At 38.5% G+C, this 91,553-nt stretch carries 70 protein-coding genes and 9 tRNA genes (1 of these 79 only partly in view); 45 read left to right on the forward strand and 34 right to left on the reverse strand.

The annotated features are described in order from the left end of the window. The 5 genes from rlmKL to rmf all read left to right on the forward strand — a co-directional run. Positions 1–1,344, forward strand: the 3' portion of a protein-coding gene (gene rlmKL / locus F580_RS0102895; protein ID WP_019026196.1) for a bifunctional 23S rRNA (guanine(2069)-N(7))-methyltransferase RlmK/23S rRNA (guanine(2445)-N(2))-methyltransferase RlmL. Its footprint begins 807 nt before the window's first position; 1,344 of the gene's 2,151 nt are visible here — the last part of the coding sequence; its start codon lies beyond the left edge, outside the window; the stop codon is at positions 1,342–1,344. 3 nt (positions 1,345–1,347) lie between these two features. After that, entirely contained in the window at positions 1,348–1,611 is a 264-nt protein-coding gene (locus tag F580_RS0102900; RefSeq protein ID WP_019026197.1) for a glutaredoxin family protein, read from the forward strand. A 77-nt stretch (positions 1,612–1,688) separates the two neighbouring features. Further along, positions 1,689–3,614, forward strand: a complete 1,926-nt coding sequence (gene uup / locus F580_RS0102905; protein WP_019026198.1) for an ATP-binding cassette ATPase Uup — start codon at positions 1,689–1,691, stop codon at positions 3,612–3,614. 195 nt (positions 3,615–3,809) lie between these two features. Next, on the forward strand, positions 3,810–5,651 hold the full coding sequence (locus F580_RS0102910) for a DUF3466 family protein (RefSeq protein WP_019026199.1): 1,842 nt from the start codon (positions 3,810–3,812) through the stop codon (positions 5,649–5,651). Positions 5,652–5,884: 233 nt separating this feature from the next. Beyond that, entirely contained in the window at positions 5,885–6,058 is a 174-nt protein-coding gene (gene rmf, locus F580_RS0102915; RefSeq protein ID WP_026301211.1) for a ribosome modulation factor, read from the forward strand. Positions 6,059–6,286: 228 nt separating this feature from the next. Here the strand turns inward: rmf and fabA are convergent, their stop codons facing one another. Further along, positions 6,287–6,802: a bifunctional 3-hydroxydecanoyl-ACP dehydratase/trans-2-decenoyl-ACP isomerase gene (fabA, locus tag F580_RS0102920; protein WP_019026201.1), complete on the reverse strand. Its 516-nt coding sequence runs from the start codon at positions 6,800–6,802 to the stop codon at positions 6,287–6,289. A 189-nt stretch (positions 6,803–6,991) separates the two neighbouring features. On the opposite strand from fabA, the gene F580_RS0102925 reads away from it, so the two are divergent. The 12 genes from F580_RS0102925 (at position 6,992) to F580_RS0102980 (ending at position 12,204) form a co-directional block, all read left to right on the forward strand. Next, positions 6,992–7,297: a hypothetical protein gene (locus F580_RS0102925; protein WP_019026202.1), complete on the forward strand. Its 306-nt coding sequence runs from the start codon at positions 6,992–6,994 to the stop codon at positions 7,295–7,297. A gap of 167 nt (positions 7,298–7,464) precedes the next feature. Continuing rightward, on the forward strand, positions 7,465–8,109 hold the full coding sequence (gene uvrY / locus F580_RS0102930) for a UvrY/SirA/GacA family response regulator transcription factor (RefSeq protein ID WP_019026203.1): 645 nt from the start codon (positions 7,465–7,467) through the stop codon (positions 8,107–8,109). Positions 8,110–8,132: 23 nt separating this feature from the next. Next, the gene (uvrC, locus tag F580_RS0102935; protein ID WP_019026204.1) at positions 8,133–10,052 is read left to right on the forward strand and encodes an excinuclease ABC subunit UvrC; all 1,920 of its coding nucleotides are present in this window, start codon (positions 8,133–8,135) and stop codon (positions 10,050–10,052) included. Between the two features lie 158 nt (positions 10,053–10,210). Next, positions 10,211–10,792: a CDP-diacylglycerol--glycerol-3-phosphate 3-phosphatidyltransferase gene (pgsA, locus tag F580_RS0102940; RefSeq protein ID WP_019026205.1), complete on the forward strand. Its 582-nt coding sequence runs from the start codon at positions 10,211–10,213 to the stop codon at positions 10,790–10,792. A gap of 247 nt (positions 10,793–11,039) precedes the next feature. After that, positions 11,040–11,115, forward strand: a tRNA-Gly gene (locus F580_RS0102945). Positions 11,116–11,176: 61 nt separating this feature from the next. Beyond that, a tRNA-Cys gene (locus F580_RS0102950) sits at positions 11,177–11,250 on the forward strand. A gap of 11 nt (positions 11,251–11,261) precedes the next feature. After that, positions 11,262–11,346 (forward strand) — tRNA-Leu (locus tag F580_RS0102955). A 45-nt stretch (positions 11,347–11,391) separates the two neighbouring features. Then, positions 11,392–11,467: transfer RNA gene (locus F580_RS0102960), tRNA-Gly, on the forward strand. Between the two features lie 68 nt (positions 11,468–11,535). Further along, positions 11,536–11,611, forward strand: a tRNA-Gly gene (locus F580_RS0102965). Positions 11,612–11,684: 73 nt separating this feature from the next. Continuing rightward, positions 11,685–11,769: transfer RNA gene (locus F580_RS0102970), tRNA-Leu, on the forward strand. 156 nt (positions 11,770–11,925) lie between these two features. Continuing rightward, a tRNA-Gly gene (locus tag F580_RS0102975) sits at positions 11,926–12,001 on the forward strand. 118 nt (positions 12,002–12,119) lie between these two features. Beyond that, positions 12,120–12,204 (forward strand) — tRNA-Leu (locus F580_RS0102980). Between the two features lie 173 nt (positions 12,205–12,377). Here F580_RS0102980 and F580_RS0102985 read toward each other — a convergent pair. Next, positions 12,378–14,033: an AMP-binding protein gene (locus F580_RS0102985; protein WP_019026206.1), complete on the reverse strand. Its 1,656-nt coding sequence runs from the start codon at positions 14,031–14,033 to the stop codon at positions 12,378–12,380. Between the two features lie 247 nt (positions 14,034–14,280). Here F580_RS0102985 and F580_RS0102990 point away from each other — a divergent pair, with 247 nt between their 5' ends. The 6 genes from F580_RS0102990 to F580_RS0103015 all read left to right on the forward strand — a co-directional run bounded on the left by F580_RS0102990 (position 14,281) and on the right by F580_RS0103015 (position 24,294). After that, on the forward strand, positions 14,281–15,543 hold the full coding sequence (locus tag F580_RS0102990; RefSeq protein ID WP_019026207.1) for a lactonase family protein: 1,263 nt from the start codon (positions 14,281–14,283) through the stop codon (positions 15,541–15,543). A 775-nt stretch (positions 15,544–16,318) separates the two neighbouring features. Continuing rightward, positions 16,319–19,159, forward strand: a complete 2,841-nt coding sequence (locus tag F580_RS23855) for an EAL domain-containing protein (RefSeq protein ID WP_019026208.1) — start codon at positions 16,319–16,321, stop codon at positions 19,157–19,159. Further along, positions 19,146–20,180: a transporter family protein gene (locus F580_RS25345; protein ID WP_019026209.1), complete on the forward strand. Its 1,035-nt coding sequence runs from the start codon at positions 19,146–19,148 to the stop codon at positions 20,178–20,180. The genes F580_RS23855 and F580_RS25345 overlap by 14 nt, the downstream gene beginning before the upstream one ends. 29 nt (positions 20,181–20,209) lie before the next feature. Next, entirely contained in the window at positions 20,210–20,752 is a 543-nt protein-coding gene (locus F580_RS0103005; protein WP_019026210.1) for a YfiR family protein, read from the forward strand. Between the two features lie 470 nt (positions 20,753–21,222). Further along, positions 21,223–22,455 carry an ABC transporter substrate-binding protein gene (locus F580_RS0103010; RefSeq protein WP_019026211.1) on the forward strand — a complete coding sequence of 411 codons (1,233 nt, stop codon included), beginning with the start codon at positions 21,223–21,225 and terminating at the stop codon, positions 22,453–22,455. Between the two features lie 42 nt (positions 22,456–22,497). Then, the gene (locus F580_RS0103015; protein ID WP_019026212.1) at positions 22,498–24,294 is read left to right on the forward strand and encodes a sensor histidine kinase; all 1,797 of its coding nucleotides are present in this window, start codon (positions 22,498–22,500) and stop codon (positions 24,292–24,294) included. A 211-nt stretch (positions 24,295–24,505) separates the two neighbouring features. Here F580_RS0103015 and F580_RS0103020 read toward each other — a convergent pair whose 3' ends face one another. The 8 genes from F580_RS0103020 to F580_RS23870 form a co-directional block, all read right to left on the reverse strand. Beyond that, entirely contained in the window at positions 24,506–25,744 is a 1,239-nt protein-coding gene (locus F580_RS0103020; RefSeq protein ID WP_051092034.1) for a glycosyltransferase, read from the reverse strand. Beyond that, positions 25,731–26,465, reverse strand: a complete 735-nt coding sequence (locus F580_RS0103025) for an acyltransferase (RefSeq protein WP_019026213.1) — start codon at positions 26,463–26,465, stop codon at positions 25,731–25,733. The genes F580_RS0103020 and F580_RS0103025 overlap by 14 nt, the downstream gene beginning before the upstream one ends. After that, positions 26,462–28,258 (reverse strand): glutamine--fructose-6-phosphate transaminase (isomerizing), encoded by a 1,797-nt coding sequence (gene glmS / locus F580_RS0103030; RefSeq protein WP_019026214.1) that lies wholly within the window; start codon positions 28,256–28,258, stop codon positions 26,462–26,464. Before glmS ends, F580_RS0103025 begins: the two co-directional genes overlap by 4 nt. A 138-nt stretch (positions 28,259–28,396) precedes the next feature. Further along, positions 28,397–29,518 (reverse strand): glycosyltransferase family 4 protein, encoded by a 1,122-nt coding sequence (locus F580_RS0103035; RefSeq protein ID WP_019026215.1) that lies wholly within the window; start codon positions 29,516–29,518, stop codon positions 28,397–28,399. Beyond that, complete coding sequence (locus F580_RS0103040; protein WP_019026216.1) at positions 29,511–30,824, reverse strand: glycosyltransferase family 4 protein; 1,314 nt, start codon at positions 30,822–30,824, stop codon at positions 29,511–29,513. Before F580_RS0103040 ends, F580_RS0103035 begins: the two co-directional genes overlap by 8 nt. Positions 30,825–31,017: 193 nt before the next feature. Beyond that, positions 31,018–32,199 (reverse strand): O-antigen ligase family protein, encoded by a 1,182-nt coding sequence (locus tag F580_RS23865; protein ID WP_211215595.1) that lies wholly within the window; start codon positions 32,197–32,199, stop codon positions 31,018–31,020. A gap of 8 nt (positions 32,200–32,207) precedes the next feature. Continuing rightward, positions 32,208–33,518, reverse strand: coding sequence for a lipopolysaccharide biosynthesis protein (locus tag F580_RS0103050; protein ID WP_019026218.1), 1,311 nt, complete (start codon positions 33,516–33,518; stop codon positions 32,208–32,210). Beyond that, positions 33,499–34,548: a glycosyltransferase family 4 protein gene (locus tag F580_RS23870; protein WP_019026219.1), complete on the reverse strand. Its 1,050-nt coding sequence runs from the start codon at positions 34,546–34,548 to the stop codon at positions 33,499–33,501. Before F580_RS23870 ends, F580_RS0103050 begins: the two co-directional genes overlap by 20 nt. 258 nt (positions 34,549–34,806) lie before the next feature. On the opposite strand from F580_RS23870, the gene F580_RS0103060 reads away from it, so the two are divergent. Continuing rightward, positions 34,807–35,811, forward strand: coding sequence for an endonuclease/exonuclease/phosphatase family protein (locus F580_RS0103060; RefSeq protein ID WP_019026220.1), 1,005 nt, complete (start codon positions 34,807–34,809; stop codon positions 35,809–35,811). A 337-nt stretch (positions 35,812–36,148) separates the two neighbouring features. Here F580_RS0103060 and F580_RS0103065 read toward each other — a convergent pair whose 3' ends face one another. The 14 genes from F580_RS0103065 to F580_RS0103140 all read right to left on the reverse strand — a co-directional run bounded on the left by F580_RS0103065 (position 36,149) and on the right by F580_RS0103140 (position 53,106). Then, positions 36,149–37,609: an FAD-dependent oxidoreductase gene (locus F580_RS0103065; protein WP_019026221.1), complete on the reverse strand. Its 1,461-nt coding sequence runs from the start codon at positions 37,607–37,609 to the stop codon at positions 36,149–36,151. A 229-nt stretch (positions 37,610–37,838) separates the two neighbouring features. Next, positions 37,839–38,534: a P-loop NTPase family protein gene (locus tag F580_RS0103075; RefSeq protein WP_019026223.1), complete on the reverse strand. Its 696-nt coding sequence runs from the start codon at positions 38,532–38,534 to the stop codon at positions 37,839–37,841. Position 38,535: 1 nt separating this feature from the next. Next, the gene (locus F580_RS0103080) at positions 38,536–40,641 is read right to left on the reverse strand and encodes an SLBB domain-containing protein (RefSeq protein WP_019026224.1); all 2,106 of its coding nucleotides are present in this window, start codon (positions 40,639–40,641) and stop codon (positions 38,536–38,538) included. A gap of 255 nt (positions 40,642–40,896) precedes the next feature. Next, on the reverse strand, positions 40,897–41,781 hold the full coding sequence (locus tag F580_RS25350; RefSeq protein ID WP_019026225.1) for an OmpA family protein: 885 nt from the start codon (positions 41,779–41,781) through the stop codon (positions 40,897–40,899). Then, complete coding sequence (locus F580_RS23880; RefSeq protein ID WP_019026226.1) at positions 41,781–42,131, reverse strand: STAS domain-containing protein; 351 nt, start codon at positions 42,129–42,131, stop codon at positions 41,781–41,783. The genes F580_RS25350 and F580_RS23880 overlap by 1 nt, the downstream gene beginning before the upstream one ends. Before the next feature lie 244 nt (positions 42,132–42,375). After that, complete coding sequence (gene yvcK / locus F580_RS23885; RefSeq protein ID WP_019026227.1) at positions 42,376–43,275, reverse strand: uridine diphosphate-N-acetylglucosamine-binding protein YvcK; 900 nt, start codon at positions 43,273–43,275, stop codon at positions 42,376–42,378. Positions 43,276–43,302: 27 nt separating this feature from the next. Next, on the reverse strand, positions 43,303–43,929 hold the full coding sequence (locus F580_RS0103100) for a sugar transferase (protein ID WP_019026228.1): 627 nt from the start codon (positions 43,927–43,929) through the stop codon (positions 43,303–43,305). Positions 43,930–44,112: 183 nt separating this feature from the next. Further along, positions 44,113–45,297 (reverse strand): glycosyltransferase family 2 protein, encoded by a 1,185-nt coding sequence (locus F580_RS0103105; protein WP_019026229.1) that lies wholly within the window; start codon positions 45,295–45,297, stop codon positions 44,113–44,115. Continuing rightward, positions 45,291–46,385 (reverse strand): glycosyltransferase, encoded by a 1,095-nt coding sequence (locus F580_RS0103110; RefSeq protein ID WP_019026230.1) that lies wholly within the window; start codon positions 46,383–46,385, stop codon positions 45,291–45,293. Before F580_RS0103110 ends, F580_RS0103105 begins: the two co-directional genes overlap by 7 nt. After that, entirely contained in the window at positions 46,385–47,860 is a 1,476-nt protein-coding gene (locus F580_RS23890) for a Wzz/FepE/Etk N-terminal domain-containing protein (RefSeq protein WP_019026231.1), read from the reverse strand. Before F580_RS23890 ends, F580_RS0103110 begins: the two co-directional genes overlap by 1 nt. Position 47,861: 1 nt before the next feature. Beyond that, positions 47,862–48,320 (reverse strand): hypothetical protein, encoded by a 459-nt coding sequence (locus F580_RS0103120; RefSeq protein WP_019026232.1) that lies wholly within the window; start codon positions 48,318–48,320, stop codon positions 47,862–47,864. 349 nt (positions 48,321–48,669) lie between these two features. Then, a complete protein-coding gene (locus F580_RS0103125) occupies positions 48,670–49,149 on the reverse strand; it encodes a hypothetical protein (RefSeq protein ID WP_019026233.1) in 480 nt (159 codons plus the stop codon). 45 nt (positions 49,150–49,194) lie between these two features. Beyond that, positions 49,195–51,189, reverse strand: a complete 1,995-nt coding sequence (locus tag F580_RS0103130) for an LruC domain-containing protein (RefSeq protein WP_019026234.1) — start codon at positions 51,187–51,189, stop codon at positions 49,195–49,197. Positions 51,190–51,666: 477 nt separating this feature from the next. Beyond that, positions 51,667–53,106 (reverse strand): sigma-54-dependent transcriptional regulator, encoded by a 1,440-nt coding sequence (locus F580_RS0103140; protein WP_019026236.1) that lies wholly within the window; start codon positions 53,104–53,106, stop codon positions 51,667–51,669. Between the two features lie 137 nt (positions 53,107–53,243). On the opposite strand from F580_RS0103140, the gene F580_RS0103145 reads away from it, so the two are divergent. The 4 genes from F580_RS0103145 (at position 53,244) to F580_RS0103160 (ending at position 60,073) form a co-directional block, all read left to right on the forward strand. After that, positions 53,244–54,563, forward strand: a complete 1,320-nt coding sequence (locus F580_RS0103145) for an HD domain-containing phosphohydrolase (protein WP_245560578.1) — start codon at positions 53,244–53,246, stop codon at positions 54,561–54,563. Between the two features lie 268 nt (positions 54,564–54,831). Further along, on the forward strand, positions 54,832–56,502 hold the full coding sequence (glnS, locus tag F580_RS0103150; RefSeq protein ID WP_019026238.1) for a glutamine--tRNA ligase: 1,671 nt from the start codon (positions 54,832–54,834) through the stop codon (positions 56,500–56,502). Positions 56,503–57,032: 530 nt separating this feature from the next. Then, entirely contained in the window at positions 57,033–59,141 is a 2,109-nt protein-coding gene (locus F580_RS0103155) for a transporter substrate-binding domain-containing protein (protein ID WP_245560579.1), read from the forward strand. Between the two features lie 101 nt (positions 59,142–59,242). After that, positions 59,243–60,073, forward strand: coding sequence for a hypothetical protein (locus F580_RS0103160; protein WP_019026240.1), 831 nt, complete (start codon positions 59,243–59,245; stop codon positions 60,071–60,073). A 146-nt stretch (positions 60,074–60,219) separates the two neighbouring features. Here the strand turns inward: F580_RS0103160 and ilvN are convergent, their stop codons facing one another. Both ilvN and F580_RS0103185 read right to left on the reverse strand, forming a co-directional pair. Continuing rightward, complete coding sequence (ilvN, locus tag F580_RS0103165; RefSeq protein WP_019026241.1) at positions 60,220–60,717, reverse strand: acetolactate synthase small subunit; 498 nt, start codon at positions 60,715–60,717, stop codon at positions 60,220–60,222. Positions 60,718–61,082: 365 nt separating this feature from the next. Continuing rightward, positions 61,083–62,810 (reverse strand): acetolactate synthase 3 large subunit, encoded by a 1,728-nt coding sequence (locus tag F580_RS0103185; protein WP_019026244.1) that lies wholly within the window; start codon positions 62,808–62,810, stop codon positions 61,083–61,085. A 500-nt stretch (positions 62,811–63,310) separates the two neighbouring features. On the opposite strand from F580_RS0103185, the gene F580_RS0103190 reads away from it, so the two are divergent. From F580_RS0103190 to F580_RS0103200, 3 genes are all read left to right on the forward strand, one after another. Next, a complete protein-coding gene (locus tag F580_RS0103190) occupies positions 63,311–63,889 on the forward strand; it encodes a DUF4136 domain-containing protein (RefSeq protein ID WP_019026245.1) in 579 nt (192 codons plus the stop codon). A 280-nt stretch (positions 63,890–64,169) separates the two neighbouring features. Next, the gene (locus tag F580_RS0103195; RefSeq protein ID WP_019026246.1) at positions 64,170–64,388 is read left to right on the forward strand and encodes a hypothetical protein; all 219 of its coding nucleotides are present in this window, start codon (positions 64,170–64,172) and stop codon (positions 64,386–64,388) included. A gap of 138 nt (positions 64,389–64,526) precedes the next feature. Beyond that, positions 64,527–66,083: a DUF3369 domain-containing protein gene (locus F580_RS0103200; RefSeq protein ID WP_019026247.1), complete on the forward strand. Its 1,557-nt coding sequence runs from the start codon at positions 64,527–64,529 to the stop codon at positions 66,081–66,083. Between the two features lie 42 nt (positions 66,084–66,125). On the opposite strand, the gene yfbR is transcribed toward F580_RS0103200, so the two are convergent. Together yfbR and F580_RS0103210 are read right to left on the reverse strand one after the other, a co-directional pair. Beyond that, entirely contained in the window at positions 66,126–66,719 is a 594-nt protein-coding gene (gene yfbR, locus F580_RS0103205) for a 5'-deoxynucleotidase (RefSeq protein ID WP_019026248.1), read from the reverse strand. 125 nt (positions 66,720–66,844) lie between these two features. Continuing rightward, entirely contained in the window at positions 66,845–68,071 is a 1,227-nt protein-coding gene (locus F580_RS0103210; protein WP_019026249.1) for a pyridoxal phosphate-dependent aminotransferase, read from the reverse strand. A 271-nt stretch (positions 68,072–68,342) separates the two neighbouring features. On the opposite strand from F580_RS0103210, the gene F580_RS0103215 reads away from it, so the two are divergent. After that, positions 68,343–68,750 (forward strand): GFA family protein, encoded by a 408-nt coding sequence (locus F580_RS0103215; protein ID WP_019026250.1) that lies wholly within the window; start codon positions 68,343–68,345, stop codon positions 68,748–68,750. Positions 68,751–69,110: 360 nt separating this feature from the next. Here F580_RS0103215 and F580_RS0103220 read toward each other — a convergent pair whose 3' ends face one another. Together F580_RS0103220 and F580_RS0103225 are read right to left on the reverse strand one after the other, a co-directional pair. Next, positions 69,111–70,808: a proline--tRNA ligase gene (locus tag F580_RS0103220; RefSeq protein ID WP_019026251.1), complete on the reverse strand. Its 1,698-nt coding sequence runs from the start codon at positions 70,806–70,808 to the stop codon at positions 69,111–69,113. 123 nt (positions 70,809–70,931) lie between these two features. Beyond that, the gene (locus tag F580_RS0103225) at positions 70,932–71,930 is read right to left on the reverse strand and encodes an ion channel (protein ID WP_019026252.1); all 999 of its coding nucleotides are present in this window, start codon (positions 71,928–71,930) and stop codon (positions 70,932–70,934) included. Positions 71,931–71,977: 47 nt separating this feature from the next. Here F580_RS0103225 and F580_RS0103230 point away from each other — a divergent pair, with 47 nt between their 5' ends. After that, positions 71,978–72,460, forward strand: coding sequence for a GNAT family N-acetyltransferase (locus tag F580_RS0103230; protein ID WP_019026253.1), 483 nt, complete (start codon positions 71,978–71,980; stop codon positions 72,458–72,460). 126 nt (positions 72,461–72,586) lie between these two features. On the opposite strand, the gene F580_RS0103235 is transcribed toward F580_RS0103230, so the two are convergent. After that, positions 72,587–73,006, reverse strand: coding sequence for an RNA-binding S4 domain-containing protein (locus tag F580_RS0103235; RefSeq protein ID WP_019026254.1), 420 nt, complete (start codon positions 73,004–73,006; stop codon positions 72,587–72,589). A gap of 22 nt (positions 73,007–73,028) precedes the next feature. Beyond that, complete coding sequence (locus tag F580_RS0103240) at positions 73,029–73,445, reverse strand: hypothetical protein (RefSeq protein ID WP_019026255.1); 417 nt, start codon at positions 73,443–73,445, stop codon at positions 73,029–73,031. A gap of 318 nt (positions 73,446–73,763) precedes the next feature. Between F580_RS0103240 and F580_RS0103245 the strand changes: the two genes are divergently transcribed. The 6 genes from F580_RS0103245 to F580_RS0103270 all read left to right on the forward strand — a co-directional run bounded on the left by F580_RS0103245 (position 73,764) and on the right by F580_RS0103270 (position 81,475). Then, positions 73,764–74,696, forward strand: a complete 933-nt coding sequence (locus F580_RS0103245) for a SphA family protein (RefSeq protein ID WP_019026256.1) — start codon at positions 73,764–73,766, stop codon at positions 74,694–74,696. A gap of 63 nt (positions 74,697–74,759) precedes the next feature. After that, positions 74,760–76,697, forward strand: a complete 1,938-nt coding sequence (locus F580_RS0103250; RefSeq protein ID WP_019026257.1) for a DUF3604 domain-containing protein — start codon at positions 74,760–74,762, stop codon at positions 76,695–76,697. A 10-nt stretch (positions 76,698–76,707) separates the two neighbouring features. Beyond that, entirely contained in the window at positions 76,708–77,814 is a 1,107-nt protein-coding gene (locus F580_RS0103255; RefSeq protein WP_019026258.1) for a HupE/UreJ family protein, read from the forward strand. A gap of 70 nt (positions 77,815–77,884) precedes the next feature. Then, positions 77,885–79,903, forward strand: coding sequence for a DUF3604 domain-containing protein (locus F580_RS0103260; RefSeq protein WP_019026259.1), 2,019 nt, complete (start codon positions 77,885–77,887; stop codon positions 79,901–79,903). Between the two features lie 40 nt (positions 79,904–79,943). Further along, positions 79,944–80,792 (forward strand): peptidylprolyl isomerase, encoded by an 849-nt coding sequence (locus tag F580_RS0103265; RefSeq protein WP_019026260.1) that lies wholly within the window; start codon positions 79,944–79,946, stop codon positions 80,790–80,792. A 65-nt stretch (positions 80,793–80,857) separates the two neighbouring features. Beyond that, the gene (locus F580_RS0103270) at positions 80,858–81,475 is read left to right on the forward strand and encodes a MarC family protein (RefSeq protein ID WP_019026261.1); all 618 of its coding nucleotides are present in this window, start codon (positions 80,858–80,860) and stop codon (positions 81,473–81,475) included. Positions 81,476–81,597: 122 nt separating this feature from the next. Here the strand turns inward: F580_RS0103270 and dnaK are convergent, their stop codons facing one another. After that, the gene (gene dnaK, locus F580_RS0103275; RefSeq protein ID WP_019026262.1) at positions 81,598–83,496 is read right to left on the reverse strand and encodes a molecular chaperone DnaK; all 1,899 of its coding nucleotides are present in this window, start codon (positions 83,494–83,496) and stop codon (positions 81,598–81,600) included. Positions 83,497–83,747: 251 nt separating this feature from the next. Here dnaK and F580_RS0103280 point away from each other — a divergent pair, with 251 nt between their 5' ends. After that, positions 83,748–84,518 carry a Crp/Fnr family transcriptional regulator gene (locus F580_RS0103280; RefSeq protein ID WP_019026263.1) on the forward strand — a complete coding sequence of 257 codons (771 nt, stop codon included), beginning with the start codon at positions 83,748–83,750 and terminating at the stop codon, positions 84,516–84,518. A 151-nt stretch (positions 84,519–84,669) separates the two neighbouring features. On the opposite strand, the gene F580_RS0103285 is transcribed toward F580_RS0103280, so the two are convergent. Further along, positions 84,670–85,884, reverse strand: coding sequence for a BamA/TamA family outer membrane protein (locus tag F580_RS0103285; protein ID WP_019026264.1), 1,215 nt, complete (start codon positions 85,882–85,884; stop codon positions 84,670–84,672). 384 nt (positions 85,885–86,268) lie between these two features. On the opposite strand from F580_RS0103285, the gene F580_RS0103290 reads away from it, so the two are divergent. The 5 genes from F580_RS0103290 to F580_RS0103310 all read left to right on the forward strand — a co-directional run bounded on the left by F580_RS0103290 (position 86,269) and on the right by F580_RS0103310 (position 91,543). Then, positions 86,269–86,925, forward strand: coding sequence for a hypothetical protein (locus F580_RS0103290; RefSeq protein WP_019026265.1), 657 nt, complete (start codon positions 86,269–86,271; stop codon positions 86,923–86,925). A gap of 52 nt (positions 86,926–86,977) precedes the next feature. Further along, entirely contained in the window at positions 86,978–89,158 is a 2,181-nt protein-coding gene (locus F580_RS0103295) for a carbohydrate-binding protein (RefSeq protein WP_019026266.1), read from the forward strand. 58 nt (positions 89,159–89,216) lie between these two features. After that, complete coding sequence (locus F580_RS0103300; protein ID WP_019026267.1) at positions 89,217–89,909, forward strand: DUF3313 family protein; 693 nt, start codon at positions 89,217–89,219, stop codon at positions 89,907–89,909. Positions 89,910–89,930: 21 nt separating this feature from the next. Next, positions 89,931–91,265, forward strand: a complete 1,335-nt coding sequence (locus F580_RS0103305) for a BamA/TamA family outer membrane protein (RefSeq protein WP_019026268.1) — start codon at positions 89,931–89,933, stop codon at positions 91,263–91,265. Positions 91,266–91,467: 202 nt separating this feature from the next. Next, a tRNA-Val gene (locus tag F580_RS0103310) sits at positions 91,468–91,543 on the forward strand. Positions 91,544–91,553 lie beyond the last annotated feature (10 nt).

Below are 91,553 nucleotides of genomic sequence, written 5' to 3' on the forward strand. Positions count from 1 at the left end.
ATTGATTCTCGGGTATTAAGGACGGCACAACAAAATGCCCGTAATGCGCATTTACAGCAATATATTGAGTTCTCCTGTAAAAATACCAACGATATGAATAACACCTTTGGCGGGCCGGGTACCGTGTTATTTAACCCTCCTTATGGTGAACGTATTGGTGAGTTACCTGAGCTAGTAGAAAACTTTGTTTTGTTTGGTCAAAAACTTAAAACGCAGTTTATGGATTGGCGAGTGGCCATATTAACCGCGAACATAGATTTACTCGCTATGTTGAAACTGTCTAGCTTCAAGCGTTACAAATTTAAGAATGGCCCGTTAGATTGTCAATTAGCCTTGTATAATGTAGATGAAAAGCAAAGGGCTAAAGATGCGGTAAACCCGCAATCTGATTTTTCTGAGGAAGATAGCGCTTTTGCTAACCGCCTAAAGAAAAACCGTAAAAATTTAAAAGGCTGGTTAAAATCAAATGAGATTGAAGCCTATCGTTTATATGACGGTGATATTCCTGAATATAATGCAGCTGTTGATATTTATGGTGAGTATTTAGTTATACAAGAATATGCCGCACCAAAAACGATTGATGAACAAAAAGCCAAGAAACGTCTACAAGAAATTATTTATTGGGCACCTAAAGTATTAGGTATTCCAACGGATAAAGTTGTGTTGAAAACGCGCGCTAAGCAAAAGGGCAGCAATCAATATCAACGTTTAGACAAGTCGAAGCAATCTCTTACTATTAATGAACATGGTGCCAAGTTTAAGATTAATTTATGGGATTACCTCGATACCGGTTTATTTTTAGATCATCGTAAAACGCGTCAGATAGTGGCGAAAAAATCTCAAGGTAAGTCATTACTTAATTTGTTTGCCTATACCGGCTCGGTTTCAGTACAGGCTGCTGTACATGGTGCGTTATCAGTGACCACGATTGATATGTCAAAGACTTACCTTAGTTGGGCACAAGATAATTTTGCTTTGAATAAATTAAGCGGCCATAAATATGAATTTATTCAAGCAGACTGTTTAGACTGGTTGAAAAAGAACACTCATAAATTTGATGTGATTTTTATTGATCCACCAACCTTCTCAAATTCTAAACGTATGGAAGATAGCTTTGATGTCCAGCGAGATCACGTGGCGTTATTAGACGATGCATTGAAGTCACTCAATAGAGGTGGCGAAATATTTTTCACTAATAACAAGCGTAATTTCAAAATTGATTTTGATGCGTTAGATAAATTGGGTTTAAGTGCAGAGGCCATGTCAGAGGTTACTCGTGATAAAGATTTTGCCCGTAATAAGCATATTCATAACAGCTGGTCTATTAAGCGCAAAGCTACCTAAGTAATGAATAAATATAATTTATATGGCAGCGAAGGCTGTCATTTATGTGAGCAGGCTTTGGCTATTTGTTTGGCTGTACTACCAAGAGCACAGCTCACTGAAATTGATATTATAGAAAACGAACGTGTTGCTCATGAAGAGCAAACATTGGTTGAATTGTATGGTGTACATATTCCCGTACTGGAAAAGCTAGCGCAAGACAGCAGCAAAAACATTAAGTTGTTTTGGCCTTTTACCCAAACACAAGTTGAGCAATTCAGCCTGTAGCAATAATTAGTAAATTATTAGCTAATTATTAGAATTTATTAGAATTTATTAGAATTTATTAGAAGTTAAGAAGAATTATGGAATTATTAAGAATAGCCAATGGTGAGCTTGCCTTCGGCGAAGATAAAATATTAGATAAAGCAGAGTTAAGTATACAAACGGGCGAACGTATTTGTTTAGTTGGTCGCAATGGTGCCGGTAAGTCTACTTTAATGAAGATATTAATGGGCAAGCAAGGTCTAGACGATGGTCAGATTTTAAAGTCTAGTACCATGAAAATGTCTATGTTAGAGCAAGATCCACCAGAATCGTCTGAAATCAGTGTCTTTGATTTTGTTGCTGAAGGGGTAAAAGAAAACGCCGAACTTATCCGTCGTTATCACGCCTTAATTCACTTGATTGGCGAAGACCCAAGTGACAAAAACCTCAACAAGTTAGCAAACGTGCAAGAAGAGCTTGAAAAAGCCAATGCTTGGCTAGACGAACAGCGCATTGATCAAGCCATGACTACGTTATCGTTAGATCCAGATGCTAGAATTTGCGACTTATCGGGTGGTTGGTTACGTAAAGTAGCGTTGGCTAAAGCATTAGTTACTAGCCCTGATATTTTATTACTTGATGAGCCAACTAACCATTTGGATATTGAAAGTGTTTTATGGTTGGAGAAGTTTTTAAAAGACTTTGCCGGCACTATCATATTTATTAGCCATGACAGGGCGTTTATTCGTGGCTTATCTACTCGTATTTTAGATCTTGATCGTGGTAAATTGAAAAGCTACCCTGGTAATTATGATTTATATATCGAGCAAAAGCAGCATGATTTACAAGTAGAAATGCAGCAAAACGCTTTATTTGATAAAAAACTAGCCGAAGAAGAAGTGTGGATACGTCAAGGGGTTAAAGCCCGACGTACCCGTAATGAAGGTCGTGTTCGCTCTCTAGAAAAATTACGTAAAGAACGTACCGACCGTCGTGATGTGCGTAACCAAAACACCATGAATATTACTCAAGGTGATCGTTCTGGTAAGTTGGTCTTTGAAGCTGAAGACGTCACAGTTGCCTTTGGTGATAACGTTGTTATTGAAAACCTCAATCTACTTATTACGCGTAATGATAGGTTAGCGTTTATAGGGGCTAACGGTACCGGTAAATCAACCTTGATTAAACTTATCATGGAAACTCAAGCGGCAACCAGTGGTAAAATGCGCTCAGGTGTTAATCTAGAAATCGCTTACTTTGATCAGCATCGCGAAGCCCTTGATTTAAATCAAACCGTGCAAGAAATTGTCGGTGAAGGTAAACAAGAGGTGATGGTTAATGGTAGATCTCGCCATGTATTAGGTTATCTACAAGACTTCTTATTCAGTCCTAAAAGAGCTCGTACTCCGGTTAGAGCGTTATCAGGTGGCGAGAAGAATAGATTATTACTGGCGCGATTATTTTTACGTCCAAGTAACTTACTTATTCTCGATGAGCCGACCAACGATCTTGATATTGAAACTTTAGAGTTGCTTGAAGAAGTTGTTGCAAATTATGCTGGAACCGTTATTTTAGTGAGCCATGATCGTGATTTCGTCAATAACTGTGTGAATACTTGTTTGTATTTTGATGGTACAGGGCAGGTAAATCAGATTGTTGGTGGTTATGATGATGTTGATGATTACCTTGCGCTTAAAGAAACACAACGTCAAAGTATGGCCGAAGGCGCTCAGCAGAAAAACAAAGAAACTGAAGACAAAAGTAAGCAAGCGCAGAATACTGCCACAGAGTCTGTGACTAATAAGAAAAAGTTATCTTTTAAAGAGGCGCGTGAACTTGAAGCGCTGCCTGAAAAAATTGATGAATTAGAAAATTCGATTAATGAATTACAAGCACAAGTCAATGATGCGGACTTTTTCAGTCAAGAAGAAAAAATAACACAAAAAGTTTTGAACCAGCTGGCAGAAATAGAGTCGAACCTTGAAGCTGTCTATGCCAGATGGCAAGAGTTAGATGAGCAATAACATTGCATTAGTGAAGCCGTTACAAAACAATAGCAAAAGAATACTTTAAAGCATTGGCCATTCGTTTAAGCTACCGCGTCATTGCGTTAAAGTATTGTCTTTAATATAGACTTAATAATAATAGTATTTGATTTGTTTTATTTTAAATAACTAAAACGAGTTAAAGCGAACAACCATAAAGAGTAATCAAGTAGAATGAAGTCATTTGCAAAAAATATACTCGCGTTAGGAGTGACTAGTGCTTTAAGCCTTAGCGCTATTAATTATAGCCATGCCGCTACTTATGAAGTCATTGAAGTTGATAAAGAAGCTATTGGATATACTTATGGCGGTAAGCTAAATATCAATGGTTTAATAGCGGTTTCAGGAGCGAACTCTTTTAACTTTCCTGTGCAATTTGACTACCTGAATGATAATGATTTTAATCAAATCCAATATAATGCTCAGGTCGGCCATGATTATTATTTTGGCCTTGAGCCGATTGAAGACTTTGATGCCTTAAAAGCGGGTGATCCTACCGCCAATGACCTAGCGTGGTCAAAGATGTACCTGCAAGGTATGAATGACAATGGTAACTTAAATCCATATTATGAATATCAAATGGTTGCTGATAAAGCTGCCCTAGTTAACTTCGGTGCGGGTAGTCAATCAGTAGAGTTATGCGTATTTGATACGGATTTTAGCGGCAGTCCTTGTACGGGGGTATTAACCCGATCAACCGATGATGCTGTTAAAGGTATTAGCGACAGTAACGTTATTTTTGGTACCGCAACGGCTGCTTACTTACCGATAACCAATCCAGACTTTACTGACAGCGCTGGGGAACTTCGTGATTTTTGGTTACGTGCACATGGCCAACGCGGTTTTTACTCCCTAGATAATGGCGCAACTATCTTGCCCCTAACGCCAATCTACTCTGAATATGGCGGTGGTATTTCAGCGTTATTTGATATGAATGATACCAACACTGCGGTTGGTTATAGCAGTTACAAGTTAAGTGAAGGCCGAGAAGAAGATATCCTCGATCCTGCGTTAGGTTGTGTAGAGCCAAATAGGTTTAATGTACCTTATGACATATGTATACAGGATCACCAAGCCGGTATGTACCATATTCAGGCATTTAAGGCGACGATATCAGCGACAGGTGAGTTAGAAAATACTGAAGGGCTTGGCTTATTAGTCACGCCACATGCCGATGACAAACGAGGTTTCTCTAGTCAAGCACTAGCCGTTAATAACAATGGCGTTGCGGTGGGTTATTCTCATGGCTGGAATAACCCTGATGTTGGTGAACCTGTAGTAAATGAACGAATGTCTGGCTCCTATGCGGTTATTTTTAAAGAGGATGCTGAAGGTAATAAGCAGGTATTTGACTTTAATCGAGAAGTTTATTTGCCAAACTATAGTACTATTTTTTCATTCTCTCGTGCTCATGATATTAACGATAGTGGCTTAGTGGTGGGTTATACTCACAACACTGAATCCGGGGTGAAAAAGCTATTTTATGTTGATACTAATGTTCCTGATAGTGAAATGGAAATGATCATGCCAAAGGACTTTTTCAATACTTCAATAAGTTCTGCAGCTGCGGTTAATAGCGCTGGCGTTATTGTTGGTAAAGCAGAAGTTGATACGCATAATGCGAGCCCTCAAAATCCACGCCGTACGGTCGGCTTTCTCTATGACACCGCAAGTGATACACCAGAGATGATTAATCTGAATGATTTATTAACCTGTAACTCAGCTTATGATGTTTTAGAAGCCAATGATATTAACGATGAAGGCCAGATATCAGCTACTGCAATAGTTAAATCTAAAAGCTATGATGCCTTAGGTGAGCCAATACTGGATGATAGTGGTAACCCGGTAATGATTGATGTTGCTCGTGCGGTATTACTTAACCCTATTGCTGGTGAAGTTGACGACTGTGGCTCTGAAGAAGATAAAGTAGAAAGACAAGGGGCTAGTTTTAATGGTTTTGTCTTACTGTCACTATTGGCTTTGTTCGGTATTCGACGTAAAAAAGCTAATCGCTAAATAGATAATGGCTTAATCACTGATTATTAAGCATAAAAAAAGCACTCATGAAGTGCTTTTTTTTTGCTGGTATTTTAGTCAGAGAAAGTATTGATATTCAGCTTTCTTCAGCTATCATTAAAGTAGTTATACAGTATCAGTTGAATAGTTATTGAGTGTTGCGTGTTAAAACTGACTTATTACAACTGTTATTGGTATTCCGTTTGCGGATAACCAAGGAGCGTGTATTTATGATGAAGCGGCAAAAACGCGATCGCCAAAATAGGGCACACACAAGAGGTTACCAAGCAGGTATATCTGGTCGTTCTAAGGAACATTGCCCGTACCAAAATGATGAAATAAAGTCACAATGGCTTGGCGGATGGCGAGAGGCCATAGAAGATAAACATCAAGGGCTGTTTAAATAAACAATTACTTGTTTTATCAACAACAGTTCAACCGTTATTTATATCGAATATCGAATATCGAATATCGAATATAGAAAGAACAGAAAGAAAAGAACAGAAAGAACAGAAAAGAACAGAAAGAAAAGAACAGAAAGAAAGTATTGAAATTGATGTGTTAAAAAGCCCCGCAAATTGCAGGGCTTTTTTTTTATAAATTTTATTGCTTTGGCGATAAAATTTTAAGTCAGGTTAAAACTTACTGGTATCAGTAAACAATCCTACTTTAAGATCTTTTGCCGTATAGATTACACGACCATCTACACTTACAGTACCGTCAGCAAGACCCATGTAAAGTCTACGCTTAATAACACGTTTAAAGTCAATTTTGAAAGTAACCTTTTTAGCCGTTGGTAATATTTGGCCAGTAAATTTCACTTCACCTACACCTAGAGCTCGCCCTTTACCTGGACCACCAGTCCAAGCTAAGAAAAATCCAACAAGTTGCCACATAGCATCTAAGCCTAAACAACCCGGCATTACCGGATCACCTTTAAAGTGACAATCAAAAAACCATAAGTCAGGAGTAATGTCTAATTCGGCTAAAATGTAACCTTTACCATAGTCACCACCTTCTTCAGAGATAGTGACAATGCGATCCATCATTAACATGTTATCAGAAGGAAGTTGTGAGTTACCCTCACCAAATAATTCACCTGTGCCTGCTTTTACTAGATCTTCTTTACTGTATGAGTTTTGTTGTGGCATAGCCATAATAGCTGATAATCCGATAATAAATTTTAGAGGGTTACTCTAGCGTACACTTGTACACTAAACAACTCGGAACAGTTAAAAATTTAAATTTATTTGTATTAAATCAAATTTTATTCTGACCTTGATTATGGCTTTGTTATACGTGACTATAGGCTTTTAAAATGAAAATAAAATGAAAATAAGATGAAAGAAGCTGAACAGGTTAATGACCAATCGTCTAAGCAAACCAGTGAACACCCCTTAAAAAAAGTTGCGATGAGCAATGCGGCAAAACAAAAGCGCTACCGAGATAAGCAAAAAGAGCGTGGCTTGCAGGAAATGCGTGGCTATTTGTCACCTGAGGCGAAGGAATGTTATCAGCTGATCAGCGAACAAACTAACTGGTCTGACAGTGTTATCTTAAGCAATGCGGTAAGGTTAACCTATGCAGCTTATAAAAATGGTCAAGTAGGGTTATTAAATAGCTGGCTTAAAAACAATAAGCTTTAGTGCAGGCACTTACTCATAATTAACCCCAGTTAGCAAGTGCTTGTATAGTGTAGTTATTTATCTTTAACAACGCTCTAACGTTAATGGAACTTCAGAATATTCCATTGAATATTCCTCGATTTCGCTATACTCTTGCAACCTCTCATATTTAATTAAGGTTACCTTGCGTGATAAATGTTTTATTGGTTGATGATCATCACCTTGTTCGTGTTGGTATAAATAAGATTTTAACGAGCGTTAAAGGGCTATGTGTTATTGGCGAATGTGAAACAGGCGAAGAGGCCATTAAATTCTGTCGCCAGAGTGAGCCTGATGTGCTGCTCATGGATATGGACATGCCTGGTATGGGCGGTCTTGAAGCGACTAAAAAAATCTTACGCATGGCCCCTGATGTTAAAATAATTGTCTTAACTGCGCATTCCGAAGATCCGTTCCCAAGTAAAGTCATGCAAATGGGCGCAGCAGGCTACTTAACCAAAGACGCCGGTCCTGATGAAATGGTTACCGCTATCCGTGCTGTTCATAGTGGTAAACGTTACCTTCCTTCAGATATCGCACAGAAGATGGCATTAAGCCAGTTTAAATCAGCCGAAGAAAATCCTTTTAATAGCTTATCCGATCGTGAATTACAGATCATGATCATGATTACTCGTGGCGATAAAGTACCGGCAATATCTGAACACCTTAACTTAAGTAGTAAAACGATTAACAGTTACCGTTACCGTATGTTTGAAAAGCTTACTGTGAGTAACGATGTTGAGCTAACACACCTAGCCATTCGCCACGGCATGTTGAAAACTGAAAAGCTATAACTCTCTTAAGAATTACCGCCTCAATGCCTGCCAAAAACACTGACGACTTAGACAAAAAAGATCAACACCAAGCCTCTCTTTTTGATAGTGAGGCTTTTTTGCGTGTAGTGACGGAACAAGCGGGTGTTTATCGTATGTATAATAACCAGCAGGTGGTTATTTATGTCGGAAAAGCTAAAAATTTAAAAAAACGCTTAGAAAGTTATTTTCGCAAAGATGTTGGCTCCGTTAAAACACAAGTATTAGTCAAGCAGATTGCTGCTATTGAAGTGACCGTTACTCACACCGAAGGTGAGGCGCTAATACTTGAAAACAATTACATCAAAAAATATCAGCCGAAATATAATATTTTATTACGGGATGACAAATCATACCCTTATTTACTCATTACTGACCATAAGCACCCTAAGTTAGGTTTGCACCGTGGCGGTAAAAAAATAAAGGGTGAGTATTTTGGTCCATTCCCAACGGTTGGCGCAGTTTGGGAAAGTTTACGTTTAATGCAAAAGATATTTCCTATTCGCCAATGTGAAGACAGTTATTATCGTGCTCGGTCTAGGCCATGTCTCCAGTACCAGTTGGGACGGTGTTCGGCGCCTTGTGTAGATAAAATAACTGTTGAGAATTACCAAGTGCAAGTAAAGTTAGCCAAACTCTTCTTGCAAGGAAAAAGCTCAACGGTAATTGAACAGCTGGTTAGTAAAATGGAGTTGGCGAGTAACGAATTGCATTTTGAGCTTGCAGCTAAGTACCGTGACCAAATCGCAACATTACGCAAGGTGCAGCAACAACAATATGTTAGTGGCCATGTGGCCGAGCTTGATGTCGTCGGTTTATATCGTGAAAAAACTCAAGTATGTATCCATCTTCTCTTTATCCGGCACCATAAAATACTCGGTAGTAAAAGTTACTTCCCAACAATACCCAGTGAAAGTAGTGACAGTGAAATTTTGCAGGCGTTTATTGCCCAGCACTATTTAACGAATGATACGCTCAGTAATGGCAAAGTACAGGGCAGTATTCCTAAAGAAATTGTTATCAAGGAATCCATTGAGCAAGTAAAAGATTTGGCTAAGCTGCTCAGCGAACAAGCTGGCTATGAAGTTAAAATTTCAACCAATACCCGCAGTGAACGAGCTCAGTATTTAAAACTAGCCGGTACTAATGCCCAAACAGCCCTAGTTACGCGTAATAGCCATAAAGAGTCAATGCGAGCACGCTTTGCCGCCTTAAATGAGGTGTTTGAGTTAGAAAAGGGCATTCACCGTATTGAATGTTTCGATATTAGTCATACGATGGGACAGCAGACAGTAGCCTCCAATGTGGTGTTTACCCATGATGGGCCGCTTAAAACAGATTACCGTCGCTATAATGTCTATGGTATAACGCCTGGGGATGATTATGCAGCTATGGCATTTGCTTTAAATAAACGTTATGGCAAGTTAAAAGCTAATCCGGTAAAGCCAGAAGAACAGAGTGCTTTAGAAAAGTTACCCGACATTGTCTTTATTGATGGTGGTAAAGGGCAGCTTGCTAAAGCCGAAGAGTTCTTTAATCAGTTGTCACTGGTAAGGACGCCGTTATTAGTTGGTGTCGCTAAAGGCGAATCTCGTAAACCAGGGCTTGAAACCTTAATATTGGCGGGTAGTCATCAACTTATATCGTTACCAGCAACCTCGCCGGCACTACATTTAGTGCAGCATATCCGAGATGAATCGCACCGCTTTGCCATAACAGGGCATAGAGCGAAAAGGCAAAAGGTCAGTAAAAAATCGCGCTTAGAGTCAATTGAAGGCATAGGTGCTAAAAAACGCCAAAGTTTATTGAAGTTTTTAGGCGGGTTGCAAGAGGTTATGCAAGCGGATGTCGTCGCTTTAGCTAAAGTTCCCGGTATTAGTCATGTGCTTGCTGAAAAAATCCATAATGCTTTACATGAGAAATAGACGACGATCGCTGTATTTTAACCCCCACTTGAAAACACATTAAGGCTTTGCGCTGCAGTGTGCTATTCAAAATTTTTAGTTCTACTTGTCTTATTCAGCGATAGCACTGCTATAACAACTTGTGTAAACTAAAGAAAAACACTTGTAGTGAAAAATAGATGTGGACAATACCTAACCAAATAACCTTATTTCGGATCATCTTGATCCCTGTTTTCTTGATAATTTTCTATTTACCACTTTCGTGGAGTCACTTTGGTGCATTTGCCGTTTTTTGGTTAGCAGCCGTTAGTGACATATTAGATGGCTACCTTGCTCGAAAGCTTAATCAATCTTCTGCCTTTGGCGCTTTCATTGATCCCGTCGCCGATAAACTTATGGTTGTCGTTGCCTTAGTGATGATTGCACAGGACTATAGCTCCTGGTTGGTTTCTATTGCCGCTATTATCATGATAGCGCGAGAAGTCTTTATTAGTGCCTTGCGTGAATTTATGTCTTCTATAGGTAAACGTGATGTTATTGCTGTCTCTAATATGGGTAAATATAAAACCGCAGCGCAAATGCTGGGTATTATGGGGCTTATTTGGCAACCAGATTATGATATCCCACTAATTTGGTTTTATTTGCCACATGAAGTGATTAACTACCTTTCTTATGGCTTTTATTCTATTGCGACCATTTTAACCGTTACGACAGGGGTGAGTTACTTCAAAGCGGCATGGCCTGAATTAAAAGAGCAATAAGCTTTTCAAAGGATCGCTTATAACTAATGGGACGATTAATAAGCCTTTTAGTTAAAAATGGAACAAATAACTCGCTTTTTAAGCAGTTAGGATAAAAAGTTAATTTAAGTGTTGACTGGAAAATATTTAGATGTAGAATGCGTTTTCGTTGACAGGGAGTCAGCAAGTAAAGCGAACTGGCTAAGGTGATGTTACATATCTTACTAACGTTTTATTAGAATGTTGTAATTGTTAAACTTTAAATTAAGCGGCTGTAGCTCAGCTGGTAGAGCATCACGTTGCCAACGTGAATGTCACGAGTTCGAGTCTCGTTAGCCGCTCCAATTTAAGTTGAAACATTAATGTTCATTGATATTGATATCATTGATTAATCGTTGACAAAATGGCGGGTTGGCAGAGTGGTTATGCAGCGGATTGCAAATCCGTGTACACCAGTTCGATTCTGGTATCCGCCTCCATTTTGTATTATGCCCGGGTGGTGGAATTGGTAGACACAAGGGATTTAAAATCCCTCGCCGAAAAGCGTGCCGGTTCAAGTCCGGCTCCGGGTACCATATTTCAACGATAATTGGGAAGTAAAAAAGTAAAGCTCTCATGAAGCGGCTGTAGCTCAGCTGGTAGAGCATCACGTTGCCAACGTGAATGTCACGAGTTCGAGTCTCGTTAGCCGCTCCAATTTTAGTTAGTAAGACTAAAAGAAGTTTTACCGTAAAAGTAGTAAGTGAAGATTAATATTCTACGTAGCGGCTGTAGCTCAGCTGGTAGAGCATCACGTTGCCAACGTGAATGTCACGAGTTCGAGTCTCGTTAGCCGCTCCAAATTTCACTAAAATGAATAAGTAGGTTACCAATACCTACTATAAAAAACTCCCTTTATCTTTTAGATAACGATGCCCGGGTGGTGGAATTGGTAGACACAAGGGATTTAAAATCCCTCGCCGAAAAGCGTGCCGGTTCAAGTCCGGCTCCGGGTACCATTTATTTATAAGTAAAGTAGTAAAGCTCTAATGAAGCGGCTGGTGTCAGCTGGTAGAACATCACGTTGCCAAAAGCGAAGTGAATGCCACGACTTATGTTGATGAGAGTAGTCTCGTTAACCGCTCCAATAAAGTAAGTAAAAAAATCTCTATGAAGCGGCTGTAGCTCAGCTGGTAGAGCATCACGTTGCCAACGTGAATGTCACGAGTTCGAGTCTCGTTAGCCGCTCCAATTTTTTATAATTTGCGACAAGTTGTCAGTCATTTTTAACTAAAATGACAAGTGAATTTATAAAGAGTAGGTACCAACCTACTATAAAAATACTCCCCTTATCTTTTTAGATAACTATGCCCGGGTGGTGGAATTGGTAGACACAAGGGATTTAAAATCCCTCGCCGAAAAGCGTGCCGGTTCAAGTCCGGCTCCGGGTACCATATTATATTGTTAAATCAATACATTAAAAACATCTACTTTAAAATATATAAAACTAGCTAAACCTATTCATACCTTTGCTTTTATCCAATTTATCTAGCTAAAAATACCTCGTTAATTCACCATCTTTAATTATTTTCAAACAGTTAGCCTAAATAATATAGCCTTTAAATATTTATCTTTGTACTATAATTTTATCTGTAAATATATCAGGCAGTAACTTAAGGTAATGTTGTTCAATGCTATCGCGTTTTAGTTTCAGTGTTGGTGTTAAGAGTTCATTTTCACCTGTCCATGACTCGGCGCAAATAAAGATATAATCAAGTCTTTGATGACTTTCTACTTCGATATTGACCTGGGTAAGAGTCGCTAATAAATCCTGATGTATACGGCTATCAAAACGATCTTTCCCTTCACCTAAGACGACTAAAGCGATAGGTTGTTTCATGCCTAGGCCCATCACGCATACTTGCTCAATATCGCTATTACGACATAACATTTGCTCGATTGGACCTGGCGCGACATACTTACCTTTTGAGGTTTTAAACTCTTCTTTAATTCGACCAATAATTTTATAAGCACCATCGATAGTTAATTCCCCTTTATCGCCGGTATGGAACCAACCATCAGTAAATGCGACTTCAGTTAAATCGGCATTTAAATAATATTCTTCAAATACCGCGTCACCGCGGATCATTACTTCTTGTTGCGCTGACAATTTCATTTCAACACAAGCAATAGGTCGACCTATGGTTCCTAAATAATCAGCGTTAAATGGAAAATTTCCACATGATAAACCAGAGGTTTCACTCATGCCCCAACCTTCACCAATATTAACGCCGATTCTTTGAAACCATTGCAATAGTGATAATGGAATGGGAGCCGACCCCGAGGCAAAAACTGTGGCACTATTAAGGCCAAGCTTGGAACGGATTTTTTTCGCGACAATACGGCCGATAAAGGGTAATTTTAATAAGAAATTTAATTTTCTTTCTGGTATTTGATGTAAAACTTGCGCTTGAAATTTTGCCCATAAACGCGGAACAGACATAAAAAGAGTTGGCGATGCATAGCGTAAATCATCGATAAAACTTGCTAAACTTTCAACAAAGTAAACTTGGCATGCTGAATAGTAGGCAACATTTTCAACTACAGAACGCTCAGTTATATGAGCTAGCGGTAAATAAGACAAAACTTTATCTTTACGGGTAGTTTTATTGAGCTTAGCTGTACATTGACCTGCGGATGCTAAATTTAAGTGACTGATCACAACCCCTTTCGGATTGCCTGTAGTACCTGAGGTATAAACAATGGACATACAGTCATTAAGTTTAGGTTGATGAAGAATTGCTAAGGGTTGATACTCAGTCAGCCACGTTTGCCAGGTGTGCGAACAAGTAACCGTTGGATATGGAAAAGCAATAGTTAGCACAGAAGGTGGAATACTTGCCGTTGCTGCGTCTAACGAGTCTAGCTTACCGACAAAAACAGCCTTCATTTGGCTATGCTCAATAACATAGCTAATGGTCTTTTCACCTGCGGTTGCATAAATAGGAACACTTACCATTCCTGCCATCATTATTGCCAAGTCAGCGATAAACCATTGCGCACAATTTTTGGATAGTATTCCTATTCGATCGCCGTGCTGAAAACCTTGAGCAAGCAAACCTGCCGCTATAGTTCGTGCTTGTTGCTCGACATCAGTAAAAGAGAATACATGCCATTGGCCATCGACGGGTTGATGTAGAAAAGGCTGTTGTTGGTATTTACTACTATTAACGATAAAGTTTTGCAGTGTAGTTTGATAACCCATGCTATTTATTTTAATCATTATGAACAATCAAACCAGAATGGACGTGATCTTACTAATTAGCAAATATTTATGCAGATTTTCAGTTATGTCAATTTTCGTATCTAAGTGATAGTTATCAGGGATGATTTTGATTGCTAAGCAACGACCACTTTATACTCCAAATATAAATAAAAGCTACATTTTAGTATTAATTACATATACTTGGTTAAACATTAATTAGCGATAACATCATCAAGGCTATATTGTCTCCATAAGGTAGAGCATCATGTTAAATCAATTAAAGTATCGAAAAAACTATCATTGGACATCATCATCTTTAATTAAAAAATATGGATTAATCATTCTTTTAGTTAGCTTTACTTCTGGCTGTGTTTCTACTCATAGACCTTATTCGACTCAAGAGCCGATGCGAGAAAAACAAGTTCTTGAAGATAACCAGTTGCGAGTAGATGGGCTAGGAGGTGCCAGAGTCGCTGAACTGACACCAGATGGCACACAATTACTCGTTGTCAGTGCAGATGATAATTCATTGGCTATTTTTAATGTGGATTCAGATTTTCAACTTACCTTTCATCGGATATTTATAAACAATTCAACAATTGATGGTTTAAATGGTGCGGCATCCTTAGTCGTATCACCAGATGGGCGACGTGTTTATGTAGTGAGTTATTATGATAGTGCCGTGGCAATTTTCGAACAAGACGAGCAAGGTACTTATCAATTTATAAGAGCAATAAGAGATGGTCTGCCCTATAAGGACGTTTTTAGTGATAAAAAATCGGTGCAAGAAAAAGATAAACTTGGGCTTTTAGGCGCTTATGATATAGCAATCACCACTGATAATAGTCAATTGTTTGTAGCTAGCGTAGCAAGTAATGCAGTTTCCATTTTTGATATTAATAAAAGCGGCAATGTCATTTTTAATCATGCGATTAGAGATAGTGATAACACTGAATATGGGTTAGGAGGCGCAGTCAATGTCATTATTACTCCAAATAATTCTCAAGTAATAGTTGCTGGCTTTAATGAAAATGCAATAACCATTTTTAATCGAAATGTAAATGGTGGACTAGTGCATAGCCAGACATTAATCAATGGAAAAGAGGGCATCAAAAATATGAAAGCGCCTCAGGGATTAGCAATGTCGCCAGATGGTAACTATTTATACGTAGCCTGTGGAGGAGGCAATGCTATTATCGTATTTGCTAGAAACGATCAAGGCAGATATTCATATATTCAATCTATAAGTAACTCTGATGATGTTAATGGGCTTGGAGGTGCAGGGTATGTGACAACGTCTCCAGATGGACAGCGCGTATTTGTCGCCTCTGAAGTAGATAATGCGGTAGTAACCTTGGCAAGGCTCAATGATGGTAGATTGAAGATTCTTTCAGTGGTGAAGAGCGAAGGAATAAAAAAGGCGGATGAACTTAATGGTGCAGCCTCAGTCTATGTTTCACCCAATGGAAAGTACCTACTCGTCACTACCGGTAAAGGAGATTCTTTAATAGTGTACAGCCTTCATTAATTTACCGAGTCTTGCCTGACATCACCCATACAGTAACAATAAACCGTTACACATTAGGAATGTTTTATCAGGAGTGAAAGGCAGAGAAGTAGGTATAGCTAAATCAATCTATTGGGCGCTATGAAGTGCAAAGAGTCATGGTGATATTTAAAATCCCTCTCCAAATATCGTGCCGGTTCAAGTCCGGCTCCGGGTACCATTTTAATTCAATAGAATAACTGCGACATCTGTTCGGTTACTTCATAAATTTCAATTTATTAATATATACACTGTATGCCTTATTCTTTAAGATTAATAAAACCTCATCAAATACAATTCTATTCCGTTAAAAATAAAAATTATTCATAGCAACGTAGGACACATTGAAATATTCATAAAATAACCTTTTGTAATTGTTTACACCTACATTATTCACGCCCAGATTATTGGCGCAGATATTTTCGTCTTCGAAAGTAAGAGTCAAGAGCCAGCTGACTTATTATTTGCTTAACTGATCTCAGCAACTAGACTGATACCGATACAAATAAATAGGTGATCACTCTTAATGGACTAAATATTTCAATAGCGTCATTGCTTTAAATCTTAATAGCTAGCTATTACACTGCAACTACTCCTGTGTTGTCCTAAGGGTCTACATCCTTGTAGAAATCAATAAAAGCATTTGTTCTTGAAAATTTATCGTCATTGATATTTACTCACTAATTTACAGGCTTTGCTATAAAGTAAAGTCTCGCTTATTTCGACATAGTAGAATTGGATTTTTACAGGGAATAATATGGATAAAACAATCAATAACAAAGATTCTTTTAAAAGAACCTCTGTTAGCGTTGAAATAAAGACCATAGTATTAAAAGTCAGTTTTTTTACGCTAGTTATTGCTATGTTAGCTTTTTTTATAATCGATATTTTTAGTGTTCGTCAGCAACTTAAAGATAATTTAAACACCATAGCCCAAGTTACTGCCAACAATAGTGTCGGTGCTATTGCATTTGAAGATACCGACTTAGCTATTACTGTATTAGCCTCTCTCGATATGTTTCCAGGTATCGAATATGCAGCACTTTACACCAAGCAAGACAAGATATTCCAAGATAAATCCTACGACTCATTAAATTTTAATAGTTTAGTTAACACCAAGGTTAAAACCGCGTATTTTAATAATGGCTTTATTGAAGTAATAACCCCTATTAGTTATAACAATGAAGCTATAGGTTACTTATTTTTAGTCAGCAATACTAATGCGCAAAGTGAACGTTGGTTATATCAACTAGCGATTAGCCTTGTTATTTTAGTCATCTGTTGTTCTGTGGCGCTCTACTTGGCAAGTCGTCTGCCGCGTTCCATCACTTCAGCAATAAACAATATAATTGGCTGTTTTTCAGTTATTGCCCAATCGAGAGATTATTCCCAACAAGTCTCCTTTACTCAAATTAAAGAAATTGACACCTTAGTGAGCAGTTTTAACACTATGTTGGCTGAATTGGCCATGCAAGACAAAGAACTTAATCGCAGTGAAGAGCGTTTAACTTTGGCATTAGCGGCCAGTGAAGAAGGTATGTGGGATTGGTCATTAACGGATCGTAGTGTTTTTTACGATGCGCGGGTTTGCCAGATCACCGGTTATAACCAAGAAGACCTTGGCGGTAAAATGAGTCGCTGGAAGGCACTAATTCATAAAGATGATTATGCAGCTGTAAAGGCCAGTTGGATGAGTCATTACAAAAATAAATCCGAAATGCTTAAAAGTGAATATCGTATCCGAGCAAAAACGGGTGAGTGGCGTTGGGTAAAGGTATTAGGTAAAACGGTGGAATGGAGCAGTCATGGCAGACCGCTAAGAATAACGGGAACCATCACCGATTGCACTGAATCTCGCAAGTCTGAAGAGGAGCGCGCATTATTAACCACAGTCTTTAAGAATGCCCAAGAGTCAGTAGCGATATTAGACAATGATTTGACCATACGTTCGGCAAATCGTGCCTTTACTGGTTTGGTGAAAAAACCGATAGAACAAATCATTAATATCTCGTTGTCTTCTCTATTTCATGCCCATCACAATGTCGACTTCTTTATCGATATTAATCAGCAATTACAATTAAGTGAACATTGGGATGGTGAATTAAGATTTACCAATGACCAGGGCGAATTGGTGACCACTTGGTTAGAGATCACTCCAGTCAATTACAATAAATTAAAAGAAGGTAAAACGTATATAGCCACTTTTTCAGATGTTCTACAACGTAAACGAGTTGAAGATGAGTTACGCTATTTGGCAAATTATGACACGTTAACGGGGTTGCCTAATCGTCGTTTATTAGCTGAAAGATTTAATCATTCCTTAGCCTTATCTAAAAGATATGGTTTTACTTTTGCCATTATGTTTTTGGACTTAGATGGGTTCAAAAAAATCAATGATACTTTAGGGCACACTGTAGGTGATAAGTTATTAATGGAGGTAGCAAAACGATTAAAAACCTGTATTCGAGAGTCGGATACTGTTGCTCGTATGGGCGGCGATGAATTTGTCATTCTCATTGAAGACGTTGACAACAAACGAGTTATTAGTAAGGTTGCTGATAAAATAATCGACGCATTCCAACAAAAGTTCCATATTATTGAACAAGATATTAAGGCAACTACCAGTATCGGTGTGGCCATTTATCCAGATGATGGTCAGGATATGGATATCTTATTCAAAAATTCAGATATTGCAATGTATGAGGCCAAAAAGAAAGGGCGAAATAACTTTAAATTCTACAATACTGCAATGAATGATAAAGTGGCCGAACGAATGCGTATCGAATCATATTTGGATACAGCTATTGAAAACAATGAACTACGTCTATTTTATCAGCCGAAGCTTTCATTGAAAACACTTGAGGTGGTTGGTGTAGAAGCACTGATACGGTGGCAACATCCTGTATTGGGTTTTGTCTCCCCTGTTGATTTTATTAATATTGCGGAAGACTCAGGGCATATTCTGGCAATTGGTGAGTGGGTTATTCGTCGTGCTTGTGAAGATTTGTTAAAATGGCAAGGTAGTTTATTGCAAGATATTGATATAGCGGTAAATGTTTCTGCAAAACAATTTGAGCAAATTGATTTAGCCAAATTATTGAAAAGTATTTTATCTGAAAAGATGATACCCGCTAACAAGTTGGAAATTGAATTAACAGAAAGTTTACTGATGGCAACAGGCCCTCAAGCAATTCATACCTTGAAAAAATTAAAAGAGTTGGGTGTTAAACTGTCTATCGATGACTTTGGTACTGGCTATTCTTCGTTGCAATACTTAAGCTGTTTTCCAGTAGATTACTTGAAAATTGATCGTTCCTTTCTTATGGATATTGAAAATAATCAAAAAAATGAAACCATTGTTCGTGCAATTATTGCTATGGCAAAAGGATTAGGTCTTAAGGTTATTGCCGAAGGTATTGAACAGGAAACACAACTGGTGATGTTGCAATCTTTAGGTTGCGATCTTGGTCAAGGATTCTATTTTAGCAAACCTTTACCTCATGACCAATTTGTCAAATATTTCACCCAGCAACAAACAAACACTTCCTTGGTCAATTTAACTGCACACAACAGGTTAAATATTAATGAACTTAATTAATCTATCTAAATCGTTAAAGCTATTACTGTTGAGTCTTTTTAGTTCGTGCTGTTGGTCCGGAAATTTAACCGACCTTAACTTAGTCGAGCTTGGGGAGCTAGATGTGTTCACTGCCAGTATATTTCGGGCCCATATACATAATAAAAACCAATGGATGTTTTCTTATAATTATTCGGTTATGCATATGGAGCAGATGGCTCAGGGTAAAGATAAAATAACCAGTGAGCAAGTATTAGAAAATTATATGGCCACACCAACTGAAATGGATATGACCATGCAAATGTTTCATCTGATGTATGCACCGAGCAATAATTTAACAACGATGATCGCATTACATTATATGAATAAAGAAATGCGACATCAAACCCGTATGGGAGGGGAGTTTACTACGCGCAGTAGTGGCTTAGGAGATATTAAACTGGGCATCAACTATAAGTTTTATGAATATGATTATGACGTAAATAGTAATTACTGGTACAGCCTTTTTAATTTTACTTTACCCGTTGGCAGCATTGATAAAAAAGCTCAGACACCAGGTGGTTTTACAACGTTACCCTATCCAATGCAACTGGGTAGTGGTAGTTATCAAACCGAGATTGGCTTGGGTTTTACTTCTACTTTTACAGATAGGGCCTGGGGCATCGTTTCGTCAATACAAACCACACTGACACATAATGATGCTGATTATCATCATGGTAATTTGATTCAAGTAGATTTGTGGTACAAACAAGCCTTATCCGATACCTTTAGTTTTAATATCTTAACTCAATATTATGATCAGGACAGAATCTATGGCGAGGACGCTAGACTAAATAACATGATAGTACCGACAGCCGATGTCAATAACCAAGGATTTCGTAGAGTAGACCTTACGCTTGGTGTGGGCTGGCTGTTGGGCGAATTGAGTGCTACGCAACAGAGTATGAGTATCGATTATAAAAAACCTATTTGGCAAGACGTTAACGGCATACAGTTACGGCTAAATTGGAATGTTTCAGTAAATTGGCAAGTTAATTTTTAACTAAAATTAAAATAGCTTGGAGTCGTCTAATGTTTATCTTTCACCACTATCAAAGTAGAGTTGTTAATCATTTTGCTGTTTTAGTGTTGCTAATACTGTGTTTATTTTGTCAACGGGTAGTTGCACAAGATAATAATTACCAAATTAAAGCTGCCTATTTATATCAATTTAGTAATTTTGTGAAATGGCAAGTATTAAAAGATGAGTTTGTTATTGGCATCGTCAGTGATGCTGACATTATTGGCGAATTTGAAGTCATTGAAGGTAAAAAAATAAAAGGTAAACCGGTACGTTTTATTGCCATTCATCAATTAGAGCAACTCGATGATTGTTGCTCATTGGTCTTTGTGGCAATCGATAAAAAAGCCCAACTGCATAGTTTTTTGGCTAAGCTCAGGAATAAACCGGTACTCACTGTTTTAGATCATCAATACCCAAAAAACAGTAATGGCATGATTCAATTTGTCAGAAGCGGAACTAAGTTAAAATTTACTGTTAATAATACCTTAGCAAAAAATCACGGCATTAACTTTAGTGCATTTTTATTGCAAGTAGCTAAAGACGTTTATTAAACTGGAATGATGGGGCAGGTTTTGTATTTATCCTACTGATTTCATTATAAATTCAAACAAGGTGTTTAAAATCCACCCCTCATTAAGTATTACTATTTAAGTCCATATCAGGTTCCCCTCAAGGTACTATCAACAAACTTTCAGTACGTGATAAAGCAAAAACGATTGTCTCTGTAGTGAATCATATTCATTGCCGGGTTAAATATAAAGTGGCTACTATTTTAGAACCAAAACGGTGATATACAGTACCAGTAGTAACTATTCTACCGAGTAATGAGATAGTTACCAATATTTAGGTTTAGGAGGGAGCTATTTTCAAGCTGATAAAGCGACATCAGCAGTCGTTATTTTGTCTTTCCACAAGAAATAAATTTAATAAATTTAATCAATATTATTATTTATCAGCTAAAGTGATAACTTAACTATAATGAGTAAAGTGAGTATGTCATTAATTAATAAAAGGATAGTTTATGATTTTTATGAAATATGTATTTAAATTTTTAACTTGTACCAGTTTCATTTTTATCATTATTTATCCTTCCAATGCTCAGGCCCAGCAAAAGTATACTATTTACTTAGATGCTGACTTTAGTGGTGCGACAAATTCGAGCTTGGCCATACAACAGGGGATCACTACAGCATTAGCTGAAGTCGATAACAATATTCAAGGAATTCAGTTTGAGTTGGTTATCAAAGACCATAGAGCGAATTCTTTGCGCAGCTTACGTAATTTAGAAAAATTTCTAGTCGATGACCAAGCTTTAATGGTTTTTTCAGGCCTACATTCCCCGCCTTTATTAGCGAATAAAGCTTTTATTAATGACAATAAAATACTGCTTTTAGATCCTTGGGCAGCAGCAGGTCCAATTACGCGTACTACCTCAGCACAAAATTGGATATTTCGCTTATCCATTGATGATAGTAATGCCGGTAGCTTTATAAGTAAAAAAGCGATTGCGGAGGGTTTTAGTAAGCCTTATTTATTATTAGAAGATACTGGTTGGGGTCGTTCTAATGAAAAAACAATGATTCAAGCATTACAAGAGTTATCAATAAAACCTGTTGGTTTGTCTTGGTTTAATTGGGGCGCAGGGAAGAATCACGCCAAAGTATTACTTCGAGATATTAAAGCTAGCGGCGCCGATGTGATCTTTTTTGTTGGTAACTCGGTAGAAGGGGTTACCTTTATCAATGCTATGGTTGAATTGCCGCAAAATATACGTTTACCAATAAGAAGTCATTGGGGAATAACGGGGGGCGATTTCCCCCAAAAAGTACCTTTTAGTCAGCGTGAAAAAATAGATTTACAATTCATTCAGACTAACTTTTCATTTCTCGATGACAATTTATCGATTTTGGCTAAAAACGTATTAGCCTTAGGTATTCAATCAAATGTAGGTTTAACTAATAAAAGCGATATTAAAGCACAAACAGGTTTTGTTCATGCTTATGATCTCACTAAAATAATCATTGCGGCTATTAGACAAGTTAAGTTGACCGGTAATAAAAATCAGGACAAAATATTGCTTCATTATGCGTTAGAACACTTGGCTGAGCCTGTCGTTGGTTTGTTGAAAACATATCGTCGACCTTTTTCCCCGTATAGCAAGAAAAATCTTGATGCTCATGAAGCGTTGACTATTGATGATTACTCAATGGGGAGATATAACAGTAAAGACGAGGTTGTTTTGCTTAAAGAGTAAGAATTGTGAAGGTAATATTATTGAATGTGCTGAGTGGTATAAATGATTAAAACTACGGTGTCTTTTGCTTTAGCAAGGTTTGTCTTTATTAGTTGTGTAGGTTTAGCGGTGATTATTACCAGCTTAGTAAGCAATCACGTGGTTGATTTAGTTAATACTGAATATGAAAAAATAGCTAAAAGAGAAATTAATACCTTAAATAATAATTACCGTGTGCTGATAAATCACCATTTAATTTTATTGGAAGAACAATCCCAAGCGTCTCTTTTTGTGCAAGCCTTAATGCAGCCTAAAAGTAACTTGGGGAAAATAAAAGATTATATGGCGGGTTTAACATTATTAGGTCAACAGTATGATGAAACACTGCTTGATTTTGAGGGTACAACATTACACTCTACCTTTGAAAGTGTTATTAACTACAAAAAATTTCACTGGTTGAACGACCTACTTGCTCAAAAAGTGACTAGCTCTATTCAAATATTAAATATTGAGGGCCAGTTTTTTTGGTGTATAGCGTTTCCTGTATTATATAACCAGCAAGTTGAAGGCGTTTTACTCGCCAATATACCTCTAGATACCATTCATTCAGGTCAAATCGATACTGAGATGCTTGATGGTTTAATGATTGAAGTCGTGAAGGGGACACGAATCATCGCAACTTTTGGTAAACAGGTAATAGGCTCTAAGCAAAGCATACAGTGGCAAGATGTAGGGGTTAGTTTTAACTTCACCGTAGATGAATCTAGTAGGAACGAAGCCTTAGAAAACTTGGTTATTCAATTGGGGAGTTATATTATCCTCGCAATAGTATTGACAACATTGTTGGCATATCTGTATGGCTATCGCTATTTTGTTAAACCCATCCTCGCTCTTTCTCAGTTAACCTCTAGCCTTGAAAAAGGAAACGAGCACAAGGCGCTTCAAGAGGACTTAAGGTTTACTGAATTTGCTAGTTTATTTAAGCAGTTTAATCACATGGGGGAAGAAGTCGCCAAAAGGGAACGTGCGTTAAAACAAAGTTATAAAAAGATTTCAAATACTAATGAGGAGTTAAAACAGAGTGAGTCTCAATTGGTTCAATCTGAAAAAATGGCCAGTATTGGCGTGCTTGCTGCAGGTGTAGCTCATGAAATAAATAACCCTATCGGCTTTATCCGCAGTAACTTAGAAGTGTTAGAAGACTATTTTTCTGATATTGAAAAGTATTATCATGAATTCAACGAAACACTTATCAATGACCAAGATAAAGAAAACCATAAGAAGTTAGCAAAAAAATATGAACTTGAGTTCCTTTTTAAAGACTCGCCACCACTGATTAAAAGTAGTATCTCCGGCGTTGACCGTGTTACTGAAATAGTTAAGAGTTTAAAAACGTTTGCTCGTATTGACCATCCGGAAAAAGAACGGGTAGATATTAATGAAGGCTTACGCGCAACACTTAATATGGTCAATAACGAGTTAAAATATTGTTGTAAAGTGCATGTGGATTTACAACAATTGCCTCAAGTGCATGTTTTTCCTGGTAAATTGAACCAAGTATTTATGAATTTATTGATAAATGCGGGTCAATCCATAACGGGTAAAGGAGATGTTTTTGTCAGGACCTTTATCGAAGAAAACAGTATTGTTATTGAAATTGAAGATACTGGCTCGGGTATAGACGCCGATAAGATAGCACAAATATTTACACCGTTTTATACTACTAAGCCTGTCGGTGAAGGTACTGGCTTAGGTCTGTCCATTAGCCACCAAATAATAGAGCAACATGATGGCAAAATAACGGTCAAATCAGAATTAGGCAAGGGTAGTTGCTTCTCAGTTTACATACCAATAAGTTAAACTGATGCACTGACCATGCAGTCTCGATATCGAGAGATAATAAAATGACTTTGCGCGCTAATAACGTTAACCATTGTCAGATTGACTAAGTTAATAATGAAAACCGCATGGGTTATTAACTTAAGTAGCGCTGAACTTGCAGGGAGTCAATCAGCAAGGTATTTATTATAAATATAAAAGTAATATTACTTTATTTCCTGACACCTATTTTCTAACACTTAAGTAAGTAGCGTTGCACATCCAATGCTCTGCATTCCCATGATTCATCGATGACTGTCTCTTTTCTCAACTGCTTAATGTGAGTGATCTCAAGTAAGTCACTAATAGTATCGAGCTTGTCAAAATTAACTGCGGGAACTATCTCAGCATTTGCTAGCAATATTGCTTGGTGAAATGGTTTGGCGCCGTCAGCTATATTGAGATATTTTCGATATCCATTTAAGGCAGCAAAATCAGTTGTAACTATTGGCGTGCCACTAGCTAAATACTCTCTTAACTTAAGAGGATTACACATTTGAATCTGTTTATTGTTCACGAAGGGCAGGATAGCAACATTCCAGTTTTGTATGTACTTAGGCAAGTCAGTATGAGGCTTAGTCCCTAAAAAATAAACATTGGAAAACTGTTGTAGTTGATTAACATCGCAATCAATTTTACCGATAAAAATAAATCGCCAATGAGGTAATGCCTTAATGGTTCGCACTAATAAACTTTGATCTAACCACGTTGAAATACTGCCGTAAAAACCAGCGATAGGTCTACCAAGTGGTAAATCGTCAGGAATGATCGTTACCTTTTTGCTAAACAGTGAAAAATTAACGCCATGGGGAATATTAACCGCTTTTTCACTAGGAAATTTATCGAGTAACTTTTCACTAGCGGTAAAAATATAACGAGATTTTTCAATTAACTCACTTTCCTTTTGTGATACAAACTGATGATCAACACCTGCAAGGCTATTAAAGTCATCACCGCAATAATATACGCAAGGAGCATTGCTAAATAATTCTAAATAGTCAACCGAAGTAGGTAAAGATGCCCAAATGATAGCATCTGTTAAATTGAGTCCATCGCTGGCTAATTTAACTTGCCACTTCAAAATTGCCTTACTCAGTTTTAAAGTAAACCAGTTACTTGCACAGGGGATCACTAAAGGGTTAATGATGATGAAATGATTATTATTGTCCTTTTCCTCAGCTATATCACTCTTTTGCTGATTAAAAAGGAAAGACTTTACCTTACCGAACAGTCTTAGCAAATCATGCCGTGTTAGCCTTGGCTTTCTTAGGCCAATAGAATTAAGCCAAATAACAGGTCTATTTTTACTTAGTACTTTGACAATGTGCTGCGTGGAACTAGGATGCGCCCCCCAATCTTCGCCGAACACAATCAGCGGTCTATTTTTATTGGCATAGACTTTAGCTGTTGCCTTTGATTTACAAACACTCATGGCTTGCCTCCTCAATTGACTTTATAACCCTTGCCGGTACACCTGCAGCTAATACAAAGCGAGGTAAGTCTTTGGTGACCACACTACCAGCAGCTACTATGGTGCCGCGGCCAATGGTTACGCCAGGCATTACTTTTACACCAGTGGCTAACCAAACGTCGTCTTCTAAAATAATATCTCCGACTTGTGCGTCTTCATCAGGTTTACCTAAAGCGCGTTGTTTTGCATTAATGGGGTGTCCGGGATAACCGGCTAAATAACAATCCCCGGCAATGCGGACATTATTGCCAATGATGATAGTTTTGCCCACTGAGATTGAAGTTCGCCAGGCAATACCAACATTATCACCAATGATTAGTTGCGGGATGTATTTTCCGACAGCACGGCCACTGATTGTGGTCATAGCCGCTAACCTAACTTTATCTCCCATAATAATGTCTAAACTGCCGATTATTACGGGTAAGCCCCCATATAAGTAAAGCTGTTTTGGCTTGTTTTTAAGCCTAGATTTAAGTAAAGGCGTGTAATATAAAATGCGCAATACATCGGCAATAGTCTGTTTTAAAACAATGTGAACTAGGTAAAGTAACTTGAATACCAAAGGGATGTTCGGCAGCTCTATGGTTTTAACTTTAAACCATAGTGCTTTAATCAGTTGCGCAAAAAAGTTATCACTGTTTTTAGCCCACTGCTTAGCGTGGTTTATATTAAAGGTATTCATTCTACGGTCACTGATTTAGCTAAGTTTCTTGGTTGGTCAACATTCTTCCCTAAGGTTTGAGCACTATATAATGCCAGTAATTGCATAGGGATAACGCTAATTATCGGCAGAATGGATTCAGGTATTGCTGGCAGTTCAAAGAACTCATCGTCTCTTAGGTTAATATGCTCATTTATACTATGATCGCCAATAATAAATAGTGGTGCATTTCGCGCTTGTACTTCTTTAATGTTTGAGAGTAACTTTTCGGTCAGGCTATTTTTAGGTGCAATAACTAGCACAGGCATTTGCTCATCAAGCAATGCTATTGGTCCGTGTTTTAATTCCCCTGCAGCATAAGCTTCGGCATGAATATAGCTAATTTCTTTTAGTTTTAATGCACCTTCTTGTGCAATAGCGGTGAGTACGCCACGACCAAGAAAGAGGATGTTTGAATACTTACATAGTTTTTTAGCCATCAATTTTATATCAGCACAACGTTGTAATACTTTCTCCATGATGTAGGGCAATTGCACAAAATTTAATGCTAATTGTGTTAACTCCTGCTTATCTATAAAGGCTGTTTGTTTTGCGGCCTCAAGAGCCATTTTATAAAATATCGCTAATTGACAACTAAATGCTTTGGTTGAAGCAACACCAATTTCAGGACCTGCGTAAATTTCGAAGGTGAAATTTGCCTCTCGTGCGATGCTGCTATTGACAGCATTAACCAGTGCCAGTGTTTGTGCCTTTTTACTTTTCGCATAACGTAATGCTGCTAGTGTGTCTGCTGTTTCGCCAGACTGAGAGACAAAAATGGTTAATTCATTGTCGATGACAACAGGTGAGCGATAACGATATTCAGAGGCGATATCAACTTCCACTAAGATATTGGCGTATTGTTCAAACCACGTTTTTGCTACAGAGGCTGCGTAATATGAGGTGCCACAAGCAATAATGGTAATCTTATTTAAGTCCTTAAAGTTAATTATTGAATATTCGTTAGTGTGGTTATTAACCGACAGCCTTTTGAGTAGATCTACTTGTTCAAATATTTCTTTTTCCATGAAAGAGCTATGCTCTCCTTTAGAAACTGCTTTTACGTATTTTTTGTTATTAATAAAATGAATTTTTTTATTAATCGAGCGACTACAGCATTTTATTTCATTGCTATTTAACGTTATTAATTCATTATCTTCAGGATAATATATTTTACCGCTATCAGCACCTAAAGCCATGGCATCTGAAGCCATATAAGCACCATGACTTCCTTGTGATATAACTAATGGACTACCTTGCTTTACTGCATAGAGATTATTGTTAGCACCGTTAATTAGCACTCCTAGAGCATAGCTACCTTTTAACTGGCCGATAGCTTTCTCAATAGCCTCTTCGTGAGTCATTGGCTGAGCAAGGTAGTGATTTATTAAATGGGGGATCACTTCGCTATCAGTTGAACTATTAAAGTGATGGCCCCATTGCATTAATTGTTGCTTTAGGTGTAGGTAGTTTTCGATAATACCATTGTGTACAACTGATACTTGGCCATACTGATGAGGATGTGCATTGGTGACATTGGCTCTGCCGTGTGTAGCCCAACGGGTATGACCAATGCAACAGTCGCCATCAATAGGCTGCCTTGATAACCTGTGCTTAAGATTGGTAAGTTTTCCCTCTGCCTTTATCGTATGAATTTTATTGTTAGATAGTATTGAGATACCAGAAGAGTCATAACCACGATACTCAAGCCTGCCTAACCCCTCTAATACAGATTTTACTGCTGATTTTGCTACTACCCCGATAATTCCACACATAACAAATACCTCTTTATATTCTTAACTCACTTCTTTTTTATGATGTTGCAGTTATTAAGCCAATTATTTATAGTCATTTAAATCAATTACTTATTTTGTTTTTGTATTGATTTATTGCAATTTGCAAAGTCTATTTTGCTAATTAGGAATACATTTGAGAATCTGAGCGTAGCAGTGTAGATGGCAATACTTTTGTGATGAATTTTTAGCTTGTTGAGAGATTTTCAATAAAAAAGTGGGTTGTTCGATTAACCTCGTTAATACTTTAGCTAAACTTTCCATGTTGTTTGGGGCATATTTTACACAATCGAACCCGTCAGTTAGGTGCTGGTCCCAATAAGCATTATCAGCGGGAATTACGATGGCGAGGCCAGCAACCATTGACTCTAAAATGGATAAACCAAAAGGCTCATTTTGTGATGTAGAAATGAATACTGATGAGTTTGCTCTAATATCATTTAAATTTTTAGGGTCCGGGTACCAGTAAATATTATCCACCATATGAAAGCTATTTATATCTACATAGGCATCATTTTCTGGCTTGATATAACAAACACTAGCAAAATATTTATCATCGTCTTTAGCTGTGCTATTTAGTCTAGCCATAGCCGCTATAAAAAGTTCTACACGTTTCCATTTTAATAACGACCCGGCCCATAAGAAGCCAACGTTATCATTATTGTTTTTTGCTGTTATCGTTGAGTCGTTAATGCCATTAACAAAAGCAATAAATTTTTTGTCCTCCATATTATCATTGATATTTGGGGGGCTGTTTTTACGGTAAGATTTTAATGCATGTAAAATGGATGCGTGGGTCGAAGGTAAGTAAAACACTTTTTTTGCTCGGGCTAAACCAAACCCTGCTACTTTAGAATGAGCAATATCACCTTGAATTAATTGAATAATATCTATATTAATTAGCTCAGTGAGTAGGTATATAGATAAATCGACGTTAGGCCCGGAAAAACCGATTATTTTTGTAAATCTCTTCAGTTTCATCATGTTGGTTATTAACGAAAGTAAATAGACAAAGTGCTTCAGAAAGTAGAGTATTCCGGTGGTTTTATTCTGCAGGTAACGAGGAGAAAACAACGGCACGAAGTGCACATTATCGTTGCAGCCATTACCCCAAGAGCCTCTGTCGTTTGAAATAACCCATACCTCAATACTAGGGGGTAATTCAGAGATAATTGTTTGCATTACTTTTTTAGAGCCGCCTTTAAAAGGCACCGGATCATAAATCAATAGGCGTTCAATCATGACTATTTCTCCATGAAAACTTCAACATTAAGTGTTTATAGCTTTTAGTTAAGGTTTTAGTTAATGTTTTAATTGGCTGTGGCGTTAGGGCTTTGATTAAAAGTGCTTTTAGTACTGTACTAAGGTGTATAAAAATAAGTTTAGTAACACTGTATTTGGTTTTATGGTTCAGTAAACGTTGGTAAGCAAGGTTGAATGCACTAAACTGCTTCTGCAAAGAGAAGTTTTTTCCGATATGTTCTTGGGCATTTTTAGCTAATTTTTTTCTTAAAATAGGTCTCTCTATCAACGTTTTGATTGCGTTAATGAGTTCATCAGAATTATTGGGGCATATTAATAGCGCATTTTCCTGATCAGTATATATCTCATTAATTCCAGCAATATTACTGGTGATTATGGGAAGTTTAGCAAGACTTGCTTCGGCCAGCGTTAGGCCAAAAACCTCTTCACAAGGCACTGAGATAAAACAATCGGCATTGCTTGAGTAGATTTCAGCGACTTTATCGCTCGCTGCAAGAAATTTAACGTTATGATGTAAATATAGTTCATCAACCAATTGCGTTAGTCTGTCTTTTTCACACCCAGAGCCAACAATAGCAAGTTTTATTTGATAGTCTTTTTTTAATTTATCTACGGCATACAGTAATTGATGCACTAATTTTCTAGTGATTAATGAGCCCATATACAAGATGACAAAGTCATGTTTTTTTGCCGATAGTTCGGCTCTAATATCTCGAGGTGTGGGGCAAAGTACTCTATTTGGGTCAATGCCATTATAAATCACAGCTACTTGCTGATAGCGGAATTCATTTTTTTTAAATATTTTAGTGACTGATTGGCTAACACCTATAATGCTATCCGCGCCGTGAAATAATAAGGTTAATCTGTCCCTAAACATATAACGGGCATGTAAATGCAGTAACAGTGGAGTACCGGTATACTTACAAATGGGTGCCATCCATTGACAGGGGGCGCCATTGTTGCAATGTACTAAAGAAATCTCATACTCTTTTATTATTTTCTTAGCTTTGAGCAGTAATTTTAAAAACTGTAAAAAATTCCATCTAGGTAAAAGCCAGTAACCAAGACAGACAAAGTTATCTTTGATAACGTCAACACCCAAATCGGTTGCTTTATTTGCTAAAATTTCACTATTGCACCAAAGTACTGGATGGTAATGGTGTTCTTTAGCTGATTTTAGTAAGTCTAATAAAACAATTTCACTGCCTCTGAGCCAGTTATCACCGTAGTGAACATATAAAATCTTTGGCGCAACTTCTTTAACTTTTGCGATAGTATCAGACATTTTCACTCCCTCACGTTTACGCTAACTCTGTTGATTCATTGATTGCAGATAACGGTTCAAAGCAATAACTAAAGCCACTTGCAAATAGATTGGCCAAATAAAGCCTTGGGTTAAGAATGTGCCTTAAACAATAAAGCCGATAATACCCGCTGGCGCTGCATTTAAAACGACCCGTATGCCAGGGGTCTGGTGCTTAACATCTATTGCTTTCAGCATTTTCAAAAAACATCAGTAAGGTACTGATAATTAAAGTAACAAATAGTATAAAACCCAAAAAACCAGACTCAGTCAATACGCCAAACCAAGTGGAATGTACCGCGTGATTTAAGCCATCCCAATGGGTGTTATAAGAAAAATAATTGTAATAGAAATTACTAATGCCTACGCCAAAGACAGGGTTGTCCAATGCCATATTCCACGCAGCTTCCCAGGCATACAACCGTCCCATTGCTGATTCATCTATGCCTACTTCGGCAGCGCCGCCTGATGCTCTATCACTGATGCCAGCAACGATAAATAAAATAATTACTGAGATAGCACCGCCGGTAAATAATAAAACTTTAGAGCGAATGCGGTTGTAGGTGAATAAGCTTACTACGGCTAAAAACCCCAATAAGCCGCCTCTGCTTTGAGTGGCAAGTAGTGCATAAAAAAAAATGCAAAAAGTACTAAAACTAAAGAATCGTTCAAAGGTAGACAGTGATCTTTCTAGGAAAGGGGCTATAGCAAAAGCCATGGGATACAAGAGTACTAGCGCTAAATCGTTTGGGTCGCCTAGTAAAGAGCCAATATTTCTGCCTATAGTGACTCGAGTGCCTTCAACCAAGCCAATACCGTTTAATTTGTTATATAAGGCAACTAAACCAACACAAGCGCCAGCAAAGATAAATACCCGGCTAGCGGTGATAAAGTGGCTTTCCTTACGCATCATCCAAGCGATAACAAAGGTCATTAAGATGATTTTGCTATAAACCCCTGTCCAAGCATTTTTTGCCACCGCGACATTACTGGCAAAGGGAATAGCAAGTGTTACCAATAAAAAGAATAAAATCAAAAAACTAAATTGTGGACACCAATAAGCATGAAGGTTTTGGCTGATGGTAGCGCGTAAAAAAATAACAAATAGTGCGGATAGAGCGAGTAATAAAGGTAATTTTAATGGCTCTAAAAAAGGAAATATTTCATGGATACGAAAAAATGAAAAAATGACAAAAGCTAACACAATATAGAAGGAAAAGTTGACCATGCCCCACAGAGCAAAGGGGATTAATCCAATAATAATGAGCATTAGTGGATGAGGAAATAAATAGAGCGCTAATGTTACTAACATTAACATCAGTAGCATACTTGTCATTGTTAAGGGGGAATCAGTCATAAATAGCCTTAGGTCACTTGCCCAAACCAGGTGGCGACAACTGCAGCGCTTATTGCCGGGTATAAATAACCAAATTTGTACGGGAGATAGACCTTTTTTTGACTGAAGTAGTAGAAAAGTACCATTCGAATGGCATTTGCAGCGATAAGTGCTGTAAGTGCGCCTTCAACCCTAAATAGCGGCACCAACAAAATCAGTAAAAGACCACCGAAGGCACTCGCCACAAGGTTAATATTCATTTGTAGCTGGGTACTTTTTTCTACGAAACAACCCAAATTTAATAGATCGGCCAGCATCTTTAATAAGGTGCAAAGTAGCAACCAAGGTAAAATAGCAATGGCGCCATGGTAAGCGGTGGGTGTTAACTGTTGAATGAGTAACGGCCCTAATAAGCCGAGGCTACCGCATAGGAGCACTGAAGTGATGGCACCAAGCACAGCAAAGTGTGCATTGATGTTTTTACCATCTTGTTCTTTAAGTACTGAGAAGCGCTTAGGAAACCACCATAAAGTAAAGGGTTGAATAAGCAGGGTAGGGACTAAGGCGAACTTGATTGCTATCGCATACGCAGCAATTTCTATGGCACCAAAATTTTCGGCCAGCAACCACCTGTCCATGCCTGACAAAGTAAATGTTGCAGCGCCACCAATAAAAATGGGACCTGCATAGGTGATGATATTTTTAATATGTCTTATTGAGAAACTAATATGGGTTTCTTTAAGTTGAATAACACATAAAATTATTGCAACAATTACTGACGACACAGCGCCTGCGGCTAAAATACTGGTTATTCCCCAACCATTGACCAACCAATAAAAAGTGAGTGAAACTTGTATAACGACTTTTAGCATCGAAATTGTAAAAAACAATCCTGCTCGCTCAGTAATTCGTAACCACGCTAATGGAATATTTATTAGACCACCAACAGAGAGTGCAACACCCAGTAAATAGAGTTCATTTTCTGTGATTTTTCCCGGTAAAAAAGGCAATAAATCTTTAGAGTAGAAATGGAAAACACCATAGGAAATAACGGCAAGGATGCCAGCGACTAATAAACATTCGGCTGCATGGCGTTTTTTTTGTTCAATACCATCGGCTAAACCGACAAATCGATATAATGCTTCAACTAAACCAAAGCCTAAAACGATAGATGCAATATTAGAAAATACTACCAGAACCTCAAGTCGACCGTAGTCTGAAGGCATTATGTAACTGGTATATATAGGCAGCATCACTAAAGAAATGCCTTTCATCATAAATATACTTAAGCCATACAGTGCAGATTGGTTTAATAGGTTCTTATATCGACTCTTGAGCATGTGAACCCCCTATTAATGCTTTGCGGTAAACATTAAAAATCTGAGGGATAATCGCGTTACAAGAAAAATTATTTCTAATATGCAAATAACCAAATAAGGACATTTTACTTCGTTGAGTCTGTGATAACGTCTGACCCTGCTTAATTGATTCAATAAAAGATTTTTCATTAAATGGAGCAATTAACCAGCCACTAAGATCATTGATTACCACGGATGAAATGCCACCAATATCAAAACTGATGACCGGTATTCCTCTAACGAGTGCTTCAATTGCTACTAGGGGTAAGCCCTCTTCTCTACTGGTAATACATAACAGACTTATCTTTGGCCAATGTGGATTCATTGACGTTACTTGGCCGGCTAAGTCTACGTTGTCAGACGCAGTAGCGCATATTTCATCTAACATAGGCCCATCGCCATATATTGAAAAAGTGTACTGAGGTAATTTTTTAGCTAAACGAAGAAAAATATCAGGACCTTTCTCAAAACTTAAGCGACCGACAAAAGCTACTTGAGTTGCAGGCATGGTTTTTTTAAAAGACTGAGCTGGTAACTCAACAAAATTTTGAATCACCTCTGCGGTTAAATTTGCTGATTTTCTGATTTGTTCTGATACACAGATACAAGGTGATAAGCATGCCGTGATACTGTCAAGCCACCGATAGAGTCTCATTTTAAGGTTGCCTTTCTCGCCAGAATGAAAGGTAGACACGACCGCTATTTTACTTAATTTACAGGTGATTCGCCCAATGATACCCGCTTTATAACCATGAGTATGAACAAGGGTGGTATCTGATGTTTTTAAAAATTTAAACAGTGATGAGATACCACCATCTAATTTCAATAACATTGAGCGAAGGAATTCTTCTGATTCAAAAACGGGGTGTTCACCGTAGTCGTTCAATAGGATTATTTGCACACTATGCCCGGACTTATGAAGACCCTTAGCCAGGTTAGCTACATGCGTTTCAATGCCGCCATAATTTTTGCTATCAAGCAGCAAAGCAATTTTTAGATTATCTGTTGTCATGGTAAACCTATTCTTAAACACATGATAACTTGATACTGCATAAAGTAGACCGATCTTCAAAAAGTCTATTTTACTAGGGCTGCAGCGCTATTTTTTTATTGATATAGTTAATTATTTGCAAATTGCGTAAAGCGTGGCAGTATTGCAAAGCAAATTAGTAATCACAGTGCATAACGCGGGTAATAATCAGTAAACGCTCGCTTTTCAGCTAAAGTATAAATAAGAGGGATAACCTAATTCTGCGAACTTGGTAGCACCATGGAAATAAGATTACTTATGCCGTTAATACTTGCACCGCTATTACTTAGCTTCATAGCAACGCTTATTTGGCGACTCTTAAGGCAGGTAGATTCGCCTTGGTGGCTTGAAAATATTTTATCAACGCCGTTCAGTATTATCATTATTTGTCTGGCATTAATGATAGTGTTTAGTTACTTTTTTGTTTACCAACAGAGTTTAAATTATTGCTTGATTTATTACTTAAATGGCGTGGTAATAAGCATTGTTCTGGCAACGTGTTTAAATAACATCAGTGTTACCAATAAAAAAGTATGCATTGACCCCGTGACTTTCTTTCAGTTCAACATAAAGTACACCGAAAAAACACATGACATCACTGCATTAGTAGAACATCTTATTGAAGAACGATATCATCTGGTTGCGTTACAAGGTGTAAGTCAGAAATCCAAGAACTTGATTATTAATAAGTTAAACCCGTATTACCCTAACTTTATTAGGGGTGAAAATAAACATCAGCAAGTTTATAGTGATCAACTGCTCTTTAGCCGTTATGCCTTTACTAATATTCAGTATTATAAAAATGGTCACAGTTCATTTTTACTATCAAGCCAATGGCACTTGCCTTTTAGTGTCATCAATCTATATAGTTTACACCCACCTTCGCCGCGAAATGAACGCTTGTGGCAAGCGCGAAATAAAAGCCTGTACCAGTTAGAATCGGCCCTAAAAAACTCAGCAGGGGCTAGTTCTTTTGAAAATAGCTCATTAGTGCGTCAGTCACTAATAATAGGGGATTTAAACCTCTCAAAACACTCAAATAGAATACATAACTTAAAACAGGGCATGAATACAGAATTTGTTAATTCGTGGCCGCATAAACCGTATATTGCCAGCGCCTTTGGTTTAGCTATTGATCATTTTTTGGTGTCAAAGCCAACAATTATTTGTTCTCGACAACGTCTTAATGAGTTTAGCTGGTCAGATCATTATGCAATTAAAACTGAGGTTGAGTTTAAAAAGTAAAGACACTATCGCCAATGTTTTTCGCTCAAAGAGAGAAATAAAGGCTTGAGGTAAAGTATAACAATGGTTGTGATTAGTCTTGAAAAGACAACCAGAACCCACTGCTGTTTTTCGTTTTAAAAAAAACAGTGGTTTAAGGGGGGGAGTTGCCAGTTGCATTAGTCTGCCCGATATTGATTCGACTGAATAGTTCAAACCTACAAAATCTATGCGGTAATCACATCACTAAAGATTAACTCTCGACATTTCGAAAAACTTAGCCAGAGTTTAAGTAATTAAGTAATTAAGTAATTAAGTCAGGCGTCATCACCGCCGCCGTAGGTTTTCCCTAGTCGAATCATGAATTATTACGTTGTAGGCATCGTCCTCTGGGCTCGTCACCTTCATGCAGAACCGTGTCAGAATGTAGGAACTGTGCAGCCTCAGCGGAGCCTTTCACCTTGGAAGCACTGCGTGTTATCATTTCGGCTTCAAATTCAGTTAACACACTTTCCCTTATACCCGCGTCCCGCCATTGTGAACGAGGTCTACATTCTATTGCGATTTTCCGTGCTAGCGCAAGCGCATCTAACAGCGCTTGATTAGCGCCTTGCCCTTTGAATGGACTCATGGGGTGAGCTGCATCGCCAATCAGCGTTACTTGAGAGCATTTCGCTAACAATTCAGCTTCGAGTAGTGCTCGATCATATACGGGATAACCAGAAACTTGATCTGCTAGTGTTGCCGATAGAATTTGAGGAATGGGATCGTGCCAATCACACCGACGACATGCTTCCTCTTTAAGTGCTTGAGGTCCTTGAGCACTCAAAGCCTTTGCCTCTTCCTCTAGCATAGGGAAGCTAAGCTGCCACATTACCGAGTCTGCGTCATAAGGCATCATGTAAATTCTCTCATGGCCATTGGCAGTTTGAAATACCGTGGCTGAATCTAGCAAAGAACTCTCAAGTCCATCGAGATCTGCCAAAGGACAAATACCCAAGATCACAATACAACCTAGGTAACATAAAGGGCTAGTGTCCTCACCAATTAATAACTTTCGCACGGAACTACGAATACCATCAGCTCCCACCACTAGATCTGCTGTGGCAGATTTAATTTCACCATCAACTTGAAAGCTCAAATTAAGAGCATGCCCCTTACATGCTTCACCACTTTCTTTAAAACCGACAAACTGGTGGCCCCACTTCAGAGAATCATGTCCGCCGAGCAGCTCAAGCAGAGCAAAACGTAACGACTGTCGTGCGATATGAATATTTGTACGCTTGGGGGATTTTATCGCATCTGACTGCAACCATTTTCTTATGCCCCATTCACCGATCACCTTTCCTTCTGTCGTATGAACAAGATGTCTTGTTGAAATCACGCCTTCTGCTAACGAGAAAATGCCCAAGCCTTCAATTGCTTTACTTGCTTGTTGCAAGGTGAGTCCATAACCTTGTGAACGAGCACCGAAGCCGCTATCGCGCTCATAAAGTGTAAAAGGAATGCCGCGGTGCATGCAAGCCACAGCCAAAGCCACTCCACCTATACCACCACCAATAATAGCTACGTGCGGATAATGCTCAGTATCAGCAATAGGGGGGCTGTCAGATCCTACTAAGCCAGAACCACGACAGTTCAAGCAATCATCGAGGTGCGCCTTAGGACGAACTGGAGGCGTGCCTTCGCGATTGGTTTTTTCAAAATGATCCAACGCTCTTTGAAAGCTGAGTCGAACTTTCTTGCGCAGTCTTTTACTTTTTTTTCCGCGGCCTTGACACTCTTGACATGTAGTCCAGTTATTCTGTTCATTTTTCAACGTTTACATCCTCTGTTTTGCCTGGTTTTTTCTTCCGCTATAAAAGACATTTTAGCTGATACCACCGATGCTAGCCTAATGTTAAAAAGGTGAATATGCGCTTTAATGCCATTTAATTGTGTTCTTAAATTTAGGCTAAAGGTGGATTTGAGCTGCATTTGAGAAGTTTTGCAAGAGTTCTAGCATAACTTGCAGCAAGGAATATCTTAAAAAGAGCTTGGATAAATACCTAAACAGATATATTGAGTAGCACTAAACCGGCAAGTTTTTTCCTAAGACTAACCATTACGTTAGGGAATAAGTGGTTAAGGCGATAGGTTTCTCTTTGTAATTCAGTTAGTAGCGATGGGTTATTTTTATCATTTAATATTGAACCGATTAAGTTAACTTTTTTAAGTTTAAGTTTTTCAATACTTTCTTGTATCAGATTTGCTGGCGTTATTCCTGCCTCAATGACAAGTAGCGCACCTTCACACACCTCACAAACGATCTCAGCAGGTATGTTACTTTGGTTTAATGACGTTAAGGCTGAGGTATCAAAGATAATACAATCAAAATCAACTAACCACTGCTTTATCGCTGCTAGTAATAAATGACTTTCTCGGTATTGCAACAGATCACGAATACTCTTTGGTGCAGGAAGTAAGCTATAACCTTTACTTTCAACGGTGATTATGGTGTTTTCAGTTACAATATCCCCCATAGAACTTCTAAGCTCTTCAGACAATACAGGATTAAAAGTATTCGTTTCCACCAATAAAACGTTTTTACCAACAACCTGTGCCCGCTTAACAATCGCTTGGGCTAGAGTGGTTTTTCCTTCACCTGCTTTAGCTGAAGTAATTGCTAAGGTTTTATAACCCGAACCAATCGTTTGATTATAAATGGCTTCAACTTCGGCATAATGAATCGGTAATTCTTGCATGTTATAACCCTCCTACAATGGCAACAAGCGATACAATGCTTAGCATGTCTTTGACATTTTCCATAAAAACATTCCAATTACTTTGGGATACGTCAGGTACAAAAATTGTGTCACCAACACGTACCATGGGAAGTTTGGTAAAATCGGGATGTTCAATGAACTCTTCTAAATCAAAAACTTGACTGACATTCTCCTCTGACTGACTTCGAGATATGTTTACCACCATAATTTTTTCCAAATAAGCTGTTTGGGTGGGGCCGCCTGATTCAGCTAAAATATCTAAAATTGTCATGTCTGAGCTAAACTTGTAACGTCCGGGTTTTTCTACCGCACCGATAATTCGAACCGTTTGTTCTTTTTTATTATCGAGCCATGGTCTGTTTCTTTCCGGCACGTAAATAGTGTCGCCAGATTTCACCCGTGGTAATAAGGTCTCATCGCCTGTTTCAAAGTACAAACCCAAATCGAGGCTAGTTACTTTACTTTGAAAATTATTACGATGGGTAATTTTTATATTGTGGATATCAGCGTGTTGATTCGGCCCATCAGCAGCAGCAAGTATATCTAAAAAGTGTAATTTATTATTAAAAGCATATCGCCCCGGCTGGCCTACCTGGCCGAAAACATAAATTGACGACTCTTGAGATTGACGTAACCAGCGCGCTTTATTATCGATAACATCACGTGGTCGTTCACTAATAATGATAGTATCACCTGCTGATACTTCAGGTAATAAAGCGAAATCGCCACCTTCGGTGATGAAGCTATCTAAATCGAAAGGCTCCATGCGTTTACTCTGACCTTTCTTAAGTACTATTACTTGAGACATGTCAGCATCTTGAGTCGGGCCACCGGCATGCGCTAAAATATCAAGGAAACTCATTTCATCGGCCCATTCATATCGACCCGGTTTCTTCACCGCCCCTATTATTCTAATGGCACTGTCAGGTGTTATTTTAAGCCAAGACTTTTCATTCATATCGGTTTTTTCAGGGACAAAAATAGCATCGCCTGGTGATACTGTCGGGATAGTTACTTGTGTTAATCCCTCGGTATAAGCTTGTAAATCGAAACTATCAACTTGCCCTGTTGTACGAATAATTCTGATTTTTCTCGACTCGGCAAACCGTGTCGGGCCACCCGCATTGGCTAAAATATCAAAAAACTTACTGCCTGCAGGCGCTTCGTATGCTCCAGGTTTGAAGACTTCGCCCATAACATAAATAGTACGTAGGCCACTTTTTACTTCTTCCTCTTGGATAGGAACAAATAAGGTAGAGCCGGCGGTAATTTTTGGCATATGAGAAGCGTCACCGGTATCTAAATAGGTTTTTAGATCAAAAAGCTGTGGTGTACCGTTATTAATTATCCGAATATGTTCAACGCCAGCATAACGTGTTACTCCGCCAGCTCTCATCAACATATCGACCAAGGTATTGCCTTGTTTAAAAGAAAACACCCCAGGTTTAAGTACTTCACCAAAGACTTTAACCGCTGTTGCGGCCTCAGAGCCATCACCACTTGCTGATAAGGTTGCCGCATCAAAGTCCATTTGCACATTGCCAATCAAAGGCGAAGCCGGTACAAAAATTATATCTAGCGGCTCAATTTTAGGTAAAATTGAAAAATCCCCGGTGTTTAAATATTCTTTATAGTCAAAAGTGGTTATTTTACCTTGGCGATTTAACTGAATCCTATCGAGTTGCGCACCTGAACTGGCACCACCGGCTTTTTGTAGCGCCATTTGTATGTTGCCGTCTTGGGGTAAATCTATCATGCCAGGGGTATTGACAAAGCCTAATACCTGAATAGGTACTCGTCTTTCAATTAAGTAAACTTTAAAGTTCTCTATGGCGCGATATTCTTGGCCTAAGAGATTGGCTAGATCTTTGTTTGCTTGCGCTAGCGTTTTACCGACAATTGAAACTTTACCTACTTCAGGTAAATTTAGCGTACCATCGCGTTTTACTTGAAAGTTATTTTCAAAGTCAATTTCACCGGGTATTTCAATGTGTAGTACATCACCAGGTCGGATGATAATTTCAGCTGATTGAACATTATTCATAACAAATATACAGCTCAACATTGCTATTAATAATTTAAACATGGTCAATTCCCTATATGTAATACCAAGTTGATTAAGTTCTTTCCCACTCAGCGAGAATTAAAAGGCTTAGAGGCAAGGCATTGATTGAAGAGAATGGTTATTCCCTTGTCAAAATCAATAACGCAGCATGTAAGCCTTTGCCTTTTATTAGGTAATCGCCCTCTGGGAGCTTGCTCAATGCCCACTAACATCGTTAAATTTATTTGATTTAGAATGACTAAACCGAAACAAATCCTCCTTGTTATTGAACATTGATCAGAGCTCTGATTTGGGAAGAAATTTAATCAAATTGGTATAAATTTTATCGCTGGTATCTAAAAGTAAAGTGATCGAGGTATAGCGATTAAATACCCTTGAAACATCACTTTTCTCGACTTCCCTGATATTTTCTTCGCCAGCGTTTTTTATGACAATTCGTGAGAAGTTAACGCCTTGGTCAGTGAAATACTTTGCCACGCTTTGCGCCCGCCTTTTACTTAGTTGACGGTTATATGCTGAGCTGCCTTTGCTATCGGTATGGCCGGTGATGAGCAAGGTTGACTTTGGGTAACGTTTAACTAATTCAATCAGCTTATTTAGTGAAGGGAAATAGATGGCTTTTATTTGCTCTTGATTAAAATCATGCAATGTTTCAGTAATTAACATGTGCTTTTTACCAATACTCCCTGTCGATTCAGCTTTAGCTATTACCGTTGATATTGCTGGGATTTCACATTGATTATAATCGCCCTCATCGTACCAACGTTTCAGTACTACTTTTTTATTGGTATAACTACAACCTAATTGGCCATTGATATATTTATTTATACAACGAATTTTACGAACTTGCCGGTCCAGATCGAGCAAGGTTATAAAAGCATCTTTGTCCATACCGGCATTATATTCTGCAGTTGCTCGCGATAAATAGGTGTGTGCAATAGTTAACTGGCCTGTGATACAGCGTTTTGATTCTTGTTGCTCCAGTAACATGAGCTGAGACTCTGCGCTAGCGATATAAATTTGCATGTGCGTTTTATCTAAACTTGTCGGTGTTTCAACACCAGCAAGTAAATGGCTGCTGTAATCAGCAGTTTTGGTTGACTTACAGCCGGATAAAACTATAACAGCGCAAAGCGACAACATCAGGTGCTGGATAACCATTAGCTGGCAACTTGCAAGTTGGGTGATGTTTCTAAGTAACAGTCGATATTTGGATAACAATTTATCGTTTTATCTAGAAACAGCATTTGAAATAGCTCTAACGGTTGTTGTGTTAGACCAGTGACGGATACACTGAACCCTTTAGCCACCATTCTTTTATATAAAAAAACGATAGCGCCAATGCCAGATGAATCGATAAACGGTACTCGTCCAAGGTCGAAGATGATATTTGTACTTAATTTACTGTACCTTTCGATATCATCTTTCATAACCTTTACTGAATCGGCATCAAAGTTGCCATCTAGGGTAATAATAAAATCGTTATTTATTTCATAAGTTTCATTTAACATAACAGACCCACCATTTAAGTTAAGACACTGTTAGTTAAGCAATGTTTGAGCCAGTAATTTTATTGTTTAATATCAGTTACTTAATTTTACTCTGTTGGAGGGTTTTTCATAGCGAAGCATAATGGAATGCAAATTGCGAATGAGGAATTAGACGGGAAGTTGTTTGTTTAAAAACGTTAATAAATAAATGCACTTTACTTACTTATACCATTTGCAGAGCAGCTATAAATTAGCCTGTTTGGTCTTAGTGAGGCTTTATTAGTTCAAGTAGCTGTTCTCGATAGAATGACTGTTGATGCCTGCCGCCAGTATCAGCAGGAAGCTCAGCGATAGTGTATGGTTTACATAAATCGAGAAAAGGTGAGGCGCGATGGCGAGGAATTAAGGAATGAATCGTTTTTGTTAAGCCCAGCTTTCTCATAAAGCCAAGTTGGTAATGTAGTTCATCGTGTTGGTTGTTGAACTCACTTTGCACATTGGTAATGAAATAAACTTTTAGCTTAGTATTGTGATTAATAACATCAATCACCGCATCCATTAATAGGCCGGGTAGGGTACTGGTATAAAAACTTCCGGGACCTAGAAATAAAATATCGGAATTTGTTAAGTTCTGTAAAACTTCTTCACTTGGTTTCACTCTGGGTGTTAAAGCTAATTTATTGATGCCTTGGTTTACGTGATCATCAACCTCAACTTCACCAACATAGCAGTGATCAGCACAATGGCTCACTAGATGAGTCACCATATCAGACATAGGTAAAACGTTTGCTTTAATACCTAAATATTCCCGCATCACCTGTACTGTTTCGGTAGGTCTGAGACAAAGAGAATCAACAGCGCAAAACATTAAATTTCCTAAGCTATGTCCAGATAGCTCACCTACGTTGTCGAAACGGTATTCAAATAACAGTGCCTTAGTTGAAGACCCTTTAGTTGATGACGCTTTAGTTAATTTTGACAAACAATAACGAATGTCACCCCAGGAAATTGTATCGCAGCTTTTCCTTAAGCGCCCGGTAGAGCCGCCATTATCCGTGGTAGTGACGATGCCGGTTAAATTTACAAAGTCAAAATCATTGATAACGGCTAACAGGTGGCCTAATCCGTGGCCGCCACCAATACAAGTCACATTAATAGCTGTCATAGGCTTATTCCTTAATAGCATCTGTGATTACTGTCCTCGTCCTAACACCATAATAACTATGGTTTTAAAAATTATTTGTAGATCCATTAACAACCACCTATGTAGTTTAGTAAGCGATAGTGAGTAGGCAAAGTCATAAGCTATTTTACTCCTAACATCATCAATACAAGTATCATAGCCTTGGTTTACTTGTGCTAAGCCTGTTATACCAGGCGTCATTTCAAAAGTGCGCTCAGAATAAAAGGGGATATATTTTTCTAGGTTTATTACTATTTCGGGCCTTTCGGGGCGAGGCCCGATAAGTGACATTTCACCTTTGATCACATTGATAAATTGAGGCAATTCATCCAGTCGGGTTTTTCTAAGCAATCGACCGACACAGGTAAGTCTACTATCATTACTGCTCGCCCACACCGCTCCAGAACTCGCTTCGGCGTCATTAACCATAGTGCGAAATTTGATCATGTTGAAATTTTTAACTTTCCCTACTCTTATCTGACAATACAATATATCGCCAGATGATGAGAGCTTGATAGCCAGGGCTATTATCACTAATAAAGGTAATGTTAATAACAAGCAGAATATAGAAAAAGTTAAATCAATGGCTCTTTTGAGCAGCGTAATACTTGGGTGAACAAAGCTATGGTGTTTCATAATATCTCCAAGGTACTATTGAGCGTGTACGGTTAAATATCGTTCGGGTTAAACATTTTTTAATCGCGCGAGTGGTGTGTAGCCTAGTCATTCGAAGAAAATACTGCTCAACAAAGAGTAAAGCGCTTTTAACTGGAGCCTTTGAGCCGCATTTATCGAGCAGTTTTAACTGCGTTATCGCCACTATATTTTAGTCCAAATTTTTTCTTGTAAGCCCAATATATACTTCAAAGATCCTTGTAAGGCGACCCAGTAACCGTTGACTAAATAACAGATTAGCTTTAGTGCGGTTAACTTAGGTGAGATATGGAATAAATTAATCAGCATAACAAAGCTATATAAACAAACTTGGCAAGCAAATAGTGCTAAGAAAAAAGAGTGAATGGGCACCAGATAAACATTACTGATAAATATAAACACTAAAATAAAAGGCGTGATTGCTCTTAACGCTTTACCTGAAGCGAAATTTATCGCATTCCAGCCATACTTAGGTGATAACAAGGGTAACAAATAGACCAGTTGCTGAAAATTACCTGCTGCTATCCTTAAACGCCTGCTCATATCTTGTTCTAAATTGACTTGTTCAAGCTCTATGGCAACAACCCTAGGCTCATATATCACGCGATAACCTAGTTTAATGACATTCATTGGGATCAAAAAATCGTCATTAATGGTATCGGCAGGAACCTCTTGGTAACAAGACTTCCTCAGCGCATAAAAAGCACCGTGAGCGCCAAGTACACTGGCAATAGAACTCTCTCTTGATTTAATCATGGATTGATATCGCCAGTAAGATTGTTCACCTGCGCTACCTTTTTTAACAAATTGATAGCCAGCTGAAACAGCACCAACAGCAGGGTTCTTAAAATGGCTATCTAACATCAGTAAGCTGTTTACCGGTAAAAGTGCCGAAACATCACTAAAAACAATATTGTCAAATTTTGCTCTGGCAACACCTTCTTTGAGTACGGCAACTTTGCCTCTATTGTCCCGAAAATTTACCAATTGGACTTTTAAATCATGGCAAGAAAGTTCGCTCAAAGTTTTTAAGGCAATTTCATGGGTATCATCGTGACAACCATCGCAGAGCAATATTAATTCATATCGGTCACTTGGGTAGTCAATAAAACTTAAATTCCTGATCTTCTCTGCAATAAATTTAGCTTCATTAAAGGCCGGAATTATAATAGAAAATCGACTAAGTTTTTTGTCTTCGGCGCTAAAAACATAACAACGTTTGGCAATTTCAGGGTTATATTCTTGTTTGTTTTTAGTCGCTATTTTGAGCATCAGTGGATAAATAGCATGATGGTATATCACTAAAAATATTGCTATCGCGAATATAGTTATCATCATTAGGTCTAGCATAACTTCCACCTTAGTTCTGATTGAGTTAATGAGATATATTGTTTAATCATCTTGTCGATACAACGTTTATTTTGGATAAATTCTCTGGGCGAATGATGACTCTTTTGATTTAGGGAACTGAGTAAGGCTTGTGAGAGCAACGTCGGATTATTAGGTTGCACCACCTTACCCGTTTCACTACAAACAGCTTCTTTACAGCCACCAACGTCGGTTAATACGGCAGGTATGCCACAGGACTGGGCTTCCATAGGTGATAAGGGCAGCCCTTCGTTATTTGATGAAAGACAAAACACATCAATTAAAGGGTAAAATGTGGTCATATCATTAACGTGACCTAAAAAGAACACTCTTTTTTCTAAATTTAAATGAATGACCAATTGCTTTAATTGTGCTTCTAAACTGCCGGTTCCAGCGAGTAATAAACCAATGTTTTTAGGTAGTTTAGACAATGCTTTGATTAATACATCATGGGCTTTTACTGATTCTAACCTAGCGGCACAACCAATAAACTTTAGCTCGGTAGGTAGGCCTGCTTCTTTGAGTAGCTGCTGCTTATTAACGGTTGAGGGTTTAAATTTATTCGTATCGATACCATTAGGTATGACCACTGGATTTAATGATGGCATTAAGCGGTTAACTTGCTCGGCAACAAAATTAGCGTCGGCGACATAGATAGGGCGAACCAAGGTCACAATGATTTTTTGTAATAATCTCGACTTGAAATTAGCCAAATGCCAAGCATCATGCTCGGTATGGATAATATTATTAACCATGGCCAATCTTGCGGCTATACCACCATAAATTAATGGACCTATATGGTGGGTATGTACATACATAGGTTTAACTTTTTCGAAGAACAGTTTTAATTGAGTAAATATGTTTGTTTGCCAACCAGGCTTTTTATCTAACATATGGATAAACGCTTTAAAACCATCAATATTATTCCAATAACATTTAACGTTTTGTTTTTCTAAAGAAATAATGTGAACATCAAAAAATGGCTGTGCGGCTCGTTGAAACTCTAAGGCAAAACTTTCTATACCACCAGGCTTTAAGTGTTGTACAACATGAACAATGACTGGTTTCATTAGTGCTCTCCTAAGTGTGCTTTACTTTCAAAAGAATTTACTCCAATGCGCGGTAGTCGTGTTATTACTGGCACTGAGGTGATTAATTCGAGTTGATATTTTGCGCGGATCGAGGTGTCAGCTAACTCAGCGAATAGCGCCAAACCGCCGCCTAAACATATGCCGCCAATAATTCCGGCCAATAGGAATATAGAAAGTGGGAAGTTAGTTGGCGCACTAGGTTGGTAGGGTTCGTCGATTATTTTGATTCTTTCGGGTTGTTCAAACTTGCCAAGAGCGCCGGTTATTTTTGCCTTTTCATAGCGATAAAGTAAATCACTATATAAATCTCGTTTAACCTTAAGATCTCTTTCAAGCGCTAACAGTTGCCTTTCCATTTCACCGGTGCCGGCCAGAGAGGCTTTTAGAGTTTTTGTCTGTCTTTGTATGGAGTTAATCTCTTCCTTGATTTTTTCTACCTGACTGTCGGCGAATTGTAATTCTTGCAATTGTGATACTAATAATAAATTTTGACTGGTATCAACTTCACCATTTCGCATGCTACTGGCAATTTCCCATAAACGATTTAAGTCAACTTCGGTTATCTGGTAGGATGCTTTACTTTGTATCACTCGTTCATCTTCAAGTTGTGATAATTTTCTAAGAGATATTTGAACTTTGCTATGCTGGTCTGTGTAGCGCGAGCGCAAAATAGCTAGCTCGCTTTTTGTTGTTACTATGGTTTTTTCAATTTCACTCATCACCGGGTCAACTTGAGCAAGCCGAGTTCGAATGGTTCTTTTAGCGGCAATAGCACCTGACAATTCAATTTTTTTCTGTTCGAGCAACATACTTAATTGACTGAAACGGCTGCTATTTGCACTATATAGCCTTGGTAAGTGCTCAGCATTGTATTGTTTGAAATTAGCTAACCTAAGCTCCGATTCTTGTAAATCGGCAGTTTTCAAGGTTAATTGACTGGTTAGAAATGTTTCCGAAGCATCTATTGCCGATAACTCTGGCGCTAATAGTTTTTCTAAAAACCTTGCTCTAACCACCAATAACACATCAACGATATTTTCGGGCGAGTCAGTTTGGTAGACAAGCTTTACCAGATCTTTCCCTATTAATTTAACTTTAAGTGCAGCGGATAACTCTTTAACTAACAGTTCCTTTTGCAAGTCTGTTGAGAGCTCATTTATAAGCGCTAAATCTTTTGCGACATTAATCAACATATGTCGACTATGTAGTAAGGTATCTAACGTGGTCATTCTATTTTCTAAATCGGTAGATATTGATAAGTCTTCAAGAAAAGGATTCATTTTGGCGCTTTCTTGTACCAATATTGTCGTGTGTGCTTGCCAAGTTCTCGGCGCAATAAAACAAATAATCACCGCGATACAAGGAAGGGTTATCGCTGGAAATACAATTAAATAACGATGACGCCACATCGCAGATAATATCAGATGAATATTTATAATGACGGATGTCGACATATTAGGCCCCAGTCACTAGGTTAAGAGTGTCTGTTGTCAACGTAGGGGAAAATTTAATGGTCACCCTATTATTGAAGTGATTAATATACTGGCGCAGTACTTCGGCGCGCGCCATTGAGAGTGCTAATTGAGCAAGTATATTTGTGCCCTTAGCAGGGGCAATGTTAATGGTAACGTTCTGATGGTTTGTTGCGATCAGACGAGTGATTTTTATTTTATCTTGGTAATTTAATTCTTTATTATGCAAAGTGTAGGTAAAGGTATGACGCTGTTTGGCTGGCTTTTGTGAACTACGTAACGCTTGGATACTGGTCAAAACTTCTTTATTAACGGCTTTATTACTGGCGTGGTTATTTTCTCGTTCAATTAATGCGATTGAGTCACTTATCGATGTTGAAACACAGCCAGTACAGCCAAGCAGGCAGATAATAAAAAGGCAGTTTACTGTAGCTTGTTTCATCCGGCATCACCTTATTTAAAGATACTTACATCACTTATTATTAGTAACTTCAATTTACATGCCAATTCTTTTGTTGTTGTTTTTTAAGGGGTTTTATTATTAAAACACTAACTTAACTGAGTTGTATCGTACTTTTCTCATTATGCATTTCAAAATGCGATTTATGCCAAGGTTAACTAAGCGCGTATTTTAAAAGTGCTTAAGTTATGGGCTTGAACGTTAGCTTAAGCTTGGTTATAGAATTAGAGACAAGAGACAAGAGACTAGTGAAGGTATCATTTACCGATTAAGACCAGCCAAGTGCTTAGTTTGGACATTTTCATCAGGCAGCAGGGCAGTTAATTGCTGTTTAAAGGGCTATTTTCCAGTTATTGCCAGATTCGGCTATATTCCAGTAACGTGTTATCGGTCTCGCACCGGCTTCTATCGGCCAAATTTGAGCAACTACCATTGATTCAGCTGTACTTAAAGATAAAGAGAATGCCTGCTCTTTTGTGTTGAGCATGGTTCTTAGTTTACAGCTGCCATAGTTAATATCAACGGAACTGTTTTCAAAACTACTGGTTCCCACGGTAAAGTCGGTGCAGATATTAATAAAGTAGTTTACTGAGCCCGATGGTGAAGTGGGTAAGGTAACCTCTAAATCCGTACTTGATATCAAGTCAAAGTCAGGTTTACTTACTAAGTCACTGGTGGAAATTGTCACGGGCGTTGGTGGCGTTTCTATCACAGGTGTTGATGAACTTTCCTCGTCTCCACCACCACAGCTAGCTATAGTAATAACTATGATTATGTTTAGCATAATATTTTTTATCAAATTAATATTCATTATCTCTACTCCCTTTACAAGGTTTAGTCAGCTACTCATTAGCTGTTAATAAAGTTTAGAATTTATCGAGTTACTTTGGGAAAACCAAGTGGACTCACTGTTGCCATTACTTTCGACGAATATTTGAAATTTAGGGTAGGCTTGTAATATGTCAACCCTTTCTAGTGGGTGTTTCCATACCTCGGTTGAACCAGGGTTGATAGCTAATGCCCACGGTAAACCGTTATCATTTTGATAGGTCAGATTTTGAGAGGTATTATTTTCTGATATTTGGGTGTTATCTTCAGCCATACCGAAAATACTTTGGTCAGCTTTAGAGCTTGGTATTTTGTTTTTTAGATGAATTTCTAAACCTCTACCGGGATGATAAAATAGATCGCCATGATAGCTTGCTGTCCGAGCAAATATAAAGGGGTTATAAGGGGCTTCAGGAAATTGATCTAAGGTGATAGGAGTGATAAATGGCACTGTTACACTAAAGGTCATCAGTGATGAGTTACTACAATTACTCTCTGTTCGATAATATAAACAGTTTTGGCTTAATTGAATATGGCTACGTAAATCATCAGTTATTTTAAGGACTAAATATAGGGTATCTTCTTCAATAACATTGGTTTCTTGTAAAACACCATTAATTTCGAAGCGCACTAAATCACTATCGACATTATCAGGTAAAATATTATCCAGTTGAATGGCAAAGCCATTACGATAAGATGCACCGGATGCCTTTAACTCCCCTTGAAATTCAATTTGTTTTACTTCAAATGAACTGGTTAATAATAATGAAGAGTTTTGTAGTATAACGACATCATTCATATCGTAATCGCCTTGTTCAGGCCAGCTATCTTCAAAGGCGATGTAATAAGGGGTATCCTGAATTTGGCTATTACCCGCATTGGTAACCAGTACTCTATAATCTTCTACTTCACCGTCTGCGACACCACCGCTAGCGAGGATAGGCGCTAAAGACGTAAATCTTGCTCTAGTCCAAGTAAAACCATTTAAGGCGGTAATAGGGGTATTAACTAAAATAACGTCAGTAGTATTATCTAGATATTTGTCGGAAACTAACTTTTCTTCGGCGGTAAATTCACCATCACGATTCCAGTCACCCCAAATACTAAGGTAGCCAGCGCCTGTTACTTGCACTTGAATTAAGCTATCGCTACCAGCAAGTAACGGGGTAAGGAAAATGATGCCATCATCTTGATCTGTTTTCGGATAAACATTAGCATTATGTTCAGTCGTGATAGTGTTGCCTAAATAGATATTGCTTATACCGTGTCTGGCACCATTACTGAACAATGTAGTGCCATAACTATCAGGAGCATCACCATAATCCGTTGTTGCGGCGATTGATTCATCTACAATAGGAGCAATTGCACAACGGGCGCCATCATTTTGCGAAGCACTTGGACCATTAGCAAACAAGAGTGCCGTAGGGCTTGCATCATCTAGGTCAATAATAAAAACATAACCATCACTGTTTCGACTGATATATAAATTACCGTCGACATCAAAATAAATAGCACCAAATGTACCTTGTTCACCAATATCACCAAGTGCAGTAGCGGCGCCGCTATCTGCATTTATTTGGTATAGTTGGCCATTTTTATCAACGGTATATAGAAAATTATTGCTAGGGTGAAAAGCAAAATCGAAAATGGTTAATGACAATGATTGACCATCAACTACGTTGATCACTTGAAGGAAATTCTCTGATTCTTCGTCTAGTGAAACTTTGTATAAGCCGTAACTCGAACCTTTTTTATAAAAATAATAGCTGTTTTCATTGAGTGCAACATCACCAACGAAAAAGTTAACTCCAGGGTTATCTGCTAAAGTAATTGATGTCGCTTGATAATCACTGCCAATGCGAACTAAAGTGCCCCATTCATAACCCCAACCATAAATATAATTGTCATAAAAGTTGAAACCAATGGCGTTTATTTTGTCATCAGTCCCTAAATCCCCGGATAATAAGGAATAATCACCGGTAACTAGGTTTACCCCATAAAGTTGTGCCACTGATTGTTGCATTAAAAATGCCTTTGACGGGCAGCTTTCAAAAGGAGTTGCATTTAATGCCCCCTGAAAAAGCATTAAACAGGCTAAAAAACATCGGTGAAAATTTTTTGAATACAACATAAAAGAACTTCCCGTCATCTTTACTAATTATTATTAACGTGCAAGGAGTGATCCATTTATTTTCTGTTTATTTATCAGCGGGTTGTTGTAGGCTATTCAGAGGTTGTTGCAGAATGCAAAGTTACAATCAGATTAGGAAGCGAATTAACTTATACCAACCTGACTATCACTCAGTGGAAAGAAACTTAATCAAAATGGTATTGATTTGGTAGGAAATAAAGAGGCGAGCAGCTTACCTTTTGCTGAAATACCCAAGCTACTTGAAGCTGCGTTTTTAATTCCAGCTGAAACCTGCATCTTCATGTAGCTTGGTTATATACCTCTTATAATCAAGGGTTTTAGTCATAAGTATCAGTTTATTTTGATCATCTACCAGTCGAGTTTTTTCCGATAGATAGTGGAAGGACTTACCTCTAACATGGCGGCAGCCTTAGGTATATTACCTTGACAATATAATATTGCTGCTTCAATAGCATTTTTTTCGACTTGCCAAAGTGGTTGGATCTCGATGCTATTATTTAAGGGACTTGTAGCAGTATTCTTGTGCGAATTATTACTTACCGTGGCAGATAACATCGACATAGGTTGAATAGCACTATAGTTTTTTACCGTAGTTGATAATGATTTTATGATCATTTCAGACGTTATTTTCTCGCCACTATTTAAAATAACCAAACCATGAATTACATTTTCTAATTGACGAATATTACCAGGCCAGTCATAAGCGCAAATTATTTGAATGGCGTTACGAGAGAATTTTCTAAAATGTTTATTCTCTATTTTATTGTATTTTTTCAAGAAGAAACTAGCGAGATGTACAAGGTCACCACCTCGCTCTCTTAACGGCGGTAAAGCCATGGTAATAACGTTAAGTCGGTAATATAAATCTTCTCTAAAATCACCTTGAATTACTGCATTGCTAATAGAGTTAGAAGAGGCTGAAATAATTTGTGCATGAAACTTTAATACCTCATTAGTGCCTAAAGGGGAGAATTCACGTTCTTGAACGACTCTTAATAATTTAGCTTGCAAGGGTTTTGATAAGGTTGTTATCTCATCTAAAAACAAGGTGCCTTGCTTAGCAGCAGAAAACAAGCCCTCTTGACTTGAGACCGCACCGGTAAACGCACCTTTCTTGTGTCCAAAAAGTTGTGACTCGATTAAATTCTCACTGAAATTGGCACAATTTACCGCAATAAAAGGTTGGTCTTTATGATAACTTTCAAAGTGGCAAGCTTTGGCGACTAACTCTTTACCTGTACCCGTTTCACCGGTGATGAAAATGGGCGCATTAGTACTTGAAGCATGCCTAATACAATCAAAAAGTTCATGCATGGTTTCATCTTCAGCTACCATGCCGTGAAAATTAATTAACCCTGTCGGTGGAGCGTTATCGCCATCACTGGCAATAACCGTTACATTTCTACTAAGCGCTTTATCAACAACAAATTTGAGTTCTTTATTTACCCAAGGTTTACAAATGTATTTTTCGACCACACCTGAACTAAAGGCAGCTGAGACAAGATCAAAGTCTTGATAAGCTGATAAAATAATACGTTGAGAGTTAGGCCAGCGTCTTTTTATTTTTTCTAATAGTTCACAGCCATTCATGTCCGGCATATGTTGATCAGAAATAATCACATCAGGTTGATTGTTTTGACAATATTCCAGTGCTGCAAGTGGCGAGTTAAAATCAATAATGTTAGCCTGAACATTATGTAAAGCTCTTTTTAACGCTTCTAATATATTGATATCATCATCAACGAGTAACAACGTTGGTAGGGGAGAAGTGTTAGTGCTCATTTCCATAATAAATACCTTTTTGAACAGCTCTATCTTTTAATAATAGAAGATATTTGCAATTTAAGAGGTGTTATTTGCACTTTGCGTCTTTTTTTGAAATAGTTAAACTATAATTAAGAAGCATTTATAAAGATGGCACTGTCTTGAATACTGTTTTACCTGCTAGGGAAGAAGAAATGGAAAAAGCTGCATTACTAATACTTGATGATGAAAAGGAAGTTCTTAACGCGCTAAACCGAGTGTTGCGTAAACATTTTCAATTGTATTTGTTTTCAGATGCCAATGAAGCCATTGGTTTTTACCAAGATAATCCTAATATTCCGCTGATACTTACCGATATGAGAATGCCGATAATGGACGGTGCTACCTTCTTAGGAAAAATCATTGACATAAACCCTCAGTGTAAACGTTTTTTGTTAACGGGCCATGCAGATATAAACTTAACGGTCACAGCCGTTAACGAAGGGCGAATTTCTCACTACTTTTCAAAACCATGGGATAATGAGGAATTAATTTGTGAGCTAAAAAGTGCCTATGAACTCTATCTTAATGAAAGAAAAACGAAACAACTATTAAAAATTAATTTGGCAAAAAATGCAGAACTGTCGCTTATTAATAGCTCACTTGAACTAGCAACGAATAAAAGTCAAAAAAAACTACAGCTTGTTTCAGCGCGAGAAGCTAATAGCTTTGTCAGACTTAAAAAGACCTTTTCAACCTTTATTGATATTTATGCGGAAACCATTTGTTTGCATACTCAGGATATTACTCGTCATAATTTTCGTGTTGCCGCCCATGCTCGGTTAATCGCAGAAAGTCAATCTTGCGATAAACTCACCACTTTTCAAATTTATATTGCCGGTTTATTGTATGAAACGGGCAAGTTAGCAATTGAGCAAAACTTATTGAAAAAGCCTATTGATGTCATGTCTCAGCATGAAAAAAATCTATACAGTGGCTTTTATCAAAAAAGTTTTGAGCTACTCAAGAAGGTTGATGAACTGTCATTTGTTGCCGAAATTATCAAACATATTCCTGAAAACTATAATGGCAGTACTGCACCTGAACATTTAACTGCTGATGAAATTCCTTTAGGATCACGTATTATTGCCATCGTTTCAATGTATGATAATTTAGTAAATGGCCGACAATCACAAATTAAAACGTCTACCGTGTTAGCGAAACACCGTATTAAAGAATTAGCTAAGACCATGTTTGATCCAAGACTGCTTGATTGTTATTTAACCATACTAGATGAACATCCAAATTCAAGTGAAGGGCAAGTAGATTACTTATTAAATAGTGAAGACTTACGAGTAGGCATGGTGTTAACCAGAGATATTGTTAATACCGATAAAAACCCTATGTTGACCAAAGGAACGCTAATAGATCAGCATCATATTGATAAACTGCTTGAAATCGAAAAAGGTCAAGGGGAGTCTTTTCTTATTTATGCGCGTTAGTTTTCTTTGATAACCTTCTACCATGTGGCAGCTTTCACTCGCGTTGTTTGAACACTAACTATACGCATAGGCGGATATAAGATAATCACAATAATAATGCGGCGTATACATTCAGCAATATACTCTTATCTAACGCTATTCTCCCCCGTAAACACTTGCTATAATGCTGCTATCTTTGTGCGTAAAACGCACTTTATATTCAGCTTTATACCATTCGGTTCGAAAAATTAATCCGTTTGTATTAGGTTATTTTCAGAGGTTAATTTTCATGTCGGATGCCGAAAACCGCCCAACAAATTTTATTCGTAATATCATTGATGCCGACTTGGCTAGCGGTAAGCACAGCAGTGTGCAAACACGCTTTCCACCAGAGCCAAATGGCTTCTTACATATTGGTCATGCTAAGGCTATTTGTTTAAGTTTTGGCATTGCCCAAGATTATAACGGCAAATGTAATTTACGTTTTGATGATACTAACCCTGAAAAAGAAGATATTGATTACGTTCATGCCATTCAGAAAGATGTGCAGTGGTTAGGTTTTGAGTGGGCAGGGCAGGTCCGTTATTCCTCTAATTATTTTGATCAGTTACATGGTTTTGCCGTTGAGCTTATTGAAAAAGGCCTAGCGTATGTTTGTTTCTTAAATGCAGAAGAAACCCGTGAGTATCGTGGTACGTTAAATAAGCCAGGTAAAAACAGCCCTTATCGTGAGACCACTGTTGAAGAGAACTTAGCCTTATTTGCCAAAATGAAAAATGGCGAATTTGAAGAAGGTATTTGTTCGTTGCGCGCGAAAATTGATATGACTTCAAGCTTTATGTGTCTACGCGATCCTATTATTTATCGTGTACGTTTTGCTAATCATCACCAAACTGGAGACAAGTGGTGCATTTACCCAATGTACGACTTTACTCATTGTTTATCTGATGCATTAGAAGGCATTACGCATTCTCTTTGTACGTTAGAGTTTCAAGATAATCGACGATTATATGACTGGGTTATTGAAAATGTTTCCGTACCAAGTACACCCCACCAGTATGAATTCTCTCGCTTAAACCTTGAATACACACTAATGAGTAAACGCTTATTAAATTCATTAGTTGAAGAAGGACTGGTTGAAAGTTGGGACGATCCACGTATGCCAACGATAGCCGCTTTTCGTCGCCGTGGTTACACACCCGCATCTATACGCGAGTTTGCCAAGCGAATTGGTGTTACCAAAATGGAAAATACCATTGAAATTAGTGTTTTAGAAGCATGTATTCGTGAAGACTTAAATGATAACGCGCCACGTGCTATGGCTGTTTTAGATCCGATTAAATTAGTGATTGAAAACTACCCTGAAGATAAACACGAAGATCTTGTTGTTAAGAATCACCCGAGTGATGAAGCGCAAGGTACACGTATTGTGCCATTTTCAAAAACGCTTTATATCGAAGCCGAAGACTTTAGAGAAGAAGCCAACAAGAAATATAAACGTTTGGTTATTGATAAAGCAGTACGTTTACGTGGTGCTTATGTTGTTACCGCAACACGTTGCGATAAAGACGAACAAGGTAATGTGACGACGGTTTACTGTAATTACAATGAAGATACTTTAGGCAAAAATCCAACGGACGGCACTAAACCTAAAGGCGTGATTCATTGGGTTGATGCTGATAAATCACTTGATGCCACAGTCCGTTTATATGACCGGTTATTTACCGTGCCTAACCCAGCAGCTGAAGATGACTATCAATCGGTAATCAACCCTGACTCTTTAGTCACTATTACTGGTGTTAAAGTTGAACCTTCATTAGCTGATGCTAAAGCGGAGAGTGCTTATCAGTTTGAGCGTCAAGGGTATTTCTGTTTAGATAACGATATTAAAGAGCCAGGTACATTAATTTTTAATCGCACTGTCGGTCTACGAGATACTTGGGCTAAAATCAGCAAGTAATACCAAATACACTAATAAATTGATCAGCTTAGAGTTTTATTAGCGAGCTTAGAACAAGCAAAATTACTTAAACATAGTTATTCTATATTTCTTTAATTTTGTGCCGTTATCAGTTTGCTAATAAACTCCCAAAGGGCGAGTACCTAATAAAAGGCAAAGGCTTACATGCGTCGTTATTGATTTCGACAAGGACGCTACATGGATGTAGCTTCTTAGAGAATGCAGGAGCTTATTCTCCTGAATAACCATTCTCTTCAATCAATGCCTTGCCTCTAAGCCTTTTAATTATCGCTAAGTGGTCAATTAATTAATGTACTTGGTATAATCTAAAAAAGAAGAGTGACAGTACAATAAAATTATTATCAGTCATTATTGTTTATTGCTAAATTAAAGCCAGTGGTCAGTTATTTAAACTTACCACTGGCTTTTTTTTTGTAAAGTCTGTTAATCTACAAAGAAAGTAATCGCCATTAATTAGAGCATATTTGATGAATAAACAGTTAGTTGCAATAATATTGTCAAGTTTCCTTATGCTTGTAATCTTAACGGGTTGTCCAGAGCAACCCTCGGTAGAAAAAACACCTAAAGCAGACCTTAGCCAGAGTAGTGAGCAGACAGCCAATATGGTGGCTGACAAACGCCAAATAGTTACAAAAACGGTAGAAAAAAGAACGTCAGGAAGAACATGGTCTGAAATTAAGGCCTCAGGTTATATTAATGCCGTGAAACTTGACTGGCAATTAGAGTCAGCATTACCCCGGGCTGGATCAACCAGTGCGTATCACTCAAGTTTACTAAAGAGCTTTGCTGACGAAAGAGGTTTAAAAATCAATTGGCTGAGAGTGCGAAACTTGACCGCCATGTTTGTTAAATTATCCGCATTTGAAGTTGATATTATCCCTCGCCATTTAACTATTACTGAGAATCGATTAGAGAAATTTAGTTTCTCATACCCATTGTTACGAGACAGAGAAGTTGTTATTGCCAAATCGGGTAAACATAATTTCAACTCTGAAGATATCAATGAGGTTGTTCTTCCCGTTGGCTCGGCCTATATAGATAGCGTTACAAAGCAGTTCCCACATTGGGAAATGAACATCATTGATGAAAAAGTGAGTTCTCAAGAAGTCGCAGACAGTATTGCTGATGGTACCGCTAAATATGCTGTGCTTGACGGTATTTCTGTTAAAACATTGCAGCAATACCGCGATGATATTCAGAGTGTCTTTACACTGCCTAAAGCAATTAATTTAGCTTGGGCGGTTAATTTAGGTAATGACAGTTTCTTACATGAATTAAATCAATTTATTTCGGTTCATCATGTGATGCAAACGCTAGAGCCAGAGCGAACCATTGATTTTAACAAGCTAAGAAAAGATAAACTGCCTTTACGTGTCATTACTCGAAATAGTCCAGAAACCTATTTTTTATGGCGTGGCGAGTTATTGGGTTTTGAATATGAATTAATGCGTAAGTTTGCTGATATTCACAAGGTTAAATTGGTTATTGTCGTCGCGGATAGTTATGACGAGATGCTGGAGTTATTAGCAGAAGGTAAAGGCGATATTATTGCGGCGGGCTTGTCTCGAACAAAAGTTAGAGCCAAACAAATTACTCAAGCAAAGTTAGCGACGAGTCTTCGTTATAATCGGGTCAAAGAGCAATTAGTGGCTCACCAAGACAGCTTACCTATCCATGAACTCGCCGATCTTAAAGGTCGAACTATTACCCTTCGTAAAAGTAGTAGCTTTTGGACAACGGGGCAAAGGTTAGCAAAGGATTTTGGCGCGAAGATAATCATTGCCAATGAGGATGTTGCCACTGAAATTTTAATTAGCCAGGTGGCTGATAAAGAGATAGATTTAACCATTGCTGATAGTAATTTGATTGCTATAGAGAGTAGCTTTCGAACGCAAATAATTACCCCGTTAACCTTTAAAGAAGATGTACCTTATGCCTATTTAGTTAGACAGAGTAATCCACAGTTGCTCGCTTATTTAAATGAATTTATTAGAAAGTACTACCGTGGCACTTTTTATAATGTCGTTAAAAATAAGTATTTCTATAATGAAAAGTTACTCGAAAGTCATAAGAAATATCGTTTAGTCTCAGGGTCAACATTATCCCCATATGACGATATAGTGCGCTCTCATGTGCAACCTTATAACTTCGATTGGCGTCTTATTGTCTCGCAAATGTATCAAGAAAGTCGATTCAATCCATTGGCGACGAACTCCACGGGTGCTTTTGGCTTAATGCAGATGCTACCTAAGACAGCGAAGGAACTTGGCGTAGACAATTTGAAAGACCCAGAGCAAGCGATTGCTTCTGGTGTGCAATACTTAGATTGGACTCGGGATAGGTTCTCAAAAGACTTACCGATACAAGAACAAATATTTTTCTCTCTCGCGTCATATAATGCCGGTTTTGGTCATGTGAAAGATGCACAACGTTTAGCCAGAGAACTAGGGCTTAGAAGTGATATATGGTTTAATAACGTTGAAAAAGCGATGTTATTATTGCAGCGCCGTCATTATTATAAAAAAGCACGTTATGGTTATGTTCGCGGCAGAGAGCCGGTTAATTATGTGCGCGATATACACCAAAGGTATTTAAGCTATATCCGCATTACCGAATAACGAACGTTCATTTAAGCCTTACTTTGTCAGTAATGATTACTTAGGCATGGGTTACTTGGGATGAAATATTTAGCAATGGATTACTTAGGTCTTAGTTAACTATGAAATACCGTTTATCAAGCTTTTTACTCTTAGCACTCGCTACTGTTTGTAGCGTAAATGCCGCAGAAATTGAGCCGGTACATTACGCCTACGCTAATTATTTAGGTAGTGGTATTTATCGAACCACAGGTCAAAATGCCAGCTTGATCAGCATGCCTTTTTCGTATGAGTTAGGGCATAAAAATAAAACGACTTATGAATTACGTTTACCCGTTTCAGTCGGTTTTTTTAATTTTGACTTATCAGACATACCCGACCTTGAATTTCCTGATGAAGTGGGTACAGTCACCTTCACCCCAGGTATAGCCTTTAATTATCAGTACAATCAAGACTGGCAGATACAAAGTTATGTTGATCTAGGTTATGGCCGAAACCTGACCACAGATAAAGGGGTTACTGTATTCTCTACCGGGGTTTCAGCGCTTTACCAATTTGATATTAAAAAATATGACTCGATTTGGGCAAGTCGAATATATATTGCCCGCTATGATGGTAATGGCTATGAAGCAAAAGATTCTTATGCGGCCATACAAATAGGAATAGATACTGGCCTGCCAGTGCAATATCAAATTTTGGGCTATAAATTTCAGCCCCGTGTATTTGCCATGGTGTTTTGGTACTTTAGCGAATTGGACTTTGTCGTTCCACGGGTAAACAGTTTTGATGAAGAGGACAACGTAACCTTAACGAACAGTTTAGAATTTGGCGTTACCCTGAAATTTGAGACAAAGATTGGTTACTCTTGGGCGGGTATTGACAGGTTAGGCCTAAGTTACCGTTACAGTAAAAACTTTAGTGCCGTTCGCCTATTGTTTAGCTTTCCTATATAGCTTGCTCTTTAGCTTTCCAAATTAGCAGACTCTTTCGATATGCAGCTTTTTCTTTTTACATACGGTATTAAGGTAACGGGTATTTATCAGATAAAATAAAGAGGCGTAATGCCTCTTTATTTATAGCTGAACTCTCTAACCAGAGCCTAAATACGTAAGGCTTTATCACCGCGCGCCATACCAACACAACCTGATCGAGCCGACTCGATAATATCAGTCTCATTTTGTAAGGCATTAATAAAGGCATTTAGCTTCTCAGCATCCCCGGTTAACTGCACTGTGTAAACTTGCTTGCCAATATCAATGATATTACCGCGAAAAATATCGGTAATACGCTTCACTTCTGTGCGTGCCTTATCCGTTATCGCGACAACTTTTACCAATAGCAACTCACGTTCAATATGTTCTCTATCGGTTATGTCAGTTATTTTAAGGACATCAATAAGCTTATTCACTTGCTTTACTATCTGCTCCAATACCCTATCATCGCCACTAGTGGCAATAGTCATCCGAGATAAACTACTGTCATCAGTTGGTGCAACCGTTAAACTTTCAATATTAAAAGCACGTTGAGAGAATAACCCGACGATACGTGATAATGAGCCAGGCTCATTCTCCATCAATATGGCTAATATTCTACGCATTATGCTTTAACTCCTTTATTCACTAACTTGTGATTAATCAGATGGAGCTTGGTAAATAGTTGGGAAAATGAAGCGTGCTCATTGTCCACCCACATAACAAATATGGCTAATATTCTAGACATTATGCTTTAACTCCTTTATTCACTAACGTCTGATGAATCGAATGGAGCTTGGTAAATAGTTGGGAAAATGAAGCGTGTTCATTTTCCACCCACATAACAAACATGGCTAATATTCTACGCATTATGCTTTAACTCCTTTATTCACTAACTTGTGATTAATCAGATGGAGCTTGGTAAATAGTTGGGAAAATGAAGCGTGCTCATTGTCCACCCACATAACAAATATGGCTAATATTCTAGACATTATGCTTTAACTCCTTTCTTTAACCACAATTCATCGATTGCACCTGTACGGATTTGCATGGGGTAAACATGCTCATTCTCATCAACCATGACATCTACAAAGACTAAACGGTCTTTGATATTGAAAGCTTGGCTAAGCTTTTCATCCAATTCATCTAAGTTGTCTATTTTAATACCTACATGGCCATAAGCTTCCGCAATTTTAACAAAGTCAGGGAGAGATTCCATATAAGAAGATGAATGACGGCCGCCATAAACCATATCTTGCCATTGGCGCACCATACCCAGAGCACGATTATTTAAGGTAACAATTACCACGGATAAATTATATTGTAAGCAGGTGGAAAGCTCCTGGATATTCATTTGAATTGAGCCATCACCAGTGATGCAAATAACATGTTTGTCAGGAAATGCTAGTTTGACGCCCATAGCCGCGGGTAAACCAAAGCCCATGGTGCCTAAACCACCAGAATTTATCCATTGGCGTGGTTTGGCAAAAGGATAGTACTGGGCAGCAAACATTTGGTGTTGGCCGACATCAGAGCAAACATAAGCTTCGCCTTTAGTTATCTTATACATGGCTTCAATTACGCGTTGTGGCTTTATTTTATCGCCAGGATTTTGCTCATAACTATTGCTTTTTACCGCACGCCATAAGTTGATTTGTTGCCACCACTGACTTAATGCCGCTTCATCAGGGATGAAGTTAATCTCGTCTAATTCATCGAGAAGTTGTTGCATCACAATTTCAACTAAACCAACAACAGGGATATGGGCATTAATGGTTTTAGAGATAGAGGTTGGATCAATATCTACATGAATAATGGTTGCATTAGGGCAAAACTTTTCGACATTATTGGTAACTCTGTCATCAAAACGCGCACCTAGCGCTAAAATAACATCAGCATTAGCCATGGTTTTATTGGCTTCAAGACTGCCGTGCATACCAAGCATACCAACAAACTGTTTATGTGTTCCGGCAATGCCACCAAGTCCCATTAAGGTATTAGTGATAGGCGCTTTTAACCTTTCAACTAAGGTAGTCAGTAATTCGGCGGTATCAGATATAACAATGCCACCACCTGAGTAGACCACTAGCCTTTTAGCACTGGCAATAGTTTGCGCCGCTTTTTTGATTTGCTTAGGGTGACCTTTGATATTCGGGTTGTAAGAACGCATTTTAATATCGGTATTGATAGAGAATGGTCCTTTGTGGTCAGGTGTTAAAATATCTTTAGGTAACTCAATCACCACAGGACCAGGTCTGCCGGTATTTGCTAGGTAGAAAGCTTTAGCGATAGCATCCGGGATCTCGGCTAACGATCTACAGTTAAAACTATGCTTGACGATAGGGCGTGTACAGCCAACGATATCAGTTTCTTGAAAAGCATCATTACCGATAAGCGAACTCGCCACTTGGCCAGCAAGTACAACCATAGGGATAGAGTCATAATAGGCAGTAGCAATGCCGGTAACACAGTTAGTCGCGCCTGGACCTGAAGTAGCTAAGACAACACCCACTTCACCTGTCGCTCTGGTATAGCCATCGGCCATATGTGTCGCTGCTTGCTCATGGCGTACTAGGATATGTTGAATTTCATCTTGCTTAAAAATTGCGTCATAGATGTCTAAAACGGAGCCGCCAGGATAGCCAAAAATGTATTTAACGTTTAGTGCAGATAAGGATTTTATTACCATTTCTGCACCGGTAAAAAGCTCTGTTGTCATACCATCACCTTGATTTCTTTTGATCAGTGTTAATGAAAATATACTTATATTTTGGTTTACGCACTACCAATAAAAAACCCTCGTTCTAATAAGGAGCGAGGGTTTCTTGATGTAACAGCTTAATTGATTTTACTAAGCACAAGGTATCCCTGCTATTGGTGGTAGTACCACGAGGAAGACGACATTGAGGACACTTGTTTTAAAAATCATATAAATAAAATACAAATACTTTAGTTGTTTCTATTTTTAAGTCTTTAGTTGTGTGTGTCAACCATTAAATACAAAATAGCGGTAATTGTACCGTAATAATTTAGCCTAGGGTATTGACGAGTTATTTTGAAATATTTTATCTGTTACTTATGGCAACATATATTGTTCGGAAACAATTTAAATCACTGTTTTATTTGTATTAGTCATCCATTATGATTTATATTAACTGTCATGTTATACCCTAGGTCCAAAACATATAGCACGGGCCTACTACACAAAATGGAATAGATATGACCCCAATTAAATTATTAATGATTGCTACCTTGATTGCTTTTACCGCAGGTTGTGCAACACATTCAGCTAAAGTTGATTTTGATAGAAATACAGACGTTGACACTATTAACTACAAGACCTTTGCCTGGCTAACGAAAGGCAAAATAATGGCGCCTCCTGTTGATATTAATCCGGTAATGAAAGTTAGAGTTGATGAAAGCATTGAGCAAGCTTTTATGGCCAAGGGATATCAGTTAGTTGATAACGCTGAGGATGCTGATTTCACTATTTCTTATACGGTAGGTAGTCGTGATAAAATTAAAGTGAATAGTTACCCGGCTACCTATAATTCAGGTTTTGGCTGGGGCCGAGGTTACTATGGCGGCCGTGGTTATTACGGAACTATGTCAATGGGTACTGAAACTAGTATCAAACAGTACACTGAAGGTAAATTAGCTATTGATGTTTATGATGTTAAAACGCGTCAACCGGTTTGGCATGGTTGGGCAACGAAGCGTTTAACCTCTGATGATAAAGAAGCACCTTCAGCGATGTTGAATGATATTGTTCTTCAGGTTGTTAATCAGTTTCACTAAAAACAACTTTAATCTTTGATTTAAAAACGGCCTAGCCGTTTTTTTTTGCTTTGAAAAAAGTACTTTAAGATAACTAATACCAATTACACTAATAAATTGTTCAGCTTAGAATTGTATTAGCGAGCTTAGATCAAGCAAAATTACTTAAATCATAGTTATTCTATATTTCATTAATTTTGAGCCGTTATTGGTTCGCTAATAAACTCCCAAAGGGCGAGTACCTAATAAAAGCTAAAGGCTTACATGCGTCGTTATTAATTTCGACAAGCAGGCTACATGGATGGTGTTCTTAGAGGATGCAGACGGTACAGGAAGTACTTTATTAGATAATGCAGACGGTACAGGAAGTACCTTATTAGATAATGCAGACGGTACAGGAAGTACCTTATTAGATAATGCAGGAGCATATTATCCTGAGCATATTATCCAGAGCTTATTCTCCGGAACAACCATTCTCTTCAATCAATGCATTGCCTCTATGCCTTTTAATTCTCGCTAAGTGGTAAATTAATTAATGTACTTGGTATAACTATTAAAACTTAACTGACAGAAGTTTTGTAACCTTTTAGTTAATAGCTAGTAATTTAGTAGTTCTGAATTACACTGATATTATGGCTAACCAACAATATAGACATCGATGAGTAATTTTATTTTTCAAGACGAAGTTGAAGAAGAAATTGACAAAAAAACCGCTAAACCGGATAAGTTTTGGCGAATTTTGGTCATTGATGATGATGAAGCTGTGCATCAAGTTACCAGACTCGTGCTCGCTGATGCTGAAATTGAACATAGAAAACTGGATATAGTGTCTGCTTTTTCGAGTAAGCAAGCTAAAGAAATTCTACAAAATGACGATTCTTTTTGCATGGCATTTGTTGATGTGGTGATGGAAACGGATCATGCTGGCTTAGAGCTCGTTGAGTGGATAAGAAAAGTGAAGAAAAATCAAACCATTCGCTTAATACTGAGAACCGGGCAAGCGGGCTCAGCACCTGAAGCCAAAGTCATTAAAGAATTTGATATTAATGATTATAAAGAAAAAACCGACTTTACCGCCAATAAAATGATCACCACAGTATACGCCAGTATACGGGCTTATCGTGACATAATAACGATCAAACGTAGTCTGGATGCTTTTAAAAAGCTTATTGAAGCGACTCATGATTTATTAAAAATAGATCAGTTAAAGAATTTTGGCTCAGCAGCACTTGATCACTTACTTGCCTTGATGAATGTTGAAAGCTCAGCACTTTATATCGTCAGAACCCAAGTAGATTTCGCTAAACAGTCAACCAGCTCAATTATTGCCTGTACCGGAAAATATGTCAGTGAGTCAAGTTCACTCGAAGAGTCTGATATTAACTCTCAAGTTAAAGCACGTATTCGACAAGTGTTTATTGACAAATGTCACTATCGTGATGAGGAGTGTTTTGTTGGTTATTATCATGCGTCAGATAATGCAGCATCGGTGTTATATATTGAATTTGAAGATGATAATGAACACTTCAAAGCTAGCTTAGCGGAGCTATTCGCCACTAACGTAGCGCTAATTCTGGAGAGTTTAACCAAGCAAAAAGAAATAGAAAAAACTCAAAAAGAACTATTATTTATTGTTGGTGAAGCAGTGGAAGCCCGTAGTAAAGAAACCGGTGCCCATGTACGCCGAGTTGCTATTATTTGCGATCTGTTAGCCACAAAGCTGGGATTAGCCCAGGATTTTATCGAAGCCATACGCCAAGCGGCGCCACTACATGATTTAGGTAAGATAGCTATCCCTGAACATATTTTACATAAGCCGGGCAAGTTAGAGGGAGAAGAATGGGAAATCATGAAGTCACATGCGCAGATTGGTGCAGATATTTTAGAAAAATCTACCGTGAGTGTCTCTCAGCTTGCAGCCCGATTGGCTAATTTTCACCATGAAAACTGGGATGGTAGTGGTTACCCCAAAGGATTGAAAGGAGAAGAAATACCGGTAGAAGCTAGGATTATGGCCGTAGCGGATGTCTTTGATGCCTTGGGCTCTAGACGCTGTTATAAAGAGCCTTGGCCAAACGATAAGATAAAAGAGTTTTTATTAGCTGAAATAGGTAAAAAATTTGAGGCTGAGTTAGTTTATCTCATTATCGATAACTTTGACGAATTCATACAAATAAGAGAGGATTACCCCGACAATACAAACCCCGCTCATTAAATCTTGGATAGACAACCTTTGATATTGTTAACCTTTTGCTCGTTAAGTACGTGATAATTTATCGACTGTCGCTAAACAAGCAGCCATAAAGGTATCAATAAAGTACTCAACTTCGGGCATATTTAGCTTTAATTGCTCTATTTTTACCGCTAACCTTTGTTCAACATGATCAAACTCAGGGTTCTTGTGATTTATTTCATCCAAAGCTTTGATGTAAGCAACAATAATATCTGCAGCCTTTACTATGGTTTTGTAGTCTTCAGAGACATTATCTTGCACGATGATATCACGGAAAACCTCCTGTAAATCATCAGGCAGAGACGCTAAACACTCTTCTTCGGCCAATAATTCTATCTTTTTAAATTCTCTCGCTATTTCCTTATTGGCATATTTAGTTGGGCTAACAATATCGCCATAACGGGTTTCACTGGCTTCATGATATAAAGCAATGGTTGATAATTTATCGGCATTAATTTGACCGCTAAATTTTTTATTTTTAATTACCGCCAGTAAATGGGCAACAATTGCGACTTGATGAGAGTGTTCGGCAACATTCTCAGGCTTGACACAAAACATTAATGACCATCGCTTGATTAACGGCATGCGAAACATCCAGGCTAAAAATGAACTCTGCATTGCAACTCCTAAAGATTGTTCACAAACGCTAGGGCAGTGTGCTCAATCATGAAATAAGTGAAAGATTCCCGATAATACACTTCAGGAATGACAATTTACCGTACGGTTGTAATCACCTTAATGACTCAACTCACTGCTACTTGCTGATAGCTAGCAAAGAAGTTCTTTAATTTCTCAATGGCTAGGGTTAACTCATCAACATGGGGTAAAAAGACTAAACGAAAGTAGTTATGCTGCTTGATGTTAAATGCACGGCCATGAACAAGCAGAATTTTTTCTTGTTTTAACAAGTCTAAAATCATTCTTTCATCATTGGTGATATTAAACTTTTTACTATCTACTTTAACAAATAGATACAAGGCGCCCATTGCGGTATGACATGATAAACCATCAATATCATTAATCATTTTCGCCGCGACATTACGCTGTTTTAATAAACGGCCATCACCTTCAATCAGTTCATTAATACTTTGGTAACCACCGAGCGCCGTTTGAATAGCATGTTGGCAGGGCACATTGGCACAAAGGCGCATTGAAGACAGCATAATTAAGCCTTCAATATAATCCTCAGCGTATATTTTAGGTCCAGAAATTACCATCCAACCCGCTCTGAAACCAGCGATCCGATAGTTTTTCGACAACCCCCCCATAGTGATTATTAACACATCTTGGGTCAGACGCGCGATAGGGATATGCTTGGCTTGATCGAATAATATTTTGTCATAAATTTCATCACTGTAAATGATTAAGTCATGCTTACGAGCGAGGGCAATAATACCCAGTAAAATATCTTCAGGATAAACAGAGCCAGTGGGATTATTTGGATTGATTAAGACAATGGCTTTGGTTTTATCGGTTATCTTTGCTGCCATATCCTCAAGGTTGGGGTACCAAAAATTTTCATCATCACAATTATAATGTACTGGGCTACCACCAGAAAGGCACACTGCTGCTGTCCAAAGGGGATAATCAGGTGCAGGAATTAAAACCTCATCGCCGTCATTGAGCAAGCCTTGCATTGCCATCACAATCAGCTCGCTAACACCATTACCAATAAAAATGTCATCAACGCCGACATCTTTAATACCTTGCTGTTGGAAGTATTGCATCACAGCAACACGGGCAGAGTAAATGCCTTGTGATTCGGCATAACCCTGTGAACTGGGCAAGTTATGAATAACATCTTTTAGAATATCATCAGGTGCTTCAAAACCAAATGGGGCAGGGTTGCCGATATTAAGCTTAAGGATTTTATGGCCTTCATCTTCTAGGCGTTTCGCCTCAGTAGCTATTTGTCCTCTAATATCGTAACAAACATTATTTAATTTAGATGACTTGGTAATAGCTTTCATGAGTTGGCAACTTCTTATAATTAAAGGGAGAAAATGAGCTGATATTATTGTTGCCAATAATGCACTGTTTTGAAAGCATTATTTAGGCTTTTTTTAATGATAATTTGTTGGGTTTTGTTCAACAAAGGTATATTAAAATGATTAGCTACTTTTGTGCAGCGATACTGCACTTAGTCGACCAAAAAATGCTAAGTTATCTAGCTAAGAAATAACGGTGCAAATCAAAAGATTAGTAAAGTGTAGCGTCAACTCAATAGCTTAAGGTATTGGTATGTATTTAGGGAAATGTCTTTGTGGTGAAGTGAGTATTAGGCTGAACGGTAGTATCAGCGACATTATTCATTGTCACTGTTCTTTATGTCGAAAAAATAGTGGTACTGCCTTTGCCACCAACGGTTTTATTAATACCGCTGACTTTGAAATTACTTCAGGGAAAAGCAGTTTAAGTTCTTTTTCATTTAAGCCTGGCCGCAGTCGACATTTTTGCAGTCAATGTGGTTCACCCGTGTATAGCTCAAACGAGGATGATCCTAAACGATTAAGAATCCGTTTAGGCATTATTGATAGTGATATTAAAGAACGACCAATCTCCCATAACTTTGTCAGTTCGAAAGCAAATTGGGAAGTTCTTGAGGCTGATTTACCTCACTATGAAGGTCTTGAACCAAACCGTAAATAAGGTTAATTAGATACAAAAATCCTATAACCTACAGCCTATACCCAAACCACCTCAAAATGCTCGTTTCAGGACGCCTGAGCGATTCATGGTCAAGGCGTGTATTTCATTAATGGTTGTTCCCTTAATGAACTACGCAACGATGAACGTGATTTGCTCAGACGTCCCCGAAGGACTGGTTTAGAAACGCTTTATCCATCGTTATTGACTTCGACAAGGGAATAACCATTCTCTTCAATCAATGCCTTGGCTAAAGACGTTTCTAATTCCAGCTGAATCCTGCATATTGAGGTGGCTTGGGTATATAGCAAAAAGGGGCCTAAGCCCCTTTATTATTACGACTACTTATTCAACGAAATCAATTTAGCTGAACAAAGCCATAACATCATCAATGGCGATTAATGATTTTTCACCGGTAATACGGTTTTTAAGTTCAACTTGCTTCGCATCTAAATTACGTTCACCAATGATAACTAATAAGGGGGTGCCCATTAATTCATGATCAGCAAACATCACACCTGGACGCTCTTTTCTGTCATCAAATAGTACTTCAATACCGGCTTGAATTAGCGACTCATATAAAGCTTCAGCGGTTTCTTTTACCCGTGCCGATTTTGCCATATTCATCGGTACAATTGCTACTTGAAATGGAGCAATTGCTTTTGGCCATTTTATGCCATATTTATCATGGTTTTGCTCAATAGCTGCTGCGACAATACGAGAAACACCAATACCGTAACAACCCATAGTTAAGGTTTGGTTTTTACCACCCTCATTTAAAACAGAACACTTCATCGCTTCGGCATATTTACGGCCTAACTGGAAAATATGACCGACTTCGATACCACGTTTTATTTCGATAGTACCCTGGCCACATGGACTTGGGTCACCAGCAACAACATTACGGATATCTTGAATGCTGATCTCACCACAATCTCGTTGCCAGTTAACGCCGGTAAAAGAATGGTTATTTTCGTTAGCACCACAGACAAAATCGCTTAAGTGAGCAGCACTACGATCAACAATCACTTCAACAGTTAAGCCTTTAGGTCCTAAGGAAGTGCTATGACAGTTAGCAATCGCAGACACTTGTTCGTCAGTTGCGAATGTTAACGGGGAAGCAATTTGTGCTAAGTTCTCAGCTTTAACTTCATTGAGTTGATGATCGCCACGAAGCACTAATGCAACTATTTTTTCTGGCTCTCCTTCTTCTGTTGTACCAACAACTAATAAGGTTTTAACGGTAGTTTTTAAATCTAGTTCTGAGGTTTTGATTAAACGCTCAAGTTTTAATGCAACTTTCTCAATATCTTGAGTCGGCTCACCGCGTTCACCTGTTGGTGCTAACGCTTCGGCTTTTTCAATGTTGGCAGCAAAGTCGCTAGCATCACTAAAAGCAATGTCATCTTCACCTGAGTCAGCAAGTACATGGAATTCATGTGACTTTTCACCACCAATAGAGCCTGTATCCGCTATAACCGGACGGAAGTCTAGTTCAAGACGTTCAAAGATACGGCAGTAAGCATCAAACATAATTTGGTAGGTTTTTTCTAAACATTCGTCTTCTAAATGAAAAGAATAAGCATCTTTCATTAAGAATTCACGGCCACGCATTACACCAAAACGAGGACGAATTTCATCACGGAATTTAGTTTGAATTTGAAAAACAGTTAACGGTAATTGTTTGTAGCTGCTAAGTTCGTTAGCAACCAGCTTAGTGACCACTTCTTCATGGGTTGGCCCTAAAACAAAATCACGTTGATGGCGATCTTTTAAGCGCAATAACTCCGGACCATAATCAGCGAGTCTACCCGATTCTTCCCATAAATCTGCAGGTTGCACCATAGGCATCAATATTTCATTGCCACCAGCACGTTGAATTTCTTCACGGACAATGTTCTCAACTTTTTTCAACACGCGTAAACCTGTTGGTAACCAAGTATATAACCCAGAAGCAAGGTTTCGAACAAGGCCTGCTCGTAACATTAACTGATGGCTGATAACTTCTGCACTGGCAGGGGTTTCTTTAAGAGTAGACAGTAAATATTGACTGGTACGCATTGTTAAAGTTTCCGTAAAAAAGAGATAAAAATAATTGGCGCTATTCTAACAGGGGGCTAGCCTATGAAAAAGTAAAAAATGTAATATTTATGGCTTACAGGAATCTAGCCTATGCATATGAAGTTATCTTGTCATTTTCTTTACAAAAACCACCACAAAGAGAGCAATAGTAAAGCTACCCGTAAAAGCCTCTATGGCAGCAATAGCACGCGATACTCCAACAGGAGTAAAGTCGCCATAACCTAAGGTAGTAAAGGTGACCACTGAATAGTAAAGTGAAGATAAGAAGAAAGAGATATTTTCACTCGTGGTGAATTCTGTACCCATCGCTTGAATATTACCGTTGTAGCTTAAACCGGTAAAAGCATAAATAATGGCACAAATAAATATAATGGCCATAGACAAACCGATGATCCGTAGCGGCGCTTCGCCATAACCACAAAATATATCGACAATTTTTGATATTGTTCGTTTCATACTATATCGCGGTAATTGTAAACGGCGCATAGTTAACTCTTTTTGAATAAAGTAACCAGAGAGGGTAAAGATTCCTTCGTGTTCAGCGTGTTTACGCAAATCTCGGTAAATTTCTTCAGCTTGCTCTAAGTAATCAATGTTTTCTTGTGCGTTTTTAGCGACTAGAGCCGCTTTTGCATCATATTCTTGTTTGATTTTATTGCCTATTTTAACATTCTCAAACTTGCTTCCGGTCCACTTTACCCCAAGCATATTAGTGCCTTCTAAATTGGCACAATTTAAGTTTGAGTCACGTAAATCAGCTTTCATTATGCTGGCATGTTGTAAATTAATATTGAATAAATGACCACTTTTAAGGTTGGTGTGATAAAAATCAGCATAAGAGAAGTCATAGCCTTTTTTCTCGTGATGGTTTACAAGGTCGATACCTTGAAGGTTAGTTCTAGCGAGCTTAATTCCGCGCAGCATTCCACCTCCTCGGGCATACTTTTCCAGACGTTGTTTGACATCAAGGCCGGACTTATCCACTTCCTTATCATGCCAATAACAAAAGCCAGAGTTATTGGCTTCACCCTGGCAGCAAAAGGCTTGCTGCTTGGTGCTATCGGGGTCTTGATATTGACACAATAATTTTATTTTATTCATTTTAATAGTATAGTGCCGAACATCAAAAAGTAAAAAAAGGAACAAATGTGCAGATAACGTTAATTCAAGCAGATTACCATAATGAGCAACATGGCAAAGATTTAATCATGCTGTTAAACGCCTATGCCCTAGACCCCATGGGTGGCGGTGAAGCACTTAGCGATAACGTCCAGCGAACTTTGGTAGCTACCTTAGCGGGACGAACTGATTTTTTAACCTTACTTTGTTACGTTGACGGTAAACCCGCGGGCATCCTTAATTGTGTCGAAGGCTTTTCTACATTTAAATGTAAACCTTTACTCAATATCCATGATTGCGGAGTATTAAAAGAATATAGAGGTTTAGGTTTGAGCCAAAAACTCTTTATTGAAGTTGAAAAAATATCGAGAGAACGAGGTTACTGTAAATTAACTCTCGAGGTATTAGAGGGCAATATTGTCGCGCAGAACGCTTATAAGAAGTTAGGTTTTAGTGGCTATGAACTCGATGAGAAAACGGGCAAAGCGCTGTTCTGGGAAAAAGTACTTTAAGGCTCTTTCTTAAAAGCTGTTGCCTAGAGTCGTTGGGCAACGCTAGATATAATTGCATGTTAATGAGCTGTTTTTAATTTAGCTGAAAACGCTCACTAACATTCAATTCATGATGTTGCCGGTACGTTAAAATGAAATAGGCTTTCTTTTTCTCGGTACTTTTGCTTGGCTCTTATCTTGTTCAATAACAGCATGGTCTTGCTTGGTGGCCTTACTCGGTTTTTTCTTTGATTGTGCCTTTTTCTCTGCTGTTTTAGTTTTTGCAGGCGACTGTGCTTTCTCAGGAATCGGTTCAGCTTCAGTCAATGTTTCAGCCAAATCTTCATTAATGATTAACTGAACAACTTCACCATTAAACTCAACCACATCTTCATGGTAAATCTTTTTACGTTTTTGATATTCCACTTCACCATTAAGTAAAACATAACCTTCGCTGATAACGACTTTTGCTTCGCCGCCACCACTAACCAAGTTAGCTATTTTAAGTAACTTACATAACTCAACGGGTTGTTGGTTTAATTCAATAACTAAGTAACTGTCGGACATAGATTTCTCGTAAACTCATTGATTACTTAGTTAGTTGCGTTAATAGCTCAGTGATTTCAGTTTTCAACTCTTCGCTATCAATGCTTTGGGCAGCATCATTCGCTTTATTAGCAAACACCAGTGCCTGTTCTTTTTCTTCAAATTCAACTTGACGTTGTGCCATTGCTAAATAAGCTGAGGCGCTAAATGTAGCTAAACTTAACTTCTCTGCTATTGCTAAAGCAACTTCATAAATATCCATGGCTTGTTCGCCATCTTCGGTAAAGTCAGCGAGTGCTTCCCATTGCAGCGGATGATCTTTTGGTGAGCCTTGATTAGTCGCACAAAGCACTTGCAGTTTTTTACAACTGGCTAGTCTTAACTCATCATTGTCTGTGTTTGAAGCGTTGGAGATTTCTTGGCAAATACTAAGGATGTCGTTATATAGAGGAGCTTTCATTTTAGATACCTAAATGCAGTTAACCCAGGATAAAAGGAGGGTTATAATTTGCCGCTAATATCGCATAAATCGAGACTTTTAGATACAGAGAAAGTAAATAAGGTCGTTAATGGCTGATTAATATGACGGTTAACTCTATAAGTCATCTAGGGTTACTTGAGCTAAGTTATTAAGCATACATCAGTCATTCAAATGGCAAACATATCGAGGTCTAGAGTATTGTTTTTATTTGCAATCCAAGTAAACTGTAGCTATTGAGTTAACAGTATAATTACACAAGGTTTTATATTGTGAAACAGCCTATTTCAAAGGAATGATATGAATAAAAAACTTCTCTTGCTTGCCTGTACTTTTCCGTTTTCTGTTTTAGCCGAAGAGGGCGGCAGTGGTCATTATATGCCAGGTTCGATGTCTTCTTTTGTGGATGGCGTACCGACAGAGCAAACTTTTATCATTCGCTTAAATATACTGAATTACCAAGGTAGTTATCAACACTCATTACCTTTTGCCGGTACAGAAGCTGCCGATGTCGATGTAAGCTCTAAAGCTATAGGCTTAACAATGCTTTATCGACCCGATATTGATTTAGGCACAAACTGGAGCTACGCGTTTAGTGCCACAATTCCTTATGTGGATATGGAAGTGAGCGCTAATGTCATCACCGATTCTGGTGGTTTTAGAAAAACAGATTCAGATAAAGCTTTAGGCGATATTATTTTAATGCCACTCATGCTTAATCAACATATTAATGCCGACTTAAATATCAATTACCGAGTTGCATTTTATGCGCCAACCGGTAGTTATACCGTGGGTTCATTGGCAAATACTGGCAAGAATTTTTGGACGGTAGAGCCCACTATCGCAGCGGTATATTTAGGTCAAAAAAATGGTATTGAAGCCAGTCTTTTTGCCGGTGTAGATTTTAATCAAGAAAATACTGATACCAAATACAAATCAGGCGTTCAGGCACATCTTGAAGGGTCATTAGCGCAACATTTTCCATTATGGGGCGGTTTAGCAGGTGCGGGTGTTACGGGCTTTTATTACAACCAGTTAACAGGCGACAGTGGTGAAGGTGCTACTTATGGCGATTTTAAAGCGCGTTCTGTTGGCGCAGGTCCAACATTGTCTTTTGTTAAAAAGGCTGGCAATACCGACATACTTGCTGAGTTAAAGTGGTTACATGAATTTAGCACCACTAAGCGTGTTAAAGGCGATACGATTTTTTTAAAAGTAATGGCTAAATTCTAAAGTTAAAAAGATTCCTAATTATAAGTAACTAATAACAAAAAAATGTCTACTAAAGGATTAACGATGAAAACAAAACTTTCAATTATTGCTTTAACGTTAACAGTCGCTTTAAGCGCTTGTTCTGAAAAAGCAACGGACGCACAAAAAGACCAAGCCCACGTTAAAGAATTAAGTGCTGGTAACACGCAAAAAAATAAAGATGAATCGGTAGCTGCCCGAGCGTTAACCATTAAAGAGCAGGAAGACAAAGCGCCATCAAACCCGCTTAAAAATGCTTATTTTGGTGAAACCCATATGCACACCAAGTTTTCTTTGGATGCCTATATTGGTGGCAATCGCATGAGCCCACTTGATTCCTTACAATTTGCTCAAGGACAAGAGAAAACTATCAATGGCCAATTACATAAATTACATCGGCCACTCGATTTTGCCGCGACTACCGATCATGCTGAATACATTGGTGAAATGTATACTACGTTCACTGAAGAAGCGGTAGGGCATAACCAAGCACAATTAAAAGAATTACGAGGCTTAACTGAATATAAAGACCAAATACATTGGTTCATTAAATACGTTATATCGGTCAATCGCGGCGATGCTAAACCAGCACACCCACCCTTTTATACTGGTATTGAAAGCACCAAGAGTGCTTGGCAGATTATTTTACAAGCCACTAAAGATGAATATAAACCTGGTGTTTTTACTACCTTAGCGGCCTTTGAATGGAGTGGCGCACCAAAAGGCGGCAATTTACATCGCAATATTCTATTCAGAGATATGGTGGTACCAGAGCATCCTGTTGGCTACGCGGACTACAATCGCGAAGAAGCTTTATGGGGATGGATGGCGCAACAAGAGAAAAAGGGCAGTACACTGCTTGCTATCCCACACAACTCCAATGCGTCTAAGCTGATGATGTTTAATCCCAATGATTCTAAAGGTAATCCTATTACTAAAGAATATGCACAGCTGCGTAGTCACTTTGAACGCACTATCGAAATGATGCAAATCAAAGGCAACTCTGAGGTGCATCGCAAATTTTGGCCAGCCGATGAATTTGCTGATTTTGAAAATGCTGATTCGATAGAAAAATTTAGTAAACGCACTTTAGATAAACGTAATTTTGTTCGTTGGGGCATTATTGAAGGTTTAAAACACTATCAAAACATTGGCGTTAACCCGTATAAGTTAGGTTTTAATGGCGGTACTGACAGCCACAACGGTTTGATGGCAGATGTGGCCGAAGACAATTACATCGGCGGTCATGGCGCGGCGGATAATACCCCAGAATTACGCAGAACGGGCCAAGTACCTGAATGGCTGGATGCTAAAGATGAAAGTATCGGCTCTATTACTGGCGTATGGGCGACAAAGAATACTCGTGGCGAAATTTGGGATGCCATGTATAACCGCGAGGTCTACGGCACTTCTGGACCAAGAATTCAGGTTAGAATTTTTGCCGGTGAGCATTTAACCACTAATCATAACGACATCAATGCCATGGTCAAAGAAGGCTACGACAAAGGTGTGCCTATGGGCGGTACTATTACGGGCGCAACAAGCGCTCCGGTATTCAATGTTTGGGCGGCTAAAGACAGCATAGGCGCTAATTTGGACCGTATTCAAATAATTAAAGGTTGGGTCGATCAAGAAGGCGAGCAACATGAAAAAATCATCAATGTGGTTTGGTCAGATAATCGTAAGGTTGACCCGCAAGGTAATTTATCTAAGGTTGGCAATACCGTTGATTTAGCAACAGCGAAATATACTAACAGTATTGGTAGTACTATGTTGATGGGCAGCTTTACTGATGAAGAATTTAACAGTGAATTGCCAACACTTTATTATGCGCGTGTCATTGAAATACCAACACCACGTTGGAGTACCTATGACGCGGTACGTAATAACTTGCCATTATTAACCGATGTTCAAGCGACTATTCAAGAGCGCGCTTGGAGTTCTCCGATTTGGTTTATGCCAAACAAAGAAGCTAAGCACTAGGTAAATAGACGTGTCAAAATCTGGTAGTAAAAAACCAACAACCCCTCACTTTAGCGGGGTTGTTTCATCGGTGTTTGCGCTATTGCTGCTTATTTTTATGAGCAATATGGCTTACGGTAATCAAATTCAATTAGTTTATTTACAAATTGAACAAATTACCACGCAGGTTGACAAGTTAGCCAATGTTGAAGTTGCAGACAGTGTTGAAAGTTCAGCCAGCGGTGACGGTGCGGACTCGCAACGTACCTACCAAGCCATGTGGAAACAACCGGCGAAGACTAGCAATGTGCCATTGAACTTACAATTTAGTGATGGCGTCAAAATCATCAAAAAGTTGCCCGCTGTTTTAAGCAATGGCTCGAACATTCAATACTTCACTTTAACGACAGCTCAGGGGCTAGCTGGGCAGAGTATCACCGTCGTTAATCTCGAAAAAACCAATGTTGAGGTGATGTTAAAATATACTAATTTACAGGGTGATTATTCTATTAGAATAACGCCGGCCTCGCCAAGTTATACTTTTATAAAATCCCCGTCATCATGGCAGACCATACAAAGTTATACCTTCTTTGGTATTGAGCATATTTTAGAAGGTTATGATCATCTGTTGTTCGTTTTATGCTTATTGTTGATTGCCTCAACGTTAAGAAAATTATTATGGGCTATCACCGGCTTTACCCTCGCTCATTCAATTACCTTAGTGTTAAGTACGCTAAATATAGTGCAATTACCCATCGTAGTGGTGGAAGCGGTGATCGCCTTGAGTATTGTATTTTTAGCGACAGAAATAGCAAAAAACGCCATCAATAAATCGCCACAATGCTCGTTAAGCTATCGTTATCCCGTGGCCGTATCGAGCAGCTTTGGTTTATTGCATGGTTTTGGTTTTGCATCCGTTTTACTCGAGTTAGGCTTACCGAAAAACGATCAGTTACTTGCTTTAGGATTTTTTAATCTCGGTGTCGAAATAGGGCAGGTACTTTTTATTGCCGTTGTACTGTTGTTAATGTCGGCGATTAGAAAAATGATAGATATTAGAAAACATGAAAAAATCAACGCCTATATGATTGGCTCCATTGCCAGTATGTGGTTGATAGAAAGAGTAATGCAATTTTGATTTATAAGTAGCTCGATAATTAACATGGCTACTTCAATTTTAAATGGATAAATATAAATAGGGACTTAACATGTTTAAAAAATCACTGTTGGCACTGTGTATTGCCAGTATCAGCCTAGCCGCTTGTGGTGAAAAAGATAAAGTAGCATCATCGAATTCAGCAATACTCGAACCAGTAGTAATCGAATCAATCACTAAATCAGAAACTCAGTCAGCAGATGTCAACGCTGATAAAGTAACCGCTAAAACTAAGGTGAAATTTTCACCTTACGCCGATAGAGACTATCCTACGCAGTTACTCTTTGGTGAAACTCATATCCATTCCGCCTTATCCGCGGATGCTGGCGGTGGTGGCACGACTTTACTGCCTCGTGATTTATATCGTTTTGCTCTTGGCGAGCAGGTATTAAGCAATACTAGTCAACCGGTTAAATTAGACCGACCATTAGACTTTATTTGTTTAACAGAACATACCGATGGTATGGGGGTGATCACCGATATTTTAAAAGGCACTGAAAATATCTTGGCCGATGAACAAGGTGCCAAATTTCATCAACGCTTTAGTAAAGGTGGCGCCGAGGCTAAACAAGCCTCGTTTGATTTGATCTCAGCCTTTGCTAACGGTGAACTCTCTAGTGCCTTAGTGTATCAACCAGGCAATCCGGGTTACAGCCGTACTTGGCAAGATTTAGTACAAGCGGCAGAAGAATTTAATGAGCCACATAAGTTTACTACCATGATTTCCTATGAATGGACCTCTATGGTTAAGGGCAATAACTTGCATCGTAATATCATTTTACGTGATGGCCCAGACCGAGCTTTGCAAGTATTGCCTTTTACCATGACACCACCCATTGGTAGCCCAAATCCACAAGATTTGTGGAAATGGCTAGCTGATTATGAAGAAAACACTGGCGGTAAGGCAATCGCTATTCCTCACAATGGTAACTTATCCAATGGTTGGTTATTTGCTCTGCAAGATGATTTTAACCATGGGGCAAAGTTTGATTTGGCTTATGTTACCGAGCGTGCAAAATGGGAGAAACTGGTCGAGGTAGGTCAAACTAAAGGTGATAGTGAAACTCATGCCAAATTATCACCGAATGATGAATTCGCCGATTATGAAACGTGGGACTTTGGTAACCTTGATTTAACCACCAAAAAAACAGATGCCATGTTAGCAACGGAATATACTCGTTCAACACTAAAAAATGGTTTGCTATTAGACACTGAACTGGGTGTTAACCCCTTTAAATTAGGTTTTGTTGGTGGCGGTGATTTGCACACCTCATTAGTGACTCAAGATGATGATAATTTTTTTGGTGCTTTTGCTTGGATGGAACCGTCGAAAAAACGCCTCAACCAGCCAGGTAAGTACAATAAAAAGTTAGATATAGGTTATGACGCATGGCGTTATGCGACACCGGGTCCAACGGCTGTTTGGGCAACATCAAATACTCGTGCAGGTATTTTTGATGCCATGAAACGTAAAGAAGTTTATGCCACCACAGGACCACGTATTCGCCTTAGGGTTTTTGCTGGTTATGATTTCATGCAGAGCGATCTAAAACAACGCGATATAGCTAGTATTGGTTATGAAAAAGGTGTGCCTATGGGCGGTGATTTGACCAATGCTAAAGAGGGGCAAACGCCGAGTTTATTAATTCGTGCCTTGCGCGATCCTGACGGTGCCAACCTAGACCGAGTACAAGTGATCAAAGGCTGGGTGGATAGCAAGGGTAAAGCCCATGAGAAAGTCTATGACGTTGCTTGGTCAGGTAAAAAATCAGGTGAGCGTAAAATCAATGCTAAAGGTAAGTTAGCTGCCGTTGGTGATACCGTTGATTTATCCATACCAACTTGGACCAATACCATAGGCTCAGCCCAGCTAGAAACCTTGTGGACTGATCCAAACTTTGATGCTTTAGAAAAAGCGTTTTATTATGTCCGCGCCATTGAAATCCCTACACCGCGTTGGACCGCTTATGATGCCGTCCGTTATCAAGTTACCTCTATGCCTAAAGGCATTAAGCTAAAAACTCAAGAGCGCGCTTACACTTCGCCAATTTGGTATAACTCTAAAGGCTAAATTAATTAGCATTTTAAGTTAATAGAATAATAGGATAACTATGAAAACCTTATTAAAAGAGCCGTTACTGCATTTTTTACTGTTGGGCGCGGCGCTTTTTTATTTTTATGCCTTGGTAAGTGATAACGAAACTAGTAACAATGAAATAACACTTTCAGCAGCGAAAATTGTGCAACTGAAATACAGTTTTGAAAAAACACGGCAACGACCACCAAGCCCAGAAGAATTTGATGCCTTAGTTAGCAACTACTTTAAAGAACAAGTTGCTTACCAAAAGGGTAAAGAATTAGGTTTGCTTGATGGCGACTCTATTATTCAAAAACGTGTTCAACAAAAGTTAGAGTTTATGGTTGAAGATAGGGTGACAAGTATAGAACCAAGTGAAGAGCAATTAACGCTGTTTTTAGCAAAATACCGTGAAGAATACCGCAAAGAGCAACTATTGAGTTTTGTACAATTATATTTTAATCCGCAACACCATGACGATATTATCGGTGATATGCAGACAACGCTATCGAAAATAAAATCCTTAACAGACAGTGAACAGTCTCAAGAAAATTTATTAGCGTTATCCGATAATATCTATTTGGAATTTGAATACAAGAATATGCCGTTTTCACAAGTTGCCCGCTATTTTGGTAGTAATTTTGCCGATGCTTTAGTGACGATGGCAGCGGGTAAATGGTTGTTAGATGTAAAATCAGGTTATGGCGTGCATATTGTTAAATTGAAAACTAAACAAGGCGGTGAACTGCAACCTTTAGCGGCGGTGCGAGGCCAAGTAAAACAAGCGTGGCTCAATGAGCAACGTAAACAAAGCTTAACTAAATTTTATCAACGCTTGTTTGTCGAATATCAAGTTAAGCCGATTCAATACCAAACGGATTAATTAGTCTGATTGGTATAACAAATATCAATAAATTCAATGTTAAGTAAAAGGAAAATCAGCATCAAATGTCAGATATAGTTTCACAATTAGTTACCGTGTTTTTAGGTTTTTTTGCCATCATGAACCCCATTGCTAATACTGCAGCTTTTGCCGGGTTAGTGGGAAATAAGAGTAAAGAGCAACAGAAAAAAATTGCCAAAAAAGCGTTATTGATTACTTTTTTTGTTATTTTAGCTTTCTCTGTATTAGGTAATGCTATTTTTCATTTATTTGGTATTACATTACCGGCATTAAGAATAACTGGTGGTATTTTAGTGTTTATTATTGGTTATCATATGATCAATGGTAACGGCTCTAGCTTACATTCAGCAGAGAAAGTAGAGCAGGGTGATCTCGCCGTTTCGCCTTTAGCGGTACCATTACTTGCAGGGCCTGGCACTATTGCTACAGCAATGAATTACTCTTCTTCTGCTGGTTTTGTTGGCATACTTATTACGTTAAGTGTTTTTGCCTTGTTATGTATTATTACTTTCTTTTGTTTTGTTTACAGTAGTAAAATTCTAGCACTGATTGGTGAGGCAGGTTTAAGCATTGTGACCCGATTGATGGGGCTTATTTTGGCGGTCATTGGCGTACAAATGTTTATTGAAGGTGTGATCGCTGTTATTGATTCACTTAATTGACTTTAAACATTGTCAGTTAATAATGTAAATGAAAAGGCTGCTAAATATTACTATTTAGCAGCCTTAATTTTAACAGCTTTAGTTTTATCAGTACTGGGTTATCAATCCTACTGCTTGTTGAATTAAAGCCCACTGACCTCTTCAAAATCAGCATCTATAACATCACTATCGTTAGCTGCATTTGCTTGCTCAGACGCTGCACTTTCAGTGTTATCCTGCGCTTGCATTGCTAAGTTATAAGCATCATTTAATGCATCGTGACGCACTTGAATCGCTTGTTTATCATTACCATTAACTGCCATTTTTAATTGCTCAATTAAGGTATTAAAACTTGCTTGTTGCTCATCACTAAAGTCGCTCATTGCTGCCGTTACTGTATGAATTAAATGATCCGCTTGATTACGCTGTTCAATGAGTTCACGCTTCGTTTTATCCTGAGCTGAATTTTGCTCAGCTTCATTAACCATACGATTTACCTCATCTTCCGATAAACCACTCGACGCTGTGATAGTAATGGCTTGCTCTTTACCTGTGGCCTTGTCCGTTGCGGTCACATTTAAAATACCATTGGCATCTATATCAAAGCTAACCTCTACTTGTGCACTGCCGCGAGGGCCTGTTTTAATATCGGTTAAATTAAATTGTCCCAATGACTTATTATCGCTGGCCATGTCACGCTCACCTTGTAATACATGAACAGTTACCGCGCTTTGGTTATCTTCTGCAGTCGAAAACACCTCACTTGCACGTGTTGGGATAGTGGTATTTTTACTGATTAACTTAGTAACAATACCGCCTAGGGTTTCAATGCCTAAAGACAAGGGTGTTACATCAAGCAATAACACGTCATTTACCGTGCCCGATAATACCCCTGATTGAATTGATGCACCTAGGGCGACTGCTTCATCTGGGTTAATATCTTTACGCGGCTCTTTTTTAAATAAGCTTTGTACCGCCTCTTGTACTTTCGGCATACGGCTTTGACCGCCTACTAAAATAACATCGCTGATATCGCTAATGCTTAAACCGGCATCTTTTAATGCTTGTTTACACGGTGCAATGGTGCGTTGAACTAAGTCATCTACTAAAGACTCTAATTTAGCCCGAGTTATTTTAATATTCATATGCTTAGGACCACTGGCATCGGCGGTAACATAAGGCAAGTTAATATCGGTTTGCTTGGTTGATGATAACTCGATTTTAGCATTTTCAGCGGCTTCTTTTACCCTTTGCATCGCTAAAGCATCGCTGGTCAGATCAATGCCTTGATCTTTTTTGAACTCCGTCACAAGATAATTAATCAGTGCGCTGTCAAAGTCTTCTCCGCCTAAATAGGTATCGCCATTAGTGGCCAAAACTTCAAACTGCTTTTCGCCTTCTAGGTTAGATATTTCAATAATAGAAACATCAAAGGTACCGCCACCGAGATCGTAAACCACTATTTTTTGTTCATAGTTTTGTTCACCGTCTTTACTTTTATCTACCCCGTAAGCTAATGCTGCAGCTGTAGGCTCGTTGATAATACGTTTAACATTTAGACCAGCAATTTTACCTGCATCTTTAGTGGCCTGGCGCTGTGAGTCATTAAAGTATGCCGGTACGGTTATTACCGCTTCGGTAACTTTTTCACCTAAATAGGCTTCGGCATCTTTTTTCAATTTCATTAATATTTGTGCTGAAATTTGCTGTGGTGATATCGCTTTACCGTCAATTTCTACCCAGGCATCACCATTGTCAGCTTTTACAATTTTGTAGGGTGATAATTCAATGTTTTTTTGCAGTAATTCATCATCAAACTTGCGGCCAATTAAACGTTTAATAGCGAACAAGGTGTTTTTTGAATTGCTCACCGCTTGTCTTTTTGCCGGATGACCCGCTAATATTTCATTGTTGCCATAGGCGATAATTGAGGGGGTGGTACGATTACCCTCGCTGTTTTCAATGATGGTTGCTTTGCCACTTTCCATTACTGCGACACATGAATTTGTTGTACCTAAGTCAATACCAATAATTTTAGTCATTATAATTTTCCTTTTGTTATTTTAGAAAAGCAGCACCTTGAGTTTGTTTTGCAGTTGTCTTAACTTCGCGCTGCTAGCTGTACCAATAGAATTAATTAATCCGTTTGGTCTTAGTGGGGCTATCATACGGGCTTAACAAAAGTGCTACTGTCAGATAACTGACAGTTTGAGGAAAGAAATTAAATTAATTGTACTCTGACGTTATCTAGGTAGAATATTATTAAGTTAGCTTATTCACACCTAGGAATATCATGAACAAGGCCTTAGTCCCGGTAAGTTATCAAGCCAGTGCCACTTTAGTTAAACAAGCAAAGTTGTTTGCCGAGTTACCGCAAGTTTTATTAGAAAAAATACAGCGAGACTTCCATGTCATCACCTGGCATAAGGGTCAGTACATTAGTGCTGAAATATTAACAAAGCAGTTCTTTGTCTTGCTTGATGGCCAAGTTGAACTGAAAAAAGTTCATCCGGAAACTGCTCGTGAAGCTACAGTAGATATCTTTTACCCGGGTGATAGTTTCGATGTGATGGTGCTGCTTGATGGTAAACCCCATGAGGTGATTATTGCGCCGCTAAATACTGTGCGCTTGTTAAGCATACCTATTGAAACCATGCGAAAATGGATTTGGACCTACCCGGAAGTTAATAATCAATTTCTACCTTATTTGGCGCAGAAGATGCGCGAGCATGAGCAGCGCGCAACAAGTTTAGTACTATATGATACCAGTACCCGTTTAAGTCGTTTGATCTTGAAACATATCGAAAAAATTAACAGTTATAACGGCGCACCTGATTGTGAGCATAAGCAGCATTTAGTCAATGGCTTAAATGATGAAACCTTAGCGCGTATGGTGGGTTCAGTCAGACAAGTCGTTAACAAACAACTCAGGTATTGGCAAGCGCAGGGGATTTTAGATAAAAAACGTAATCAGTTAATTATTAAGGATTTACAGGCGTTAGAGCAAGAAGCACATTATGGTGCTAAGCATGACCATGTTCGGGCTCAAGTTCTCGCGAAGTGAGCATTCATTAACTCACCGGGCTATTTAATTGGCGGATTAAAATGGCAAGTGCTTATTTACCATTTTAATAGCCAAGCTGATGCTGCTTCTTTACCTGTTGAATCAATGGCTTTACTACCCGAAACTAGTGTTAATTTTAGTCTTTAACATTTTACCAAGTAGCGCCAGCTTGAATATAAACCACGGTATCTTCAGGTCCTTTAGCTAGGTCTGTGCCCATGGTAAAACCGTAACGCTTGGCAATTAAATAACGAAAGCCAACGCCATAGTTATGTACCGACTCTGCGCTGCTTAATTCACTAAAACTTTGTGCGGCACGGCCTATGCCGGTAAAAGCATTAAACTTCCACCGGTAGTTATACTTGTAAGTGAATTCTACTTCAGAGACTGCGACTTTGTTGCCCTGATATCTTATGGCGGGTACACCTCGTAAATCAACGCTTGGCGGCACGTAAGAGGGTAACTTAACGTCCTCGTTAGCATTAACACCATCGTATTGAAGTCTTAAGGCAAAAAGAAATTTTTCCGATAACTGCCAGTAGTTTAACCCGGAAAAGTGATAACTCATGTAGTCAACATCACTACCAATGGCGTCATCAAAGCGGGTAATATGCAGTTGATAGTCATAGCCGTGCTCAGGGTTCATCGGGTTATTTCGTGAGTCATATTCAGCCAACAGACCTAAACCTGAGGTTGTCACTGATTGAGATAAATGATTATCAAAGAAATTATTTACCTTATCGTTTAAGGTATCGCTGGGGAGAAAGTTAATATCTTTGAGGTTAGCTAAACTTGTTTCAACGCTTCTATAGACCTGACGACCACCAAGAAACCATTTACTTTTGCCAAGGCGCATTTTTAATTCCTGCAATACTATCGGGCCATTGATATTAAGCTCAATTGGCCGTTTTAATTCAATGCCAGCTAATGAATAAAAGTCTAAATTGAAATCGCTGTATAGCATATAACCTCTGTAACGCACGGTGTCTTTAAGCCAAAAACCCATGTGGCCAAAACCAAAACCTTTACTGCCGTTAGCGGTAGCACCCGCGCCCACTAAAGAAATATTACTGGGCAAGACAAAATGTTTACTGTTGCTGCTGTGCGTAATTCGTTGTTTTTTTTGTTCATCAGACTCATGAAAAAACACCCCTAACAGTGCTAGACCATTGCCGGTTGCTGGCTCGGTAATGATAGTTGGTACGGGTAAAAATCCTAAAGGAACTTCAGAAAGGTAGCGACTCGCATCTAACATGCCGTCATCTGGGTCGAACATATACTTATCAATAAATGAAGTAGCATTGACCGTTGGCACGAAATTGAGTAATAAAGCCGTGAGTACAAATGTTTTTCTCGTCTTTAACATTAGAGTCCTTTCAGTAATCATTTGAAATTTTATAAAATAAACAGCGTATTTCACCGGTAAAGCCCAGTGTAATCAGTGTGAATAACTGACAGTTTAACTGCGCCGACAAAATTATGCTAGATTAATGGCTTAGGAGGAAAAACACTAGATAAACAATCAAAAGTTGTAACTTGTAGTTAACAAAATTTTAAGAGAAAATACCAATTGTTAGATAACTATAACAAGTACATTTATATGGAAATAAACTACCAATTTAAGCTATCAATATTAACTACTGATATGAACCAGGTGTTTCTTATTACCATGAATATTACTCGCGCTGAATTTCAGCGTAACCGATAGAATTATACTTGCCGAGCTAATGAAGGAATATTTGCAGTGAAAATGAATAAATTATTAATGTTAATTATGTGTAGCAGCTTCGTTGTCATTCCAAGAGCATTACAAGCAGCAGAAAACACCAAAAAACATGTGGATATATCTGATCCCATGGCAGTTTATACGGGTGGCGCATTAACCGGGGGAAACGATGGGTTAGGCGCGGCCTTTCAATTTGGCCTTAATAAGGGCGATTGGGGTTTTTTAGGTAAAATTGAGGCAAAAAAGAATCTTGATGCTTATAGACTCAGACTGTTTACTCCAAATAAGGTTACGGGTACTGGGATTTATATTGATGCTGGCACCGATACTTCCCAAGACGGTATTACTTCGAACTATGCTACTTTTGGGGTGCTACAGGTAGTGCCACTGACTAAGAAACTCAAGTTATATGCAGGTCTTACTTATGGTAAATCATGGGAAGCGAATGATCTGTTTGCAGAAACAAAAATTATCATGGCACAAACTTACTTTAAATATGACATCAACGAAAAGTTTTATTTGATGTTAAATCCACAATACACCTATGGTCTTGATGGTGAAGAAACCCGTCAATTTTATATGGAGTTTGATTTTGGTTATCATATTGATAAAACAAAATTGGTTTACCTACAGACATCAACGGAAAATACTATTATTTTAAACTTTAAATTCAAAATTTAAATCTGATAAAAATGATTCTTCTATTTTAACCTCCAACCTTGCAGGACGTATAATGAGAAATAACTTTTATGCATATTGGCGAGCAAAACTAAAACACACTCTTATGCTTTGTTTTGTTGCTTGTGCTGTTTTTCCCGCTTTAGCGGCTGATTGGCCGCAAGAATTAACGGGGAATAAAGGCACCATTGTGGTCTATCAACCGCAACCTGAAAAGCTTATCGGCAATATAATAACTGGCCGAGCGGCAATGTCGCTGGAGTTAAAATCTGAAGCCGAGCCCATTTTTGGTGTATTTTGGTTCTCGGCAAAAATTGATACTGATCGCAGTGAAAATACGGTCACAATTAGTCAATTGAAAGTCACTAAAGTGGCTTGGCCAGAGTCAAAAGAAGCAGGAGAAAAACAATTTAGCCAATTCGTTGAAGCACAATTAGGGCAGTCTTCTTTTACTTCTTCGTTATCAAAATTAACCGCTAGTTTGACTCATGCAGAGAAAATTAAAGCCAGCCTTGCTGATATCAAAAATGATGCTCCAGAGATTATATTTACCGATGTTTTGTCAGTACTACTGAACTATGATGGCGAACCCATTTTCAGGGACATTGAAAACAGTAATTATCAGCGGGCGTTAAATACACCATTGGCAGTAATGAAAACAAAGAGCCAAAGTAAGTTTTATTTAACCAGTGGCCATTTATGGTATCAAGCATCAAATGCTTTAGGGCCGTGGTCAATTTTAGCCAGTCCTCCCGCTGATCTTAAAAGGCTAATGCCAAAAGAAGCGGCACAAGGCGAAACGTCACAAGTCATTAGCGCGCCGAATATCATTACCGCAACCAAGCCAACTGAATTAGTAGTCTCAGATGGTGATAAAAAGTGGACTAGTTTAGTCGGTGGTCAGTTACTGTATGTTGAAAATACCGAAACACCTTGGCTACGAGAGCTGAGTAGTGGTGATATGTATGTCTTGTTATCAGGTCGTTGGTTTAGCAGTAAAAGTGAGCAAGGTCCTTGGGGTTTTGTCCGCGCTGACAAACTCCCTAAGAGCTTTCAAGAGATACCGCCTGAGTCTGCTATTGGCGGTTTAAGAACCTCTATTGCCGGCACGGATGAGGCTGAGCAGGCGGTGTTAGATGCACAAATCCCACAAACGGCAGCGATAAAACGCAGTGAAGCAAAATTAACTGTCTATTATGATGGCGCGCCAAAATTTGAACCTATAGTTGATACACAAGTTGAGTATGCGGTAAATACCTCGGCGCAAGTACTTAAAATAGCCAACAAGTATTATGCAGTTGATAATGGCGTCTGGTTTGTTTCATCACTGCCAAAAGGTCCTTGGCGAGTAGCGGATAACATCCCAAAAGAAGCGATTGCACAAATCCCGCCTAGCTCTCCTATGTATAACACCACGTATGTCACCGTTTATGACTCAACACCTGAAGTGGTTTATGTAGGTTACACCCCAGGTTATTTATGGTCTTACCCTTATTATGGTGTACCTATTTATGGTACAGGTTGGTATTACCCTCCTTATTATGTTGGCGGTTGGTACTACCCAAGACCACCTACTTGGGGATTACATGTTGGTTATAACCCCTGGACAGGTTGGAATGTTGGTGTAAGTTGGGGCAGTCCATTCTTTAGAGTTGGCGTGGTTTGGGGCGGCGGTTATCACCATCACCCAAGACCTTGTTGTGGCCGCTATTATGGTGGTGGTTACCGAGGCAACACTAACATCAATATTAATGGTAATGTCAATATTGGCAACTCGGTTAGCATTGCCAATCGTGCTCATGCACAGCAAAGACTTGCCGCTAATCCAACTAATAGAGCCAGTAACCGAACAAGTAATCTATATAACCAAGGCATAAATAAAAAGCGTAACGCGATAAAACAGCCAACGAATCGCAATATCACTAAAGCGAAAGTTGCTTCACAGCGGACGAATAACGTGTATGCCGATAGGAAGGGTGGCGTGGTTCGCCATGAAAATGGTCAGTGGCAAAATCGCAGTAATAAAAATTGGCAGACTATTCCTAAACAGAGCACGATAAATTCATCAACTCGGCCAAGCATGAATAAACCTAATAATCTGCCATCAAATAGGCAAGGAGTTAATAATCGTTCGTTTGACCATCAAAAAATGAATCGAGAATTACATGGCCGGCAAATGGGTAATATGTCACGAGGTGGCCATCAGAAAATGGGCAATGCGCGCCGAGGTAGGTAGCTTGCTCAGTTTAAGTATTGATACGCTATAACTAAACATTAATTCAAAAGGAATGAAAATGAATAAACCACTAGGTAGTAAACTCAGTATTATTGTCTTAGCGGCAACCATGGTTATGGGTTGTAATTCTACAAACCCAACCAATGCACCGCAAGTATCACCAGAGGGCATGGAGTTAAAAAAATCAACACGCTCAACGGTCGCTTATAAAAAAGAAGGGGTAGATTTTTCCGAGTATAACAAGGTTCAAATATTACCGAGTGTGGTTGCTTTTAAGAAAAACTGGAAGCGCGATTACAACAGAAGTCAAAGCTCTTTAACTACTCGTGTCCGTGATGAAGATGTAATCCGTATTAAAGCGGATGTTGCTAAATTGTTTGATGAAGTCTTTAAAGAAGAATTTGCTAAAGGTGCTAAATTCCCTATCGTTGATAAAGTCAGTTCAAATACTTTAGTGATAAGACCGGTTATTGTCGATTTAGATGTTACCGCGCCAGATCTTCGGTCAGCCGCAAATGTTAAAACCTATGCAAGCGATGCTGGCCAAGCGACCTTGTTTTTAGAGCTCTATGATGGAGTGAGCGGAGAGATATTGGCGAGGGCAGTAAATGTTGCGGTTGCTGGCGATGATAGTTATGCACAATGGGCCACACGAGTGTCTAATCGCGCCGATGCAAAACGTATGATCAGAAAGTGGGCTAAAGCATTACGCAAAAAATATGATGAAGCTCATATGCCTGCAGCAAAATAAAGAGCGACTAGAAATATCTCAATGAATAAAATAATTAACAGCTGTCTAGCAAGTACTGGGGTATGGGGGCTTATTGTTTGTACATTACTGGTAATTTCTATCAAGAATGTGCAGGCTAAGCCGCCGGGCCAAGTTAAGTACTCGGTGCAGCGACAAGAAAATACCAAAATGCGCGAAAGCTTAGTATTGCCTTTTGCCTTTAGCACCGATGATATGGGAACTGTCATCGGTATAGGCGCTATGGCAACGGGGCTTTACCAAAAGCAAATGACCGTGGGTGGTACAATTTATGGCGGGGGAGATTCGAAAGGCCTAGCGTTAAGCTTATGGGACTATCGTATTTTAGATAGCGAGCGATTCTTTTTCAGTGCTATTGGCATGGTGGGCGACTATCCCTTATTACGTGCCTATTCGCCTTTACCTGAAGACTTTTCAACAGCTCCTCGCCCAGGCTCTAATGACTCCAGCTTTGATGATTTCATTCAAGCAGAAGGCTCAAGTAACTGGTGGGATGTTAAATTAGAGTATGTCTTACCGTGGGGTAGTGCAGAAAAACAAAGTATGGCCAGTTATCAATTACAGGGCGGGTTATTAAAGCATGATGTTGAACAGGCTGATTGGAACCCTTTAAAAACAGGTACCAGTATTTTAATTGCTAGGCAATTCAATCGCTATCAAGAATATAGAGATGAAAAGGGCGAGTTATCTGGCGCTATTCATGCGCTTGAATTAGGCTTTCTTTATGATAATACTGATTTTCCCGCAAACCCAAGCCAAGGTAGCTCACAATATATAGGCTTTAGTTACAACCCGGAGTGGCTACAATCGAATCAGCAATGGACTTTTGTTGAAGTAGAAGCGAGTAAATACTTTTCCTTAGGGGCTACTTCTTTTGCAAAACAAAATATTATTGCGCTAAATGCCTGGCTCGGCTACTCACCAAGTTGGCAAGTGACTACTGATGCGGCAGGAAATAGCCTAGTTACTAATAATGCACCTTTTCTTGAAGGCGCGACATTAGGTGGTATGTATCGAATGCGTGGCTTTAGACAAAACCGTTTTCATGATAAAGCGGTCATTTACGCCACGGCGGAATACAGAATGACCTTAGATTATAATCCCATCGCTGATGTACGTTGGTTAAAGTTCTTAAACCTTGATTGGTTTCAAATGGTATTTTATATGGAAGGGGGTAGGGTATCACCCACTTTACATCGAGATACTTTATTCTCAGATTGGAAAGTTGATGCCGGTGTATCATTACGCGCTTTAACGGCAGGTATTGTTGTACGATTAGACTTTACTCAATCAAAAGAAGGTACAAGTACTTGGTTAATGGTAGGGCACCCATTTTAATTATTTTATAGAATGACGAAAAGTTGATTTTAATGCCCACTAATGCAGCGTTATGCCTGAAAATAAATCAAGCTATTAATATTTTAAAATAAATCAGGGTTTTTAAAGCTTTTCAGTTGACAGCTTTTTCTATCTCCCTATAATACGCCCCACTGAAACGCGGATGGTATAGCCTGAAATGTTGAAGGATTAAAAGCAATACGGACGATTAGCTCAGTTGGGAGAGCACCGCCCTTACAAGGCGGGGGTCACTGGTTCAAGCCCAGTATCGTCCACCACTTTATTTTA

The organism is Colwellia piezophila ATCC BAA-637 (assembly GCF_000378625.1).
Lineage (GTDB): Bacteria > Pseudomonadota > Gammaproteobacteria > Enterobacterales > Alteromonadaceae > Colwellia > Colwellia piezophila.

What these genes read in the sequence shown, in the direction of transcription:
- F580_RS0102900 (WP_019026197.1), top strand. Translation starts at nt 1,348, where the DNA reads ATGAATAAATATAATTTATATGGCAGCGAAGGCTGTCATTTATGTGAG.
- uup (WP_019026198.1), top strand. Translation starts at nt 1,689, where the DNA reads ATGGAATTATTAAGAATAGCCAATGGTGAGCTTGCCTTCGGCGAAGAT.
- F580_RS0102910 (WP_019026199.1), top strand. Translation starts at nt 3,810, where the DNA reads ATGAAGTCATTTGCAAAAAATATACTCGCGTTAGGAGTGACTAGTGCT.
- rmf (WP_026301211.1), top strand. Translation starts at nt 5,885, where the DNA reads ATGAAGCGGCAAAAACGCGATCGCCAAAATAGGGCACACACAAGAGGT.
- fabA (WP_019026201.1), bottom strand. Translation starts at nt 6,802, where the DNA reads ATGCCACAACAAAACTCATACAGTAAAGAAGATCTAGTAAAAGCAGGC.
- F580_RS0102925 (WP_019026202.1), top strand. Translation starts at nt 6,992, where the DNA reads ATGAAAGAAGCTGAACAGGTTAATGACCAATCGTCTAAGCAAACCAGT.
- uvrC (WP_019026204.1), top strand. Translation starts at nt 8,133, where the DNA reads ATGCCTGCCAAAAACACTGACGACTTAGACAAAAAAGATCAACACCAA.
- pgsA (WP_019026205.1), top strand. Translation starts at nt 10,211, where the DNA reads ATGTGGACAATACCTAACCAAATAACCTTATTTCGGATCATCTTGATC.
- F580_RS0102985 (WP_019026206.1), bottom strand. Translation starts at nt 14,033, where the DNA reads ATGATTAAAATAAATAGCATGGGTTATCAAACTACACTGCAAAACTTT.
- F580_RS0102990 (WP_019026207.1), top strand. Translation starts at nt 14,281, where the DNA reads ATGTTAAATCAATTAAAGTATCGAAAAAACTATCATTGGACATCATCA.
- F580_RS23855 (WP_019026208.1), top strand. Translation starts at nt 16,319, where the DNA reads ATGGATAAAACAATCAATAACAAAGATTCTTTTAAAAGAACCTCTGTT.
- F580_RS25345 (WP_019026209.1), top strand. Translation starts at nt 19,146, where the DNA reads ATGAACTTAATTAATCTATCTAAATCGTTAAAGCTATTACTGTTGAGT.
- F580_RS0103005 (WP_019026210.1), top strand. Translation starts at nt 20,210, where the DNA reads ATGTTTATCTTTCACCACTATCAAAGTAGAGTTGTTAATCATTTTGCT.
- F580_RS0103010 (WP_019026211.1), top strand. Translation starts at nt 21,223, where the DNA reads ATGATTTTTATGAAATATGTATTTAAATTTTTAACTTGTACCAGTTTC.
- F580_RS0103015 (WP_019026212.1), top strand. Translation starts at nt 22,498, where the DNA reads ATGATTAAAACTACGGTGTCTTTTGCTTTAGCAAGGTTTGTCTTTATT.
- F580_RS0103020 (WP_051092034.1), bottom strand. Translation starts at nt 25,744, where the DNA reads ATGAGTGTTTGTAAATCAAAGGCAACAGCTAAAGTCTATGCCAATAAA.
- F580_RS0103025 (WP_019026213.1), bottom strand. Translation starts at nt 26,465, where the DNA reads ATGAATACCTTTAATATAAACCACGCTAAGCAGTGGGCTAAAAACAGT.
- glmS (WP_019026214.1), bottom strand. Translation starts at nt 28,258, where the DNA reads ATGTGTGGAATTATCGGGGTAGTAGCAAAATCAGCAGTAAAATCTGTA.
- F580_RS0103035 (WP_019026215.1), bottom strand. Translation starts at nt 29,518, where the DNA reads ATGATTGAACGCCTATTGATTTATGATCCGGTGCCTTTTAAAGGCGGC.
- F580_RS0103040 (WP_019026216.1), bottom strand. Translation starts at nt 30,824, where the DNA reads ATGTCTGATACTATCGCAAAAGTTAAAGAAGTTGCGCCAAAGATTTTA.
- F580_RS23865 (WP_211215595.1), bottom strand. Translation starts at nt 32,199, where the DNA reads ATGACTGATTCCCCCTTAACAATGACAAGTATGCTACTGATGTTAATG.
- F580_RS0103050 (WP_019026218.1), bottom strand. Translation starts at nt 33,518, where the DNA reads ATGCTCAAGAGTCGATATAAGAACCTATTAAACCAATCTGCACTGTAT.
- F580_RS23870 (WP_019026219.1), bottom strand. Translation starts at nt 34,548, where the DNA reads ATGACAACAGATAATCTAAAAATTGCTTTGCTGCTTGATAGCAAAAAT.
- F580_RS0103060 (WP_019026220.1), top strand. Translation starts at nt 34,807, where the DNA reads ATGGAAATAAGATTACTTATGCCGTTAATACTTGCACCGCTATTACTT.
- F580_RS0103075 (WP_019026223.1), bottom strand. Translation starts at nt 38,534, where the DNA reads ATGCAAGAATTACCGATTCATTATGCCGAAGTTGAAGCCATTTATAAT.
- F580_RS0103080 (WP_019026224.1), bottom strand. Translation starts at nt 40,641, where the DNA reads ATGTTTAAATTATTAATAGCAATGTTGAGCTGTATATTTGTTATGAAT.
- F580_RS25350 (WP_019026225.1), bottom strand. Translation starts at nt 41,781, where the DNA reads ATGGTTATCCAGCACCTGATGTTGTCGCTTTGCGCTGTTATAGTTTTA.
- F580_RS23880 (WP_019026226.1), bottom strand. Translation starts at nt 42,131, where the DNA reads ATGTTAAATGAAACTTATGAAATAAATAACGATTTTATTATTACCCTA.
- yvcK (WP_019026227.1), bottom strand. Translation starts at nt 43,275, where the DNA reads ATGACAGCTATTAATGTGACTTGTATTGGTGGCGGCCACGGATTAGGC.
- F580_RS0103100 (WP_019026228.1), bottom strand. Translation starts at nt 43,929, where the DNA reads ATGAAACACCATAGCTTTGTTCACCCAAGTATTACGCTGCTCAAAAGA.
- F580_RS0103105 (WP_019026229.1), bottom strand. Translation starts at nt 45,297, where the DNA reads ATGCTAGACCTAATGATGATAACTATATTCGCGATAGCAATATTTTTA.
- F580_RS0103110 (WP_019026230.1), bottom strand. Translation starts at nt 46,385, where the DNA reads ATGAAACCAGTCATTGTTCATGTTGTACAACACTTAAAGCCTGGTGGT.
- F580_RS23890 (WP_019026231.1), bottom strand. Translation starts at nt 47,860, where the DNA reads ATGTCGACATCCGTCATTATAAATATTCATCTGATATTATCTGCGATG.
- F580_RS0103120 (WP_019026232.1), bottom strand. Translation starts at nt 48,320, where the DNA reads ATGAAACAAGCTACAGTAAACTGCCTTTTTATTATCTGCCTGCTTGGC.
- F580_RS0103125 (WP_019026233.1), bottom strand. Translation starts at nt 49,149, where the DNA reads ATGAATATTAATTTGATAAAAAATATTATGCTAAACATAATCATAGTT.
- F580_RS0103130 (WP_019026234.1), bottom strand. Translation starts at nt 51,189, where the DNA reads ATGCAACAATCAGTGGCACAACTTTATGGGGTAAACCTAGTTACCGGT.
- F580_RS0103140 (WP_019026236.1), bottom strand. Translation starts at nt 53,106, where the DNA reads ATGGAAATGAGCACTAACACTTCTCCCCTACCAACGTTGTTACTCGTT.
- glnS (WP_019026238.1), top strand. Translation starts at nt 54,832, where the DNA reads ATGTCGGATGCCGAAAACCGCCCAACAAATTTTATTCGTAATATCATT.
- F580_RS0103155 (WP_245560579.1), top strand. Translation starts at nt 57,033, where the DNA reads ATGCTTGTAATCTTAACGGGTTGTCCAGAGCAACCCTCGGTAGAAAAA.
- F580_RS0103160 (WP_019026240.1), top strand. Translation starts at nt 59,243, where the DNA reads ATGAAATACCGTTTATCAAGCTTTTTACTCTTAGCACTCGCTACTGTT.
- ilvN (WP_019026241.1), bottom strand. Translation starts at nt 60,717, where the DNA reads ATGCGTAGAATATTAGCCATATTGATGGAGAATGAGCCTGGCTCATTA.
- F580_RS0103185 (WP_019026244.1), bottom strand. Translation starts at nt 62,810, where the DNA reads ATGACAACAGAGCTTTTTACCGGTGCAGAAATGGTAATAAAATCCTTA.
- F580_RS0103190 (WP_019026245.1), top strand. Translation starts at nt 63,311, where the DNA reads ATGACCCCAATTAAATTATTAATGATTGCTACCTTGATTGCTTTTACC.
- F580_RS0103195 (WP_019026246.1), top strand. Translation starts at nt 64,170, where the DNA reads ATGGTGTTCTTAGAGGATGCAGACGGTACAGGAAGTACTTTATTAGAT.
- F580_RS0103200 (WP_019026247.1), top strand. Translation starts at nt 64,527, where the DNA reads ATGAGTAATTTTATTTTTCAAGACGAAGTTGAAGAAGAAATTGACAAA.
- yfbR (WP_019026248.1), bottom strand. Translation starts at nt 66,719, where the DNA reads ATGCAGAGTTCATTTTTAGCCTGGATGTTTCGCATGCCGTTAATCAAG.
- F580_RS0103210 (WP_019026249.1), bottom strand. Translation starts at nt 68,071, where the DNA reads ATGAAAGCTATTACCAAGTCATCTAAATTAAATAATGTTTGTTACGAT.
- F580_RS0103215 (WP_019026250.1), top strand. Translation starts at nt 68,343, where the DNA reads ATGTATTTAGGGAAATGTCTTTGTGGTGAAGTGAGTATTAGGCTGAAC.
- F580_RS0103220 (WP_019026251.1), bottom strand. Translation starts at nt 70,808, where the DNA reads ATGCGTACCAGTCAATATTTACTGTCTACTCTTAAAGAAACCCCTGCC.
- F580_RS0103225 (WP_019026252.1), bottom strand. Translation starts at nt 71,930, where the DNA reads ATGAATAAAATAAAATTATTGTGTCAATATCAAGACCCCGATAGCACC.
- F580_RS0103235 (WP_019026254.1), bottom strand. Translation starts at nt 73,006, where the DNA reads ATGTCCGACAGTTACTTAGTTATTGAATTAAACCAACAACCCGTTGAG.
- F580_RS0103240 (WP_019026255.1), bottom strand. Translation starts at nt 73,445, where the DNA reads ATGAAAGCTCCTCTATATAACGACATCCTTAGTATTTGCCAAGAAATC.
- F580_RS0103245 (WP_019026256.1), top strand. Translation starts at nt 73,764, where the DNA reads ATGAATAAAAAACTTCTCTTGCTTGCCTGTACTTTTCCGTTTTCTGTT.
- F580_RS0103250 (WP_019026257.1), top strand. Translation starts at nt 74,760, where the DNA reads ATGAAAACAAAACTTTCAATTATTGCTTTAACGTTAACAGTCGCTTTA.
- F580_RS0103260 (WP_019026259.1), top strand. Translation starts at nt 77,885, where the DNA reads ATGTTTAAAAAATCACTGTTGGCACTGTGTATTGCCAGTATCAGCCTA.
- F580_RS0103265 (WP_019026260.1), top strand. Translation starts at nt 79,944, where the DNA reads ATGAAAACCTTATTAAAAGAGCCGTTACTGCATTTTTTACTGTTGGGC.
- F580_RS0103270 (WP_019026261.1), top strand. Translation starts at nt 80,858, where the DNA reads ATGTCAGATATAGTTTCACAATTAGTTACCGTGTTTTTAGGTTTTTTT.
- dnaK (WP_019026262.1), bottom strand. Translation starts at nt 83,496, where the DNA reads ATGACTAAAATTATTGGTATTGACTTAGGTACAACAAATTCATGTGTC.
- F580_RS0103280 (WP_019026263.1), top strand. Translation starts at nt 83,748, where the DNA reads ATGAACAAGGCCTTAGTCCCGGTAAGTTATCAAGCCAGTGCCACTTTA.
- F580_RS0103285 (WP_019026264.1), bottom strand. Translation starts at nt 85,884, where the DNA reads ATGTTAAAGACGAGAAAAACATTTGTACTCACGGCTTTATTACTCAAT.
- F580_RS0103290 (WP_019026265.1), top strand. Translation starts at nt 86,269, where the DNA reads ATGAATAAATTATTAATGTTAATTATGTGTAGCAGCTTCGTTGTCATT.
- F580_RS0103295 (WP_019026266.1), top strand. Translation starts at nt 86,978, where the DNA reads ATGAGAAATAACTTTTATGCATATTGGCGAGCAAAACTAAAACACACT.
- F580_RS0103300 (WP_019026267.1), top strand. Translation starts at nt 89,217, where the DNA reads ATGAATAAACCACTAGGTAGTAAACTCAGTATTATTGTCTTAGCGGCA.
- F580_RS0103305 (WP_019026268.1), top strand. Translation starts at nt 89,931, where the DNA reads ATGAATAAAATAATTAACAGCTGTCTAGCAAGTACTGGGGTATGGGGG.